Source organism: Sinobacterium caligoides (assembly GCF_003752585.1).
In the GTDB taxonomy this organism is placed as follows: domain Bacteria; phylum Pseudomonadota; class Gammaproteobacteria; order Pseudomonadales; family Sinobacteriaceae; genus Sinobacterium; species Sinobacterium caligoides.
The window spans coordinates 115,344-230,686 of the sequence record NZ_RKHR01000004.1; the positions used below are offsets into that span (position 1 = coordinate 115,344).

Genomic DNA, 115,343 nt, shown 5'->3' on the forward strand with positions numbered 1-115,343 from the left:
GGCCTATTGATGCTGATGAAAGTTATCAAGTCTAAATTTGGCCTAACCGGTGTCCTACTGCTCTCTGCCGGTCTCTACTTCCTCGGCGGACAAGATATCGGCCAGATTTTCTCGCTAGTCACTGGCCAGAATCAACAAACACAGCAAGTTGAAACACCGCTAACCGAGAGTGAGAGCGAGCGACATTGGCGCAGTCTCGTCAGCGTCGTCCTCGCACAAACAGAAGATGTCTGGAAGCAGCAGCTTGCCCCTCTCAACATCCAATACCGGGAACCCACACTCGTGCTCTACCGAGGCAGCACCCACACTGCCTGCGGCCGCGGGCTAGCTGCCGTCGGCCCGTTCTACTGCCCTGCCGACGAAAAGGTCTATCTCGACCTTGGCTTCTTAGATGAACTGAAGAAACTCGGCGGTGGCGGCGATTTTGCTGCAGCCTACGTGATCGCCCACGAAATAGGCCACCATGTACAGAAAGTCAGCGGTATCGAAAAGAAGATGCGTCAGCAACAGCAGCAAAACCCCAACCAAAAAAATGCACTATCTGTGAAGCTCGAGCTGCAGGCCGACTGCTATGCCGGTATCTGGGCACACGCCGTTAACCTGCAGCATCCCGGCATGATCAGCGCCACCGATATCGAGCGCGGAATACGTACCGCGGAAGCCATCGGTGATGACAACTTACAGCAGCGAGCCGGCAAAATAGTCAGGCCCGACTCATTCACCCACGGCAGCGCCAAGCAACGCGCGCACTGGCTGCAGGTCGGCCTCGAAAAAGGCTCCGTCGCAGCCTGCAACACCTTTTAACCATCGCCAAATGCCAAAAGAGCTGCTGCAGTCGTGTTTACTTGGATAAACTGACATTGCAGCTTGCTCGACTGCGGTGGCAGTAATACTATCTAACGACTCAAATAATAATACACACTCACTACTGTACAAAGGCGACAGTAGCTAGGCTCATATGAACGATAAGATGACCCTCTGGGTCCCCCGTAACCTGCATGAACTTATCATCGTCCTCATCGGCCTCTGCTTTGCCGTTGGCGCCTCATATGCCATCAATATCTGGCAACAGCAACAGCTCGAGCACCGCTTTATCAATCAGGCTGTGAGCTATCAAAACGCAATAGAGAAAGAGCTTTCTAATAATACCCAAGCACTGCAGTCCGTTTCAGACTATATCACTCACTCAGAGTCTGTTACCCGCAGCGAGTTCTCCGGCTTTGTTGCCACAGCACTTGAGCGCCACCCTAGTGTAAAAGCTTTCTCATGGAGCCCAGTGATTCAACATAGCGAGCGCGAAGACTATGTTCTTAACGCACAAATCGATGGCATCAGAGACTTTCAAATCACCCAAAAAGACGCTCAAGGCAATCTTTTGCCAGCCTCTCAACGCGATAAATACGTCATCGTTTTTTATATCAGCCCACTGCGTGACAACCGTAATCGGCTCGGCTTCGACATGAACTCACAGCCTTCGCTAGAAAAGGCCATTAATCAAGCTTTCGACAGCACCGAGGATATCGTCACTGGCCGCGTCGAACTAGCCAGCAATAATGAACAGCAGTTTGGGGTGTTAGTCTTAAGTCCTATTTATCGCAACAATGCCAATTACACCTCATCACTACACCACGGTATCACCGCCGAAGTACTCAAATTAGGCGACGCATTAGAACGATCCCTAGCCCCTTTTGACATGAGTAACAATCACGTCATCTTAGAAGACCTTGATGCCGTGACGGACAAGCAGTATCTCGCTGGCAGCCGAGCCAGCGATGCCATATTCACCTTACAACACGAGTTCATCTTTGCTCAGCGCCACTGGCGCATCACTGTCACCCAGGGCAAGCTCCCACTACAAATAGACACCTATTTATTTCCCGGACTGATTTTCCTAATAACATTAATCATTCTATCGATTTTTTTATTTTTCCGTCATCAACGCTCGCTATATATAAAGATGATTGAGCAGAGGGTCACCTTGCGCACTGCCGAACTTGCTGAAGCGAAAGAGATTGCTGAGGCGGCTAATAACGCTAAGAGTCAATTTTTAGCCAGCATGAGCCACGAAATTAGAACACCGATGAACGGTGTTTTAGGTATGGCCGAGTTATTGCGCGACACGCCACTCAACCAGCAACAAAGTAACTACCTAGACAGTATTCGTGGTTCAGGAAAGATGCTACTCACCGTCATCAATGACGTTCTGGATCTGTCAAAAATTGAGGCAGGAAAGCTCCGCTTCGAGCACCAACCCTTCGACCTACATGACCTTGTCGATGAGACTATGGCGCCTTTTCTACTCAACAACCGTGGAAAATTAGAGCTAACAAGCAAAATATGCCTTAGTACGCCGAGTCAGCTAATGGGCGATACCGTACGCATTCAACAAGTATTGACCAATCTACTCAGCAATGCGATCAAGTTTACTAGCGAAGGCTATATCCGCCTCAACATCCACCACCAGTGCGTTAAAAAAGGCGTTGTTTCGTTAATTATTGAGGTCATTGACACAGGCATTGGTATTGAAGTCGATCAACAACAGCAACTCTTCAAACCCTTTAACCAGGTCGATTACGGTAAGCCCAACCCCTATGGTGGTACAGGCCTCGGCCTTGCCATCTGTAAGCGACTCATTAATCTCATGGGTGGCGATATATCTCTCAGCAGTGAACGAGGTTCTGGCTCAACAGTGAGGGTAAACATACCCCTCGAAATCAATCACAGCCCCTCCATTAATACACAGCGCCGGGTCGAGAGCTTTGAGTACAACTTGAACGCCCTTGTTGTTGAAGACAATGAAATCAACCGTATCGTTGCCGAGGGCTTTTTAAAACGCCTAAAGGTTAACTGCAGCCTCGCACACAACGGTCAAGAGGCTGTTGATTTAGTTTGTTCCGACGGCGCCGCCTTCGACGTCATCTTCATGGATTGCGACATGCCTATACTCGACGGCTGCGAAGCCACACGATTAATACGCCGCTGGGAGCAAGCACAAGAAAAACAACCGACACAAATTATTGCCCTGTCAGCCCATGTTCTCAAGGAACAGCTCGACGCCTGTTATCAGGCGGGGATGAGCGGCCACTTAGCCAAACCACTGACAATTTCCATGCTCAGCGATACGCTCTACGAAACCCACATAAAGCAACGCCGATACACCCCCTCCAGCACAGAGGACACCTAATTGTGCGAGCAGGCCGACGATTGATTCGGCGGCTAACGCTCAACGTAAGCATAGCGCCAGCAAACAGCTCAACCATAACAGCACAGCATTAACGAATAATCATCCAGTCACTTTTACCTGTCATTTACTCTCAGTTGAATACACCTCTGGCTGCAAGCGATCCTCTAAGGTGCGCTCGTCATCGTCCTCTGCTAACAGCTTTATTTGCTTTTGCAAAAGGCTCTCGTAATTGACGCTATCGCTATGCCGCTGCCATAACACATCCATTGGTTGTTCTTTCTCCCGCTCAACTACGCGCTTAATTCCCTTGCGCCCAAGCACGACACACCAGGAGCGCACACTGCTGGCTTCATCATTTTTCATCCTCACCACAACAATCACATGATGCACACGCTGAGACTTTATTCGCACTGGTAACGTCTTGCCCATCGACCAAATATTATCGGCACTGGGTACGATGTTATGTAAAAACTGCTCTAGGTTGAAAATATTGATATCTAACCATTGCCGCGGTAAGTCAAGGATGTTTCTTGCGTAGAAAAAACGTTCGTTCACCTTAATCGTGCGACTGTAATTTAAGATGTCATGTTCTAACCCATAGTCAGCCATATCACCATTACGACTACGCTTTGCCGCTGCCAGTATTTCGCCATCGCACTTTTCTTTAGCGATAAAGCTCGCCGACTGCTTTACGCTGCCGACATCAATTCCCTTACCACCTCGCAACAACTTAGTGCGGTAATCACCAAAGCGTCGCATCAACCCGGTATTGGCATAGCTGCGAGTTAACTCTTTAATACGGTCTTTGAAAATATAAGAAACCACTAGCGCAACAAAAAATGGCTCACTAAAATTGCCATATTTCTGCTGTGTATAAAAGGCAATACCCGTAGCAAAAGTCATCGCCAAACCGGCGGCAAAGCCATAGATCAGTTGTTGCCGAAGCTCTCCCACTATATTGGTGATATTGCTAAGGTTTAACGGTTCCTCGGCAAAGCGGCGCAAGCCTTTAAAACGATAAATGAAATACTCATTGACCCCCTCGACATCCGCGACAGACTGATAACCATGATTAACTCGATCGTCATGTAAGCGCTTCACCAACAACAACAAACAATTTCGATTGCTCAACTGCTGGGCAAACGGTGTTTGCAGTAGCTGATAAGCCTCTTTCTCAGCCACCAAGTTACAATACTCTCGCAGCGCCGCTAGCCCCTCTAAATCCCCCCCCTGTTCACCAGCCGCAATGCGCTGTATCCAGTTATCAAACATCCGTAAAAAACAATCAACAACCTCGCTAAAAGTACCGCAATGCGTCTGTTTTAGCTCAGGCTCAATACCGCTTAGCTTTTTGACTGTACTCTGGGTAAAACGATGAAAGGCGCAGGCAAGTAGTTTGGTCTCTACCAGCTGTCGATCAACATCCTTCATCTTACTGATTGTTGTCAACGTATTATAAAGTAGCTGAGGTTGATTCAATGGTACCTGTGGCGCACGCCGACGCACAACGCTATCCATGTGGCGGTAGAATAAGTTCTTCGGGTAGGTCACCGCGTTTATTGCCAACTGTTTGGGAATAAAGAAAAAATAGTCCACTTGAACACTATCACTACACCCCTCTTCGGCTTGATAGGCCAAGCTACTCTGCAGCCGACGCGGACCGTTAGTCGCCAGCTGCAAACGAAACGGCGATACCTGTGATGGCTTTCTCTTTCGGAAATGTCTAAAACCATTCATCAACAATTTATCCTAAGCTTTACAACTTTTGTTAGGGCATACTATTAAGCAGTTTTTGTCAGTTAATTCGCTATTTCGTCTTATAGATCCGCTATAGGGCAACAGAAAAACTTGCTCGGCAGACTCTTAATAGACCTGACATAGCACCGAACTAATTTTTATTCATCGAATCTAGCAGGCTACAACGTCGAAGGTGTTTACCTGCCGTCACTCTATTCAGCTGGCGCAAAGAAACAATAACAATGCCCCCTGCACTGCGCTCAGAATGATCAGTTCAACACTCCTGAACCCTGAGAAAATAACGCCCCAACAACGCAAAGGTGGTGATTGAAATAATTACTATAGACAATTCACCAATCAACCCCTGACTTGGCAAGAATAAGTAGCAACTTGCCAATAACGCTGCGGCAATAAGAAACGACGGAGTATAACCAATAACCGACTTGCAAGAGGTACAGGTATGGCGCCAGCGATAGACAATTTTAATGCTGATCTTACTACCACAACGTGGACACTGATAGTTCACTTACCCTCTCCAAGATATTCATTTCATTATAGACTCTAAGAGTAATATAAAATGCACCATGCCGTCCATCTGCGTTATTTCTCTGTGCTATCCAACAAACGTATACAGTAATATTAGCCTATATCATTACAGCTATACTCACTCAGTACACTTCGTACACGGTTACAGCACGCTGAGTCCAAGTATATCGGTGAGGAGCCTGTTGATAGGTATCAAGCTTGCGAACTAAATGGCTACCCAACACTCAAACAGTCGAGTAAGTTTTAACCCCTTTCATGACTTAACAGCTAAATTCCGAGGCTCTCCTTTGTCCCAGCCCCTTATACAGCGCCTAACACTACCCGCGCGGCATTTATTATGCATTTGCAGCTTATTTATCACCATCGCTAGTCACGCTAGCAGTATCGAAGAAAGCCTCGATAAGGCCACCGCTTCACTTCCTGCTGGCTCCCGTGTTTCACTGATCATCCGTGACAATCATGGGCGCGTGTTATTACAGCGTAATAACACCCAACTTATCGCGCCCGCAAGCACACAAAAACTATTCACAGCCCTCGCTGCCTACTACCAATTAGGCAATGCATTCCGGTTCAAAACAACACTAACGCAGAGTAAGAACGGCGACACTGCTATCGTTTTCAGCGGTGACCCTCTGCTTCAAAGGGCTGACTTGCATAGGCTACTCATGCAGGCGCAAGCCAATGGTTTAAAAACAATAAAGGGGGACCTGATTTTAGACGGAAGCATATTCAACGGCCAGAAGTGGAGCCAGGGCCAATCCTGGAGCGACACCAATGTCTGCTTCGCCGCCCCGGCCACAGCAATAAGCTTAAACCACAACTGTGTCAAAGGAAGCATTAGGACCCATGGCGCAGGCCGACAGACCAGTGTCTATATCCCATCCTATGAGCCTATCAGCGTCAGCAGTAATGCCTATACCGTCAGCACCAGCGAAGCCAAAAGGCTTAGCTGTAGCCTCGACCTCGATCACTTCGACAACAACCACTATCAAATCAGCGGCTGCAGTGCCCCACGTAAGAACTTGCTACCGATATCAATCGCCGTCACTGAACCCAGCGCCTATGTCAGCGCTATCATTAGAGAAGAAGCCAAGAAAATTGGCCTGAAAATTAGTGGTGATATTGTCATCGGTAGCGCATCAAACAATGCCAAAACGATCGCCGAACACAGGTCTGAACCACTCCCTTTCTACCTCAAGCGCATGCTAAAAAAATCAGACAACCAAATAGCCGACGCCCTTTTTAAGACTGTCGGCTACCAGTACAGCAACAGCCCAGGCAATAATACCACCGCAACGAAGCAAGCAACGGTACCGGGTAACTTTACCAATGGCGCCAAAGCGGTCCGCGCTATCTTGCTCGAAAATGCTGGTATCGATATCGGCAACGCCTTTATTCGTGACGGCTCAGGCTTGTCTCGTCACAACCTCACTAACGCTGACGCCCTCTTCCAAGTTGTTAGTACGATTGCCTCACTCCACGAAAAAGACCCCACGCTTTATGATGCCCTGCCTATATCGGGTGTTGATGGCACACTACGCTATCGACGAGGTCTCATTAACAAACCTCTCAAGGGAAAGATTCACGCTAAGACAGGACACCTACAAGGGGTTTATAACCTCGCAGGATTCATTACAACCAAGAATAAGCAGCAGCTTCGTTTTGTGCTGCTTATCGACGGCTTCAACCTCTCATCCGAGCAGCGTAAGGCCTACAGCAGAAATACAGCAAAGCACCCTATCAAGGTTTTCTATGAGCGATTTTTTAATGCGCTTTACAACAGCTCACCACGAAAATAACGGTACGCTGCTTTCTTACAGAATCATCATGTTGTCATTTGGCGCGCACCACAAACAGGTAACATGTTGTTTTTTCTAGGTGTCAGGTCAGTATAGAAAAATAATATACGGGGCAAATCAACTAATAGGTATTTACCCCTACAAGACTGCTTGTATTACTTAGCTCGACAGGCATAATGCCCGCCATAGCAAGCGACATGACTACGGGAGTGTCGCCACATGTCTTAATATTTGATACAGAACCACTGAAAAAATGCCTCAACGTCACAAAATAAAACAACTTTCTACTACTTTCACCGACGTTCTCTGCACCAATGGCTGCAAAGAAACCATTGAGTACATTAGCGCTGTAACCCGCTATAAATTACAAAAAAAGCTCTCTTTCATGGATATTGATGGTAGCAACTCGGAGATTGTTGTCTTTGCCAGCAGTAAAGAGCGTATTATTCTAAACGATTCAAAGTTCTGTAAAGAAGTTGTGTTTAGAAACTGTGACCGTAGCACGAGCGACTATATAAACCTATTCATCTAGGCAGATAAAATGATGCCGATTACAGCGTTTGTAGCGGCATCCCATTAAAAAATGCCCCCGTAAGTCAATTAACCTATCCGCCCAGGAAAACACACCACGCCAACCTAACAAACTTATTGTGCCGATCAAAAACCTAACAACTCTCGTTATACTGTTGCCGCGTAAAAAAACGATCCATCAATTAGTTTATAAAAATAACAAAGGGTTTGTGCTGCAAAAAAACACTTTAAAATCAACAGCAAAAGCGACACGCTAAGTTAACTTCCATTAACCTTTATATGCCGCTTGCAACAACACTCAGGAGCTATATACTCATCTTTAACATTAATTAAAATACATATAAGAATACAAACATGACAAACAAGATAAAGAAAGAAACCACTGTTGATACAGTACTGCTTAGAGCCGCATTTATCATCTCTCTATTCGGCTCTTCCATCCTTCTCTACGTCGATGTCTTTTCAGCATCCTAACGCTATTGCCAGATCTATTGAAGCTGCAATATCTTTACTTCATAGCATCATTCTCAGCGTAATCCCCTTTTTCATCTCCTATCACCTTAACAGCCTTACAATGCTGGCAATAAGGTAACAAGGTATGACGAACAACGCTTTCAATGCAGCCCTATTTCGCTATAGGCAGGACATCAAAAATCACGACAGAGCAATATCATGCCGATAGATATCCATTATCCGACGGTATGAACATACCGGCTGAGACTCGTCCTTGCATTGCCTTTCTATAATACGACAGAGCAAGTCACGATCGTGTACCTTCAACGACTGCTTAAAGGCCTGCACATCCAGTCTCGCCCTCCGATGGATCTCTTCCGCACCGCAGCGCCGATAAACGCAGCCCGACTGAGCCTCTGGCGTAACGAAACTCAAACGGAAGCCTTTAGCACTACAACGCCGATAAACACAATTCGCCTCAGCTTTTGCCGCAATAAAGTTCAGTAGCTCGACGACCTGCTCATTAGTACCTTGATAGTGTGTCGGATCGATAAAATGCACAGACGTGTCGAATTCAGGGATGCTCAGCTCAGCACGCACCCACTTCATCGTCCAGAGCATTGTCAGCAGCAATAATCCCGCCAAAAAAAACCAAGCATAGCGCACAGCCACCCCCTTTATTCTTCAGAGTACAAAAATCGTCGCGATAATATTGAAACACTCCCAACAGAAACGAAGAAGGTGAAAAATAACACAACTACACCGCTTAAAAACAATTAACATTTCAACAGGACAGAGATATCAACAGAAGTCGATAAAGCCAAACACTATTACAGAACGATCGAGACACAATAATTACATATATATATTACAGTTATTATATATACAGCTCTAAGACAAAGGGTAAAGCACAATCTTTACGGCGATTTTATTACGAGATATATCAATTAAATTTTTACTAAAAAAAACGTTAGCGAATCGAAGCAGGGGAAAAGTAAGCGTTCAATTGCTCAATAACCTGTTCTTGGCCATGCTGATTAACAATCACTTTGCAATTATCGGCCGGGTATTCAAAATCTAACCTAAGAGCACTGGCACTCGCCCCACTAATACCGCTCTCACGTCGATCCAGTCGATGTAAAATAGAAGCATCCGTTGCCTCCACCAATATCATTTCCATGCCAGGTATTTCTTTCAGAAGATATTCACGATGGCGGCGCTTATAGACTCCCTGCGTAACCACTAGCCGTTCATGCTGAAGTCGCAACTGGTGGATTCTCTCGACGATCACGGCAAAATACTCGTCCCTCATATTGTCGTCAAAAGGTCGATGCTCGCGTAGTGCCCTAATCATCTCTTCGGTCAGGTCGTCATCTGCATGATAAACATACCAGCCGGCGTGATCGCCAATAAGATTGCCGACATAAGACTTCCCCGCTCCCGATAAGCCAAATAGGAACAATATCGGCGGAGCTAATTGCAAATCAAGTTTCTGACTCATAAACGCCTAACAGCTCTCTAGCACTATAATAAGGAAGTAATGATGGTCACGCCATTACTGTAAAGGCCATCCTAACGACACATTAACGGTCTCTTGGAACACCAAATGCGCGCTAGACTCTCATCAAATACCGCCACGGTCAATTGGAAACTACGCCATCACCTCGCCTCAATTTTTATCGACAGTCGCCCCCTTGTCTCTGAATACAGCAATGGCACAAATTACAACTAAAAATCAATGAGTTAACATCGCCGCCAGGCTGTAGCAATATACAGCGACGCCAATCACAACAAAAAAGGCATAAACCATCCAACGCAACATAAACTAGCCAACGCAAGCAGCCTACTGCCCGCAGTAAGCTAAATACTCACCAGCCGCACCGGAAAACAACTTGTATAGCTAAGAAGCTTCGCTATATCAACCGGATGATAGGACACCTTTCTTTTTCAGGCTCATAGGAAAACAATAAATAGACCCCGTCAAACACGCTGGAGCCCCTAGCAAAGACCCTCGCTCCCTCGACACTAAAGCGGTCCGAGTCAATCAGGAGCTCATCCGTATGGATGAGTAGGCTGAGACCATCGTAGCTATCTTGCACCGCCTTTAACTTCCTCTCCTTCTCCACGAGAATCTCATGTAACTTAACAACAGCTTCTCGATAGCGGAAACGAAACAGCTCCTCGATATACCTTGATGGGTTATGCAACTGCGCGTCGATAGCTCGCTCATTCACTAGCTCAGTAATTTCTACCCCTTTAAGCCTGCCGTTAGATAGGCTCACAACAATATCGGGGGGATCCTGCTCACACAGCCCCCAAGCCTCAATTTTTTCACCAAAAACATCACAAAAGTACGGGTAAACTTCCGCAAAGAGACCGCGCTCCTTAGCCGCCTTGTTGTGGAAGTTCCAAAAGGAGGCGTGCTTTCTGCGCAGCGAATCGTTTTTATTTAGGTTGTCGATCAATGTTGCAACAGCATCTTCTTTATCATTCATTATAAAACCCCCAGACGAGACATTATAAAAAATAGAGAAAACAGATAGCCGAGGCGATACTATCATTATCACGCCTACTTACTGCTAAATATAGCGCAGGCAAGCGATTAATCAATTGGTTAGAAAAGAGAGAGACGAATACAAGGCTGAGGCAATGGTCAATAAGCTTAATCACCTTACCATTACTACTAGAAGCTGACTTTTATGTTAAGGCTGTAGAGGCCTTACTAGCATAACTCAGTGGATAAGCATCGCCGACTCATACCTCGAAAGACAGATGCCTGCTCAATTTTTTGCCGTATCAACGCATTGAAACGGCACCGAACGATATAGACAACGTTACCACGCTTAAAAGCTGGAGCCAGGCTCCTGTAGAAATGCGACTTCCTCTGCCGTCGAAGCTCGCCCTAAAACATCATTTCTATGGGGGTAGCGACCAAAACGGTCGATAATAGCTTTATGCCTCAGCTCAAACTGTAAATTGCTCTTCATACCCAGCTCTGTATACAAGGCAACCGCTAGGTGATGAATTGCTGCTGATTCGCTATGCATAAACGGTAAGTATAAGAACCCACGCATCGCAGCAGAGAGCTCTTTGTCCAACCCTAAGCTGATTGCCTCTTGTGCCAACCCTAGCGCTAGCGCGTCATTTGAAAATGATTGTGGTGAGTCTCTATAAATATTTCTCGAGAACTGATCCAACACGATTATTTCAGCCAGGCGCCCCTCTGCGCTCTTTCGCCATCCGTAAAGCTCCCCCTGGGAGGCCTGTTGATGTATTGCTGAAAAACGCTGAGCAATAAGCTGATCGAAGGCTTCGTCCTTCTGCCAGTATTGAGACTCCTCTACTTCTTCAAACCAGAACGTTATAATCTCGTCGTACACGCTTCCTCCTTTGATACTCATTGCTGATAACAGCGTTCAGTCTACACGCCCCAACTATCACTCCAACAGCTGCACACTCCTTACATAAACGCTTATAATCGAGGCAGACAGACTAAAAAATGTGCTGAATAAGCTCTTCGGTTAACGTTAATTATAGTCGCGAAGGCCCGCATCTTATTAGACAGTTTTAGCCACGCACAGCCGTGACGGTTACTTCTATTAAATCATCACCATCAAGATCGACACCTAAGCACGCCCTTTGCGGCCAGCACTCTGGGTCAGTGCCTAGCCATTTGCACCAAATAGCATCCATTTTTGCTTTATCTGCCATTTTGGCGATGTAAACTTGCGCAGAAACAATTCTGTTTTTATTCGATCCCAGCTCTAGCAAGTTTTTTTGAATAATTTCCAGCGTAATCTCTGTTTGTTTTTCGATACCAACAGATTTATCACTGGAGGTTGCAACGGTCCAGACTAGATCCTTATAGGCAGAGGATTTGTTTCGCCCCTCATATTGACCTTGTTTTCTCTCAATCATCAAGCTTCTCATAAATAGTTTAAACGACTAACGAATGTATATTTTAGCGCGCTGATGATTTGTAAGCCACTGATTATTTTTGGGGAGTTCACTAATCATGGCTGTAAACATTCTTAAAACCACGCATAGCCTCAACAACATGAGCGACTACACCAGTACCTAAAAATGAATAACCGTTGTACCGGCTCTTTACTAATGAATCGCTTCGCCTTGCCATTTAATTGACAGCGGCTTACCAGATGCACTACCAATAGCCCCCCTTAACCTTGCCATATTCGCGTTTAGCGGGTTGAATAACCGTTGTGCATTCGATTGGGCGTAGCCGACTCTCCTAGACGACAAATCCTCTGACATGATTGTCAGGTACGTCTTTAGGAACTCATAATCATTCTCACCATTGTTAGGTAAGTAACCATTCTCTTTCAGCTCACCTTTTGTGCCGAGCAGCCACTCTTGCAAAGAATAGCTCGATACCCAGGACTGCATAATGACGAACTTATTTCGGCATTGAACAATAGAAAATGAGTGGCCAAGACCATCGGCATCTACTCGATAGACTTTATCCCTTCCGTGACTCGCAGTAGTATCCATAGCAGATAGCAAGCTTCCTAAAGAGCCAGCCTCACACTTTGCTATCGCTCTCCCTGACAGCGCTTTAGAAACCACTTTTGCACTGATGTGACACTCATGGCACGCTAAGCCACCGCTAGCTTGTACACGTGCTATACACTCAGAAACTGTTGCCATTAAACATCTCCTTTAATATATAAGACGAACTTCATCCTATGAATACAAACCAACGCGCACCTAAAGTTTGATATGTACTATGGCACCACACCCAAACATAGGAAAATTATCATTATTTAACCTATTCAATTAAAAACAACCTTTCCAATACAAAACAGAGTGATAAAAACAAAATCAGCGAAAACATTAATTTTTATAGAGCATTATTTTAATAAAAATAATTTATCAGTGTCGAGTCACCACTTGACACCAAACAGACAGCTTAATCACCAGCCGAGCTAACTCGACCTCACCTGGCTAGCCAAGTAAGTCAGAGACCCAAACGACACCGTTCGCCAGATATATCAGCCAGACAACACAGAGAAAAAAAATGCTAAATGCAACAATAACTTTATCTATAAATTCTTTAATAAACGGCTACTCCAATGCGAAGAAGTAATGTTAAGGTATAATCCCATATAACTAATTATAAAATCACTAAGAGTAGCCATCCTCCCTATATTCTCTACCTGGCAATAACTTATCCTCCATAAAATAGCAAAGAGTACCAAGAACCATTCCTGGAAGAGACACAATACCTGCTGCACACACAGAAAAAATGCCCCAAGAACGAGTAAACGAATCACCCCAAGCATAAGGAAACATCACAGTAATAATCACGTGATAAACAAGCAAAACTAAGCAGGCGAGCAAATTAGCAAGATACAAATCAGACAGACAAGACAACAGCACTTCTTTCGGATAATAACGCTTACAAATAAGATAGATGGAAAGCATCAACAGCGTGGGGAGTGAGACGATGGCCGTCATCAGCACAGCACCTGGCAGGGAGAACATGTCAAACAACACCATGCATAAAAACGTCGCACCCACCACCAAGACAGCACTACAAATATAACCTTTAGATACACGTCCCACTTAAGCAAACCTCTTTTCTTATACTACAAACCATCTCGTCACGAGGAACAGCGCTATAAACATAGCGCTGGTAATAAAATTATGGGTAATAAATATTCACGATTGCAATGGCATTAGCTGGGCGTGCTGAGACAGGAGAACCTGCAGGCATTATTCCCGGCCGAAAAACGATTATTACTAATGGTAAATAACGTTTAACGTTATAGATGGACTACCTATCGACCCTACTGTTGCCTCTTGACCATTATACTCTACCATCTTCGTAAAAAATGTAGCGACATATTCATCTGGGCCCTCTGGCACCGTATTAAGTTCATCTCCCAACTGATAGCTTTGTCCCCCCGCGCCCCAACTTGGCTTGTACTGGATATGAATACCCACGCCATTACGACCTGTAGCAATAGTATCCCAGTCATCTCCTATAACTCCCGAAAATGCCACCGCCGGCGCCGACGCAACCTGCTTACAATGATTTAAACGCACATTGATAACACCTCCACCCGCTGCATTCCTGTCAACTTTTTTAAGCTCCGCGATGCTCACTTCACCAAAGTAAATCGTCGTATTGTCATGGTCATTAACTGTTACCTTACAGCTTCCAGCCACGATCTCTCCAGAAACATTTAGCAGCCTAACGGTAGGGGGAGGCTCATCAGCCCACGACCAACCAGCCACCAAGAAGGCAAAACTGCCCAGCAGCATCGCTAAGCAGTGTTTTCTTCCTACTCTCATTTCATCCACCCTATTAAAAAATAGATTACAGTGTATCAGGGAGCGTTATACCCCACCTGCCTTTAACAAAACTCTTCAAGAAGAATTTTTTACCAACATTTTTAGCAACACTCTTTACAAAAAGTCTTTTTAAGAGAATCTTCTTTAGGAATAACGCCTTTACAAACAGAGCCGCGGTGATAGCCATATCATTCCCACCGAAAATACAGCCTATTATGAAGCCCTCAAATCACCCCAGCACACCCTTAAAAAAACAATAAAAACTATAAACACCTACTCATAGACCGCCCATATTTGCGCAACAGCATTAACCTTTCCGACTTCTGTCACTGTTTTAATCGAGGTTATTCTCGCCTCTAAATTCACTTTAAAATTAGTAACATCTGTCGTATTTTTAAATGCTGTATCGCTATTTATACCTATCTTATTCCCATCTTCAAGAAACTCAATACCGACCTCTTCCGATGGAGCCCCAGTCACCCTTAGCAGCCCGCTACTGTTCAGTTCTTGACCCGCAAGATGTATTGCCACAAGATTTGCTTCAGTGCTTGAACAGGATACTGGTATATCGAACTTCACACTATCTGAAGAGTAATTCGCGTCCGGAAAGTCTTCCAAATTCGCCACAGGAATAACAATACTTATATCACGATCGATTGCGCAAGTTGGTGTTTCAGTACCGCCGCGAAAACTGAGCGTCGCAGTGGTAAGTAGCCCTGCATTTGCGCTTACAACATTCAAGCTAAAAAACAAGGGTAGCAACCAAAGTCGTAAGAATGAGGAGGAAAAAAATAATACTTTCATAATACAACTCTATTCAAAGGTAAAAACATATTGCAGGTTAGCGTCAATATCACCCGGAATAATCGTGTCGCGAAACTGATAATAATACGCATTCAAGTCCAGGATAAACTCATTTGTCGCACTCTCTGTCAGCAATTTTGGCTCGTCATGCTCAATTAATTCTGCTCCCAGCCCTTTCCCCTGTAGCTCGACTCGAACTCCGATACCTCGATCACCTTTACCGTCATAGTTAGTAGGCCTAAAAGTATAAGGGTCACCATAAACATCATCCCAATCACCTATCTGTCGAAGTGCACCAGTCACCTTAGGCTTTCCGGAGCAATCCATCTTGATGGTGAAATGTTTAGTAGGCGTTTTTGTACCGATACCGGAAAAGGTGTCCAGAGGATATTTCCCCAACTCAATACTTTGGTCATGTGTACCATCGATGATAGTGCAGGTCCCCATCACCTTGAGCCCAGTCACTCCAATATCCGATGCAGCGGACTCCCCCTCTAGATGTATGCTTCCCGCGTTAGCGACCTGATATACCCCGGGCTTAATCTTTTTCTTCGTTTTATAAAACTCGTAAACTGCTTGCGCGTGAATCGAAAACTTCTTACCCGCAGGGAGATCAACCGTATTTAATACCGTAGTATGCGTATCATCCTTTGCGCCTCGTCGCTCACCCAAGTAGCGCATTCCGCCCGCATGGCCGGCCCCAGACATGGCCTCTGCCTGAACCTTAACTGCAAAACCAATACCTGAGTCACCAATATTAGTGATAGTCCGACCATCAATCATCACAGTATCGCCAGCTGATTCCACATAAATGTCTTGTGGCCTACCGTCTGAGACACAGCTCATTAAAACAGTACTGCCGCTGGATCCCGCAGTGGTACTAAGGAGCGTTCCTACTGGCGCTCCGGGGGCGGGAGTGATAATACCCACGGCCTGCTGAAGAGGCTGACCAACTTGACAGCTTGCGGCCAGCGAATGGCCGCTCCACAATGCCATAAACAGCGCACTGAAAAGTGAGGATACCAAGCTGCACTGAAACTTATTACCTACTAAATACATTCGACGAACACCTCCTGAATACTAACAGCCTGACCGTTTTCTCCTTCATCCAATTGTGGCAACGTATAATTCGACCGACACTGTTTTTCATCACCATCTCCCCAGCGTACGAGTAAACTGCCCTGTTTTGCTAAACCACTCAAATATACCTGACCATCACTCGACACCATGCCTACTTCTTCTTCATTTCCATCAACAATGACTGTCGCACCAAAAGGCACCGGCTTGCCTGCTTTAGTGAGTGTGAGTAGTGCTCGACTACCGACCTTTGTCTTAAATTCTGCTAACACGACTGCGCCCTGAGTCGGAACAACATCACTAACATTTTGTATAATATCCACGCTTTCACCCAAGCTCTCTGTGTTTAAAGCGACACGTGTTCGTCTATACGGCGATACATAAGGAAGCACTGTATACCCACGCCAATCGGTAGCAACACCATTAGAGTTTTTCAGCCCTACACCAGCGGCTCCCGGAGCACGCACCAACACCGCACTCGTCATGTCAGACATTGAATGTCCAAACGTCACACCGTATGGGTGGGCAACAATAGACCCTTGCGCGCCATAATTTACCTGCTGGCTGGTTCCTGCCGTATAGCTATAGCCTGCATCAAGCTCAGCATATGTTCCGTCATAATTGATGCTCGCTGAGCCACTATTCCTAGTATCACGGTTGCCATAACGTTGCTGTACGCTATAGCCAAGATTGTCACCCTCTAGCGCCGTACCATAAATTCCTGCTGAGTAATTCGTTTCACCAGAATCGTTACTGCTCACGCTTGCTGTCCCGTAACTTCTGTGTTGCAAAGAACCGAGCGGCACATTGACACTGACGACGACCGCGCGAGTTTTGTCATTGTAATAGCTATCTTCGGTTTCGTTATAGCTCACATTTAAGCTCGCCGCACTCCAGCTCTTGCTATACCCCACATTAATATTGCGCTCGTAACCATCTTTAGACCAATAATCCTGCTGATATACCGAGGTATAAAGCGAGCCAGCCGAACCACCTAGCGGTTGATTGAGAGAGAACTGAGCCCTACGACGCCGCTTTCCTCTACCGCCATTAATTTCATCATCCTCCATATAGCCCTGACGCTCAACGGCCTCTTCAAAGCTATAAAACCCCTCGGTCGAGTAACGGTAACCCGCCAAAGCAATTGCCGTTCCTGTCGCCTGAAACGTTTTGGCATATTGAAAACGGTATGATTGACCTTTCAACGTGTATTCTTCAAGCGCAGTATTAGCATGTGTTACATCGAGTGAGATAGAGCCAAAATCACCAAGCCCTAGGCCAAACCCGAGCGCCGCCGCATTATAATTTTCAGCATTTTGCAGGCCACCATAAACAGTCACACCATGCCCAAGGCCGTAAATTAATGTCGACTGACTAAAAACTGGCTCGTCTAAGTCGCTCCAGCTACGGTACTTACCTACAGCAACACCATACTTTAACCTGCCTTCACGTTGCATCACGGGCAAGCTTGCGAACGGCTGAGAAAAACTGTGCTCACTACCATCCGCTTCTGTAATCGTTACCTCCAAATCACCGCCAGAGCTTGGGTATAAGTCATCAATCACAAATTCCCCCGCTGGCACATAGCTTTGATAAATCACTGCGCCACTCTGACGCACGGTCACCTGTGCATTACTGTTTGCTATACCACGTATTGTAGGCGCATAGCCACGTAAGCTGTCTGGCAGCATATTGTCAGCGGACTCCAGTTTCACTCCTCGAAAAGTCAAACTATCGAAGACATCCGAAGGAGTTGAGGCGTCACCCAGGGTGGCTCGCCCTTTAATTGACCTGACATCATGTACTGCATACGTACTCAACGAGCTCCACTCACTCGCGGACTCTTCGTCAGCATAATTCCCTGACGACTGACTCCAGACGCTGTAGTTACGCAACCGCCAACCACCGACGTTAATGCCACTACGAAGGTTGGCATAATAACTATCCTTACGCCCTCCTCCGCTCTCATTCCAACTGTTAGAGCCACTTAAGCTATAGTTTGTCATTAGCACTGGGAGACCATCGTCCCAATACTTTTGTTTCACCAAGCCTCTTGCCTCGCGCTGCATCATTGCCTGAGGGACAGAAACATGTAATTGCTGGTGAGTAAAATCAAAGCGGCTGCTCGCCTGCGGGATATAGGCGCCAAGATCGTCTATCACCTGATTTTCGGGTAACCCTTGCAGCGATGCTACCGCTGCCACATCGACGCCCATCGCTTTCAGTTCTGCGATTGTTAACTCTGGCTGCAACTGACCGTTTTCAGCTTTAATAAAGTTAACATCTCTGGTGTCTTGTACATTCTCATTGAGATATATATCAACCCGATAGACTCCAGGCGACTGACCTCCAGCATCGGAAAAAACAGAAAGATCTATCGACTCCTCATTCGAAAGCCCTAACATTGCAGGACTAAAATACTCTTTTGCATAAAGTCGTGGCGCAGTGAACGACAGAAGCATCATCGCTGCGTAGATCTTCTTGTGATTTCCAAAAACCATTATTACTTACTCCCATCGCCTAGCACAGCCGAGAATAATGGACTAGCCCCACCATAATCATTTATTAACGCCCAGCTCACCTTACCGTTTGCTGCAGCGGGCAACGTGTAGCTCGCAGTCCCTTTCGGCGGTACCATTACACCCGTTGTCACAACATCCGTTACACCAACACTTAATCGAGAAAACGTTAAGTAAAACGGCAATGGATTAGTAACGAACAACTGCTTTCCTCGGCGCTCAAAACTCACATTCTGCCAAGCTGCTCCCTTTATATCTGGAAGACCAGCTGGGCGAAAAAACAATTTAATTCGTGTATTAATGGCAAATTGCAGTGTATTTTTAGCGTCCGGATCTGACGGTGGTATCGCCTTGATGTTCATCCAAAACACAGATTCGCGATCTTCAGGCAGATCGCCTCCTGTACGAATCACTCGCAACTGATTTGCACTTTTTGCCTCCATCCTAAATAATGGTGGCGTTATCATAAACGGCGGTTTTGCAGCATCAGCTTTCTTTCCATCCGCTCCTTTGGCGTCAGCCCAAGATTGAATAAGATACGCGGTGTCATCACCGTTACGCACTGTAATCGAGCTCTCATGCTTCGCACCATCAAACACCAAGCGCGTAGCACCCACTGTAGGCGATGCACTAGCCACACTACTCACAGCCAGCCACAGTCCTATAATTACAGAAATATTTTTCCATACACTATTAATTTTACTTGCCACTGCTGACTCCAGTTACTTTTCAAAGTTAAGTCGATTGTATCTTCAAAAAACCGGCATAGTGATATACCGGTTGCAACTCATAACTCAGATTAGTCTTTGTAGTTGACCGTTAGAGTTGCCACTGTGTTTTCAAACGTTCCAACTTGGGGGGCCCCTCCCTCTTCCGCATGCAACTCAACCTTAAAGTCTTTTTTCCAACCATCGGTATAAGATTCTAACTCATCAGATGGCTCATTCACTGTATAGTCCTTCTCAGTATCCCCTTGCTTAAACTTAATGAATACATCTGTAAGCCCGCTTTCAAGATCACCATTAGTGGTACTAGTTCCATTAAACGTTAGTGTTGGTGCCTGACTTACGCCCTCGCAATCCGTCAATGTTACTGGAAGCGTTATTTTCTGCGGGCTGTAGTGTTCATCCATAATCTCTTTATTAGAGACCGCATCAAATTTAACTATATGCGATGTTTCGTTATTAATATTAACAGTACAACTATCTTGCGTTATTTCTCCTTGAAAGGTGACATGAGACTGCGCCTGCGCGCCCCCCGCCACCAATACGAAAGCTGCTGACCCCAACGTCATCAAGCAACGACTTTTTACACTTTTCATTAAACTCACTCCATCACATTATTGCCGAACGCTTGCTCAGCCTTTATTGCGCGATAAATCACGCTTACTTTATATCTGCACAACTTACTGCTGCACAAACCCAAAATCTCACACACTATTAATTACGCAATTTATTTCTTTCGAAACAACTAAATCACGAAATTTTCTGCATGCACATTTCCTGCACATTTCCTGCACATTTACGCATCCATACACACTCAAGTTACAAACCGCCAGATTCCCTAGCAATCATTTAATGCCAACCCCTTCCCTGTACCCCCTATTTTAAAGGCTGCATAGGTATATCACGCAGCAAACCAACATTATCGCGATCATTTCATTTCACGATATCAGCATATTTTTTTTTATAATTGTATTTACTAAATTTTCCATCAAACCAAAAAATAAAAAAGGCAAGAAGAGAAAAATCGTAATGACGATACAAACTATACGGTATAAAACGGCAGAAAATTTGAACAGAGATCAACTAATAATTTCGTTGAGCTATTAACCAGACGTTGAGCTTGAGACGAGAAACATAGAAAATAATTAATAAATATATTCACAATCAGACAATTAAAGCGGAAGTGAAAAAAGCAAAAAATATGTGGACAGTGTTCACATTTAGGCAAAGTGAACATTACATTATTGCAATAAAAACGTAATATTATAACATTTCAATGTATTCGCCTATCACATTAGCGCATTGGAAAACACGTGAATAACATCTAATTCATTGCGATTTAACTCGAAGAATGTCTCAACGAGTTGCCAATAAGCCTTGGCCCTTGATGCAATGACAAAGCTACCCCATCAACGACATTCAACCTTAACGGAAGAGAAAGGGGTATATAGAGGGCAACACCAGGGAAAATACCTATAACCAGCAAGCAAACTGGCATAAACGGCTAACTAGACTGATAGGTACACAATCTCAAACGTAGGCCGCCTAGATCAGAGCTTACTATTAGCCTTTGCAAGCTCGCAGCTCCGCTCCATCAAGGTACAACCTATCTCACGCTCATTGAATAGCATGAAATTGGGGGTATAAGTCGATAGCTGGAACAAATGCTTTTCAAGCACACGTCGAGACGCTGGGTTATTGTCTAATACTTTCGCGCTTAATCTAAGCTGGTCAAATCTTAGCTCAGCCTCGCTGATCAACTTCGCCAAGCATAAGCTTGCGACACCTTTACCTGTGTGCTGTTTCGCCACACGGTAACCGACCTCAGCACTTTTAGACTCTCTACATATTGCTCTTAGATTAGCTCTGGCGATAATTTGCCCTTCACTCACAAGAACCAAAGGCAGCATCTGTGTACTGACAAATGAAACGATACTTTGCTGAATATGACTACTCACACCTTCTATCGTATAGAAGCTTGCCTCTCTCGGTGCGATAAACGATTCAAACCAGGCTTTGTTTTCAACCTCAAATTGATACAGCTGCCGAGTGTGCTCCTCAGAAAGTACCTCAAACATCATTGTTGGCTACCTAACTTTATTCATTATTTGTCGCTGTAGCTTAACTGACGAGTCACGTGATGAATAGTTACAACTAACAAAGAGCAAGAAAAAGCATAAGTAAGTACTAACACATTTACGCAGGTTAGATCGCAGCAATGAGGCAGCTACTGAAAATCCACTTAGAATACGGCCTCACCCTAGACACCGCCTTTACGGATAGCGTAAATGGCGTGATCGAGTATTTTATCACCAACCTTTTCTCGGTTAGTGATCACTCCCTCTAGGCGCATGTTCAATCGCTCGCAGACCGCCCTACTGGATACGTTGCTCTCTGCGACAGCTATTTGCACCTTTTCCATGGCCAACTCTGTCAATGCGTAGTCGATGAGATAGCGACAAACACGCGTAATGATTCCATGCCCCTGATATTGCTCACCCAGCCAATAACCAATTTCAGCGACTTTTAATAGCTGATTAATACTATTAAAACCTGAGCTACCTACAATCTCACCGCGATACTCTATCGCACAATTCATGCCCGCCCCGTCAGCATAACGATGGAGTGAGGCCCTCACAAACGCACTAAAATCACTTTGTGTTTTACAGAATCTTGGCCACTCGAGCCACTCCGATAGATAGTCTCTATTCTCTTCTACCAGCACAACATACCTATCAGTAAACGACTCGCTCACTAGGTACAAGTTAATTTCTTCATCTACCGACAGCTTAAACAACGCAGTTACCTTTTACTTTTATTATAAACAGCGACTAATAACACTCGCGATGGCCGTGTTGAAACTCAGCCATCAGCGAACAATACTAATAATCCAGACAACAATAATATTAGCCATCAGCTCTCAAGATTTGATCCATTACCCAGCTTGTATGCGTCGCCGTGGCGCCGCTTGACGGGTGTTCACAGCCTGAGAAAAGTTGCTTTGCTATATTATTAACATGGTACAACTGAATGTTTTGTGGGTTTTCAATATGAATCTCTTGTTGCCGAGTAGGCTGGGAGAGAGTAATTGGCTGCTCATCAAAGACAGAAAACGATAGCTCCCCATCACTACCGTAAATCGTGACGGCATCCTTTCTTGAAAAACCTCCAAAATTCCAACTGCCCGCACCAGTAGCACCGCTCTTATGCGCCCAACAGGCGGAGACAGCGTCAAGCGAGGAATATAATCCTTGCTGATTAGAGCCAACACCTCGAACCACCTCAAATTCACCGAGCAAATAAGCAAAAAGGTCCAAGCCATGACTCGCCAAGTCATCGAAATACCCTCCTAAAGCTATATCTTTATCCGTACGCCAATTATATTTTCGCGACAAATCAATGTCATTCGCCGGCTTATTTAAGTGCCAACTAATATGCCTAACGATGCCAATACTGCCACTTTCGAGCAACTCCTTCACCTTGTTAAAACGAGGCAAAGATCTGCGGTAATATGCAACAAAAAGTGGGACTTTTGCTCGTTCAAAAGCCTCTAAGATCTCTTTACTATCTTCATAGGTTGGGGCAATTGGTTTTTCTATACAACACACTTTGCCTGCCTCGGCTACGCGTAATGCATATTGTTTATGGGTATCAGGAGGGGTTGCTATATAGATCGCATCAATTGATTCATCATTAATAAGGGCATCAGCACAGCAATAGTACGCTTCAACATTATGTCGTTGAGCGTAATCCTTAGCTAACGACTTGCTTCTTCTCATTACAGCAGCCAACTGAAACCCATTCGTTTTTTGATAAGCGGGGCCGCTCTTTACCTCTGTAACTGCACCACAGCCGATGATCCCCCAGCGAATACTTTTCTTCATCACCCCCTCCAAATGGCCCTTAAAAGTAACACGATCCTATCATTTTAACGCCTACCTATCCAAAGAATAGAGCTGATCTATCGTGCAACGCTCTCGCGCCTCCTGTGCTTCCACGCCAGACAGCTTCCCATCCACTGGCAAGCCAGAGCCTCCTTGTGAACTCAACCTGACTTAGTTCACCCTATACTTCGTCACTAACCCCATGTGATCAGACAACCAGACTGCCGGGTGGGAAGAAAACACATAAGACTCTATTGGCTCTAAGGTTAACGAGTTTCCATCCTTGTGAAATATATAATCAATACGATCGGATTTTTTGTGCGCATAGGCGCCAAACGTCTCCCCTGGGTAGCTATTCACATCACTATGTACAGATCGATAACTATCGACAAAACCGCTGTCGTGAATATAGCTGGTGATAGGTAATCTCACGTCGGCATAATCCTGATAGCTTTCTCTGCTGTTGTTCTGTAGGTCCAAATATGAGACTGAATTCAAATCGCCACCCAATATCGTTAGGTTAGCCGCATCCGGATTATTCTCCTGTGCTTTAACTAGCTCTTCCTCTACAAAGAATAATCTACTTCTCTCATGCTCAAGCACAACCTCAATAGGCTTGTGTAACGCAATATCAGCGTCACTGGCATCGTTGGCACTGGGATGTGACAACAGTACATCGATATCCTCTCCTAGTTCATCACTGTGAACTCGAATACCCACTTTCTTATCATTGGGGCCATGACCCGCTGCAAAAAGTTCTTTTTTAATGTCATAGCGCGTTAGTATTGCTGGATAATAACGACAATTGAGTGGGCCATCAGGGTCATTTTCTACATAGGCACGACGGTAATTCCAATGCAACTCTTCAGCAACCGCGGGAGCATTCAGTGAACCCTCCGTTAAAAAGACAATATCTGCCCCTTTATCGCGAATCAGCTCTGCAATGTAGTGTGAGCCATGAATAGGCGCTGTATTAGTCCCGCTCTTATTGGCCGACCAGACATTAAACTCCATCGCTGTGATAGTTGAGACATCATGCTCAGCAGGTGCCGTATGAAAACTGAAAGTATCGCTAACCAATTGATTGGCAGTAACGCGCCAAAAATAATCTACATCGGCCTCTAGACTTGGTAGCACTAGCCTTGTCTCGTCGGTCGTCTCCAAGTAGACCTTGTTAACAAAGCCCTTATCCGTTGCAACTTCTACCTGATACTCCGTCCCGGATGGCTGCATCGCCTCATGTGTTGCCCACTCCAACGTCAACGCAGAGTACGGGACATTATTCATCCCACGTGACGGCGTTGGACGATAAACAGGAGCTACCACTGCGCGGCCTTTAAGATCAAGGCCGACAATTGAGTTAATTTGCTGCTGATCTAGCATACCAATAAACTGACGAACATCATCCAGCTCCATGACTAACGAGTTGTCGTTGCCACCAACTGTTACTGAGCTAGCCGTTGAATAATCATTAGGAACCTTATATACCTCTTCACCGTTAATATAGACATGCTCAAAGTCATCATCCGAAGCAATAATAAGACTCATCCAGCCTGATGACATACTCTGACCGAGAGGGATATCCACAGGCTCGCCCTCCTGACGCTGCGGATCCCTGGAGTCATAAAACAGCTCACCTTTCTTGTTAACCTTAAGCGTGCCTATAGCGGTTTGAAAGACTATGAGCTTACTGTTTTCGTTAGCATCAGGATAAAAAAGCTCTTTCGGCCTCACCTTAATGCTGTAGCTGCTCTTATAAGTAGCATCTGCCGCACCAAAGGTAAAAGAACCTTCACGCTCAGTAATCTCCAACGTGCCGCTATCAGTAAACTGTGAGGTATTGTCCCCGCCGCTGTCCCGACTCGCAGGCGTCGGCATCGAATAAATATGCTGATTGGTCAAGCCATCGGCAGGGTCAGAGAATGCATAATGAGCAAGCTCAGTCACATCAGAGGTCGCATCAACCCTTCTATCATCTGATGACGAATGATCATTACAGGCCACCAAAAAAAGAGTAACAAAGCTTAAAGATAAACGACAAACAACCTTATTCACCATCAAAACCTCAAATAAAACACAAATAAAACACAAATAAAGAAAGCTAAACGATCAGTTACAAAACCAACAACAAGCACACAGCTTACTGACGACCACAACACAGATCTTTACAACGTGATTCGGAAAGACAAAATCAAGATAGAAAATACTATCAGCACCAAATTAAGCTTTAATGACAAAGAATTGGGGTGTCAAATACAGAACGATCGTACAGACAATAGTGTCGCCGCAGTATCGACTCACAACGATAAAAACATCATCGGGCTGCCAACCTTACCAAGATGATACAGGAGAAAATGATACGCTATTTGACCACAGAGAATTTATTATTAAACAATCGAACAGGCTCTATAGTATAAAGAGGGTATGTCACTCATATAACCGCTAATAATTACAAGCTATAGCACCCGTGACTTATTAAAAATCACCTTCGTGCATAGCAAGAAACCAACAAAAGGCATCACTACAAACACATAGATTAAAATAAAAGGTACAAAATACAATGCAGCAACGCCGATGCCATCCAGAAAGGTCGCCACAAACAATGGAACAGCAGCATATCCGATCACATGAAACAGGGTTAAGGCTGCGAAACTCTTTAAAATAGTACTAGGTGCCGCCAACACCTTAGGCCAAGTCAGCGTCATCCAAAACGCCACTATCGATAACAACATAAAAATTGCAGCTAGGAAGTAGTGAGTATTCGTTTTACCGTCCCAAAAGATCATTATTATTGGGGCCATTATCAGCCAGCGTTTAACTTCAAAGCTCAACCAATATTTAAACACCACACTACCCCCCTCTTCCTTTCATTTTATATCGATCTATTTTCTACAGAATTTATCAACAAAGACCTTCGTGCTTAGAAAATAACCAACAAGGGAGACGATAAACAGGTAAAGAATTACGAGAGGGAAGAAAATCAGTAGCCACCCCATACCCTCATATCCCAGTATACATAGAGGCAGCACATAACCTACAACGGCCTGAAATAGGATAAATACTACAAAGCTCTTTACAATATCTCTAGGCACCGTCAGTAATTTACTCCGAACTAATACAAACCAATAAGCACAAAATGATACGGCTATCGCAACTAAGCATATGCCAATATAGGCACCCTCTAAATCAGCAGGCTCGAAATATGGAATCAAGATCCAACTTATAAAGGCTGGCCCACCCCACATCAGATAACAAATAGATGCTAAAACTGCCCATTTAATTGCCTCAAATGCCAACCAACTTTTAATCATCACCCCACCCTATTCTTTCAGTTCAACAACCTGCAGGCAGCATTTAACCCTTTGGCGTACTCACATCATGCACTTAAGTTAAAGGCTATCTTATTTTTAGTAGCTAAAGAGGGATTTGTGCATTTTATTTGACGCACACCAAAAACTGTCATAGCCCCGGCAAATGAAAAAATCAGGCTAGCCCTTATGAGCACAACCCATCCTCATAAGAGAAGTGATAAGTCAGGAAGAGCTACCAATGCCAACATCGCGTAATACGATCATCAGCCTAGCCGACATCAGATGATTTATGCCCGCGTTAAACGAATCCATTGTACGATAGGCCAACCGGAAGGATGGCTGCACTGGGCACCTCTGGGGGGTTCGGCTCAGGTTTCAGGCACAGACCGATGAAGGTGCCCTATCACCTGCATGGCCTACGTGGTTTTGTTTCCAATCTGTACTACTTAAGGAGAACCCTCTACTAATTTTCTCTGGTGAGCCCCCCAGCATCAGCCTTTTTATGCTTTATTAGCTTCCCAGCATCAGCTCATATATCAATTTCTTTTTATCTTCTTGTAATTCCAATCCCTCAAAATAATGTTTATCTTGCTGCATGTAGTGAATCTGAAGATTATTATGTAGCTGATAAAGTAGTTCAAGCTCTGAAAAGGATTCGTAGTCAGATTTTAATTGAATTTCATTTCTAACAGTGGTCCAGTTATTGTCGATTAATTCTACGTAGCTATATTTGATAATAACTTCATTAAACCCCAGACCTGCACCAATATAATCAGGAAGCTCTACTTCAATGTCCTTATTGTATATTTCAAGACTATCATAAAAGGCATTTATATCTGCCGATTTTTCTTGAGCGAAAGACCAAGATACTTCTTCGAGTAACCAATAATATTTTCCATCCTCTGAAGCCATTATGTTACCGCCTACAAACAACAACATTAATATCAATTTTTTCATATAACACCGTGAGTTAACGCCGACTACAGTCGCAAGCAAAGCTGACGTTTTTTTTGCAGAAAGCACAAAAAACGACCTGTTTGACAGTCCGTGGCTGACCCTTGTTAAGTACTGAACTCATTTGGATAGCTACTTGTTAAATAGTCCATTGGTGGGTTATCAATACCAATTACATGCTCGGGCTTGAACCAAAGCTTACAGCCTGTCTCTAGATAGCCACTGCCAGGCTCGATACAACCTGGCTCATTGTCAAGGATTCCTAAAAAATGACCTTTTGTTTTTTTAAGGACAATAACCCACATCCGCTCCCCAGAGACTTGAACCGAGCCATCCTCATCTTGAGTTTGAATATCGAAAGCAAGTTTGGCAGCTTGCCCTCGCTTTAAGTTGATACGAATTTCTTTAGATGGAATATCGAAAGTCTCGGGATTCTTCTGTTGCTCAACCTCACCGTTTCGGTTTTCCCAAAAGTGTTCTTCTATGTTTGTTAATACGGGATCATCCCACACTTTCTCGAATCCTCCGGACACTGAACGCCCAACTCAGTGGCTTAGCTTAGTGTAGCGAAGTCCAGCCAGCTTTGCTGGCGATGCTGCTTGGTCTTGTTATAGCTGGCACTTGATAGACCAATGCTGACTGTGAAGTAAGTCCATGCTAACTGTCGCTAAGCCGTGTTGTTATTTATTGGAGAGATACAATACCGTACCTGCGGCTGTATGGGAAGTTACAAGTGGCTGATAGCTTTAAGAATTGACGTCGATTAGGGGGAGTGATTGGTGTGAGTAGAGGGCTGATATAAGTAAGATTAGAGCTTATCCAGACACCCACCTTAATCACCTCTCAACGCAACGATATTGAATCTATACAACAATATAATGATGGGTGTCTTAGTAATCTCTTGAATTCCTGGGTTCAAGAAGGTGTAACGGTGGGCGTCCTTGCAGTTCGATTTTACTATGAGGATCTTTATAACTTTGAAGACCTGAGCCATTCATTTTTTAGTGATATTCAATTGTCATGCTGTCGGCTGACAAACTTAACTCTTCAAGGGCCACATCATTACTTGTGGAGTCAAAATCAGGCGCGGATAAACCGGTCGGAAAAGCATTCAAGATATTCCATGTAATGAGGAGTTCGGTGCCGGTTTCGTTGATTAAGCTAATCGAAATGTCTTTTTTCTCGAGTCGATTAGTAGAAGCCTGATTTAACCAAGCCCACAGCTGACTTTCCTTAGAGACAACGCCTCTTGACAAGGTAAAATCGAGGTCAGATTTTTCGCCGGACATACTAACTCTACCACCCATGCCGTCTTTATAATCGATTTCCTCACGACTCGTTTTTAAACCAGATACCTTACTAAACGCCATGACCTCTTCGCCTACAGTGATCCGATAACGATAGGTAAGAATAGGGTAATTATTTGCTATCTCACTTGCTTTAATTGTCATAATTATATCTCCTTATATTTCTGTTTAACGCCACCAACAGCGGCTGTGCGTAGCGAAGTCCAATCAGTTTTGCTAGCGACACTACTTGGCCTTGTTATAGCTGGGCTTGTACACTATTGCTAATAATCTAACTGCCGATAAACTGTATTATTAATTATTTGAGGGATACAGTAACGTACTAATGGCAGAATCGAAAGTTACAAGCGGCTGATAGCTCTAAGTATTTTCGACCATTATCAGTAGTGCTGGGGCTCGTGCGGTAGACAGAACTTATCCAGACACCCACCTTGATTACCTCTGAACGCAGCAATATTGAATATATACGACAAGATAACGATGGGTGTCTGTGTAATTTTAACGTCTGTGTAATTTTTATAGCTTTCAGGGTATGTAAGACGCTTACTGTCGCTGCTTACTACGCACGCCAATCAAGCCTAGCAATGCCGAACCAAACAGAATCGCAGAGGCAGGCACAGGTACGGCGCTCACCGAAAAAGTCGAGTCAACCGTCGTAATACCAACTGAAAATTGTGTTTCTATAACGCCATTACCTAATGCATCCAAACTATTAGACAACACTATAACGGATTGCCACTGGTTCTCTGGCACCCAAGAACATTGCGATGGCGGTCCCTCGCAACTTAAGGTCATAATCTCTCCCATCAAGCCGTTATAATGGGCTTGATTAACCGTATCCATGTTCGCATTAGGGGTATGTAACGTATAGTTTACATTTAAATCCTGAGTCACGGTATTGTAAGTACCACTACCTCCCCCTACAGAATTCCAAGTAGACGTTACATCAACCTGCACTGGGATTAATGCAGCATGGGATACTGACGATAGCAACATAGTCGCTGCGAATAGAGTGCCAAACAAAGTAGACTTAAGCATAATTAAAATCTTTATATTATTAATAGTCAGCGGATTATCAATGGAGATAAGACAAAAATACACTTTCAAAAAGTAAAACTTTTCGACAAATAATCATTACTACAAAACCAGCCACCCAAAGTGATGAGCTTTACAAGTTTGGGGGCAGCTAATAAGTGCATAACATATAAAAAACTGAGCAATGATCAACTGGCGCCAGATTTACACTCTAAAGAAAACAGCCCTGAGTCAAAGATCGATTGGATCGGACATCAGGTTGACTCAGGCTACCGTCAGCCCGAAGCTTAAACACTAAAGTTTGAGAGAACTAAAGACTGATCCAATGTTCCCCCCCTTGCCCTCTTGTTAGGAGTAACTTGCCAGGAATTATCCTCACGTACAACGTAACCTGAAAGCCTATTGATATAAGCCTCTGGTGCTACCTTTCGACTTAAGCCAGGAAATATACTCTCCTTGTAATTCTCATGGTGAAAAAGAGATTCCCACCGGGTAATAACTAACAAGTGGTTACTTTGGTTAAGATGACGGGCAACAAATCCACCAAGCATCCCTTCAGCTTTCCCCATAGCTGGATTCCATATACTCTTTTGATCGTGCATAAATCTATCTACATCTTGTACGTCTTCACATTGAGCGAGACGAAGAACACAGCCTTGCGAAGGTTCATCGTTACTTCCTAAGGCAGGTATACTCAATACTTTTTCAAAATATTGGACTTGGCAATGACTGAAGGCTTCTGATTGCTTACTTTTTTCGGAAATGTTGTCATGGATTGAATCCATAAAACGCCCAACGACTTCCTCAGACTCCCACTCTCCAAGAACTATTGCTTCTCCATCGCTCGTCCAGCCACCTAGCTGACCTTCAAAACCATCACAATTATTCAGCTCACTCCAAGCGAGCTGCCCTCGATGAAACAGCTCCTTTCTACCGGCTTTTATTGTGCATTTGATAAGTTTTGTAATTGCCAATGCAGAAGCTCCTAACATTTGTCTAAGACGCCAACATATAATCTTATTGTTTACAACTCCCGATGCTATCTCAACATCATGTTATTTCAACTCTTATTTACCATTCCTTACAAGGACCATCCTGCGACGAATTGAACAAATACATCAAAATAACGATGGGTGTCTTAGTTATTCCGAAAGAGCTAATCCAAAAATACTTCCATGAAGGCATGAGCAAAGGAATTAGAAATAATACAATTGCAATAGTTATTAACCAGCCCATCTATTCTTCCTTAATCACAGATAACGCCCAGCACAACTCCGAAGTAATACTGGCAATTTCTCTGCGGTTTTATGCGCAAAATGAGATGGTTTTACGAAGCCTTCTAGCTGCTGGTAATGCGAGTTTCATTACGAGTAACCATACTTTTCTTTCCGCTATATTGATCATAAAACTTCTGATGCGCAGCCTCTGAAAATGTATCATTTCTTTCGCCATACTGCCTTATCCAGCCAACTAGCATTTCTAAGTTATCATCTTGAGCTTCCTTACTTTCATATTTGTGAGGCTCCCAAGGCCGGTTTTTGGCATTTGAAATACATGCATCAACTGGCAAATTCATAAATATGATTTCACTAGAGCTTTCTTTAACAAGCTCCAGTAAGTCTGTGTAGCAGCCTTCAATCACCCAGCATTCATGAGAATTGATGAAATTTTCTATTTCTCTCCATGACTCATCTAAAGTCTTTCTTTCAGGAGGAACAGTAGGTGTCCAAGCAAGCGTATCAAGATCTAAGTGGGCTAGCCCTCTGTTTTCACATAGATTCTTTGCTAGGGTAGACTTGCCTGAGCCTGAGTTACCAAATATTAGAATATTGCTCAATTCTCGAGTCCTCGGGGCACAAAGCATTTGTATATGATGCCAGCATATAGAATTTTATTGTTTATACTCTCTGCATACTATCTTAACCCTTTGTTATTTCAAATTTTATTTACTGTTAGTTGCAAAGAGCATCCTGCGATGAAGCGTGCTTGCCCTATTATTTGTCGATTCTGGAAATAAGTGCTTATCAAGCCACCATATACCTTGACCTCTGAACACGCAAGAGCTGAGCATATACGACTGAATAACAATCGGTGTCTTAGTTATTTATGACGATTACCGGGTTACACAACTGATCAGACAGCCACTTTCATTACCGCCTGAATACAGGAGAATTGAATATATACGTCAAAATAACGATGGGCTTGTTAGTTATTTTCTGACCTCGTTGGGTGAAAGGGAAGGCAATAATCTATCAAAGCGTTAGGCAGCCCGATAGTGACACTTCGCAGTTAGAGACCTTGTGCATGTAGTGGTGCCTTTTATGCGGAACTCGGGAGATCCAGTACATTGCTCTAATCGAGCAGCTCAACGTGAAGTCGACTGACGAAACCGTTGAATAGGATGTGCTGGAAGCCTGACCGACTCGTAGTAGTGAAGAAAGCAGCGATTAAAACTGGAAAAAAAACAGTAGCGGAGCAGGTGAGGCGAAGGAGTCTGACAGAGAGAAAGGTATAACAAGGTTCTGCAAACGACAGCCAAAAATGTCACTTGTTTTGCACAAAACTGCACAAAAGTCGCTAGTAGATTTCGGCAGTTGAGGTGGGCGTTAATCAGTTCTAAAAAGGAACGTTATGATTAAATTTTATATCTGTTTTTGGTTTCTCTATCTATCCTGGGCGTACTAGTTACTATAGGTCGTGCTAAGTTTGATATTTTAATTGTTCGTTCGAGCAATCCAGATGAGGGATTTCATAAGCGGGTTCGGGTGAGTGCAAACACTGCTGAATATGCTCATTTATTAATGGCATTAATCTAATCCATTAAGTCTCAACCATGCATCTAGATAGGTATGTTGTTTTGTTGCTTTAGTAATGTTTTCAGGTGTTTATTAACTGCTGGCATTGTATTCACTAAACCCAACAATATTCCGCCACGACTATATCCATATTCGGGGCCTACTAAAAATAGAAAAAGAGGGCAAGTCACTTTCTTCACAATACTTTATGTATTAATAAGAGGTTGGTCGACAGGGTGAGCGAGCATGGCCAGATATCGGAGGATTGAGTGCTATCACGCCTTTTGTTCTTCGTTGGGCCGTGGCCGTAAGTGCCCGTGAGCATATCTGGACGCCATCCCTTAAAGCATATAGCAGCCCGACCCAATAACGCTCATCGTGGACGATGAGTTTTATCACCTATTAGACAATAAAGACGACAACAAGTTAGAGCGTTTAAATTTTGGGAAGGTGCAATTTTTGAGATCGTTATTAATCATGAAATTTTTTTAATTTTATGGAGGCTTCGCAGGGTTAATAGAGTATTGATTTTAGAAAAACAGGGTGATACCGTTATATTTCCAATCCATTAATAGAAAGGATCTATTATGAAAAAAGTAGAAGTTGAAATGAAGAAGTTCTGTGCATTGATGCCAGTGATGAAAAAATCTAACGTTGAAACTAAAAAGTTTTGCGCATTAATGCCAGTGATGCAAAAGAAGTAGAATAAAAAAAGCAGAGGGTTTCACTCTCTGCTTTTTTATTGAATAATATGGATATCATATGAAAATAATAAATGACTTTTTTATATATTTTGAAGAAGAATCCCTGACCTTGTGGAACTATAAAACACATGAGCAGTTTGAGATAGCCCCCTATCACGTCGGCTTGATAAATGACTTCATTAAGGGCAAAGAAGTCCCAGAAGAGTTTATAACTGAAATGAGCAGCGCAGGCTTGATAGGAGGTCCGTCAGAATTGACGGATAACTGGAATTGGGATGTATTGTCTAAGATATTTCATGTTGGCACTAAAAATATTCCTATATCAAGCAACAACAACCAGGCTCCAGAAGAGTGGATAAAAGAGTATCTGGAATATTGCGAGGAAATCGGTGATGCGCCTGAAAGGCCCCTGGAGGAGAGGTTGGGCATCCCCCTTCCTAAAGTGACTGCGTCCTCACTTAAGTCAATATCATTGTTTGATGTCTTTCACAGACGGAAAACTAGTAGGGTGTTTAATGGTCAAGCAATATCAATAGAGAAGCTAAGCAACATTTTATTCTATAGCTTTGGATATATTCATGAATCATGGGATAAAGAGTTTGACGAAGCAGGGCTTGCTCCCACCGCAAAAAGGAAATCGAGCCCCTCTGGTGGAGGACTCCACCCTATTGATGCATATGTAACAGTATTTAATGTGAACGGGATTGCTGTAGATATATATAAGTACGACCCCGATAAACATTCACTTATTCCTGTTCGCAGCGAGAAAACAAATTTAACCGAAGAGTTAACTGATATCTTATGGGGGCAATATTACTCAGAAGGCATTTCTTTCGGTGTGTTTCTGACTGCCCAGCTAGACCGTGCTGCCTGGAAGTACAAGCATTCTCGTGCTTATAGAAATGTATTGCTTGACGCCGGTCATTTGTCGCAATCATTTCAGCTGACTGCGACTGCAGAGGGGCTGAATACATGGATAACTGGAGCATTTAATGATTCAAGAATAGAAGAGGTTCTTGATATTGATGGCATTAACGATGCTGTAATATTTTATGTGGCAGCCGGTATGGGAAGTAGCTCTACCTTTGATGATAAGATGAGGGTTGTAGTCAGTGAGTATTCTTAGTTTTTTTCTCTTCTCGTTTATGGCCAGCATAACACCTGGGCCAGCAAATATTGCACTTTTAACAGCTTCTGGGAGCAAAAATTTTAGCGGAGCTGCAACTTTTCTTGCCGGTATCTGCTCTGGTTTTGCTTTAGTTCTTCTTGTCTCGATATTACCTTTTTCTGGTGTATCTCTTTTGCCAGAAGGCATCAAATCTGGCTTTATATCTGTGATACAGATTTTAGGCGCTGTATATTTAATATATATATCTTTCGTTATGCTGAGACAGCATGTAGATGAACGCGACACTAGCCTTGGTTTTTTCCACGGACTATTAATACATCCGCTAAGCCCTAAGGCTTGGTTCTTTGTTGTTTCGGCTTACTCGACATTTATCGACTTCGATAATACAGGGGTGCTTGGTGTAGCATTATATGTATTTATCTTTTTGTGTTCGGCGATTGTGGCGCATTGGGTATGGCTACTGTCGGGATATGTTATGAAAGGTGCCCTTAACGAGGGACAATTAGTTTTAATAAATAAAGTACTATGCAGTGGCCTGCTAGCTTTGTCGTTGTACATGCTTGTATATGCACTAGGGAACCTTCTCTAGAGTCAACTACATCACTGCTAAAGGAGTGGGGCTTAAAAGCCAAGTTAACCAGAACACATGGAGAGGACTTTAAAATAAGTAAAGGATATTTTGGATATAGATATCATCGGATGCCACCTCAGTCTGATGCTCTATCGTTGCACTATAACCAGCCCTTAAATGTTAAAGAAAGTCAACCACACCCAAAGCCTTAATATCTGGTCGAGAGGACGTAGCGTCTTACAAAAACCTTAAGCTTACGAGTATAAGAGGAGGACACTTTGCTCGTGTTTGTACTTAATAATAATCGCGAACCACTAATTCCTTGTAAGCCACAAAGATCAAGAAAAATACTCAAAAACGGTGATGCTAAAGTGCTAAAAAGAGCACCTTTTACCATTAAGTTTGTTCATGGAAACTCGGGCTACAAGCAGGAGCTCCTAATAGGTATATATACAGGTAGTAAGACTATTAAGTGTGGCCTTATTGGTCTTGGGCAGGTGATTTATCAAAGCCAAGTAGCATTGTGCCAATATATTTCTAAGAAAATGGTGCAGCGTGCTATGTACCTATACACCTATCGTGGTCGTATGTCCCGTTATCGTCCTGCTCGTTGGGAAAACAAAGCATCAATGCGACGCAACGGACGATTAGCTTCGAGAATACTAATCGCCCTTTGTGAAGATTTCCACCATGATTTACATGTAGAACAGTTCGAACTAAAAATGAGGGAATCGTGCGCAAAACACGCAAAGGAAATAGGTATTCTTATGTCCAGATTGAAATACGAGTGGAGTTTTACAGAGACATTTTGGTACGAAAATAAACATATGAGAGAGAAAGTACTACAACTACCCAATGAAGATTACTTTGATAATTTTGCAATTTGCTTAGGTAATGATGAGTACGGCCATAAAAAACCAGTAGCCTACTTTAATAGACATGTATCAAAAGGTGTTCGTTCAGAGAAGCAAATCCCTTTTGACAAAGCTTTTTGGTTAAAAAAACACGACATAATCTCCACTCCACAATGTATTGGGTTTGTTAAAGGTAGGCGTAGTGCAGGCTATTTTGTACTTGAGACGATCACTGGTAACAAGATTCATGCTTCCGCCAATATTATGAAAAACACAATGCGGATTTCAACTCTAACTACGACATTAACTCAGCCTATGAAGGCGGTAATTGCTCCCGTAGCTAAAACAACGTGTATCCTTACCGCATGATGATGAAATTTGCGCAGAGAATAGGTGGGGACTCTTTAAAATGGTCGATGTATTTAACTAAAAAGTCTATTCCGCTCTCGCTTGCTGACTCCGATTTCACTGTTAGTGATTCTATTTCAAAGGCTATAATCGATAGGGTTTCCGAAGGTGCTCTAGGCTACGGGGTTGATAGCCTCCAGCTAAAAAATACTGTTGCTGATTACTGCCTTAGAAAACATGGCTGGAAAGTTGATCCCAGCTGGGTTGTTCTGACTTCGGGGATCAGTTTATCTCTAAATATTGTAAGGATGATGACCTCTCAGATGGGTAGACCTGGTGGGCTAACTTCAACACCGACATATCACCGGCTTTTCAGGTATGCCGGCGCATTGGACTATGAAGAAAAGCGATCATTGCTGGCCATTGAAAACGGAGTATGGAAGATGCAATACTCAGACATATTAGGGCAAATTGATAAAAAAACCGGGGCATACTTTCTATGTAATCCACATAACCCTGTTGGGCGGAGTTATTCAAAATCTGAGCTAGAGATACTTGCTGATATCTGTTTATCTCAGAAGCTATTAATCTGCTCTGATGAAGCTCATAGCGATATAATACTATCAAATAATATCAGACATACCCCTATTGCTACTTTGTCAAAAGAGGTTGAGCAGAGTACTATTACTCTTATCTCGCCAGGGAAAGGGTACAATATAAGCGGGCTTAATGTATCGTTTGCTATTATTGCAAACAGGAATCTTCGAGAAAAATTTAATAAGCTTTCTGATGGACTATCATCGACGCCTAACATTTTATCAATTAAAGCAGCTGATGCAGCATACTCTTCATCGGATGCTTGGCTGTCAGCTCAGCTGAAACTGTTAAATAGTAATCATGCGAAAGTATTCTCCATTATTAATAGTATACCGCAGCTATCAATGGGTGAAGTGGAGGCTACATATTTGGCTTGGATAAATGTCGAAAATCTACCGGTAGAATCACCACAGAGTTTTTTCGATAATTATGGTGTTTATATGTCTAATGGGGAAGAGTTCTCTCAGAAAGGTTTCTTACGGTTGAACTTTGCGTGTAACCCGGAGGTATTAGACGAGGCACTTAGTCGAATTCAGCTTGCCTGTAGGAGCCTCCGATAACTATCAAATCAAAAATAACTAAGACACCCAGTGCGCCGAGATAAACCGGTAGAAGATTGGAGGTGCACTCCTCTACTCGGTAAGGCGTCGCAAGCCGCCGAGCCCCCGAGTCATGTGCCGAGATAGTAAGGTTTAGGTTAACCGCTGACAGGGAAAGTTATAGGCTCTGTCGCATCCAAGTCATCATGGTATGTTCCGCCAATTTATAGATGATGTCATATGTCATCAATTTCCTTCAGTGGCCGGAATTTTTCAAAGAGATGATCCTACAAAGTATTCGCTGGTATCTGACCTATGGACTGAGCTATCGAAACATAGAAGAGATGATGAAAGAGCTAGACGAAGAACACTACCTTGCAGAGACTCATCGTTATCCACTAAGGCAGATATACTCAATACTTTTTCAAAATATTGAACTTGGCAATGACTGAAGGCTTCTGATTGCTTACTTTTTTTGAAAATGTTGTCATGGATTGAATCCATAAAACGTCCAATAACTTCCTCAGACTCCCACTGTCCAAGAACTATAGCTTCTCCATCGCTCGTCCAGCCACCTAGCTGCCCGTCAAAACCATCACAATTATTCAGTTCACTCCAAGCGAGCTGCCCTCGATGAAACAGCCCCTTTCGACCGGGTTTTATTATGCATTTGATAAGTTTCGTAACTGCCAATGCAGAAGCTCCTAACATTTCTCTATGAGACCAACATATTGCCTTATTGTTTACAGCCGCTGATGTTATCTCAACATCCTGTTATTTCAATTCTTATTTACCACTCCTTACAAAGACCACCCTGCGAAGAATTGAATATATACATCAAGATAACAATGGGTGTATTAGTATTATTCCGTTCACACCAACCGCAAAGCAAAAAAAGAGGACCAACATCGCTGTAGGTCCCCTCTCTTTGAATTTGGTCGGAATAGCAGGATTTGAACCTGCGACCACTACACCCCCAGAGTACACCAAAAAGATCGTAAGACCATGATATAGCTACATATAGCTTTCTTTGGCGACGAAAAAGGGGGAAAACAGCCTCTTTAAATACAATAAGTTACAAGTTGTTTGCACCACTATATTTCTTTACAGCAAGCTCAAAACTTAACATCGAGAAGATGCTTGTATGCCTCATAAGACTTTCTATCAGAACTCTTTGAATCGCTCAAAACTCCTACGACACGCTCCCTCACATTATTAAAGCCAGCCTCATCCCGTCTAGCTTTAGCCTCTTTCATCTCACTAGACACGTTATTCAAGGCACCCTTATATATTGATTCATATTCCAGCATATCACTTACCTTTATTTTTATATGTGCGAGGTCACAGACCATAAATACATGTTTTTACTTCTTAATACTTGCCTTAAGCCAAGACACAAGCGCCTCGATCATCTCATGAGCACTTATAGGCACCTCAGCTTTAGCCTCAGATTTACCCCCTTTTTCTCTACTCTCATTGACAAATAGTCTATCGGCTACTTTCATCTTAATCTCACTTTGCTGCTCTTCTCCAAGAGAGGCTAGATAAGGCGTAATTGCTCTCAAGTCTAATGACTTTTGTCGATGCGCGTGCTCTTTCTCTCGATGCCTTGATGACTCTCTCGCCAAATATGCAGCGGGTACAGATAACATGAAAGCCAACGCCAACCTATATAGCGCCGTATTTAACTCAAAACCATTAGAAAGCGAATCATAAAAAGACAATGAAGCCCCAATAATCACCAGAACCATGCAAAATAGCGCCCCGTATCGCAGCCAGTTCGCTACCTTCTCTTCGTCATCAGCCCGTCCTTCGTAATGCTGAGCCATTGAGCCTGCCGATATAGCTCCCATTACACCATCTATGTGCGAGGCCTTCTCTTGTAAGTCGACCTCATGATCTCGATAAAGCTTTTCAAACCCCTCACTGGCAATAATTAGTTTGTCAGCAGACCTTTCAAGATGCACATCCAAACGGTTAGCAGCTCTTTCAGTGGCCAGATTTAGCTCTTCAGCAAACCTTCCTAACTCAACCCCCATACGATCTTTAATAGAACTTACTTTTTCATCCAATTCATCTATAGACTGAGCCGAAGCATCAACACGATGCTTATAAATAGAGAGAGCGTGCTGATTTATAAAGTTAGTGCAATTAGCCTTTAAATCTTCCAGAGTCTCAAGCATTGCCTCCGAATATTGATCTGAAGCTTTCAGCAGATCAAGCTCAACTATTAACTCATTGTCAACCCGACCGATGACCTCACTGCACAAACCAGCGACTTGTTCACCCAGCTCCTCCATATGTTCAGCTTGATCAAGACGACTAAACAACGACGATACACTAGTCAGAGCATCATTTATAAACCCCTCATTGAACTTCGAAAGTATAGGGCTAGGCCAGCTCTTAAGCACCTCAGTTAGACCACTTCGAATCCAGTTAAGAGTTTCAGTGACATTGGCCGCATAGAGCATGACTTCTCTAATTTCTTTACGTTTTGATTCACCCCCCCCCCCGAAACGCGAGGATAGCTTTTGCCATCTCTATATTCAGTCAACAGATGATTTCTAATATTTTCAAACTCTTGGGTAGCAGAACTCTTAGCAGGACTAGGAATGTTGGTAGTAGCATCCTTAAGCCGAACACGCTTAGCTATATACGAGCTTTCGCCCTCACTCTTCTCACTCATAAGTTGCTCACAAATTAATTATTATTCTGACGTCAAATGCCTTTGATAGAGCTTAAGATCCTTTGATAACAAACCTTCGACACCACAGGCTGCGCACCCATCCTCTCAATCATCACCCTAGGTCCGTCACAACTCAAACCTAGCTTATTATCCTCATCCTCTGGCGCCACGGCAAATAGCGGGTGCCCTGCAGCAACACAGTATTGAGCATGCGTCATAGTTCCGCTTCTAGCGTTGCACTCAACCACGATAGAGCACGCAGATAATCCAACCTGTATTCGATTACGCGGCACAAACATGCTGCGATCTGGCTGGATATCTAGCTCTTTCTCCGACACCCACGCGCCACCACTGGCCAAAATTCTATCTGCGAGCCCAGCATTCTGCCTGGGCGCTGCCTCTTTCAGTCCACCTGCCAGCACACAAACAGTCTGACCGCCTACAGAAAGCGCCCCCTCATGGGCTGCAGCGTCAATACCTAGCGCCAGACCGCTAACGATCGTATACCCTTGTTCGGCAAAAAAGGCCGCCATGCGATAAGCAATAGCCTGACCAGCCTTTGACGCCTCTAGCATACCAACGATAGCTATGCCGGTATTATTTACAGCCTCAACATTTCCCTTAACAAAAAGGGGATCCGGTGGATACTCAATAGTCGACAGCTTTTCGGGATACCTGGCATCATCTCTTGTCAGTATGTGCACCCCTGCTCGCTGATATTTCTGAATATCAATCACTGCGCTCCTCCGGCAGATAAAACACTCTTATCCAATATGGTCACGGGCAAAGATAGAGCACTATAGATTGACTACAACGTACACGGCAACGCATCAGCCTTGATCAGTCTTTGTAGCTTTAGACTCCTCGCCCTCATGACCAAGCTGGTCAACAAGCCCCCTCATAATCTTCTCATTCTTTCGCTGAGCCTCAATCACCTTATCGAGCTGACCAAGAGCATCACCAACAATACGATCCATTTTACCCCGCGGCTCAGACAACGATACCGCTGCGTCGGAAGCTAGTTTTAACAAAACACTAATTATAATAAGGAGTAAGCACGCTACATTGCCTACAACCACAAACACAGTCATACGGGTTACCGGAGCAGTCGAAGAAACTTCCACATATAATGAATGCAAACTTAGGAGCACTACAGCTATTATAATCACCCAAAAATAACCCGAATTAAACCTTCTTTTTAGCTCAATGTAATCCTCTTTTGTCGAATGCTTAATGTAAAGCCCGGTCCAACCGGCCCCTACGATACTAATGAAGGTCGGCACCAAGATACTCATAAAACTTTCCAAAACATCACCTCATTTTTATATTAATACTTGCCCCATCAACTGGTTTTCAACATAGCATACCCCTGCAATCAACTCACCCACCATAAACTCGTATCTACCTAATTAATATTGACTAATAGATCAAACAACACCTAGCCAACTTCCCAGATAAAGATATAACCCGCCTTTAATTGCAGCCATACTTCATCCTCGCTATAGTGGGGCCTAACGCTGTAAAAGCGAGGACTCAACAATAACTCTCAAAGGATATGAGATATGGCCGGCCACCCAAGCCTGCATCTGACAGACGAAAGAAAAAAAAAGGTGCTGTATCTCGACAAGGAATACGAGATCTGCCTCAGCTTTCATAAGCTCGATAATATTGACGGTGACGTTGTAGGCCTCAAGTTTACTGATGCAAAGGCCAGTATGGACGCCTCCAAGAAGGTCAACCTAAATGGGCCTAAGCTCGGTAAGTTCATCGCGCAGCACGCTGTTCAAATGCTAGGAAACCTCGATAACATTTCGTTTTTAGGCTTTTACCTGCTAACAGATGAGATCGTCGAAGAACGGGGCTTTAGGGCTGCATTAGCAAAAGAGCGGATCTATAATACTCAAGCCATATTTATACATGATATGGTAAGAGAAGAGCTTCCCTATCACATGAAAATCAAGGCAGAGGGCGGCGTTGGCTGGGGAATGAGCAAAGAGAACCTAAACTCTATCCCGCAATACAGGCTGCTGATATCAGAGCTCGGCAAAGAAATTACGGAGGCCATCCATGCTGATCCGGTTTGGTGAAGAACTCAAAGAGCTACCCGATGAAATTGCGATCGCCATTCTGTCGGATCCATCAACTGATGACGACCTATCGCTAATGTCGACCCGCGAGATAAATACTATCGTACATGGCTGCCTTGGCATCACGACAGATAACGAAGAAGTGTTCGAAGATAACATTCAGGTATGGAAGGACTTCTTCTTTAGAAGCATGGGGCCAGATGACCGCCAAGAACAGGCTAAGGTATTGCTGGAAAAGTACCGCCGAGAGATCAGCGAGACAGAGATTGGCGTGATCCCAATCGAAGATATGTTTTAGGGAGACTGTTTTTACTACAGTCTCAATAACCAAAACTACATAGCTAAAAATACGCCCTTTATCTTATAAGGGGAGCGAGCAATCACCTTCCCCCCTTTCATTGGCAAAACTATTTAGCTATGGGTGTCTTTGTAATAATGGTACTATGATTCGTATCCAAAATTAGCTTAGGCATCATATGGTAATAACTTTTAATTACTTAGGGCAGTCTTACTAATCTCTTCTATCGCACGCTCATTAGGCACTTTAACTAATACAGCATCACCCATTACAGCCCCTCCGAGCCCCCCCCCGTAACTACTAAGGTCCACTCCAGCACCTACAATTATAAGCTTTAGATATGTTGTAGAGCCAGGCTTTAGATCTAGACCTATCGCGGGATAGTTGAGAGTCCAGCCTCCAGCTTGCCTTGTTTCAACGATATGCTCACCAGGAGAAAGAAGTGTTAAATTGTAACCACCATTTCTCAAGTTATGCTCTACTTCGTTATCAATAACCACCTTAGGATAAACTAGTTTCTGGAAGAATCTTGCTTCTCGGTATATGTATAAAGCAGCCTCACCATCATCAGGGGTTACGGTCTGGGTAAATTTCGGGCCAGATGCACCAGTACAGCCTGAAATAGCAACGACAACAATCAAAGATAAAATCTTATAAATACTCATACCTAAACCTTTCTTAGCGTCTTCAGCAGCCCAACTAAGCCTTCAACAAGGCAAGGGGTACCTAAGAGTCAACACATACTTTATTCGTTATTCTGCAAGGTTATCGTATATAACGTATAAATAAAACAACTAACAATTGAGTCTAGCGCTATTAATAAATTAGATAGCGTCTCTTCATCGCATGAGGCAACCCGATCACTGTGGTAGCGATCCGTACCGCGCTGAGAGCATGGGCGCCGACTAGCCTGGGTTGCAGAGCTTATCCAGACACCCACCTTAATTACCTCTAAACACAACGATAGTGAATATATACAAAATATAACAATGGGTGTCTTAGTAATTTACCCGAATACTTCTGCACCGAGTGCAATACAATCTACCTTCGCGACCTGCCGCCAGCCAAAAACGAGCCGGAACTGATCGGCTACGAGTCCGCAGACGGGGCCTGGAAATACATTGATGGCAATGACTGGACTAATGATGATGGTGAGATATATAAACGTAAAAAATAGGCTCTGAGAAAGTCACAGCTAACTTTGGGTTTGTGAGCCTATATAGAGTCTTAAGATCGTTATTACTTAATAATTTTCGCTGAGCTTGAGACATAAATTATTTCCTATCTTCTCCATCCCTTAATCGACCAACCTCCTAACTGTTTGGGTTATGCTGATTGCAACTAACCCTACAAATACTGACCGTTATGGAGCCGCGAAGCGAGGCCCAGACATGTCTGCTGGCGGTCGTGCCCGGCTTTGTTATTCGTTTTTTTCGCTAAATGCTTCGCTACCGACCCAGATATGAGCAATATAAAGCTCATCTACAAACTCTCGGCCAGTTTGTTCAGAGAATAAGCTACAGTACGGGTCACGAAATGAAATGTGGAATCCAATTTCATCTTCACCCTCCCTAATAAAGCAAGGGTGTATCGGGTCAACCAAATTTGCACAGGCATGACTAATCGGGCCTCTAAACTCTTCCTCAGTGCGCGTCATAACTTCAATTAATTCATTTTTCTCTGGCGTAATGCTTCCAAAAAAATCTGCCATATTTTTGCATTTCTCATCTTCCCACTGGGCACTTACGAATTCTCGTATTGCTGGGTTTATCATATAAAGGTCTGTATCTAGAGAAATATTGGTGGTGCGAAAAATATAATTATTGGTTCTTAAAGAATATATATGCTCTATATCCGATTCAAAACGTTGCTCCTTATCTAAAAGACTTCTAAGGGCATCCTTTTTCCAATAAGGAAAATATTCAAATACTTTTTTAAACCCATCAAGAAATTCTTCATTTTCTTTCTCCAACGATTCTTGTCTAGCTTTCTCTAACTCGTAATTCTCCTGATTTTTTCTCTTCTCTTTGATCGCAGCGTCAATTTTGTTCCATACCCAAAAAAACAGAATATAAACGACTTGACCAACAAGACTCCCCATGCCAACACTAATTAGCGATATTATAATGGTATATTGCTCTTTTGGCACACCAAAAGGAGCTAAGATGCTATCGATATACTTCCACGAAAGCAGCAGAAAAACACCTATCGAGATGTATCTGACTGAAGACTTTGGCGAGGTCAAGGCGGACAATATCTTTATCAGTGAGCCTGCAGTTTCACTCATATATTCACTCTCCGGTACTTAATGCAGTTTAGTGCACTAATGTTTCCTGATACTTTTATATGACACCTGCATATCATATACAGCTTCATTATTTATATTTCGCGATACTAACTCAACCCATTGTTGTTTAACAATCTTATTTTACGTTTTTGAAAAACAACTCTGTGGCTATTTTTTCCTACTCTATTATTAGTCGATTCTAAATATAACAAGCCAAGCACCTAGCATATATACCAATAATTATAAACACTACCATCAATTAATCACATGAAATACAATGACATCCAATACAATTTTATACTCATACAGCTATGCAAGGCCGTGATGGGTAGTCATTATATTAAGTGCCTACTCGACAGGATATACGGTTACGGTTTATCTGATAGAGTTAAATACTGCAAATTAGATAGAAGGTGAAAGTTATAAGTGCGTTCATTGCCTCATAATTTTTAACACTACGAAACACAAGCTAACTACATATCCGCAGCCACGTCACTGTACTCTAAACGATGCCCCTCAATATAAATTTCTGTAGTTTTTATATCACTATGCGCCATCAACGCCTGAAGCTCATCAGGCGTGCGACCAAATTGATTCTTATATATGTCTGCTGACAACGCTCGGATTTCATGAAACGTCGGCACTTCGTCGCTCTCTAGATGTGCAAAAACACCGCTCTGCGCTGTCGCCTTTTTAAAAGCCCGCGGCAGCTGTTCAGGTAACACCTGGTGCGGACAATCACGCTTCGCCGTCGCGTGATTTTTCTTATGTACTCGGCTAACAATAAATGGCGATGATGACGGCGCTTTAAACGCCCTTTCAATTGCACCCGATAACAGACTACCGGCACTAATTTTTAGCGCCTTAGGGTGAGGTATCGCTGCAGTTATTTGAGGCACAACGTAAAAATGCCCATCTCGATAATCTGTGAACCGTAACGCAACAACATAACCTCGACGAAGTGCTATCGATAAGATCACGATGACTGTCTTAGTTATTCCGCTCTCACCAACCGTAAAGCAAAAAAAAGAGGACCAACATCGCTGTTGCTCCTCTCTCTTTGAATTTGGTCGGAATAGCAGGATTTGAACCTGCGACCACTACACCCCCAGTGTAGTGCGCTACCAGACTGCGCTATATCCCGATAAAGTTTTGGCTGTGCCTCAACTTGATGCGCATAATAGCGTAGTGATTCAGCCTTGTGAAGCCCTTTTTATAAATATGTTGATATATACATCACGCTATTTAAAGGCTTAAAACAGGGGGTATTTGCAGATCAGAGATGGGGTAGAAGAGGAAGGGCTGCTAACGGCTGTGCAGCGTTGATACGGGCCTTCTGGGGCCTGAAAATCCTTTTAAAACACCTCACGATGAACATGAGGATGAGCCAGACCGAGCAACTACTTTACAGTAGCTGCTCGATCAGCGACGGAGAAAGCCTATTCTGGAGCTGGCCCGTCGTAACTCTCAACGCGCACCTTGAGCTTTTGCCCAGGCTTAAAGGTCACAACCCTTCTCGCGGTGATCGGAATCTCTTCACCCGTCTTAGGGTTACGCCCTGGACGCTCGCTCTTGTCGCGCAGATCGAAGTTACCAAAACCTGATAGCTTGACCTGCTCGTCGTCTTCCAGTGCGAGACGCACCTCTTCGAAGAACAGCTCCACGACCTCTTTCGATTCGCGCTTGCTCAGCTCGAGTTCATCGAATAGCTTTTCAGCCATATCTGCTTTAGTTAGTGCACCTGCCATACCGATTACCTTAACGAAGCGCCGAACTTTTCAGTCAGCGTGTTAACTACTTGTTCAATAACAACATTAATATCGTCATCATTAAGAGTGCGCGAAGCATGCTGGAAGGTCAAGCCTATTGCCAAACTTTTCTGATGAGGCTCAATACCTTTGCCCTGATAGACGTCAAATAACGTCAGATCGACGAGGTTCTCCCCCGCAGCCTGTCGCATTTCAGCTAAAATAGCATTACTCGCTACCCCTTGATCAATAATAATAGCTAAGTCACGACGAACTTCAGGGAATTTTGATAATTCTTTGAAACTTGGGAGCTTCGCCGCCAATATCGCCTCGAGCTCAATCTCGAAAAGATACAGCGCTTGGTCGATGCCGAGATCTTTGGCCAAGGTCGGGTGCAGCGCACCGATAAGACCAATCTGCTTGCCGCCCAACATGATTGCCGCCGTCTGTCCCGGATGCAGTGCGTGGTGCTCTGCACGGACAAACTCGAAGTCATCCAAGCGATCACCCAAAGACAACACTGCCTCTAGATCGCCCTTCAAGTCGAAGAAATCGGCCTTGCTCGCGTCGGCATGCCACGCTTCTGGCTCGCGATTACCGGTCAACAGACCGCCTAGGCTGCGATCCTGACGCAAGCCGCCATCAGCCTGCGGTACGAAGCACTGACCAACCTCAAACAGGCGTACGCGCGGCTGTTGGCGGTTGAGGTTATGTACCGCCGTGCTCAGCAGGCCGGGCCACAGCGTGGTACGCATGACACTCATATCCGCCGAGATAGGATTAGTCAGCTTCACCGGCTGCGCCGCAGGGTCGATTTTCGCCAACAGGCCTGGCTCGACAAAGCTGTAGGTGATCGCCTCTTGATAACCGTGATCAACCAATAAGTTGCGAATACCGCTCACAGAGAGCTTCTGCTCTGGCTTAGGCTGCAACGGCAACGCGACGGCAGGCGTGTGTACTGGCAGACGGTTGTAGCCGTAGATGCGTGCCACCTCTTCTAAAAGGTCGGCCTCGATCTCCATGTCAAAACGGTAGCTTGGCGCGACCAGTTTCCAACCCTCTGCAATGGTTTCAATCTCAAAGCCAAGGCGATTGAAAATCTCAACGATCTGCTCATCGGGCATTTCGAGCCCCAACAACTGGGCAATACGCGCCTTGCGCAGCACAATAGTGGCGACCGCAGGCAGAGTATCTTCGCTGCAAATTTCGCTGACAGGGCCCGGCTGACCACCGACGATATCGAGCAGCAACGCCGTTGCACGCTCAATTGCACGCGCCTGACCGGTCGCGTCGACGCCGCGCTCGAAGCGAAGCGAGGATTCCGTGTGCAGGCCGTAAGAGCGTGCACGACCGGCAATTTTTACGTTATCGAAGAACGCCGACTCGAGGAAGATGTCCGTCGTCTCACTCGTCACCGCGGTTGCCTTGCCGCCCATAATACCGGCAATTGCCTGTGGGCCTGCCGCATCGGCAATCACCAACGAGCCGGTCTTCAGATCAACTTCGCTGTCATCCAACAGCGTGATCTTCTCGCCTGCTTCGCTGAGACGCACATCGATATCGCCAGTCAGCTTGTTCAGGTCGAAGGCGTGCATTGGCTGTCCGAGCTCCATCAGCACGTAGTTAGTCACGTCGACAACAGGATCGATCGAGCGAATACCGGCGCGACGCAGCTTCTCCTGCATCCACAGCGGGCTGCTCTGACTCAGATCGACACCTTTGATCACACGACCCACATAGCGTGGGCAGTCTTCAATCGCCGAGAGCTCAACCTCTACGGTATCCATAATGGTCTCAACCACATCGTCGATCACAGGCGCTGTCACAGCAACTTGATTAATCACACCGACTTCGCGGGCAACACCCATGATAGAGAAACAGTCGCCACGGTTCGGGGTCAGATCGACTTCAATAATGTTGTCATCGAGATCGAGATATTCACGCAGATCGGCACCGGTGGGGGCATTTGCTGGCAGCTCATAGATGCCCGGCGAACGGGTCTCGGCAAGGCCCAGCTCATCGTCCGAGCAAAGCATGCCAAAGGACTCAACACCACGCAGCTTCGCTTTCTTGATCTTAAAGTCGCCCGGCAACACGGCCTTCACCTTGGCGAAGGGAATCTTAATGCCGACACGAGCGTTAGGGGCGCCACAGACTACTTGAAACGACGCCTCGCCATCGCTGACCTGACAGACGCGTAATTTGTCGGCATCCGGGTGCTGCTCACAGGCGGTGATTTCACCGACGACGACACCGCTAAAATCGGCTGCCGCTGGCTCGAAACCGTCAATTTCAAGGCCGGCCATTGTCAGCTGATCACACAACTCCTGTGTTTCGATCGCTGGGTTAACCCACTCGCGTAACCACTGTTCACTGAATTTCATCTTTCTTCCCGCTTAAATCATTAGTATTCGAGGCCGTGTCTATAGCCTGCAAAGAATCTCTAGAGAGCGACGCACTCGCTCAGCCCCTATAGGAACTGACCGAGGAAACGCAGATCGTTCTCGAAGAACAGACGTAGATCGTTGACGCCGTAACGCAGCATCGCAAGGCGCTCTACCCCCATACCAAAGGCATAGCCACTGTATTTCTCAGTATCGATACCCGACTTTTCAAACACGCGAGGGTGGACCATGCCACAACCCATGACTTCCAACCAACCGGTGTTTGAGCAGACGCGACAGCCTTTGCCGCTACACATCACACACTCGATATCGACCTCAGCCGATGGCTCGGTGAAAGGAAAGTAAGAGGGGCGGAAACGCACGCCGAGGTCATCGCGCTCGAAGAAGACTTGCAGGAACTGCTCGACGATGCCTTTGAGCTCGGCAAGACTGGTGTTCTCGGTAACGACGAGACCTTCCACCTGGTGAAACATCGGCGTGTGCGTCAGGTCAGAGTCACAACGATAGACGCGGCCAGGACAGACGATTCGAATCGGCGGCTCACTGCTTTCCATCACGCGCGCCTGCACCGGCGAAGTGTGAGTACGCAGTACCGTGCTCTCACCGATGTAGAAGGTATCGTGCATGGCGCGTGCCGGGTGGTGGGCCGGAATATTCAGCGCCTCGAAGTTGTGGTAATCGTCTTCGATCTCAGGTCCTTCAACCACATCAAAGCCGACAGTGCTGAAAAAGCCTTCGATACGTTCGATGGTCTTCGTCACAGGATGCAAGCCACCCACCGTCTGACCACGACCTGGCAGACTGACGTCGAGGGTCTCCGCAGCCAACTTGGCGTTAATCGCAGCAGCCTCTAGCGCCTGCTTCTTATCGTTGAGCAGCCCCTGCACCTTCTGGCTCGCTTCATTGATCTTGGCACCGGCAGCTGGACGCTCTTCGTTCGACAACTTGCCCAGCGTCTTGCGCAGCAGGTTAATTTCACCTTTCTTACCAAAATATTGTACGCGGACCAGCTCTAGGGTTTGGCTGTCTTCAGCACTGTCTATCGCCTGTATTGCGGCCTCGCAAATGGCATTAAGGTTTTCCATTGAACACTCCAACTGTCGGGGAGAACACCGTTTAATACATGGCACTCATACAGAGCACCACTCTTCAATTATTCATTCTATTGTCGCCAGAAAATAGCCCAGGGCTGCTGGCGGATCTATATAACGCAAAACGGGGAAAGAGCCGAAACCCTTTCCCCATTCGGGCCCACGACGAATCATGGACCGCACTATCAGGTTAATACCCCAGATACCTGGGGTAGATCACCTTATAGTGCAGCTTTCGCCGCAGCTACGATCGCAGTGAAAGCGGCTTTGTCGAAAACAGCGATATCGGCAAGAACACGACGGTCCAGAGCGATGTCGGCTTTCTTAAGACCGGCAATAAAGCGGCTGTAGTTCAGGCCGTTAGCACGTGCGGCAGCGTTGATACGCGTGATCCACAAGGCACGGAACTGACGCTTACGTTGACGACGGTCACGGTAAGCATACTGACCAGCTTTGATGACAGCTTGCTTGGCAACGCGGAATACACGTGAACGTGCTCCGTAGTAACCTTTAGCTTGCTTAAGAATTTTCTTGTGACGACGATGGGCGGTAACACCACGTTTTACGCGAGGCATAATGCACTCCTTAACTTAAAATAAAAACCAATAAAATAGAGGGACTCTAGGAGTGCCTTATACTTTGCGAAGCATTCTGTTAACAAGAACCATATCGGACTTGTGAACAGCGCTACAACCACGTAGCTGACGCTTACGCTTGGTAGTCATTTTGGTCAAGATGTGGCTCTTATGAGCGCTCTTGCGCTTGAAGCCAGTCGAGGTCTTTTTGAAGCGCTTTGCAGCACCACTATGTACTTTTAACTTAGGCATTTCTTACTCCATATCTGAGCGGTTAATTAAAGCGTAGAAACCCTTCGGTCCAAGGCAGCCTTAAGCCCAGGCCCGTCGGTTATCGTCTCTACTTCTTTTTGCGGGGTGCAATAACCATAGTAAGCTGGCGGCCTTCCATCTTGGGAAACTGCTCAACACTACCATAATCAGCAAGATCGACTTCGATGCGCTTGAGTAAATCCATACCCAATTGCTGGTGAGCCATCTCACGACCACGAAAACGCAAGGTTATCTTGGTCTTGTCCCCATGTTCCAAGAACTTAGTCAGTGAGCGCAACTTAATGTTGTAGTCACCAATGTCAGTACCAGGACGGAACTTCATCTCTTTGATCGTCGTACGCACTTGCTTTCGCTTAGCTTCCTTCGCGCGTTTCTTCTTCTCAAAGTATTCTTTGCCGTAGTCTTGCAGCTTGCAGACTACTGGCTCATTGTCACTCATCTGCACGAGGTCAAGGCTGGCAGCTTCGGCCGCGGCTAACGCATCGCGGAAGTCCATCACACCCATCTTCTCGCCTTCTGCGCCGATGAGCATAACTTCTTTGGCCTTGATGGCTCCGTTTATCTTAGGACGCTTATCGCCCTTAGCGTTGTCTCTTTTAATCGTTTTTCTCCATAGAAACACGGCCACGTCGAGCTACGTCTGCCTGAATGTGAGTAATGAACTCGTCGATAGACATAACACCGAGGTCTTCACCACCTCGCGCTCGCACAGCCACGGTCTGAGATTCAATTTCCTTATCACCAACGACTAGCTGATAAGGGACCTTCTGAATTGTGTGCTGGCGGATTTTAAAGCCGATCTTCTCATTTCTCAAGTCCGCTTGTGCCCTAAAGCCCAATTTATTTAGTTTATCGGCCAAATTAGCGCAATATTCCGCCTGTGAGTCGGTAATATTCAGAATCGACACCTGTTCGGGTGCCAGCCAAGCTGGGAAGACACCTTCGTAATGTTCGATCAAAATGCCGATGAAACGCTCAAACGAACCCAAAATGGCTCGGTGCAACATCACCGGTGCTTTACGCTGATCGTCGAGATCGACATATTTGGCATCGAGACGCCCTGGCATTGAGAAATCGACCTGAATAGTACCCAACTGCCAGACACGGCCGATACAGTCTTTCAGTGAGAACTCGATCTTAGGGCCGTAGAAGGCACCCTCACCCGGCAGCTCCTGCCAAGGTAAGCCTTTATTATCAAGAGCATCAGCCAATGCCTTCTCTGCGGCATCCCAATCTTCATCAGAACCCACACGCTTTTCTGGACGTGTCGACAGACGATAGATAACCTCATCGAAGCCAAAGTCTTTATAAACATCGTGCAGGAAGTCGATGAACGACGACACTTCGGGCTGAATCTGCTCCTCGGTACAGAAGATGTGTGCATCATCCTGTACAAAACCACGCACACGCATGATGCCGTGTAACGAGCCTGAGGGCTCATTACGGTGACACGAGCCAAACTCAGCGAGACGCAGCGGCAGGTCACGGTATGAACGCAGGCCTTGGTTAAAGACCTGTACATGGCAGGGGCAGTTCATCGGCTTAACAGCGAACTGACGCTCTTCGGTATTCAGCATAAACATATCGTCGCTGAACTTGTCAGCGTGACCAGAGCGCTCCCAAAGACTAAGATCGACCAGCTGCGGGGTCTTGATCTCTTGGTAGTCGTGCTCACGCTGCTTGTTGCGCATATAGCTTTCAATAGTGTTGTAGATGGTCCAGCCCTTCGGGTGCCAGAACACCATGCCTGGTGCCTCTTCCTGCATGTGGAAGAGATCAAGCTTCTTACCGATCTTGCGGTGATCACGCTTCTCGGCTTCTTCGATACGGCGAATGTACTGCTTAAGCTGCTTCTTATTACCCCAGGCGGTACCGTAGATACGCTGTAGCATCTCGTTGTTAGAGTCACCACGCCAATAAGCGCCCGCCACCTTGGTCAACTTAAAGACCTGTAGTTTACCGGTGCTCGGCACATGGGGACCGCGACACAGATCCATCCAATCACCCTGCTTGTAGACAGAGATATCCTCTGACTCTGGCAGCTCCTTGATGATCTCTACCTTGTACTTCTCACCCATTTCGCTAAAGGTCTTCACCGCTTCTTCGCGGCTCATCACTACACGTTCAATGGCGAGGTTCTCCCTCGACAACTCGACCATGCGCGCCTCGATCTTCTCGAGATCTTCAGGCGTGAAAGCACGTTCAAAGGCGAAATCGTAGAAAAAGCCGTCCTCGATGACGGGACCAATAGTAACCTGAGCGCCCGGGAAAATATCCTGGGTCGCCATCGCCAACAAGTGCGCCGTGGAGTGGCGAATAGTATCGAGCCCCTCCTCATCACGCTCGGTGATAATGGCCAAGGTGGCGTCATTTTCAATCATGTAAGAGGCGTCAACCAAGACATCGTCGACCTTACCAGCGAGCGTTGCTTTTGCGAGGCCGGCACCAATATCGGCGGCGACGTCATGCACACTGACAGCTTGATCAAATGAGCGAGTAGATCCATCGGGGAGAGTAATAACAGGCATTTTCTTTCCTCAACCAGTGGTGACCCATACCAGAGGCCACATAGTTCAATATATATAGTTTAAGTCGATGTAATAGGTGTCGTTTCAAGCCAATCAGCCCTGCACTCAATGCCCGTTCTGGGCAAAAAAAGCAGTTTAAGCAAAGCCTTAAACAACACCCTCAGTGCCACCCAGACAGAACGGGGACACAAAATAGCGCTCAATTATAGGCCAGCCCAGCAAAACTGCAATACGTAAAGGCCGTGGAAAGCTCAGCCCTGTCTTTTATCTACATTTAAAACAACACGTTTTCGCATTTCGCAGTTGTTCACTACACTAAAACGACTCCATGCAAAAAAAGAATACGACTATGGACTTCTGGCGCTTTCATGCCATCGACAATGGCCGCTTAGCAATCACGGGAGAGCTTGCTCTTTTCGTCGCTGTGCTGTCACTCACGATCTCCGTCCTCGCTGCCTACGCGACCATCATCGCCCTGGAACGTGCTTGGGCTTGCGATAATCGCAAGCTTAACAACCAATGGGCACTGTTAGCTGCCCTAGCACTCGCCATCGGCGTCTGGACGATGCATTTCATCGGTATGCTAGCCCTCAGACTCCCCACCCCCATCCATTACGACACCGCAATCACCATCGTCTCAATGCTGCCGGTAATCTTTGGTAGCTTCGCCGCACTCAAACTACTGGCGAATAACAGCCCCAGTTGGCAGCGCATACAAGTAGCGGCACTGTTTTTTACCTGTGGCGTTGTCGCCATGCATTACTGTGGCATGGAGGCGATGACTGTTGACGCTGAAATGACTTATTCACCCACCCTCTTGCTGCTCTCTTTCGTCATCACCCAGGGCTTAGCCACACTGGCGATCTCTATGGGCGGCATTGCCCAGTGCCTGAGGCAACAGCGTATGGCAAAGATCCTCGCCGCCTGCGTTGCTGGTCTCGCGATCGCCGGCATGCACTATAGCAGCATGAGCGTTGTCAGCTTTTACCCAACCATCGACACGGCGACCACTGCGGCAGCGCTCCCTCCTCACCTCGTAATGACGGACAACAGCACCCTCGCGTTAGTCATCACCACGATTTCCGCGCTACTCATCGGCTTATTAATTGTCAGTGCGATATTCGACCGCCGATTACAAAGCGTTGTCATCGATCTGCAGAACAAATCGAGACGCGAGCAGATGATCGTCGACAACCTATTCGATGGCATTGTCGTGATCAATTGCAACAACCGTATCGACACCTTCAACAAGGCCTTCCTAAAACTCTGTCAACACACGGGAAGAGAGGTGGATAAGATGCAAATCAGCACGCTGCTGCCGGCACTTGACTATCACTCGCTGCTCATAGACAGCCAACAATCAGACAGTCGCTTCATCAATAAGACCAGCCGCATCAAGCTCATCAAAAAAGATGGCAGCCAAATTTTCTGCGAAGCTACCATCGCCCCCATCACCGTCAACACGCACATCCTATTCAACGCTTCTTTTCGCGACATCAGTAAGCGCGAAGCGCTAGAGCTGCAGTTGGCGCATGCACAAAAGCTGGAGTCCATCGGTCAACTGGCCGCCGGCATCGCTCATGAGATCAACACCCCGACACAATATATCGCCAGCAATATCGCCTTCCTCAAGGATGCCTTTCAAGGCTGTATCGACAGTCTGCAGCACGGACAAACGTTCAGTAGTAGCCTCAGCGGGGACGATCGTCATTACTTCCAACAGTCGCTGAACCAGCTCAAGTTTGATTTCATCAGCACAGAAATTCCGCAGGCCATCGAACAGTCACTGGAGGGTCTTGAGCGCGTTTCCAGCATCGTCAAAGCCATGAAGTCTTTCTCTTATCCCAGTCACGGCGACAAACACCTTGTCGATCTTGGCGAGGCCATCGCCACCACCGTCACCGTCGCACGTAACGAATGGCGATACGTTGCCGATGTGCATCTCGACATCGCTAGCGACTTACCGCCTATCGATGGTCTACGTGACGAAATCAACCAGGTACTACTCAATATGATCGTTAACGCCGCCCATGCCATCGAAGACCGCTATCAAAACAATGAACAAAAAGGCCGTATCGACATCGTCGCTCACTTCGACTCGGAGTATTGCTATATCGACATCAAAGACGACGGCATGGGTATCAGCAACGAACATAAGAAACGCATCTTCGACCCCTTCTTCACCACCAAAGAAGTCGGCAGAGGTACCGGCCAAGGGCTCAGCATTGCCTACTCGGTGATTAACGAGAAGCACAACGGAGCCATAGTCGTCGATTCCCATCTCGGCAAAGGCACTACGTTCACGATCAAACTGCCGTATCTACAAGAGGCGTCACAGCAACAGGAAATGGCTTCATCTCAACAACACCTTTCTCAACAACACCTTTCCCAACAACACCTTTCTCAACAACACGGCAACCAGCCCGCGTCTACGACGAAGGCAGGGCCGTCATGAGAGCGCTATTTGTCGATGATGACGCCTTGCTCTTACAGGGTATGAAACGCGCTTTTTTTGCCAGCGACTGGCTTATCAGTACAGCCTCTAACGGTGACGAGGCGATGCAGCAGCTCGCTCAGCAACACTACGATGTCGTCGTCAGCGATATTCGCATGCCCCAAATGAGCGGCGGCGAGCTATTCGCTAAGATAAAGCAGCAACATCCGCGCACCATCCGCATCGTCTTATCCGGACAGCCCGGCATTCACGCCCCCGTCGCCACCAGTATGGTGGCGCACCACTGGCTCGACAAACCCTGTAGCATTCTTGAGCTAAAAGACACCCTCGATAGAAGCTACCAGAACCTGCAGCAAATCAACTCAGAGCCTTTACAGCGGCTAATCGCCCGCGCCGGGGCGCTACCTACTCCCCCGCCCATCATCTTGGCATTGAAAAACCGCCTCAAACAACTCTCCAGCATCGATGAAATCAGTCAGCTCATTCTTAGAGACCCAGGGCTAAGCGCCAAAATACTGCACATTGCTAACGCCTCTTATATTGCAGGCAACAACCCCACCAACAACCTACACGAGGCCGTCACTCGGCTCGGCCTAGATGCCGTTCATCAGGTCGTTCTGCTGGCCGAGCCACACATGTTCAACTGCCCGCAACAAAACAAACAACTGGTCAAATTACAACAACACGCCCGCAGCTGCGCCAAGCTTGCACAACAGATCGCACCGTCGATAAAAAAAACCGAAGCGATGTTAGCTGCTCTGTTGCACCGCCTCGGCGACACCTTGCTCATTAGCTGCCAGTGTAGCGAACGCCTGCCCATCGATATCAGCCAACAAATCAGTAGCCAGCTCCTGCAATTATGGGGCTTCCCACGAGGCATCATCGAGGCCGTATTGCACTGTCGTAACGCCGAGACCGCACTGAACGATATCGACGATGTGAGCCAGCTGCGCAGCGCCGACGCCATCTTCATTGCCAACACTTTACTCAGTGGTGGCCAGCTCGACCAACGTTTCAGCGCACAACCCCGCATCTCCCCCCTGCTATCGCTCTGGCAACAAAGCAGCCAGAGCCTCAATCACACTGCCCACCACAGCCTCGAACCGCAAGGAGCCGCTTATGAACCCTAACACGAAGATACTCTGTGTCGATGACGACCCCAACATCTTAGATAGCATGACGCGTAGCCTCTACCAACACTGCCGCCTAACTACCGCTCTCAGCGGCAAGAGCGCACTGGAAGAGATGGACAAACAGGAATTTGCCGTGATCATTTCCGACATGCGCATGCCACAGATGGATGGTGCCAGCTTTCTCGCCCTGGCGAAGCAGAAAGCCCCCAATAGCACACGTTTATTATTGACCGGGCACGCCGACATCGACGCCGCTGGCAAGGCGATTAACGAGGGAAATATTTTCCGCTTTCTATTCAAGCCCTGCGTCAACGAGGAGCTAATCAGTCACCTGCAAGACGCCAACCGGCTGCATCAACTGAACAAGATCGAGAAAGAGCTGCTCGAAAACACCCTCAAAGGGGCTATCAATATGCTCAACAGCATCATGAGCATCACCGCCCCCGAAGCCTTCAGCCGCACCGATAACATTAAAAGGCTCGTCGTGCACATGGCACGCTGCTGCGGCCAGAGCGATCACTGGCAATACGAAATGGCCGCCATGCTCTCCCACGTCGGCTGCATCACACTACCACCTGCACTACTCAAGCGCGCCTTCCGCGGCGACCTCCTCAACGACGAAGAGAAACGCTTGCTGCGCTCGGCACCGCGCGCCGGCGAAAAGATGGTAGCCAATATTCCGCGCCTCGAAAACGTCGCCAAGATGATCGGTCTACAGCTGGTACGACCAGAAAAGATCCCTAAACATGTCGCCGCCGAAGTGCGCAGCGGTGCCACCATGCTGCGCGTTGCGCACAACCTCGACAATATGATGCAGCGCGAAGGTATCAAAGCCGCAACGGCTGCCAGCAACCTTTCCGCGGCTTTTAGCACACCCTTCGAACAACAGTTACTACGTTACACCGCCAGCTTTGAGCTCGAACAAAACCCAGAGAACATTCGTCAACTTTCTTTCCAACAACTGCGTGTCGGCATGACCATCGACGAGGATGTTCTCGCCGATAACGGCAGCATCGTGCTGTGCCGAGGGCAGAGACTCAGCGCTGCACTCATTGACCGCCTACTAAACTTCTCTCGTCACACGCCCCTAAAACAGCCGGTGCGCGCCATTGTCAGCGCCTCCGTTAATTAACTCTTTTCTCGGTGAGCCTGATCCAGGTAGCGATACACCATATTAGGCTCACTGACCACGTACAAGTAACCCTTATCATCACTGGCAACACCTTCCGGCTGCAGCATCACATCATCGGTCAAATCTAGGTTTGGATCTAACTGCTTATAACTCAACAGGTGGCCGGTTTTATCAATTTCAGCAAGCAACTTCGAATCATCACTCAGCACCATCAACGTCTTGCTAACGGGGTTGTAATGCATACCAGAAAAATCATCCATATCCATGTGATCCACCATTTCTAGATCCCGAAGATCGTCGACGACAATATTCTCATCGGTCAAGAAGCCATCTATTTTTAAAATCTTCATTGGGTTGTTCTCACGGGCAACATAGATCGTGCCGGTGTCGCGTACCACAGCTAAACCTTCCCAACCCTTGTTATTGCAACCACCGGTATTCAAGGTAAAGCTTTTTACCTGCTCCTTATTTACCACCTCAGTATCGTCATGAACTTCGATCAAGTTGATCGCCTGCTGTCGCTCCTCTGCCACCACAAACCGGCCGTGCCCGGCATAGGCAATGGCTTCCGTATCGCAAAAACCCTCTAACTCAATACTGCGAACAACCTTAAACTCCTCATCCAGCTCCAATATCTTTGTGGGGGCGTTGATAACCACCCAAAGGTGGCCACTGTCGCTATCGTAGGTCACCCCCGAGAGGTTATCCTCAATGCCTGCTATCGCATGACCGTCAACCATGCTGCCATACCGTTCCAAACTTATCTCGCTGTCATCTGCCATCAATTCTTGGGTGATAGAAAGCAGCCTGTCATCAACATTGTAGGCATAGAGCACCGTTGCCATCATCATCAACAACACTGTTAAAGACAGCGCTAATCTGGGTTTTATACACATAAAGAGTACCGTATGGGCTTGATCGGTGGCGAGCAAAAAACGATCAAATAGGTTGATTTTCCAACAAACTACTGAACTTTACCCGGCAAAACAATGATCCCACTCAGCCAAAACATCACTCAACGCACTGCGCATGGAAAACTTTCCAAAACCGTTAAATAGCTCACAAAGTGAGCAGTTTTTTCTTGTCGATCGGTCATCGCGCAAGCTCACCTCAATCCAGGTGGCATGCTTGAATGCTTCTACGATGCCCATTACTATCGGTAGACAATAAAAACAGCGACTAAGGAAAGCTGCAGCATGACCATTACTGACAAGAAGAAGGTGCAGCACAGCCTAAAGCCCAGTGCCCACCCGTACTTAAACGGCGCCTGGACGCCTAACTTCACCGAATATACCGCCACCGAGATGACGGTCATTGGTGAAATCCCCCACGACATCGACGGTGTCTACCTACGCAACACTGAAAATCCCGTACACGAGGCCATCGGCCATTACCACCCCTTCGATGGTGATGGCATGCTGCACGCCATGAGCTTCAAAGATGGTAAGGCCGAGTACCGTAATCGCTTCATTCGTACCAAAGGCTTTAATGCAGAGCAGGAGGCTGGGCGAGCGCTATGGACAGGTATCGCCAACGATCCCACCCTTTCAGAACGACCCGGCTGGGGTGCACAGGGGCACGTCAAAGACTCCTCCTCTACCGACGTCGTGGTCCATGCGGGCAAGGTACTCTCGACGTTCTGGCAATGTGGCGAGGGCTATCAATTGGACCCTCATACCCTAGCCCCCCTCGGCACCGTCGGCTGGGCGCCTGCAGAGGGTATCTCCGCCCACCCAAAAGTCGACGAGCGCAGCGGCGAAATGCTGTTCTTCAACTACTCCAAACAACCGCCCTACCAACACTACGGTGTCGTCGACCGCAACAACCAACTCGTTCATTACACACCGGTGCCGCTACCCGGCCCGCGGCTGCCCCATGACATGGCGTTCTCGGAAAACTATTCTATTCTCGTCGACCTGCCACTGTACTGGGATCCCGAGTTACTAGAACAAGGCCGCCATCACGCCCGTTACTATGCCGACCAGCCGAGCCGTTTTGGCATCCTCCCACGCTACGGAACGGCCGATGACGTGCAGTGGTTTGAGGCGTCGGCCACCTATGTGCTGCACTGGATGAACGCCTACGAAGAGGGTGATGAAATCGTTCTCGATGGCTATTTTCAGGATAACCCCGACCCGGAGCCGCTACCCGGCTTACCGAAAACGGTAGGGAAAATGATGGCAAACCTGGATATTCACTCCTTTCAATCCAAGCTACACCGCTGGCGCTTCAACCTAAAGACCGGCGAGGTACAGGAGCAGCGACTGGACGAGCGCGCTCTCGAGTTTGGCACCTTCAACCAACAATACGCCGGCCGCAAATCACGCTACCTCTACAGTGTCTGGGGCGAACCCAACTGGTTCCTATTCTCGGGCATCGTCAAACACGACCTCGAGACGGGTGAATCCTTCAGCCTACCCTTTGGCGAACAACGCTTCGGCAGCGAGGCGCCTTTCGCGCCAAGGGTCAATGCCAAAGACGAAGATGATGGCTACCTAGTCAGCTTCATCACCGACATGAAGGAAGACCGCTCCGAGTGTGTACTCATCGACGCCAAAGACATCGAGGCAGGACCGGTCTGTCGCATCATTCTGCCACACCGCATCTGCAGCGGTACTCATGCAACTTGGGCCGACGGCGCTAGCCTACGCAAAGAAAAAAATAGCTAGCCACACAGAGGGCGTTTTAAACGCCCTTTGCAAACAGCAACAACAACAACAACAACAACAACAACAACAACAACAACAACAACAACATCCCAACCAACAACAAAAACCAATCACTCCACAAGATAGAAGCATCAACACTGCTCTGTTCGTAACTGACCAACAAGTTTTAAAGGACGGCTATTTAAATAAGAAAAAATCAGAAAATAAAAGCTTCAACACAACGGTTAAGGTTTATAAAAAAAAGTAACAATAAGTAAAAAGTAGTAGATCCACCTCAACCTTTTATTCGCCCACAGGCATATACTTCTCATCGTTAAATCCTCACACGAATTCTCTGCTTCATATTGGAGTACATTATGACGAGAGTATCTAAAAATATGGCGCATATACGGCGCATTCGACATCTAACGATGCCGTCTCATCGCGACTATTTCGACAACGCCTACCTCTTCCCGCACCAGCAATTATCTTCTTGATAAGCAGGGCCACTCTTCGCCCCTGCTTCATCAACCTCAAAAAACTCAGCAATACGCTATTACGGCATAGTTTTCAGCTATTACGCTAAACTTCTGCGCTCGAATTAAAGCACTCAATCTTTAATGTGCTTTGTCGTGCATTTTTTAGCCTTGGCCTAACAAAACTGTGCTTACGGCACCCTATTGCTGAAATTAAATAGAAATATTTTTTCTAATGCGTCTTCGCATTGGCCGAAGAGTCTCAAATTTAAAAAGGTTAAATCATGAAATCATTAAAAATTGCTGCCAGCCAATCTGTCACCGACTGCTTTACAACGAAAAGAAAAGTTGTCGATATTTTACACACCGACTTCTGCGACATCGGTGTCGTCGTCGCCTCTGTTACCGACGTTGAAAATGGCATTATTGATAGGATTAATAGCCTTGGCTTACACCTGCCTATTTTTATCGCCGTTTGCTGCAGCGAATCGTTTCCCGATGATAGCTGCACTGAAATTACTGGGGTCTTTGAGCTCTGCGCTGACAACGTCGACTTCTATGGCAAACAAGTAGAAACAGCACTGCTTAAGTATGAAGACTCCCTACTTCCTCCCTTCTTCGATACACTCAAAAAATACGTAGACATGGGTAACTCAACCTTTGCCTGCCCCGGCCATCAGGGCGGCCAATTCTTCCGTAAACACCCTGTTGGACGCCAATTCTTTGACTTCTTCGGCGAGACACTATTCCGCGCCGATATGTGTAACGCTGATGTTCACTTAGGCGACCTGCTGATCCATGAGGGCGCACCGAATACTGCGCAACAACATGCGGCTAAAGTCTTTAACGCCGATAAAACTTATTTCGTATTGAACGGCACCTCCTCTTCAAACAAGGTGGCTACTAACGCTATTTTATCCAAGGGTGACTTAGTCCTGTTCGACCGAAACAACCATAAGTCAAACCACCATGGTGCCTTAATTCAAGCCGGTGCAAACCCTGTTTACTTAGAGACGGCCCGTAATCCCTTTGGCTTTATTGGCGGCATTGATGCCCACTGTTTTAACGAAGAGTACTTACGCGAACAAATTCGAGCAACGGCACCGGAGCGTGCCGATGAACAGCGACCATTCCGACTGGCTATTATCCAGCTCGGGACCTATGACGGCACGATCTATAATGCCCGACAAGTCATCGATAAGATCGGCCACCTTTGCGACTACATCTTGTTTGACTCTGCGTGGGTAGGCTATGAGCAGTTTATTCCAATGATGAAAGATTGTTCGCCACTGCTGCTTGAGCTCACCGCAGAAGACCCCGGCATCCTCGTTACTCAATCAGTGCACAAACAACAAGCAGGCTTCTCTCAAACCTCGCAGATCCATAAAAAAGATAGCCACATCAAAGGCCAAGCCCGTTACTGCAATCACAAACGCTTTAATAACGCCTTCATGATGCATGCCTCAACCAGTCCCTTTTACCCCTTGTTTGCCGCGTTAGATGTCAACGCCAAAATGCACGAGGGCGAAAGTGGCCGTTACTTATGGCGCGAAGCCGTCAAGGCCGGCATCGAAGCACGCAAGTTGTTGCTCAAGAAATGTAGCCTGATAAAACCCTTCGTGCCACAACTTGTAGATGGTCAACCCTGGGAAAGCTTTGAGACAGAGAAGATGGCGAGCGACCTTCGCTTCTTTGAATTCGAACCTGGAAAAAGGTGGCACTCTTTCGATGGTTACGAAGAGGGGCAATACTTTGTCGACCCTTGTAAATTCCTGCTCACCACGCCCGGCATTAATGCTGAAACCGGCGAGTATGAAGAGTTCGGTATTCCCGCGACAATTCTCGCCAATTTCCTTCGTGAAAATAATATTATCCCGGAGAAGTGCGACCTTAACTCGATCTTATTCCTAATGACACCTGCGGAAGAGATCGCCAAAATGCAGCACCTCGTCGTGCAGATCGCCCACTTCGAGAAACTCGTTGAAGAGGACGCGCCACTATCCGTCGTCCTACCCAATGTCTACGCCGCAAATAAGGAGCGCTACCAGAACTACACCATCCGCCAACTGTGCCAAGAGATGCACGATCTCTATGTCAGCCGTAATGTCAAAGACTTACAAAGAGAGATGTTCCGAGAAAAATGCTTCCCTACCATTGCCTTGAACGCACAAGAGGCCAATACCGAGTTTGTTCGCGGCAACGGCGAGCTGGTACCACTCTCGGAGATTGAGGGACGTATTGCCTTAGAAGGCGCACTGCCCTACCCACCAGGCGTACTTTGCATGGTCCCTGGCGAGGTGTGGAATAGCACAGTGAAAAACTATTTCCTCGCACTTGAAGAAGGTATTAACCAGCTGCCTGGTTTCTCACCTGAACTGCAAGGGGTCTACCTCGAAGAGAATGCAGAGGGACGCATTTGTGCCTCTGGCTATGTCTTAAAAAACTAAACGACATTTAACGATCACGCTTTGTACAGAGAGAAGTGCTCTCTGTACAAAGTAAACCTGCGGGTAATTTATTATGAGTGATACAAAAAATAAAATGGGAGTTGTACAACTCACCATTCTCACCATCGTCAACATGATGGGCTCGGGCATCATCATGCTGCCAAGTGCACTGGCGAAGGTCGGCACCATCTCCATTCTCTCCTGGTTCGTCACCGCACTGGGCTCTACTGCCCTCGCCTATGCCTTCGCTAAATGCGGCATGTTCAGCAAGAAACCCGGCGGCATGGGTGGCTATGCCGAATATGCTTTCGGCCGCTCAGGTAACTTCATGGCGAACTACACCTACTCCGTGTCGCTATTAATTGCCAACGTTGCCATCGCCATCTCTGCCGTCGGCTATGCCGCTGTCTTTCTAGACATGGACCTCACCCCCATCAGTATTTGCTTAGCCACTATCGGCCTACTCTGGCTCACCACGCTGGCCAACTTCGGCGGTGCCCGCATCACCGGACAGGTAAGCTCCGTGACCGTTTGGGGTATCATCATCCCTGTCATCGGTATCTGCCTGATCGGCTGGTTCTGGTTCGACCCTGCGCTTTATAGCGCTGCCTGGAACCCACATAATATGCCCTTTTTCCAAGCCTTAGGCGGCTCTATTGCAATGACGTTGTGGGCCTTCCTCGGTATGGAGTCAGCCTGTGCCAACTCAGACGCGGTAGAGAACCCAGAGAAGAATGTACCTATCGCGGTATTGGGCGGCACCATTGGCGCAGCCATCATCTATATCGTGTCAACCAATGTGGTTGCCGGTATCGTCTCCAACGATGCTCTAGTTCACTCAAACGCTCCCTTCGGCCTCGTCTTCGCCCAGATGTTCAATCCGACTATAGGTAAAGTGGTTATTGCCTGCGCCGTCATCTCGTGTGTCGGCTCACTGCTGGGTTGGCAGTTCACTATCGCGCAAGTCTTTAAGTCAGGCGCTGATGATGGTTTCTTCCCTAGCGCCTTTTCAAAAGTGAATAGCTCCGACGCCCCTGTGCTCGGCATGATTATCATCGTGACGATTCAGTCAGCACTATCACTGATGACCATTAGCCCCTCACTGGCGAGCCAGTTTGACGCCCTCGTCAACTTGGCCGTCGTCACTAATATTATTCCCTATATTCTATCGATGGCAGCCCTGGGCATCATGCAAAGGCAACTCAAGATTCCTGCTCACAAAGCCCGCGCCTCGAATATCATCGCCGTTGTCGGTGCCCTGTACAGTTTCTACGCTCTGTACAGCTCAGGTGACAGTGCCGTTATGCTAGGCTCTCTCTGTACCTTCTTTGGCTGGACTATTTACGGTTTCATTGCCAACAAGAACGCAAAAGGTGAGCTCGAAAACGCCAACGCATAAGTAACTAGCGGGCCTTGTGTTTACAAAAGCCAAGGCCCCACTGTCTTCTATGATTACTCAACCATGTCGATCTTCAACGAACTCACACCCATTGACGATCAATGATATAAAATCAATAACACTTAGCCGCCTAAAGACAGCCTAGCCTGCCAGCACTCACTCAGGCATCGCCGATGAGTGATGCTCGACAATCATCCAGCGCTGACCATTCCAACGATAGACATAGGTAAAGCGTGCTGTCACAGAGCTAGTATCTTTAAAAGTAAAGGTATAGACCCCTGAATTTATAGCGACATCACCGAATCTACGAACGTTGGCTTCCTCAATTTTTCCCTGCGGGCCTCTGGCTAAGAAAGTCACAAAGTAATCTTCTATTTCTGCATGATTGTGACGAACCTGGTTAGAGATCGTCGGCAAAAGAATTGCATCGGCCTCATACAGCGGCATAATATTTTTTGTGTCACCTGTTAGCAACGCATTATTCCACTCATCAAACAGCGATTTTGCTTCGCTATACTCCATGATTAACTCCTTTCTATCTCGTTTGTTCTCTATCTATTTTATTTACAACTTCCAACTAATATAACAATCACTTTTGCCGTTTGCTCGAGCGTGTTACCCAATTATTTTATTCATAATAATCCCTATCTTGTCAATCTAACAAGGCTTCGTTCCTTCGTTATCTGTTGAACATAAGACGCTGTGCAGGCAGTGCAGATTTAACAATATTATTCCCATCATACACCTGCTGCCCATTGACCCAGGTACTGCAAATGCTTGAGGAAAACTGATGATTAATGAAGGGGCTCCAACCGCAATGGTAGAGGAGTGAATCCTGCGTCACCCTTGTCGGCTGCTTTATATCCACCAACACTAAATCGGCGTAATAGCCTTCGCTGATAAAGCCACGCTCTTCAATCCCATAACGTATGGCAGGGTTGTGCGCTGTTTTCTCAACCACATGCTCAATGCTAAGCCGTTGGTGTTGTACATGATCGAGTAGACTTAATAACGCATGTTGAACTAACGGTAAACCCGCCGGGGCGCGATGATAGGCTTGCTGCTTTTCTTGCCAGGTATGTGGCGCATGATCAGTCGCAATAATATCTATCTGCTGATTATGCAATGCCTGTATTAACGCATCGCGATCACTGCGCGATTTAATCGACGGGTTACATTTAATGGAATTTCCTAGACGAGCGTAGTCATGATCACTGAACCAAAGGTGGTGAACACACGCTTCCGCTGTAATATTCTTCGACGCAATCGGGCCCGGCTCAAATAGGCTCAACTCTTTTTCCGTGGTGATATGCAATACATGAAGCTGGCTTTGATATTGCTTAGCCAAACTCACGGCGTAGGAGGAGGAGGCATAGCAGGCCTCGGTATCACGAATAATGGGGTGATCGAATATCGTTGGCTCCTTATCCGCACTGCTAAACTTAGCCATATTACTCGCAATCACCTGCCCGCTTTCACAATGGGTGACAATCAGAACCGGGCTTTCACGAAAAATCCCCTCTAATGCACTTGGCTTTTCTACGAGTAAGTCACCGGTAGAGGCACCCATAAAAACTTTTACACCACAGTGCTTTGAGACGTCCAACAACTTAATTTGCTCGAGATTATCCTCTGTCGCACCAAGATAAAACGAATAATTCGCCATCGAGTCGCGCTCACCTATGGCATATTTAAGCTCTAACGCCTCTATCGTTGTGGTTGCAGGACTAACATTAGGCATTTCCATATAACTGGTTATACCGCCTGCAACCGCCGCACGAGATTCACTGGCAATGGTTCCCTTGTGGGTTAAGCCCGGCTCGCGGAAATGCACTTGATCATCGATCATACCCGGTAGCAGGTATTGCCCATCAGCCTCTACAATGCGATCTTGCGCAGTCGCGCTTAACTCTGAGGCAATCTGACTGATACGCTGCCCTTGTATCCGCAAATCTGCCTCTAGCACGCAGCCTTGATTGACAATGCGAGCATTTTTGATCAATGTTGCGCTCATATTTTCGACGCCTCCCCTTCAATAAAAACTTGCTGACTTTCAAGGCCGACATTGAGATAAAAGCAGTTCTTCCTGCCGGTATGACAAGCTGCCCCCAATTGATCAACCTGGCACAGCACCGTATCGCCATCACAATCAAAAGCCATCGAAACTAGGGCTTGTGTATGCCCACTGGTTTCGCCCTTAACCCAAAGCTGCTGGCGACTTCGCGACCAATAAGTCATACGTTTGGTGGTTATCGTCATCTCCAAAGAGGCTTTGTTCATCCACGCCAGCATCAGTATCTCTTTACTCTTAGCGTCTTGAGTAATGACTGGAATTAAGCCTGATTCATTAAATGACAATTTTTCAATCACGTGACTCAAGGCCAGGTTTTCGCCATCAGCACTATCTTCTAACGCATGAAAAAATGCTTGATACATTCTCACTCCTTTGTCTTATTAACAGGGTCACGGTGATTTATAGCCGATGCCGTCCTAGCCAGACTCATTGAGACACTCTTCACAAATACAGCTCAACTCAAGCTGCGAACTGATCTGCGGAAAGCCTGCGCTCTGCGCACTTGCCTGAAAGTCATCGATGACCGAGCGATTCACACTAATCTCCCGCACCTTACTGCAATGTCGACAGATTAAGAACTGAGAAACAACGTGGGGGTGGCTACAGCTAATATGCTCACAAGCAATGTACTTATTAGCTAGGTCTAGCTTGTGGGCCAAGTTTTCATCAACCAAAAAGTCCAGTATCCGGTAGATCGACATTACGGGTAACGTCTCACCACACTCTTCCTTACAAACACCAATCAGCTCATAAGCCGACAGGGCTTTAGTTGATGTTAACAAGCCTGATAGAACCTGTTTGCGCTTACGCGTTAAACGAGCCCCATGTTTGGCGCAGTGCTGCTCGGCATGGTCGATAATGTGCTTAATATTTTTCATGTTCATTAACCAGCAACATCCGGTACGCACAATAAACACTGATAAATATGGTCATCAGCAAGAGGGTGATTTAACAAAACTATGTCGCTATAACAGTGTTGGCCTTTTGGTATAGCTGCACTCAGAAAGCACGAGAGCCTAGTAACTGGCTGTATTTCTGTCTGTACCATGCTCATCTTATTGTCATCCAATGATTACCTACAAACATGGTACATCGTTATGTTATAACATAGCAATACAGCTCATTTATACCGAAGGATATTTCACCATAGCACCTGCACTACCCCACCAATTATGCGAAGGCGATAAATCATAGTGACCAACAGTATTTACTGCTAAAATCAGCACCAAGCTATTCCAGCACTTCCCGTAAGAACCACCCGGTACCCACATGAAAATACTCGTCCGTAACCTTGATCGCTCTACCACCGAAGCCGAACTACTCGCTCTATTCGAGGCCAGTGGCAGCGTTCAATCCTGTACTATCGTCAACGATAAAGAAACGGGACTCTCCAAAGGCTTCGGCTTTGTTGAGATGCCCAAGCCCGGCGACAGCAAGGCGGCCATCAAGAGCCTCAACGGCAAACAGGTTGGCGGCAACAAGATTCGCGTTAAGAAAGCCGACCAGTAACAGCGAAACCGTCAGTGCCGGAGGCCCCTCCGGCAACGTCTGTCTCGGCCATCAATCTGAGCACCCTCGCTCAAACTTTCTCCAAGCCCGCCTATTACTCCACCTGCAACAAGCGCTGATACTCCGCCTCCATGATGATATCGCGTGTACTGCGCACTCGATCGATAAACACCACACCGTTCAAGTGATCGTATTCGTGCTGAAATAAGCGAGCGAGAAAGCCCTCAAATAAACGTTCAACAAAAACGCCCTCGGCGTCGTAGTAACTGACCTCAATGCTGGTCGCACGCGGCACCCAACCACGCACACCCGGCAACGACAAGCACCCTTCCCAAGCACTCTCCTCGCTCTCACTCATGCTGAGAATACGCGGATTGAACACCGGCGTCGGTGCCATCTTTGGGGCATCGGGGTAGCGCGCATTGGGCTCGCTGGCCATGATGAATAGGCGCTTAGACTCGCCGACCTGTGGCGCTGCAATGCCCACGCCTCCGGCCTGCTCACAGGTGGCTATCATCGCTGCAACAAGATGCTTCATTGCTGAAGACGGAATATCGCTTACGGGTGCCGCCACCTCTCGTATGACGGTCGCGCCCAACTGGCTCACCGGCAAGGTCTCTTCCATATATACTCCCTTTACCCTCTGTTATTGTTCTCTATTGCGATTGTCTATGACTGCTCTCTGTTACTGCTTTCTAGATAGCCTATTGCCCGCTGTTATGAAGACCAACGAGAGATGATTCGTGATATCGCCCCACTAACCTAACAAACTACAGCATAGACGTTTCAAACAGGCAAAAAAAAAGCAAACCCCGTAGGATTTGCCTTTCTGCGTTAAGCGCCCCGTAGGCCGCTTAAACAGTTATCTAAAATTAGATAACTTCGATGTTCTCAGCTTGTGGACCCTTCTGGCCCTGAGTCACGTCGAACTTAACCTTCTGGCCTTCAACAAGAGTTTTGAAGCCTGTTCCGTTGATTGAACGGAAGTGAGCGAAAACGTCTGGGCCGTTCTCTTGCTCGATGAAGCCAAAACCTTTAGTTTCGTTGAACCACTTAACGGTACCGGTAGTAGACATAGTAATATCCTAAAATTTCAAGAGTAAATGAAGTCTTATCATTAAGACCTAATTCGCCAGAGAGCGTGCGATTACTTATGAAGAGCAGGACGAAGAGCTAAAACTAGCATCGAACGGTGTGCATAAATATCAAACTAACTTTCAAGCTGAAACGAATTATATACGGCCAAATTCAGACGTCAATGGGTATTCATCATAAAGCATTAAATAATGATGACAATTTAATGCCATTCAGTACGTTATCGGGGATTATAGACACCTATTTAGCCCCTCTATTTCCCCCCTTTCCCACTGATGAACACAACAGACATCCCCCACCCGCTCTGACGACAACAAAACTATCGCCGCCAAGCTACTGATTCGGTTAAAAACATCATGCCATCACCTGTTGCCGGCGCCGCGATTTAGATAAACTCACCACCATTAAACATCTCCACACTGTCGTCCAATAGCAGTGTCGCGCCACCGCCCTGCCAGACGGCATAATCTTGGCCGTCGACAGTCGTACTACCGGCACTGACCATGACACCATCACCATCGGTGATCGCTATTGCGTGGGTATTGGCTCCATCGCTACTGGTCACGATCAAAGTATTACTGTCATCGGTGACATCGAGGATATCGGCAATGTCCATCTGCACCTTCTGCTCGGCAAAGCCTCCATTGGCCGAACGCAGCTCCAGCATCTCGATGTTATTCAGGTCCGGCATCGCCGTGTTAGAGAAGTCTAAGACATTGGCGGCGATATAACTGCCATCATGACTGAGTAGGTCTTCACCCGCCTGGTTATCGAACTGCACTCGGTCACTGCCCGCCAGCAGGTCATAGTCACTTGTGCTCTGCCCGCTCAATGTCAGGGTATCATCGCCTGCCGTCATCTCGATCACCGGCTTATCACTGACGTCGACATAGGCGCCGATCGGCGTCGACACGTCATCACCATCGTTGACTTGATACTCGATCACCCGACGACCGTTGTCCGGGTCGGTATCGTTACTATTACGGTAACTCACCGAACGCAGTGCCGCCTGATAGTGTGCCAAGGTCGCCACGCCCGTTAATGTCAGGGTACCGCTCGCAGCCTCATAGCTCGCACTGATAAAGGCGGTATCTTCGAAGTGCAAGATGTCTTCTGCACTGACTAAGCCAGAGCTAATCGTTACGGTTGCTCCGGTTAGATAACCATCGTCCGTGTCGGCAATCACCAACGTACTATGTACCGGTGTCGCAGCCGCATCTTCTTGGTAGCTCAGCTGTGCTGCCGCCGTCCAATTACCGGCATCGCCGACCACACTGCCATTCTGCCACTCTTGTACCGTCGCATTATTGCCATTGCCCGACTGATCGAGCACCGTCGAACCCGTGCCCTCATCAAAGTTCCAGTGCAGTTGCTGGTTGTTACTCACTGCCGCCGCACCATGATCGACAATCTGCTGTACCTGCAGATCGGTCAAGCCATCGCTCCACAGGGCGACATCGTCAATAGCACCCTCCATCCCATAGCGTGGTTCCCCGGCACCGGCGCCAGCTGCCGCCTCCTCCGTACTGGCATCACGCAGGCCGCCTAAGGTACCCAGGTTGGCCTGACCATTATCGGGCATAAACACCGTTGAAGCAGAGCTGCCCTCTTTGAAGCTCACATCGACCACACTGCCATCGATATACATCCGGTTAGCCGCCCCATCGACAACCACGGCGATATGATGCCATTGATCGTCAAACAGATAATCATGCCCCTTGCGGAACGACATCCATAGGTTGTTGCCATTGCCGTCGGCTGCGGTGAAGGTGAGGCTCTCATCGGCATAGTGATCGCTGAAGGCGCCGGCAATCAACTGACTGCGTCCACCCGTGGCCGAGCTACTGGCGACGGAGAAAATACCGTGATAGTTATCGTTGGGCACATCCGGCATGCGAATCCACATCGCCAAGGTGCCGGTATCCTGACCCGTAAACGCACCGACAGAAGCGTTAAAGTCGACGTAGTCCATGTAGCTACCACGGTCATCGAAGTTGATGTAGCTGCGCGAGGCGATAGTCGGGCTATCATTAGCCGCCGCGACATCGATACGCACGCTATCTTGCACGCTATAGCCACCATCGTGACTGCTGATCGACAGCGCCACCTCGCCACCATCGCCACTGTTGAAGTCATGGGCGGCACTGAAGGTCAAGCCATCGAGAGCGTTGTTTAGATCCACTAAACTCCCGTTTTCGATGGTGACCGTGTGGCTACCGTTGCCGGTGACCGCTGTCAGCCCAGCCGTCGTGGCCAACGTTAAAATACCGCTGGCCTCTGGTATCGCTAGGGTCAACGTCATCAAGCTGCTGTTGTTTGCATCGCTCAGCGTGATAGCGTTACCGTTGGCGCTACTGAACTCGAGGACATTATCCTCGACCAGTTGCTGCGTATCCGGCAAGCTGTGTGCCGGCGCATCCGCATGATTAACCTGCAGCGTCACCGTCGCCGTATCACTGAGCCCATCGGCGTCGGTCACGGTATAGGTAAAGCTATCAACACCGACATTAGCCGCCGTCGCATCAAAACTCATGGCACCATTAGCATCGACGATCAGGCTGCCGCCGGCAAAGCTCAACGCCTGCCCAACCCCGGCGTTATCGCCCATGACCGCGGTCACGGTTAACGCATCAGCACCATCAGGCTCTACATCGATACCGCTACTGGTGAATACGTTGGCCGACAGCGTCGCGCTCGCCGAGACTGAGAACGTATCATCGACAGCCTGCGGCGATTCGTTGACATCGGTGACGTTGACCGTCCACACCGCCGTGTCGACCTGACCGGCAGCATCTGTTACTTGTACATTGATAACGAAACTCTGGCGCAGCTCATAATCGATCGCAGCCGCATTCGCCACAAGCAACTCATTGCCCGTAATAACAAAGGCACCGTCAATATTGCCCGACAGCATGACGATGTTCGATTCTGGCGGCACCGGTACTGTCTGTGCACCCAGGCTCGTCGCCGCCAGCGCATCTTCACTCACGGTGTAATTCTGCTCTACCACCAGTGCAGGCTGTGCATCACCATCTGTATCGAGAACCACGAAAGGCGGTGTGACGGCGGTACCATCGTTGACTACCTGCACCTCAACCAGTGCCGGAGTGACGCCACCCTGACCATCATCCACGTTATAACTAATGACGAAATCACCGCTAAACCCTGCGGTCGGCGTCACCGTATAGGTGCCGTCACCGTGATCGGTAATGACGCCGTTGGCCATGGTGATCGTGACGTCGTCACCGCCGCCATCGCCGCCGCCATCGCCGCCACCATCACCGCCGCCATCACCGCCGCCGTCACCGCCACCATCGCCGCCGCCGTCACCGCCGCCATCACCGCCGCCGTCACCGCCGCCGTCACCGCCGCCGTCACCGCCGCCGTCACCGCCGCCGTCACCGCCGCCATCACCGCCGCCATCACCACCGCCACCGCCGATTTGCGGATTCAAGATGCCGTTTAATACATCGGCAATATTGATCGCATTGGGGTCTGCCAACATCTCTGCATTGGTCGGCAGGGTGAAACCGTTTTCACCGCTGATGGTGTGATCCGAGCTGACCATGCCGTTAACGATATTAAACACGTGCCAGTGTGAACCTGCGCCAGGGCCCTCTGGGGAGAAGCGCCAGATCAAGGTGTCACCGACATAGAGGTCGACCCTCGCCTCATCGATGCTGGCAAAGTTCCAGTTATTGGCGCTGTAATTATGGATCGAGTAATGGAAGTTGGCCTCGGCATAATTCGGTACGGTAATCGTCTCCGGACCATTACCATTGGTATCATCGACATCCTGTACCACTGTGCCATCGCCAAGTGGGTGACTCATGTCCTGATAATAGATGTGATCTAACTCTGCACTGGTCTCGGTGTTGTAGATCCACAGGTGGTTATCGAGATCGGCAGGCGTATTACCCCAGGTTAAAACAACCCGCATATCCGTGGGTAGCAATACTCCGGTAAGTGCCGTGGTACCCACATTCACCGTCTCGCCCTCGGTGACGCTGTAACTAGCCGAGATCATACCGTCTTGCTCGATGGTGACTGAGCCCTCGCCGCTGACTACCCCGGTGACCGAGTAGTTACCCGTGCCGACCGCAGAGGTGGTTGAGCTTTCGTGACCAGAATTATCACTCAAGGTCACCGTGGCATCGCCCACCGGCTGACCGTTGGTGGCGTCGAGCACCTGACCGGTAACGGTCGTCTCACTGCCCTGGTCACCGATCACCGCAGTAAGGGCATCATCCTCAACATCCGTGGCAAACTGTAGCAACCCGGCTTGGGTCAACGTATAGCTGCCATCGGTAGCGATAATCAACGGCACGGCAGAGGAGACTGCCGGCGCATCATTGACCGCGTTAACCTCCACCGCCATCGTCATCGCCACATCGTCAATACCGTCGGTGACGCTGTAGTTGAGTGCCAATGCCCCCGCGAAATGATTGTCCGGGGTCAGCTGATAGTTACCGCTTTCCAGCAGCACGACACTGCCATAATCGGCGGTCACATCACCGCTGATACTCAGCTGCGCGCCCTCGGCATCGGTGATGCCGGCCAACAGTTCTGCCACGGTAAGTTCTAACGGCGTATCTTCATCGACTGAGGCTGTCGCAGGCGTTGCCGCGGTAGGCAAGTCATTGACCTCGTTCACGGTCAAAGCGATGGTCGCTGCCGTCGTATTGAGGCCGTCGTCGACCGAGAAGTTCAAGGTCACGGCACCACTAAAATCAGGGTTAGGCACAAACTCATAGCTGCCATCTTGATTATCACTGAACACCCCGTCGCTACCAGCATAAGAGATCTCAGTAAGACTCAGCTCATCACCATCGGCATCACTGGCGCCCGACAGCAATAACGACTCTGTAATGGTAAAAGCGGAATCCTCATTCATCGTAAAGCTGTGGTCGGCAACGACAGCACTATCGTTCACCGATAGTACGGTCAACGAGATCGTCGCACTGTCTTCGGTGTTATTGCCGCCTTTTGCCGTGTACTCAAAACTAGCCGGGCCGTGGTATTCAGCCGTTGGCGTATAGAGCACATCGCCCGCACCATTAATACTGACAGTGCCGTGCGTGTCCGCCGTCGCCGTCACCGCGCTGATCGAGGCAACACCACCGTCAATGTCGATATCGTTGATTAATAGGTCCGCTGCCAGGATGGTCAGCTGGCCGTCCTCATCAACCCTGAACGGTGTCTCCGTAATCGTCTCGTCGACCACCACCAGCTCATCACCCAGGCTGACAATATCGTCAGCGGTATCGTAGTTCAGGTTGAGTGTCGTCGAGTTGACCGTCTCGCTACTATCGGGCTGTATCGTTGTTAAGAACACTTCTGCCGAGGCCGTCCGTGACAGCGTCATGTTTTGCACAACATAGTTACCGCTACTGCCCGCGGTGGTCAGTTCAAAATGGTGCACCGGTATATCGGTGGTGAACTGATAACTATCCTGATAATCACCCGACTGACGATAGCCTCCCTGTGAGCCGATCAGGCCGCCACCGTTATCATAAGCACGGATTAGCACCTCTGTTGCACTACTGCTGCTCTCATCAAAGAGTCCGCCTAAGCCATCGACGGCGAAGGTGATCTGGTTAATCGCCTCGCCCTCGATCGTCACGGTTAGTATTTCACCCTCACTGAGGCCCGTGTTGGTCTGGTTACCAATACCGTGCCCCCCGGAGCCGTCCAGATTCCAGGCGGTCAATACCCCCGACGAGACCTGAGTCGTAATCACCAGGTTGCCATCGGTATAGACGGCGGTATCGCCATTGACCACCCCCCAATCGCTAACCTGAACGGTACCATTAAAGGCACTGGTGTCAGGATTACTGTCGAAGCTACCGACCTTGATATCACGACTATCTTCCCGTACCGCATCGCCATCTGGCACAAACTGCAGCACGGTATCGACCGCGTAAGGCTGCCCCACCACGAGGTCAAGCCACGAACCATCACCCGCCTGATATTGCAGGGTGCCGTACTCAGGCAACGTATCGAGACGGATGGCCGGATCGGTCGTCGCATTACCGGTGTCGTCGTTGGCGACAATGTTATCCACCACCGAATTGACCGTCAGCAGCGCCGTGCTCGCCACCGTCGCAATGCCGTCGGTGACATCAAAATCGACGCTGAGATCACCGTTAAAGTTCTCCGGCGGCGTGATGGTATAACTGCCATCGCCATTGGCCGTCAGCGCAGCCGGTGCCGCCACCGCAAGGTTCAACACCGACAACGTGTCGTCATCGACGTCCACCGCATTGGCCAATAATTGTGCCGGGGTCAACGTGATAACGCCGCCCTCATCGATGCTGTAAGCCAAGGCCGCAACAAACTCTGGCGCGTCGTTGGTATTACTGGTGATGAGGTTAAACTGGTGGGCGACACTGGCGCCACTATCATCGGTGGCCGTCAGCTGTATCTGAATCGTGCCAACATCGTCGTTGGTCGGCGTACCGGTGAAAGTCTGCGTCTCGGCATCAAAGCTCAGCCAAGCCGGGAGTGCCCCACCGCCAAACAGTGTCGCCGTAATGGCCAAGCTATCCCCCGCATCGGCGTCGCTGAAGACGTCGACTGGCAGCACAAAGTTGAGCGCACTGTCTTCGGCAACGGTCTGCTCAGCGACCGCATTGCTGAGTACCGGTACGTCATTGGTATTGCCAATGACGATATTAAAGTCACTGTTCACCGTCTCACCAAGCGTATCGGTGGCAGTAAGACGCACAGCCAGAGTGCCCACATCGGCATTCAACGGGATGCCGGAGAAGTTAATGCCATCGAAACCGAGCCAAGCCGGCAGCGCACTGCCATCGGTGCGAGTCGCGGTCAGCGTCAGGCTGTCGCCATTATCTGTATCGGGATCACTAAAGATGCTGGTCGGCACACCGTAGCTGAAGGCCGCATCCTCCGTCGCCAGCAGATCACTCATCGCCACCGCCACCACCGGTGCCTGGTTGACGTTGCTGATGTTAATGATAAAGCTGGTGTTGACGCTCGCTCCGGCGCTGTCGGTAGCAATCACACGGACATTGACCGCGCCACTGTCATCCCCGCCCGGTGTCCCGCTAAAGGTGGCACTGGCGGCATCAAAACTCAACCAGCCCGGCAGCGAATCGCCGTTACTCAGTTCGGCGCTGAGGGTGAGGCTATCGCCAACATCCGCATCGGCAAAGGTGTCGGCAGCGAGGGTATAACTAAAGGCAGCCCCCTCATTCACCGCGCCATTGACGGCGACGTTAGCGACCACTGGACCGTCGTTAGTGTTAATGACCGTCAAGTTGAAATCGGCATGGGCCGTCTCACCGAGACTATCGGTGGCGGTCACCCGCAGATTCGACACGCCAACATCGGCATTGGTGGGCGTGCCGGTAAAGTTGCTGCCATCAAAGCTGAGCCAGGCGGGCAGCGCACTGCCGTCGGCATGCGTCGCCGTCAACGTCAGACTGTCGCCGTTATCACTATCGGCATCGCTGAAAATATTACTCGGTACGGTATAGCTAAAGGCTGCATCCTCTGTTGTTGGCAGGTTGCTCATCGCCACCGCCACCACCGGTGCCTGGTTGACGTTGCTGACGCTGATAATAAAGCTGGTGTTGGCGCTAGCCCCGGCACTGTCGGTAGCGATCACACGGACATTGACCGCGCCGCTGTCATCCATACCCGGCGTACCACTAAAGAAACCACCGCCCGCGTTGAAGCTCAGCCAAGACGGCAGTGGGTCACCATTACTCAGCTCGGCACTGAGAGTGAGGTTATCGCCAACATCCGCATCGACGAAGGTGTCTGCCGCTAGGGTGTAGCTGAAAGCCTCTCCCTCACTCACGAGCCCATCGAGGGCAGCATTAGCCACTACGGGGCCGTCGTTAGTATTAATAACCGTCAAGTTGAAGTCGGCATGCGCCGCCTCGCCGAGACTATCGGTGGCGGTCACCCGCAGATTCGATACACCAACATCGGCATTGGTGGGCGTGCCGGTAAAATTGCTGCCATCAAAGCTGAGCCAGGCGGGCAGCGCGCTGCCATCGTCATGCGTCGCCGTCAACGTCAGGCTATCACCGTTATCACTATCGGCATCGCTGAAGATGTTACTCGGTACGGTATAGCTAAAGGCCGCATCCTCCGTCGTCGGCAGATCGCTCATCGCTATCGCCACCACCGGTGCCTGGTTAACGTTGCTGACGCTGATAATAAAGCTGGTGTTGGCGCTTGCTCCGGCACTGTCGGTAGCGGTAACGCGGACATTGACCGCGCCGCTGTCATCCATGCCCGGTGCTCCGCTAAAGGCGCCGCTGCCCGCATTGAAGCTCAGCCAGGCCGGTAGTGGGTCACCGTTACTGAGCTCGGCGCTGAGGGTGAGGCTATCGCCGGCATCTGCATCAGTAAAGGTATCGGCTGCGAGGGTATAGGTGAAGACACCGCCTTCATCGACCAAGCCATCGACCGCGACGTTAGCGACCACTGGACCGTCGTTAGTATTAATGACCGTCAAGTTGAAGTCGGCGTGTGCCGTCTCACCGAGGCTATCGGTGGCGGTCACCCGCAGATTCGATACGCCGACATCGGCATTGGTGGGCGTACCGGTAAAGTTACTGCCATCAAAGTTGAGCCAGGCGGGCAACGCGCTGCCGTCGGCATGCGTCGCCGTCAACGTCAGACTGTCGCCGTTATCGCTATCGGCATCGCTGAAGATGTTACTCGGTACGGTATAACTGAATACCGCATCCTCCGTCGTCGGCAGGTTGCTCATCGCCACCGCCACCACCGGAGCCTGGTTAACGTTGCTGACGCTGATGATGAAGCTGGTGTTGACGCTCGCCCCGGCGTTGTCGGTGGCCGTGACGCGAACATTAACCGCGCCGCTATCATCCATGCCCGGCGTACCGCTAAAGGCGCTACTGTCGGCATTAAAACTCAGCCAAGCAGGCAGCGGGTCACCGTTACTCAGCTCGGCACTGAGGGTGAGGCTATCGCCGGCATCGACATCGGAAAAAGTATCGGCGGCAAGAATATAGCTGAAGGCACTTCCCTCGCTCACCAAGCCATCGACGGCGACATTGGCCACCACGGGGACGTCGTTGGTGTTAACGACCGTCAGAGTAAAGTCTGCGTGCACCATCTCGCCAAAACTATCCGAAGCAATCACTCGGAGGTTCAGCACGCCGACATCATCGTTTGCCGGTATACCCGAGAAACTATTGCCGTCAAAGCTCAGCCAGGCGGGCAACGGACTGCCGTCAGACTGTATCGCTGTCAGCGTCAAACTGTCCTGATTATCGAAATCGGCATCGGTAAAGGTGTTTGCTGGAATGGTATAGCTAAACGCCGCCTCCTCGGAGACCAAGGTATTACTGATGGCGACCGCCACTGTCGGCGCTTGGTTGGTATTATTCACCGTCAGCGTAAACTCACTGTCGACACTCGCTCCGCTGTCATCCGTCGCGGTGACTCGAATCTCGTAGCTGCCGCTATCATCGCTGCCTGGTGTACCGGTAAACTCGCCCGTGCCCGCATTAAAGCTCAGCCAGCTAGGTAGCGCTTCGCCATCCGATGATGCCGCACTGATCACCAGCGTATCACCGGTATCGGCGTCGCTGAAGGTATCCGCCGGCAAGGTATAGCTAAAAGTCCCCCCCTCTGCCACGCTGCCATCGACGGTCGCATTCGCCAGCACCGGCGCGTCGTTGACAGAATTGACGGTTAAATCAATCGTCGCTGGGACGGTGACGGTACCATCGCTGACACTGTAGCTAATTTCTAGTTCGCCATGGAAACCGCTGGCCGGGGTGATGGTATAGGTGCCATCACCATTATCCACAATGACACCGTTAGCCATGGTGACCTCGGTGATGCCGTTGCCACCGCCTTCTCCGCCACCCTCACCGTTGCCGCCACCTTCGCCATTACCGCCACCCTCTCCGTTGCCACCGCCTTCGCCATTACCGCCACCCTCTCCGTTGCCACCGCCTTCGCCGCCACCATTAATCAGCTCGGCGATATTAATGGCCGCTGGATTGACGGCGATCTCGGCCCCCGTGGGTAAGGTAAAAGCGTTAGAGCCGCCGGCGCTGTTGTCGGCCAACAAATAGCCATCGACGACATTAAAGACATTCCAGTAGGCGCCATTGATACCCTCCGGTATCTGAGGACTAAAGCGCTGCACATGCATTTCGCCGACATAGAGGTCGACCTCCACCTGATCGGTTTCGGGGAACAACCAGGTATTATCCGAGTAATTATGCACGGCGTAATGGAAGTTGGCCTCGGCGTAGTTGGGGATGGAGATCGTCTCTGGGCCGTTGCCGTTCGTGTCGTCGACATCCAACTGCACGACATCATCGCCGAGGTTGTAATTCATATCTTGATAGTAAATACGATCGAGCTGCGCCCCACTCTCGAGATCAAAGATCCACAGGTGGTTATCCAAGTCGGCAGGCGAGTTGCCCCAGGTGAGCACGACCCGCATATCGGTCACATCCATCGCCTCTGAGAGTGCCGTCGTACCACCGTCGACGGTCTCGCCCTCGGTCACGGTATAGGTTGAGGAGATCATGCCATCGACGGCGATACTCACCACCCCCTCGCCAGAAACCAAGCCCGACACGGTATAGGCACCGTTAGCCGCTGAGGTGGAGGTACTCTCATTCCCCGCCTCATCATTCAGCGTGATCACGGCACCGGCGACCGGCTGCCCCGCCGAGGCATCTAACACCTGTCCACTGACGACAGTCAGGCTGCCCTGCGGACCGATCACCGCCGTCAGGGTATCCCCCACATCGACGTCGGAGGCAAATGCCAACAGCTCTGCCTGGGTCAGCGTCAGCGAAGTGTCTTCATCCATGCTCAACACCAGATCGGCTGTGACCACAGGGTCATCATTGGTGTTGGTGGCATCGAGGTTAAAGTGGCTGCTGACACTGGCACCACTGGCATCGGTCGCCATCACCTGCACGGCAATCGTGCCTACATCGTCGTTCAGCGGGGTACCCGAGAAAGTCTGAGTCGCGCTATCAAAGCTCAACCAAGTCGGCAGTGCCGTTCCACCAACAAGCGTTGCTGTTAGGGTTAAATTATCACCGGCATCGACATCATCGAAGGTATCCGCTGGCACCACAAAGGAAAAGGCGCTGTCCTCGGCCACCGTCTGTGCCGTCAGGCTATTGAGCACTACCGGTGCATCGTTGACGTTATCGATGACGATGGTGAAGTCAGCCGAGACCGTCTCGGCAAAGCTATCCGTCGCGGTCACCCGAACATTCAGCGTGCCGATATCATCGTTGAGCGGCTTACCCATAAAGCTCTGACCATCAAAGCTGAGCCAGGCCGGCAACGCACTGCCATCAACCTGCGTCGCGGTTAACGTCAAGGTATCGGCGTTGTCGAAGTCCGCATCGTCAAAGGTATTAGCCGGCACGCTGTAGGTGAAATTAATATCTTCCGTGGCCAGGCTGTTACTGAGCGGCTGCGATACCGTCGGCGACTGATTGACGTTATCGACATCGAGGGTAAAGCTGCTGCTAGTACTGGCACCGCTCTCGTCGGTGGCCGTTACCCGGATCGCATAGCTACCACTGGCATCATTGTCTGGCGTGCCGCTGAAGGTGGCCGTCGCAGCATCAAAGCTCAACCAGCTCGGCAGCGCCGCGCCAGTCACCAGGGCTGCACTCAGCGTCAGACTATCGCCGACATCGACATCGCTGAAGGTGTCCGCCGCCAAGGTGTAACTAAAGGGCTCCGTCTCATTGACCTCACCATCGACGGTGACCTGGCTCACCACCGGTCCGTCATTGGTATTCAACACGGTGAGTGTGAAATCGTTATGTATCGTCGCGCCCTGCATATCGGTGGCCGTTACCCGCACCACTAAACTACCGACATCCTCATTGCGCGCCACACCGCTAAAGCTATTTGTTAGGGCATTAAAGCTGAGCCAAGTTGGCAGCGCCGAACCGTCCACTCTGGTCGCAGTCAACACAGCATTGCCATCGCTGATATCGACATCGGTAAAGCTGCCCGTCGGGATGGTGTAGTTAAACGCAGCATCCTCATCGGTCACCGAATTCACTAACACACCGCCAACTACGGGGCCGTCGTTGCTGCCGATGATCGTCAGGTTAAAGGTCTGCTCGACCGCACCGCCTCGACCATCGACTAGGTCGAAGCTCAAGGTGATCTCTGCCTGTTCGGCGACGGCGAGTGATTGGTAGTAAGACAGTGCAATATCGACGGAGTGACCATCGTCGGCTAACGAGATAGCCGCGACGTTACCCGCGAGGATAAAGAAATTATCCAGCACCAGCGCATCACCATCCTCATCGTCACTGCCGACGGCGAGATCGTAGTGCAAGATCGCTGCGCTATCCTCGCCCACAGGCGCCGGGATCAACGGCAATTCGATCGTCGGCACATCGTTGATGTCCTGTAGGCTCACTAACAGGTTCGCCGTCACATCGACGGTGCCATCGCTTGCCTGAACCACCACGAGATGCTCTTCACTGTCCTCGAAGTTAAGGTCGCTGTTCGCGGCCACCGTCACCGCACCACTCGCTGGATCGATCACAAAGCGCCCGCCGGCATCGTTACTCAGGCTCAGGGTGACGGTATCACCATCGACATCCACCACACTCACTTGGGCCACGAGTGTACCTTCGACGCTGTTCTCATCGACCTCTTCCGGCACGAGAGTGAGCACAGGGTCGTCGTTGACATTGGCAACACTGAGCAGCACCTGCACGGGCACGTTAGGCATCAGCGGATCGCCATCGCTGACGGCATAGTGAACGACAATATCGCCGAAGAAATCGGCCACTGGAGTAATCTGCCAGTTGCCGTCAGGGAGTCGCGTCGCACTGCCCTGGACGCTATCGAGTGTCATCTCGACGGCTTCAAGGGTGTCAAAATCGACATCACTGGCGGTGCTGAGTAACAGCTCCTGGCTGAGCGTGATCGGCGTATCTTCGACGGCATCCGTGCTGATATTGTCACTCACCACCGGCGAATCGTTAACGGCCACCACCTCAACCGTAAAGCCAATCGAGGTCGACGTAGTCAGCGCCGTCAATGCCTCAACACTGGTAGCCGTCACCGCCATCGCAAAGCTACCATTATAATTGAGCGGCGTATCAATGCTGAGCTTGTCCAGTGTCAGCGCCTTGATGTCGATCTGCTCCCCCTGGCTACTGAAGGTATAGCTCTCATCGCCATCGGTGATCACCGTCCCCACAGGCGCGCCGGACATCATCAGCGACTGCAGGCTCTCCGAGCCGTCGAGGTCATTCAAGCTGACACTGAGATCCAGTTCGACGCCTTCATCCTCGGCGCCACTGATGGTCATATCGCCAGCGGCGATGGCGTTCTCAAGGGCCAGGCTCGGCGTATCGGTCACCGGCGTAAACTCTACCGTGTGCGAGGTCAGCACCTGCTCCTCACCATCGCTGACGTAGTACTCGAGTGTCGCGGTGCCCCCCCAGCTCGGCTGTGGCTGCAGATACCAACTACCGTTGCCGTTATCGATCAACACCACATCACCGCCGATGACCGACAGCGCGACCACCTGCAGCACATCGCCCACATCGACGTCCGACGAGGTTGCGAGCAGCTCCTCCTCAGTCAACAGTACCGTATTCTCCTCTTCGCTGATCACCATCGCCACCGGCCCAAAGACCACCGGCGTATCGTTGGTATTCACGATCTCCAACTCAAACCTTGCCGCCGCCGTTTCACCGAGACGATCCGTCGCTAACACCTGCAGGTACAGCACGCCGACATCATCATTCTCCGGTACCCCAAAGAAACTCTCCGTCGTCGCATCAAAGCTTAACCAGGCCGGTAGCGGCCGACCATCGGTGCGGCTGGCGCTCATCACCAGGACATCGTGGGCGTCAATATCATCAAAGACGGCGGCACTCAATGTGAACGAGTAAGGCGCATCCTCAAGTGTCGCCTGCGCCGCAACGGGGGTTTCTAACTCTGGAACATGATTGCCTTCCACGTCGACGAATAACGTCGCCGTATCGGTGCCGCCATCGCCGTCATCAACCTGCACCTCAACGGCATAAGACTCCGGCACGGCGATCGCCAAGCCAGTCCGGCTGGCCTGGAACAAGGTGCCAATCTCGTCGTCACGGAGCGCGCTATTATGCAGCGTAAAGTCATCCAACAAGCCTTCAAAACTCCCACCGCCATCGGCCCCCTGACCGATCAGATTACCGGTACGTGCCACCATCTCCGGCACCGCCATCGCATCGACGAGGGTAGTCTCACCACTGCCCAGTGCCGTACGCACGACATCACCGCTGATGCTATCCGTCAACGGTTGCGCATTTTTGTAAAGCACCACCGTGCCATCGATATCGATGCTCGCGGCAAACTGCGCCCACTGCCCCTGCGTGATAGCATCCTCCGCAACGAGTTGATAGCGATAACCCGCCGACGTCACCTCGAAGGCGAGATCAGCGCCGTCGCCACTGCGGCCGAAGCTAATATTGTTACTCTCCGGGCCATTACCGAAATCCATCAAGCGCTGATCGCCCAACGCCGCCAGGTTGGAGAAGTTGGCCCAGGTGGTCACCGTCATCGGACCCCCGCTGGTCAGCAGCTCTCCCTGATTAACACCCAGTGATGCGGTTGCGCCGTCAAAGCTCAGCACGCTGCCACGGACGGCATCTTGTGTCACCGCGGCAGCACTTAGGCTGACGTCATGACGGTGGCCGCTCATGTCAAAATTCGCCTCCGCACCGCGCTGATCGCTGAAGGTCAGTGCGAGTGCCAGGCTGGCGTGGTTATAATCCGCCAAGCCCTGGCGCCCAAAGTCGGCACTCTCATCGACGCTCAGCACACCGCTCTGCTCGCCGATGGTAAAGTAGCCGCCAGCACCATCGGTGAGTGAGTATACCAATGAGCCACTGTCGCTATCAGCGGCATTAAAGGTACCCAGCACAGTCGCTGCCGGTTGGTAGATACCAATATCGACACTGCTCGGGCCACTCAATACCGGCGCGTCGTTGACGTTTAGAATCTGCAGGGCAAAGGCACCGCTCGCTGTCGCACCACCCTGGTCTTCAGCCGTGACGACAATATCGAGGGTGCCGGTATCGGCATCTTCCGGTACGCCACGGAAGGTCTGTGTCGCACTGTTAAAGTTCAGCCAAGCAGGCAGTGGCTCGCCCGTCGACAACATCGCGGTCAACGTCAGCTGATCACCGACATCAATATCGCTGAAAGTATCATCCGGCAAACGGTATTCAAACAGCTGGTCTTCACTGGCACTGCCGTCGGTAATGGCCTGCTGTAACAGTGGTGCATCGTTCGCCGGATCGACCTGCACATCGACATACAACTGATTACTACTGACGCTATCGCCATCGCTCACCGTGGCCTCGATAAAGACTCTAAAGCTCGGCGCGGTATCCGCGACCGGTGTCAGGGTAATCGCCGTGCTATCCCATGCGCTAATATCAATGCGCTGTTGATTACCGATGGAGCTGACGCTATTAACGCCATCGGCAACCACCACCCCTAACGGTACCCCCGTTAAAATTAAACTAGCCACTTCCGAGCTATCGATAAGCGCAGCGTTAATATCGAGCCCCACCGCACCGTCTTCATCGATAGTAATCGCCGCGCTACTCTGTACCGAAACATTGATCGTGCCGATACTCTCCGACTGGCCATCGCTAACAGTGTAGGTATAGCTATCCTCACCGATGAAACCGTCATCAGCAAGATAGCTAAAGCTACCGTCAGCATTGTCCGTTACCGTACCGTGTTGTGCCTGAGTAAAGCCGGTAATCGTCAACGTGTCATCATCGCCATCAAAGGCCTGCGCCAGCACATTAGCGGTAGTAAGGCTCTGCTGATCGGTGCGCATCGCATAGTCTTGTGTCGCCAGCATCGGCGACCAATTATCGGTCTGCACGGATACAACAAAGTCGGTCTGCGAGTTCTGTGCGGCGACACCAATGCCACCAGCAGACAAACTACTACCAAAGTCATAACTATCGCGTACCGCACCGCCGACGATGATCGAGGCAAGGCTGCCGTCGATGTCGACAGTGAAATCTAATGCTGTTTCACTGCTAATGTCACTATCGACACTGCCTGCACTACGATCAATGCGCACCCCATCGACATATTCCTGCAAGCGCCAGGATTGTCCATCGACACTCATCGCGGCCATTTTATAGTTAGCGCTATCGACGTAGTCGAAAATCACCGCACCGTGCTCGGAGGCACCGATATCGTGCGTCGTCACCTGAGCATCAATCTGATAGTGATCACCAAGAGCGCCCTGGTAGTCCATCAACATAATGCCCCGGTTGCCGGCGCCATGGCCCGAGCTATCGACACTGAATTGATCGCCGTGCACCGACCACTGCTCAGCCACGGCGGTGTAACCCTGTGCCGTGCCGCTGCTCTCAAAACCGTCGAAGCTGAAGTGCTCTATGTGTGTGAAGTTAATCAACGCGCTATCACCGCCACCGAGATCGATCACGGCAACACCGGTCGCAAAGTCCACACTGGCATCAGCGCTACGGTAGTGACTGAGGTCGATACGATTGAGGCCGCCACCACCATCGATGGAATAGCTACCACCGGCCTGTAATTCACTGAGACTGAAGCGGTCATCAAAAGCCGAGCCAACGACACTATCAACCTGGTAGAGTGCCTGCCCCGCCCCCATATCCTGTAGCCCCGAGTTCAGCTCAAACACCACGCCTGAGGCAGCATTAGAGAAATCCTGCGCCGCCTGTACCACCGGTATCGGCGACGCCATATCGTAAACTTGCACGCTGAGTTGTGCCGTCTCTGCCTGCGCCGTGATGCTCGCCACGGCAGTTGTGTTAATCGCACTCGCCCCATCACTAACCTGATACGTTAGAGCGATATCGCCGTTAAAGTCCGCCTCAGGAGTCAACGACCAACCTCCGCTCTCGAGTTGCTGTAATACACCCTGTGCCGCCGACAAATTCACTACGGTCAAGGTATCGAGGACGTCTACATCACTGACATGCGCGAGCAACTCTGCACTGCTGATCATCAACACACCGTCTTCGAAACCGACTAACACAGGCGGCTGACCATCTACCACAGGATCATCGTTAGTGTTGGCGACCTGAATAGAAAATCCTAGGGAGGCCGCTGCGAAAGCACTATCGATCGCCTGCACTAAGACATCGATATCACCGACATCGTCGTTGCCTGGCGTGCCGCTAAAGCGACCTGTCACCGCATCAAAACTCAACCAGTCGGGGAGCGGCCGGCCATCGCTAAGGCTGGCTCGCAGGGTCAAGCTATCACCACTATCCGGATCACTGAACAGCTCCGCCGGCAGTTGATAATCAAAATCATCATCCTCGTAGGCTTGTTGGCTCGCCACCACTCCCTCTACGATGGGGGCGCTGTTGGCATTAGCGACAGTCAGCGTAAACGTCGACTGCGCCGTACTCCCGCCCTCGTCGGTGACCACCATCCGTACTTCATAGTCACCCACCGCGTCATTATCCGGCATGCCGCTGAGCAGGCCACTGAAGGCATCCACACTCAACCAGCTTGGCAGCGCAGAGCCATCGGCGAGGCTGGCGCTGTAACGCAGTTCATCGCCGTCATCGAGGCTGACAAAACTGCCCTCCGGCGGCACAAAACTAAACGCCTGCCCCTCGATAGCCTGTTGATCAACCAGAGACTGCTGTAACAGTGGTGCGCTATCGGCATCTTCCACCACCAGTGAGAAATCGAGATAGCTCGTCCGGCCCTGATTATTTTCTGCCTGCACCCGAATCGCTAGCGTGCCACTGTCAGGCTCCTGGGGGGTGCCACTAAAGCGCCCTGTGATTGGATCGAAACTCAACCACGCCGGTAGTGCCGAACCATTATTCAACGTCGCCGAAAGTGCCACCCCGCCCTTGTGACTAAAGAGGTTATTTGCCAGCACAAACTCGAAGGGCAGTAACTCTTCTGCGCTCTGCGCTGCAATGGCATCGTTAACACTGGGCGCGCCTGAAGGGTTGGCGATATTAATCAAAAATTCGCTCGTTGCCATACTGCCAGAACCATCGCTGGCCGTCACCGCAACGGCAATGTTACCGATATCGGCCTCTCTCGGCGTGCCGCTAAAGGTCCCGCTCTCGGCATCAAACTGCAGCCACTTCGGTAGTGCGCCACCCCCAACCAGCGTCGCTTGATACTGCAGGGCATCACCATCGGGGTCGTAGAAGGTGTTCTCTGCCACCACAAAACTAAAGGCATTATCCTCGACACCGCGCTGATCCAATAGACGATTATCGACGATTACCGCATCATTCACATCGGCAACATGCAGGCTAAAGTCACTGCTCACACTCTGGCCACTGGCATCTGTCGCCGTCACCCGTATTGCCACATCACCGACGGCCTGATTATCGGGGGTACCACTGAGTACACCGGTCAGCGGGTTAAACTGCAGCCAACTCGGCAGCATGCCGCCCTCGAGAGTACCGATAGAGAGCGACATCGAATCACCGCCGTCGACGTCGGTAAAGTATTGCTCAGCGAGATTTAAGCTGTATGGCTGATCCTGTAGCGCCGACTGCGGACCAATCACCTGGCTCACCACCGGCGCTTGATTGACGTTTTCAATGGCGATAATAAAGTCGCTAAACCCTGTCGCCCCACCGCTATCCGTTGCGGTAAGACGAATCGCGAGCTCGCCCACACTGGCGTTGTCGGGCGTGCCACTAAAAGTGTTATTTTGTGCATCAAAATACAGCCAAGGCGGTAACAGACTACCGTCGAGCTGGGTCGCCGAGAGGGTAAAACTGTCGCCGCTGTCGGCATCGACAAAGGCATCCGCCGCCAAGCTATAACTAAAGCTGGCTCCCTCCAACCACTGCTGGGTAGGAATCATCGTCCCTACCGCTGGCGCAACATTGCTGTCAGTCACCGTCAGCACAAAGCCAGTACTCACCGAGGCGCCGCCGGCATCACTGGCGACAACTAACAAGCCAAGGCTCCCTAAATCATCGCCGCTAGGCACACCGCTGAAGCTGCCGCTACTGGCATCAAAGTGCAGCCAACCCGGCAGGGCACCACCGTCACTGGTGGTCACGCTATAACTCAGCGTATCTGCCACCCCCTGTAGATCGACATCAGTATCGGCAAAGGCATCGGCGGGCAGTTGATAACTAAACGCCGCCCCCTCCGCCGCGATGGCATCAGCAATCCCCTCTAACACCTCCGGTGCATCGTTGCTGTTACTCACACGCAGGGTAAAACTACTGCTGACGGAGGCACCTGCGCTATCGTGTGCGGTTAACACAATCGGCCATTCACCGACATCGTCATTGCTCGGCGTGCCACTCAACTCTCCAGTGGCAGCATCTAAGCTGAGCCAAGCCGGTAGCGGCCGACCATCAGCATCTCGCGCGCTATAGGTGAGGACATCGAGAGCGTCCTGATCGACAAAGGTCTCAGCGGGCGGCGTAAAGCTGAAACTGACATCCTCCGTCGCCTGTAGATCCGTCATCGGTTGATTCACCGTCGGCGCGTCGTTACTACCGGTAATCTGCAGGCTAAAACTCGACGACACCGTCTCACCCGCCCCGTCCTGAGCAACAACGACAATCGCCAAGCTACCGACATCGGCATTGCCCGGCGTACCACTAAAACGGCCACTGCCGACATCAAACTGCAGCCAACTCGGCAGTGGCTCACCGCTGGCGAGGCTTGCACGTAAGCTGAGACTATCGCCGCTATCGGCATCGTCGAAGGTCGCCGACGGCAGCGTCCAATCAAACGGTTCATCTTCACGCACCGCCGCATCGGCAATGGCCAGAGTGACTGTCGGCGCGTCGTTAACATCGCCGATATGCAGTGAGAAGGGGCTTTGCACCGTCAGACCGTCGCTATCGGTAGCCGTGGCAAGCAACGCTAAGCTGCCAACATCTTCGTTGCCCGGCCGCCCCTTGAGCGTCAGCGTGCGCGCGTCAAACGACAGCCACGGTGGCAGTGTTGAACCATCGGCAAGACTGACCGAATAAGACAGGCTGTCGCCGATATCCTGCTCCTGAAAAGCGCTACTCGACAAGACGAAGCTGAAGCCACTGCCCTGCTGTAGCGGCTGATCTGTAATCGCCTCGCCCAATATCGGCGCACTATTCACATCGGCTATCTGTAATAAGAAGTCCGTTGCCGTCGTGAAACCATCGCTGTCTTCTGCCGTGAGCCTGATCGCCACGTCGCCAACATCGGCATTGTCCGGCGTCCCATTAAACGTACGGTTTGCCGTATCAAACTGTAACCAGTCCGGTAGCGCGCTGCCGTCACTCTGCGTGGCAGTGATATTCAGCACCTCACCATCGACCACATCCTTAAAGGTCGACGAGGGCACCCTGAACTCGTACGCCTCACCCTCCGAGACCTGTTGATGGTCGATGGCCTCAAACACCTCCGGCGCCTCACTGCTAGTCGCTACCGTCAGGGTAAAGCCCTGCTGTACGCTCTCACCCTCGCTATCGGTGGCCAATAAGACAATCGCAAGCGCACCATTGGCGCCCTCCGGCGCCGTACCGCGCAGACAACCATGATCCTCATCGTAATAGAGCCAATCCGGCAGCGGCGAGCCATCGGCAAGGCTGGCAGTGATCTTGATGTCGCCACCTGCATCACTAAATAACGTTGTCGTCTGCAGCGAGAACACCGCCCCTTCAGCCACGCTCTGCGCGCTCACCTGCTCTGCAATCGCCGGGGCTTGGTTCAGCACCGCCACCTTGATCGCAAAGTCGACGCTGACACTATCACCGGTGGTATCGGTGGCGACCACCCGTACCGCCACCGCGCCACCATCGGCGCTGCTCGGCGTACCGCTAAAGGTAGCGCTAACAGGGTCGAAGTTCAGCCAGACGGGTAACGCCGCCCCCTCGGGGGTGGTTGCACTGAGTGTCAAGCTATCGCCCTGGTCGAGGTCGGCAAAGCTATTCGCCGACAACGCATAATGGAAGGCAAACGACTCGGTCGCCACCTGTGCATCGGGGATTACTGCAACGGTCGGTCCCTCGTTGCTCGCCTCGACGACAATCCCCAGTGGCGTGCTGGCCGCCTGTCCCATACCATCGGTGGCGGTCACCAGCACCGGCCAGAGCCCTTCATCGCCATTCAGCGGCGTACCACTGAGCACGGCAGTATCAGCATCGAACAGCAACCAGGCAGGCATCGCACTGCCGTCGAGCATCGCCACACTGAAAGTTAAACTGTCACCATCGGCATCACTAAACGCCTGCTGGTTAATGTGGTACTCAAAGCCCACTCCCTCACTGCCCTGTACCGCCACCAAGGTTTCGACGACCGTCGGGCTATCATTGCCGCCGATGAAGCTGACCTGCGCCTCGGCTTCGACATCAAGGGTCTCGGTGCCGCCGTCACTGAGCAGGTAATCGATGACTAGGTTACCGTCAAAGTTGGTCGGTGCCACAATCGACCAGTCCCCGTTTGGCAGCTGCGTCGCGGTAAACCCTGCCGGTACCGTCAGACTGTGCGCCGTGATCGTCGAGCCGGCATCCGGATCGCTGGCATTGGCGGTCAACTCGGCCTGGGTCAGTACCAGTGTTACATCTTCCTCGGCGCTAAACTGCACCGGCTCACCCGCCTCGATGCGGTCGGCGCTGCCCAGCACCTGCACCTCGAGGGCCTGGTTCACCAAGTGGGTATCGCCGTTTGGCGCTACCGACCAAGCGTTAATCTGCAAATCAAAATCACCGGCAAAATTAGCCGGCGGCGTCAGCGTCAAGTTCGCCAGCTGCAGCGCTGTTATATCGGCACTGCCGTCGTCGCCGACCAGCAGTGTGACACTGCCATCGTCGATCAGCGTGCCCTTGGGCAGATTCGCCAGGCCAAAGGTCAACTGCTCTACACTGTCATTGGCCGTTGCGTTAAGCGACAGGCTGAAACTGCCATCTTCCGCCACCTGTAGCGCCGTTACCGCATCGCTGACAGCATTCTCTCCCTGGGCGTTAATCGTGAGCATCACCGGGTCAGCAACGGCGGTAACATCGACGGTGGCGGTGGCCGGAATCAAGGACACACCATCGCTAATCTCGAAACTCAACTGCGCATCACCGGTAAAGTTCAGTGCCGGCGTCAGCACCCAGCCTGCCGCGGCGGAAGCAATCGCGCCCTGTGCCGTCGGCACGCTGATATTGACAATACTCAGCGAGTCACCTTCAGCATCCGTGGTATTACCCAGCAGCTGCGCCTCGGTGAGAAGCAACGGTTGATCCTCTGTGGTGCTGCCCTGGATCACACCCACAACCTCAGGCGCCTCGTTCACATCGAGAATATTCACGCTGATCTGAGAGGTCATATCCGTAGTCGTGGCATAACCATCGGTTAGACTAAAACCAATCGTCAGCTCGCCGTGAAAGCCCGGCTTCGGCGTCACCTGCCAATCACCGTTAGGCAGCAGCTCTAAAGTCGCCTGACTGGGATCGACCTGCAGGTGAGTCGCCAGCAACAAGCCGCCATTGGCCGCGCTAGAGCCGGCCGTCAGCTGTGCCTGAGTAAGAATAAAGGGGCCGCCCTCTCCACCTTCTGCAGACAGCTCAGCCGCCGCCGTCGGAGCACGGCTCGCCGGCTGCATATCCACTTCAAATTGACGCTGCGCCACACTGCTATCACCACTCAAGTCGGTGCTAGTAGCCTCGACCGTGACGGTGAAGTCATCAACCCAAGCCGCGGGTGGGGTGACACGAATTTCGCTACCATGTAAGCCGTCTAAGCTCACCGCCGCGCCGGTGACGACTACACTATCGACACCGTCATCGATCACCGTACCCAACGGTAACCCGAGCAATTGAATACTGCTGATCGCCTCGCTGCTATCGACACTCTGAGCACTGATATCAAGCGTGAAGAAGCCATCTTCCGCCACCTTTAACGCGCCTTCACGCGCGTTGTTCTCCTGCCCAGCCTGATCCATTAGCGTCAACGTCAGCACTGCAGCATCGGCGGTGTCGACCACTGCTAACTCCGCCTCCGCCTCAACCGACTGCTCACCATCGGTAATCTGGTAAGCGATCGTCACCGGACCACCGTAATGCTGCGCCGGGGTAATGACCCAGCCCCCCTCAACAGCTACCACACTGCCAATCTCAGGGGCCACCGTCACATTTTCTACCCGCATCGCCGGGCCACTACCGGCATCACTAGCGCGCGCCAATAGCTGCTGTTCCGTCACCAGCAACGCCGTATCCTCCAACACGGAAGGCAAGGTCACTACACCGTCGACGACAGGGCTATCATTGCCGTCGATGAGGTCGATAACCAAGGTATGCTGCACCGTCAAACCACTGCTGACAGCTTCGATGACCAGGGTGAACTGCGGCTGACTCTCGAAGTCGATGACGCTCCGGTCGACGACACGCAGCTCGCCGGTAACCGCATCAATAGCAAAGGCCCCGAGCTCATTACCGGCGGCGATTCCATAACTAACTGCGTCGCCATCTTCATCGACGGCCAACAACGTCGTCACCCGATTCGCCTGCGCCACGACGGTAGGGCTCAACGACTCGCCATCGGCGCTCTCGTCGATCGCTAAACGCGTCACCGGGCTGATAAACATCGCCGCCTCATCGACGTTACGTAGACCGAGGTTAAAGGCCTGCACCACCGAGGAGCCTGTGTGCAAGTCGGCAACCTGAACCGTCAGTGCATAAGCTGGCATCGCCTCAAAATCAATCAGTCTGCTATCGGCAACAATGATCTCGCCACTCTCGGCATCCACCCTAAAGGCCTTACTACCTGCGCCGCTGAGACTGTAGTGCAGCGGATTAACTGAGGCCGAGTAGACCGCCACGCGACCCACTACATCGCCATTGCTGATGCTCTCGAGGGCCAGCGGTGAATCGATCGCGATAATTTTTGGCGGCAACATAGGTGTCGCCAATTCTGCCCGATCTTCCGTGGCGACATACTCCGCACGCTGTACGGGTGACTGCGCCCCCTCCGCTGCTGACAACGTAATCGGCTCGTCAGTGGTGACACCACGCTGATACTCTGCGATCGTCAACGGCGAGCTATCATCGACCACGTTCTGCGTGTATTCACTGTTAATCAATGAGCCAAAGCGATCGTTCAGCTCCGCCCGTGTCGGTGCTCGCTCACTCCTCACGGCAGCTGCATCGGCCACCACCTCAGCCTCCGCTGCGGCTTCGGGGCTAGCCACCTGCTCGGCCTCCTGTCCCTGTGGCGATTCAGGTGATTGTTTGGCGAGGTCGATTAAGCGCGGATCATTCAATAACTGCTGGGCGGTCAGCAAACCATCGGCGAGCATAATCTTGGTCACCAGCAAACCACCGGCCGAGAAAAAGCCAGCCAGCACCACCTGCTGATTATTGGCGTCAATCACGACCAGTGCATCATCAACCCGCTCTAGGCGAACCTCATCAAAAGTCCCCCCTAGCCGTGTCAGCCACTCACCGGGCTGCACCTGATAGCGCTCACCCTCGTTGAGTTCGACAATCTTGGTCTTTCCGTCTTGCGATGAAACGGCAATACGTAACATAAGCAGTTCTCACAGTGATAGTACCCCTACCACTGCCCTGCATAGATCAATCCACAAGCCTACAACGCAACAAAGCGCCAGAAGACTTTAGCAATTAAAAAAATAAGTGATTTTCGAAAAACGACAAAAAACAAACGGCTTGCCGCGGGTATATTTTAATCGTCTGATCATAGAAGATAATATTGGCTCAGCTCGCAGCTGCGATGACACGCCTGCGCTGCTGAAAGCAGCATTAACAAGTGACGGTTGAAGGGCTCAGCTGAGCGAATCTAAAACCTTAAACCTTGCCAAAAAGAGCCAGATAATAGGATTTGCATAATGCGATGCAAAATAGTTAGGCATTTTGCATGTATATCACAACGGTACAGATCAACTGTGCATAACAACTGTACATAACAACTGTACATAACAACTGTACATAGCAACTCTATGTAACCCCAAAAGCCCTCATCCTGCCACCATTATCACCCCAGATCAGCGCTGGTTTGTGCCGTTAAGGTAAGCGATAAACCTCGCAGATAGGGCGTCAAGCTTGAGGCCAATAAGTCGAGCTGAGAGGCCGGTGCTGCCGTCTTATTGAGTGCCGCCAGGTGCGGATAATGCTGCGCTACCGCTGCATCCTTTTGCAGGGTAAGCATGGAAAACGCCTCACCTCCCTCGCGATGAAAAAAACTATACTGCGTCGCCGCCCCGATCAGGCAGTGGATTAAGCCATAAAAACCCGCCACTGCCGATGCATCATCGAAGCCTGCCGTTTTTAACATGCCGACACTGCGGTCCATCACCGTCAGGGCCCCAGCCTTGAAGTGAACACGCCCAAACAACGGGATCCAACTTGGCTGTTCACATAACGCCCGGTACATCGCCTCCGCTAACTGATGTAGCCAGTGTTGCCAGTCATCGTACTGCTCGGGCATGACATCTGCCTGAATAATAAACTGGTCAAGCATCTCCGCCTGCAGGTCAGCCTTGTTAGCAAAGTGGCGGTAGATTGCCATCGGCGTCACTGCCAACTGCTTCGCCAGGCGGTGAATACTGATATCGTCGACGGTCGCTTCCGCCGCCATCGATAGCGCCGCGTCGACAATTTTTTGACGACTCAAGTTGGGTTTCTGTCTCTTCATAGCCGCCTATTCGTTCCTATCAAACCTCGCGAGAACAGGATTATAACGCTTTTCTGTTTACGCCATAGACTTTTTCTGTATACACTATAAACACAAGGTATACGGTATATACATAATAATATCCTCAACGGTGACCTACTATGCACGAAACGCTCTATCACACTCGACGACTCACCCTCTCCTATCTCTACGAGGGGCTCATGCGCGGCATCGCCGCAAGCATCGCCTGGCGTGAGCGTCGTCAGCCGCCTCGTACACCTCCCGCACCCATCGCCCAGCCACAGACCCCGGAAGACTTTCAGCCGTTAAGCCCCGGCAACTTTGCCAACCCCTACGCCTACTATGAGCTGCTGCGCAACGACCATCCGGTCTACCGCATGCCTGGGCACGACTATTACTGCATCTCCCGCTACGATGATATTTGCAGTCTGGCCAAAAATACCACCGCCTACTCCTCTAAGATCATGGAGATCCTCGTTTCTGGCAAACCCAAAGATCCCAATACTGTCGGTGATAGCCCCGTCGAAAAGATGGGTAACTGGGGCATCATTCCCGTCGACGTGCTCGCCCTACAGGATCCGCCGCTGCACGCCGCCGAACGGAAGATTGGTCACTCCGGTTTCAACGCAAGATTCGTCAAGTCACTGGAGCCCGAGGTACGTAAGCTATGCCATGAGATGATGGATGAGCTGCTACCGCAGGGGGAGATCGAGTTTGTACAAGACTTTGCCTGGCGACTACCGATGCGCCTCATCATCCGCCTGCTCGGCTTCCCCGAGGGCGATTACGAACAGATCAAGACCTGGTGCATGGAGGGGATTCGCTCGCTCTCCGGGACAGCCGGAAAGGCTGAGCTTGTACGCAACGGTGCCGGGAGCGCCGCCTTTATGCGCTATCTGTGGCGTCACTATCTCATTGCTAAACAGCGACCACAGGATAACTTTACCGGCCACCTCATCCGTGAATCCGCCGATCCCGATAGCGTCATGACCGACCAGCGTGCCATCGCCATCCTTCTGCAGCTACTGATCGCTGGCAGCGACTCCTCGGCCAGCTCCATGGGCAGCGCTATTCGCATCTTGGCTCAACGGCCTGAGCTGGAGCATCGCCTGCGTGAAGACTACAGCCAAATTAATAACTTCATTGAAGAGGTGTTTCGCACAGAGGCCGCTTTTCAAGGGCATTTCCGCGTCAGCACCTGCGAGACAACGCTACATGACACCACGATCCCCGCAGGCGCTCGGGTCTTTCTAATGTGGGCCTCGGGCAACCGCGATGAGCGTTATTACGACAACCCAGAACAATTCGACATGGATCGCCCAAAGCTAAAGAAGCACCTCACCTTCGGCCACGGCGTGCATGCCTGTATTGGTCGCGAGCTAGCGCGCATGGAGATTCGCATCGTCATCGAACAGCTCTTACAACGTACAAAGCAATTTAGCATCACCGGTGACGCCCCCTTCGAGGCGAGTATTTTTGCCCGCACGCTGTTGCGGCTACCGATGCGGTTTGAACTAGCCGAGCAGCCCCCCGTGGAAACACAGCCAGCTCCCTCTACGAGTGATACTGCTGTTACCAATGGCTGCCCCTTCCATTGACACTAAATCGCTAACGTCATAGGCAGCTCTCTATACGAGCTGCCAGCTCAAAGTCTAAGCGTGACAGCCCTGCGACATCGTGGGTGACTAAGTCGATAACGACGGTCTTGTAGACATTGCACCACTCCGGGTGATGGTTCATCTTTTCAGCCCACAACGCACACTGAGTCATGAAACCAAAAGCGGCCACAAAATTATCTAAGACAAAACACTTGTGTAACTTACCCGCACTAATGACCCAGGGTTCCACTAGCTGTGAGTTCAGCTGAAATAAGGACCGCTCGATATCCTCCGCACTAAGTTTGCATACGTCTTCTGACATGACTTCCCCTGTTGCCTCTTTTATTAGTGAGATCGCCAGAGACAAAAAAGCCAAGCACTGTGGCTTGGCTTTCTATCCCGTCATCGCTTGGGTTACTGGATCACCACCGAGTCAAAACCGATGGATTTTGCGGCCATAATCGCCTTATCTGAATTAACGAAGTGGCAGGTTGCACCCTTCACGGTAGTCACATGTAGGGTATGCCCCCACAAATCGTGGCAATCCAAGTGCCACTGATCATCATCACTCGAATAAAAAGCAACCACATCGCTGAGGCGCCCAGTGCTGTACATATCACGTAAATGCGGCAGATCCATAATCTTCTCCTACTCCATCTTATAATGTCGTGTTGAGAGCGGGTACTGCCCGGGATCAGCCGCCCATCGGCTCCCCAAACACACCCTTTACAAATGCATTCCAGAAGCAGTATAGCCCTATTTCAAACGATAGGTAAACTTCGTTTATTAAGACTACCAACAACACCTTTTTAAAAAATCTAACTGCACCTTTTTAAAATAGCCAACAACACCTTCCCCGCCAAAAATTGCCGAATATTGCGCCTTGCTGAAAAACAAATACAGCGCCAGAGAACTTCCTAAAACCATACAAAACTGTTATATTTCGCAAGCTTAGAAATATAACAATTACGTTAAAAGCCCGTGATTCTCCCTTCATCAATGGAATCGAAATGAAGACAATATTTAGCAAGACGCCGAAGCTACTCTGCGCCATCGCCCTCTCTGTTACCGCCCTATCGAGCAGCCAATCCTTATTCGCCGACGATGGCCACCACCAAAACACAGCGTTCACCGAGCAGAAGGTCAGCAGCCATATCACCATGCTCCAGGGGAAAGGCGGCAACATCGCACTGCTCAGCGGCGACGATGGCCTACTGCTTGTCGATGATGATTATAAAGAGATGTCTAGTGCGCTGAAAAAACAACTCGCCAAGCACGGTGGTATCGATGCCATTAAGTACATTATCAACACCCACTGGCATGGTGATCACAGCGGCGGCAATCTGCTGCTCGGCAAACATGCCACCATTGTCGCCCACGACAACGTACGCAAGCGCCTGCTCACCAAGCATGAAATAAAGCTATTCAAGATGAGTTCGCCGGCCTACCCTAAAGACGCTTTGCCATCGATTACCTACCAGCGCGATATGCGGCTATATATCAATGATGAACAAGTCACTCTTGTCCACTTTGCCAACGGTCACACCGACGGTGACTCCGTCGTTTTCTTTAAACAAGCCAATGTTGTCCATATGGGCGATCATTACTTCTCCGGCTTCTTTCCCTTTGTCGATATTGATAGTGGCGGTAACGTCGTCAGCATGACCGAGAACATCGCCAGTGTGCTTAATCGTATCGACGATGACACCAAAGTGATCCCTGGCCACGGTCCACTGTCAAGCAAACAGGACCTGCGCAACTACCACGAAATGTTGCAGAATACCCGTATCGAGGTAGAGGCCATGAAAAATAACGGCATGAGCCTCGCTGACATACAACAACAAGGCCTCAACCAACGCTGGAGAATATGGGGTAAGGGTTTTATCGATGAGCCAACCTGGATCAGTTTTGTTTACAATAGCTTATAAGCTAGCGCAGGACAGCAAAGATAGATTTGAAAGCCTAGACAGCCTTATATCAGTAAAAACCACACCCAATAACGATAAGTAACCGCTCCGCACCACCTTTTTCATGCTTACGACAGACCGCTTGACTCACGTCAAGCGGCTAAAAGCTGCAACCTCAACTACACAAGTCTTTGTTATAAAACGGTCATTCTTTTATTTACTCAATAATACTTGAGCAACTCAGCGCATCGAATATGACCATTTATCCAGCTTAGGTTTTCCCTTAGTGCATCACTGGGGATTCTCTCTACAATGGCGAAGCTCGATAGTTATGTCTGTAACAACTGAACTGAACTAATCGCGTCATGCGCTTGTCTCTATATTTGGCAGGCGAAAAGACGGCGGCAATGCCTACGTCACACTGTCGTTTTTAATTTTGAGTGGATTAAACTTGTCTATGCGTTACAACAACACCCCAAAAGGCTTTCTTGCGAAGCTTAGTAAAACCCACAAAATTCTTCTCAGCGCCGCAATCGTCATCATCGTCATTACTCTACTCTTTCAGCAGAGCGATGAGCAGGCCACGGAAACTGTCAGCGACACACAGCAGAGTGAACCGGCAGTAAACCCCGCTAACTCTGACGTCACTGATCAGCAGGTCGAGGGCACCGAGAGTGGTGCCTCCGCACAACAGAAAACTGACAACAACGAAGTTACAGAGCCAAAGGGCCCTGTCACTAGCGAATACGTTGTCGTTGAAGGTGACACCTTAGGCGGCATCTTTGAAAAAATGGCCATTAGCCAAAAGACGCTCTACGAGTTACTCGACGCCGATCTTGATGTGCTCGCTCTCGACGACCTAGAACTCGGAGAAAGCCTCTATTTCACCGTTGATAACGATGAGCTAGAACGTCTCGAGCTGCGCCCAAGCCTAGCCAAACGCGTTATCTTTGAGCGTAGGGATCACGCGGGCTTCGAATACAAAGAAATCGCCGTCGATGGGAAATGGCAGCAGCAACGCTTCATCGGTAAAGTGTTGTATAGCTTCGGTGGTTCCGCGCAGCAGGCAGGGCTCACCATGAACGAGAGCTATTTTGTCGCTAACCTGTTGAAGGAAAAGATTGATTTCGTCCGTCAGATTCGCCCTAACGATCGCTTTGAGATTCTTGTCGACCGCCAATATATAGACGGCCAAGCAACCGGTGCTAGCCGTGTTCGCGCCGTGCGCGTGTACAACCACAAGCACGTCATCGCCGCCTACCTTTATAAGGGAAGCTACTACGACGAAGATGGCAACAGCCTGAAAAAAGCGTTCCAGCGTCTGCCGTTGCTCAAACGTTACCGTATCTCATCGTCGTTCAACCCATACCGTCGACACCCGATTACTGGGCTAAGACGACCACACAATGGTACCGACTTCGCCGTGCCACCTGGCACCACCGTCCTCAGCACCGGCGATGGCGTCGTCAAACGCGTGGTACGACACAAGTATGCTGGACTCTATATCGAGGTTGACCATGGCAACAGCTATAGCACACGCTATCTTCACCTCAGCAAAGCACTCGTCAAGAGAGGGCAGCGAGTCAAGCGTGGCGAGAAGATAGCCCTCTCCGGCAATACAGGCCGCACCACAGGGCCGCACCTACACTTCGAACTGAGAAGGAACGGCGCTGCTATTAATGCAATGACGGCACACATCCCTATCGCCAAGACAATTGAAAAGAAGGAACTCAAGCAGTTCAAGCAGCAGATTGCAGAGTATCAAAAGGCACTGGATAAGGCTGAAGTCGCCGTTGTCATGCCACTGGCGCAGCTCGATGACTCCCTCATCGAAAAGCAGCTACTACCAATCATACGCCGCATCTAAAAAAGCGGTCTAGCAAGAGCGCCGGTCAACAGATGACGACCGGCGCCTTGATTTCTAGCGCAGTGCTAGTGAAAGACAAAGAATTCGACGCTAAAATCCAGCTGTTTGGCGCCGACAATGGACTCCAGCGGCGCTGGGTCTAAATCACGTTTGAACTCATTGTAGGCAGCAACGCTAACCACTAAGTCGCCACTCTCATCTTCAAATAACACCGTGTCATCGTTGATCGCTTTCAGCAAACGCTTACGCTGATTATTGGCGATCGATATATCTTGTACGCTCATAGCCCTACTCATCCGTTAAATCATTACTCGAATCAGTCTATTATACTGCACTCATGAAGTTTCATGATAGCGTATCGAACAAGCCGCCGCCGTTATCACCTCAGCCTTGATATACTACCGCTATTTGGTCAGCCCATGAGCATCAGCAAATACCCCTCCAAACTGACATTGCCCAACTCTCGAACCAACTTCGCGACGGTATACGACTATCTCGTCGACAAGTTTCCTCGGATCAGCGCCAGCGTCTGGCAGCAGCGCATGCTCAGTGGCAAGGTGCATCAACTCGACGGCAGCCCGCTCAACCTGCAATCGGCTTATCAACCTGGGTTATGCCTCTGCTATTACCGTGAGGTCGAACAAGAGGCGATCATCCCCTTTAGCGAAACCATTGTGTTTGAAGATGACGAGCTGCTACTGGCCTATAAGCCACACTTTCTACCCGTCACGCCTGGCGGCCGCTATGTTAACGAGTGCCTGCAAAACAGACTGCGTGACCGCACCGGCCTCCACGAATTACAGGCGGTACATCGACTCGACCGTGTCACCGCAGGCTTGGTACTATTTGCTAAACACGCAAGCAACCGACACAGCTATCATCAACTGTTTGCCGACCGGCTCGTCGATAAGCGTTACCAGGCCATCAGCCGTATCCCGCCAAACAGCCACTTAGTTAACCAGCAGTGGGAGGTACGCAACCGCATCGAGCACTCTGAGCCCCGTTTTCTCATGTCTATCGTGACCGGTGAAGCAAACAGTCACTCTCGTATTCGCTGCCTAGCACAAAGCGCTGACAGGGCGCTATTCGAGCTACAGCCCATCACCGGCAGGACACACCAGCTGCGCCTACACATGCAGAGCATCGGCCTACCGATCCTCAACGACAACCTCTACCCCACCCTGCTCGATGAACGTAAAGAGGATTATCGTTCGCCACTGCAACTGCTCTCCAAGCGCCTGCGCTTCACCGACCCTCTCAGCGGTGATGTACGTGACTTTAGCTGCGAACACAGCCTACAACTATGATGACGCAACAAGAGAAAAACACCACACCACCATCTCGCCAATCATCGACATTAGGAGTGTAGCCATGGCCGCCAAACGCGCCCGGCTCGATCGCTTCATCAGCCAACACAGTCACTTTGATAAACGCCAGGTAAGAGCGCTTCTCGCCCGCGGTGAAGTGCTGGTCGACGGCGTCATCGCCCGCGATATACAGCAGCAAGTCGACGCCTTCAGTCATATTTGTGTCGCAGGCGAGGTTCTACAAGATCGGCAGCCGCACTACCTGATGCTGCATAAACCCGTCGGCGTGGTCAGCGCCACTATCGACGAACAACACCGCACTGTCTTCGACCTGCTCGATGAAAAGGTGCGCAGTATCGAGGGCCTACACATCGTCGGTCGACTCGACCTCAACAGCTCTGGGCTCATCTTGCTGAGCAACGACGGGCGCTGGTCGCAGCAACTGACAGCCCCCGGGAGCAAGGTGGAGAAACACTACCGTGTCGGCCTAGCAAACCCCCTTGAGCAGGGCTATATCGACGCCTTCGCCGCCGGCATGTATTTCGAGTTTGAGCAGATCACCACGCAACCGGCGCGGCTTGATATTATCGATGCACACACCGCCGAGGTCTGGTTAACAGAGGGGCGCTACCACCAAATTAAACGTATGTTCGGCCGTTTCCGCAACCCGGTACTCAGTCTGCACCGCTGCGCTATTGGTGACATTACACTGGACCAACAGCTACAACCCGGTCAGTACCGGGCCCTCACCACGAGCGAGCTACAGAGCCACAACAACTAAGCTGGTAGGCTGCCTCAACAACGACGACGAGGAAGCCGCAGGCTGATAATGACCGTCGCCAATAGCAACAGAGCGGATATCCACAGGCAAGCCGCTAGCCCATAGCGCTGAAACAAGTAGCCCGACAACAAGGTGCCTATCAAACGCCCCATCGCATTAGCCATATAGTAAAAGCCCACATCCAGAGAGACACCATCACGACTCGCACTACGTACGATAAGGTAGGAGTGTAGTGATGAGTTCACCGCAAAAACGGCACCAAAGAGAAACAAACCAAGGGTAATGATAAGGCCGGGATGCCAGGCAGACTGCACCGCCAGCGCAATCAGCGCCGTTAGTACGGTCAAAACAGCCGCCCAATATACCGCACCCCACTCACCGCTGCTGCGTGTACCAATGACTTTCGGCGCAATCGTCTGCACGCCACCATAGAGGATAATCCACAGTGCCAAGAAAGCGCCCACTTCGGTGTGGCTCCAACCCAACGTCGCCGCCAGGTAAATCGGCAGTGCCACGACAAACCAGACATCACGTGCGGCAAACAGGCAGAGCCGCGCCGCCGACAATATATTGATCGTTTCACTCTTTGAAAACAGCTCTGAAAATTTTGGTTTCGTCTTCGCCCGTCCTAGGTCTGCCTGTAAAAAAAATAAGCTAAGCAGGAACACTAACGACAATACTGCAGCCATCAGTGCTAACGCCATTTGAAAACCGAATAGCATTAACAACAAACCGCCCAGGAAAAAACCAATCCCCTTTAGCGTGTTTTTCGAGCCGGTCAGGATCGCTACCCATTTAAATAATAGGCCTTGTTGAGAGTCCGGCAACAGCAGCTTGATACTACTTTTAGCGCTCATTTTATTCAGATCTTTAGCAATCCCCGACAGCGCCTGTGCCATCATCACATACACTACCGACAGGTACTCTGATGGCACCGTTAACATTGTCAACGCGACAACCTGCAGGGCAAGGCCAATATTCATAATGCGATTGAGGCCGACACGCGCGCCCAACCAGCCGCCAATAAGGTTGGTCACGACACCAAAGAGTTCATAAAACAAAAACAGCATCGCCACTTCGAACGGTGCATAGCCGAGCTGATGAAAATACAGCACCACCAACATCCGCAACGCACCATCAGTGAGAGTAAAGTTCCAATAGTTAAAGGTCACCCATAAATACTGGCGCAGCTCTCTACTCATCGACTTTGCCACCCCGTTCGTCATCAGCGTTGATCCGCTAGGCCAACGCGCTTGACCAGCTCCGCGGCACGGGTCGCATAGCCCATCTCGTTATCGTACCAGGCATAGATTTTCAGCATTCGCTTGCCGACCATCATCGTGGATGGCGCATCGACGATCGTCGAGCGTTGATCCCCCTTGTAGTCAATCGATACCAAGGGTCGCTCCTCGTAGCCTAAAATTCCCTTCAGCTCACCTTCGCTAGCCGCCTTTAACAACTGATTGACCTCTTGCACAGAACTATCACGCTCCAACACAAAGACAATATCGGTTAAGGAGGCGTTGGCGAGGGGTACCCGTACCGCATGACCGTCAATCTTGCCGGCTAGGCTGGGAAAGATTTCCACGATCGCCGTGGCCGAGCCAGTGCTTGTCGGTATTAACGACATACCGCAGGCGCGAGCACGGCGTAAATCCTTGTGCGGTGCATCCAATATAGTCTGCGTGTTAGTCAAATCATGGATCGTCGTCATCAACACGCTTTCAATACCCAGCTCTCGCTCGATTACTTTAATAATTGGTGCCAGACAGTTGGTCGTACACGATGCCGCGGTGACAATGGGGTGGCATAATGGGGCAAAAATATCATCGTTTACGCCCACGACGATATTCGCGACGCCCTCCTCCTTCACCGGGGCAGACACCACAACGCGCTTCACCCCCTGTGCCAAATACGGCGCCAGCAACGCCTGCGTACGATGTACTCCCGTGGCCTCCAAGACGACATCACAAGCAGACCAATCGACGGCATCGATCTCAGCAACACGGCTGCAAGCGATCACATGACCGTCAACCACAATACTATCTGCTGTCGATGTTACGTTATGTGGCCAAATCCCTTGAACCGAGTCGAACTCGAGCAGGTGCGCCAGTGTCGCCGCATCGCCTGCCACATCGTTGATCTGCACAAAATCTAACTCTGGCCAATCGAAGGCGGCACGCAACGCCAAACGACCAATACGGCCGAAGCCATTAATCCCTACTTTAATCGTCATTTAATTTCTCTTTTGCAAAAAGTTATTTATTTTTAAAATCAGCCGAGCACTGTGCCACACACTTATCTCAGCGCCTTCAGTGCTAACAAAGGCTGCTTAATTAAGCCAATATTACCCATCCTCAGCGTTGCTAGAATATCGCCTACCCAGCTCGGAAGCTGATCGTTAAGTCGGTAATAGATCCATTGGCCTCGACGTTCCGTCAACAACAACCCCGACCTTTTTAGTGCCGCTAAATCCCGTGATATCTGCGGCTGAGAAACCACTAATACCGTCACAAGTTCACCGACACTCAGCGATTTTTCATCAATCAACAACATAAGAATTTTCAGCCTCAGTTCACCACTCAACAGCTTCATTAACGCACCAACCTCAATTTCTGGCAGCGTATCTTTCTCGGCGAGTGGCGAAGTGTTCAGGCGAACAAACTGGTAAATTCGTCGCCGCAGCTGCAGAAAGACTTCCTCATGTCCGTTACTAAAGCTGTTCGGTGCTGGAAGATGCCAATGCAGAAACCCCTGGCACTGTGGCAGAACAGGGCAATCACGCTTCGCTCGATCACACAGCGTGATTAGTACATCGACGGCACTATTCTGGTAATCACTTAACGATTGACTCTGCAAACCTTCGCTATTGATGCCGTATTTTTTACAGACAGCATACACCTGCTCATCAATAGCCTTCGGTGCACTACCGGCGCTATAGGCCCTAAAGTGCTTAGCGTCGATATGACGCAACAACACCTCGGCCAGCTGTGAGCGCGACGCGTTACCGACACAGACAAACAACACGTTGATCATCAAGGTACCCTATTAATTCAAGGCTATAGAGTATATAACAATTAAGTTATATGCAATAAGCTCACTTTAAATCAAAGCGATACGAGCGTTACATTAAAGGGAAGCCCGCTATGCTATCGAGCACACGCGAGAAAGACCAAGTGATAAACCCACTGGCTAATGATTATTTTCCTCCGCCTCCCCTAAAAACAGCCACAGTAAAATTAACGACAGACGCTTCTCTATTCCCGCCTATTTATCCCATGGGGTAAACACACGAACACCAGCAGGAAGGCTTTTAAACGATCATCTAAGAGTAACAGCCGGTATTAAGACAAAAACTCCTCCCCCTACACCGGGTGAAAAGCTGTGCTAGCTTTAATAGTGAGTAACTGGTTTTTCTGCACAAGCTGTAGCTGCCCAGCAACACTCTTTTGCGCATTCAAAACGGGCCTCACTTCTGTCTGGAGTATAATATGTCTCGACACAGCCCTCTGCTGACAACAACTACCTTCCCGTATCGGTTAAAACCACTCTGCTGTCTTACCGCCCCATCGTTGCTGCTAGCCTTGGCGATTCCTTTAGCCAGCGCCGATACCATGACCCAGGCGGTATTATTTGCCCTAGAGGACCATCCGACGATCCAGGCCAGCATTGATGAGCGCAAAGGCATTAAGGCCCGCGTTCGAGATGCCCGCGGAGGTTACTACCCACGTCTCGATTTTGATGGCAACTATGGTAGAGAGCGCTCCAGCAATCCCAGTACTCGCGCCTTGGAAGCGAATGCAGGCCATCATAACGTCTACCTCGATAGGCAAGAATCACGACTCTCGTTAACCCAGCTGCTGTTCGATGGCGGCCGCGTCTCCAACCGCGTCGATACTCGTCAGGCTCAGCTCGAGCTTGCCGACGTTCGCCTAGAGGCAACGAAGGAAGGCATTATCCTGCAGGCTATCGAAGCCTACTTCGATGTATTACGTCGTGATGAAATTGTCAAAACCAGCCAGTCACACCTTCGTTACCAACAGGATCTCGTCGACAAGATCAAACGTAAATCGGCACAGGGCGTCGCTCGTAAGATTGATGCCCGCCAAGTAGAGGGGCGTCTAGCCCTTGCTCGCAGCGAGTATGATCGTACTGTCGGTGATTTAACCGATGCCCAGTCGAGCTATGAGCGAGTCATTGGCCGCCCCCCTTCCGGACTCGAGGAAGCAACGGCCATCGATCAGAGCTTAGTCCCTCGAGACAATGCCACCGCACTCAGGATGGCTATGGTCGACAGTCCCATCATCAACAGCATTCAAGCCGAGATCGATGTGGCTAAGAATGAATACGAAGAGACTAGAGCCAACTACTGGCCCACCTTCGAGCTTGAACTCAGTGGTACAGAGAATTACGATCTCGATGGAGTCCCCGGGCGTAACCACGACGCTCAAGCTCGCCTCAACGTTCGCTACAACCTCTACAATGGTGGTTCAGACCGCGCGAAGGTACTCGCCGCCCTGGAGAATATGAACCGACAGAAAGACCTACTACTCGATAGCAAACGAAAACTCACTGAGGATATCCGGCTCGCTCGCACCGCCTACGAGGTTGCTTTAAAGCGCGAAGCCTCACTGCGTGAATACGCGATTTCTGCCAAAGAAGTCCGCGAGGGGTACGAGGCGCAATACGGTATTGGCCAGCGCAGCCTGCTTAACTTGCTCGATGTTGAAGCCGAGCAATACCGTGCCCACATCGCTCATATCAATGCTCAATACGCCAGCTACTATGCACCTTATCGCATCCTCAACAGTACCGGCACGCTGTATGAGTACTTCATCCGTAACGAAGAAACACAAGTGGCCGTCAGCGAGCCCGCTGTGGATAACAATAATACCCAGACAACAGAAAGCATCGATCTAAGTGACAACACATTAAGTGAGGAAGGGTTTAATAGCGACAAAGAAGAAAGTAGCAACTGATCACCGAGAGCCAGCACAGCTCTATATCAAGATCAATCACTCAGGTAACGCTCGATGCTAGCAGCGGCGTATAGCCGCCGCTACCGACAACGACCGGGTAAATTACTGCCCTGGAGTCATCAACTGATAAATATAACCAGGCAACTGGCTATCAAGCTTTTCCGATAAGCGCTGCTGCAGCATTGCCTCGCTCTGGGCAGAGACTTTAAACGGCCAGCTCTTATTGGCGATAACCGTCCCCGCCTCAATCACGCTAAGCTGGATGTTGCCACGCAGCCAATACCAACCTTGCTTACGCTCGGCCCTGCCCGCAGGCAGCGCAAGACTCAACTCATACTGACTATTAGCACCCTGTGCCAAACCCACCTTGGCAATAGCTGCCTGCAACGCCGTCTGCGCAGACTGATCTCTTCCCGTACCGGCAACAGTAATCTGCGATAGGCCCTGACGGATCATCGTCTCGAGATCATCTGCACTGTATTTTGCGCTGATCCCCGTTCCGGTCAACACGCGTAGGTTGTTGTTGTCATTGGCGCGAGCCACTTGTCGCTGACGTGCCTGCTCGAGCGCTGACAGTGCTGCAAAGACATTAGGAGCATCGTTACGTGCGTAATCCACTGCTCGCTGCGCATTCTGGTCCGCAGCACGAATCTGCTGACTAAACATCGACACGGCAGGTGCCTTTTCCAACACGGCTAAACTATGTTGTAAGCCACCCTCTTCTGACTGCCAACGCTCTGCAATCTTCGCCCCGCGCAGTTGCTGTTGAGCATCAGTGCTGACGAAACGGGAGACCTCCTGCTTGTTTTCGACAACACGGTGCATACCGCCCTGACCGTCAGACTGCTGCCCCACTATCGCTGAACTAAAATCCAAGCTCCTATCCGCTACCGACACCTCAAACACTTTAGCCAAGTTAGCCAGTGCCCGGTTATCGGACACACTGCGAGTAGTGCCTTCGCCCTGAGCGATGAGGTAGACCGCGTCTGGGTAGTTAGCATCGGCGCCATCCAGCCACTTAGGTGCTCCCCCTGTACTACTGCTACAGCCTGCAAGTACTGCCGAGGTCGCGAGCAATGCCCAGGAAAGCGTCTTCTTCATTGCGCTGAGATTCTTCATCCGAAAAAATGACTGGGAGGCGAGTGGTAAAGCTGTGATATTTAGCATTACGGTTCCTTATAACTATAAATTTGCTGGGCCACGGAGGGACAGAAGAGTAGCGAGGTTTTTCCCGCCTCGAGATCTACCGTCGCGTATTTTTTTAACATTTGCACCTCGGGCGTTGGCGGCCGCGGTACTTGTTGCTGAGACTGCTGGCCTTGAGCCCGCTGTTGCATGCCCTGCTGACCTTGCGCCCGCTGTTGCATGCCCTGCTGACCTTGCGCCCGCTGCTGCATGCCATACTGGGATTGAGTTTGTTGCTGCCTTTGCGCCCTGCTAACCTTAGCGGGCGCCCCTGAGACCGCGTCCCATCGTGGCACCCCCCCTGGCTTTGACAACACAAGCTGTCGCCCTCGTAACTCAATATCATAGCGCCCAGGTGGCACCTCTAATCGGGCGACCTGGATCGTCGCTGGTAACATGTTCCAACTACGTACATCCGCTTGCTCACTAACGGTAGTGGCAATATTGAGGATAGCAGCTGCGATGCCCGAGTCATCTTGCCTCTGTGCGTGCTGAATAGCCATGTGCTTCGCCACCATGCGCGCCATCGCTCTAGCGTAGATTGCTTTACTCTCGGTGCTCAAATCTGCTCGCACCAGCTTCTCCACATCGTCCAGCGGCTGCGTCTGTGTGCGCCGACCTGCAATATCAATCACCAGGGACGGTGTACGAGGGTAATGATCACGATAGTACGGCAGTGCTAAGGCGATGTTTTCTCTCAGATCCGGCACAAAAACAGACAAAGAACGCTGCTCTTTGTGCGAAACCACCTCCCCCCAATACAGCACAGTCAATGAAGCTTTGCCCCGGTCTCGAGCGGCCAAACGATAACCGAAGGCCTTCTGATAACGTCGATGCTCATCACGTAGCCCTAGCTGGCTAGTCATATAAAGCAGGCTATCACTCAATGCTTTTGGTACTGGCAAATGATTACGCTGATGTACCTTATAGGCGCGGCGATAACTGATCATCGCGTTATCAGGCTCGCGATTAAGTTCATACACTAAACCGGACAAATACTGAGTACTCGCCACCCAACCGGATATACTATCGTGCTGTGGCAGTGACTTCTCAATCACATTAGCCTGTAGCACCTCAACCCTAGCCGCCCCAATATCACCTAGCATGAGGTAATCAACAATCAACAACTGCTGCAGCAGCATCCTCTCACTGGGCGTACTATCATAACTGCGCACCGCCTCATTAACGGTCACCGCACCTATGTTTTCACTGACACTGATTGCCTGCAGCTCGGCGATCACCCTCTTCGCTTTCTGTAACGATTCGACACTTTCAGCAAAGTCACCCACGTAACTCTGCAACAGCCCTAGATTGAGTTGATATTGTGCGTAGTCCCGATTCGCCGGGGAGTCTTTTTCCAACTCATGCAAAACGTTATAAACATCGCCTTGCTGTAAATCCTCTGCCAAATCATTACTTCGATGCTGTGCGACACACCCCGATAGCAGTAACAATAGTAGCAGCGATAAAAAAGCCCCTGAGCGGGGCTTAAATACAATCATAAAGTAACCATTAATAACTGGTTAAAAGACAGTTTAATAACGTAGTTTACTGTTTGAAACGAACTTCTTCAGCTTCTTCTGGCCAATCCAAACTTTGCGGTTATCTGCCATGCTAATTAAGGTTAAATCAACTTGATAAAAGCGCACTTGATCACTGTTGTTAGAGTCAATAATGGTATTGATCTGTCCCTTCAGCATAAAGTCGGCACCACGCTCACGACCGGCAGCATTACGAGTATCTTCAGTTGAATTCAAATCTTGATCAATACGCTCACCGCGGATTTCATCACGCTCTCCACTCGAGGCAACAAATTCTACGCGACCAGAGTTGATCAACTCACGCTCCATCTCGTTAACGAAGGTCTTGGTATTGATATGTTCGTGGCTGAGGTTTTTAATCTGACCAACAATAACCGCTGGCTGACGACCACTCTTTGCCGTGTAGTTTGAAATCCACGGACGCGATAGCACGTCGGCGATCATCTCTTCCGCCACCATTTGTGAGTCACTATCGTTCCAAGCGCCACTTAAGTCGACCACTTCACCCGCATCCATTCGCTTCACCGAAGTCGAGCCACAGCCAGTGAGTAGGCCCGATACCAGCATTACACCGGCGAATAGCTTTAAATAGTTTGTCATTACTTATTTTCCTTCACGAAACGATCGAACTGTAAGTTGGCATCTTTAATAAACTGCGCTTTCACACCTTCACTCAAGTTGGCGGCACGCTTAATAGCATCCTCCAACTGATCTAGGTCCATCTCAGCGGCAGAGTAGATATCACCGGTATCGCGATTACGCCAGCGACCAATAATTTTCACGCCTTTCAGAGCTAACTGTGTCTGTGTATTGATTTCACGGTTAACGAGGCTATTAGCAACACCGCCACTCGCAGAAGTGTAGTCACCGCTCTGTGCATCAACAGAGGTCGATAGGATACGCGCTACTTCAGCACGAGCACGATTATCAGCGACAGATTTTTGCAGGGATTCATCGCCTACTTGAGCTGACATACCCACGCCGTGAATCAATCGGCCATCATCGCTGCTGATTGCCTGAGTACCTTCATTGACCCAGTCTGGCGCGCCTTTTATGTAAAGATCGCTATCAATCTTGGTTTCACTCGAACAAGCGACAAGAAACATCGCCACTGCAGCGCTAGCCACCAAACGTAAAAACATTTTATTCATCATCCAAAGTCCGTAGAGGTTACGCCATCAAATATAGCCCGTTCACTCAACCGATTAAAGTAGTCGGTGTTTATCCTTTTGTTTGAACAGGGGTAAAGTATAAGCTTAGTTGACGATCATCAAGTATTTTAACGTTTTCGATACGATATATGCATCACGAGCCATCGAGCATAGATAAACCAAAATCGTGATAGCGCTGTCACAACAAACCCTTAGCTTCTCTATCAGCAAGCTATTTCAACCGCACTGCGTCCTTGTTAGAATTGCAGGCCTTTAGCCTGTGACAAACGCTCTGCATGAGAGCAACAAGGGTCTCAACATGAATGAACTAGTAGAAAATGAGATGGCTTACTTAAGTGAGGCCTACAACGATATCATCGCCTTCGCCGTCGAGTATGGCTTTCAAGTCATTGGCGCCATACTGATTCTGATCATCGGTGTGCTCATCGCCAACTGGATCAGCCGAGTGCTCACCCGCTTTCTCGACAGTAAGGATATTGACACCACTTTTAGCCGCTTCATCGCCAACGTGGTGAGAGTCATCGTGTTGTTTTGCTTCGCCATCATCGCCCTCGGCAAGTTTGGCGTCAGTATTACCCCCTTCGTTGCCGCTATTGGTGCTATCGGTCTCGGCGCCGGATTGGCCGTTCAAGGCTTACTATCAAACTATGCAGCAGGCCTCTCAATCATCCTCACTCGCCCCTTCAAGATTGGTGACACTATCGTTGTCTACGGTTGTACCGGGCAAATCGTCGATATCAAGCTAGCCTCGACGTTGTTAGAAACCGAAGACAAAGAGCTGATTACCATCCCCAACCGTCATGCCGTTGGCGAGGTATTACAAAACACCTTTGAGCATAAGATGGTGGAAACGACACTACACATCAGCGCCAAGGACGACCCTCGCCAGGCAATCCAACTGATCAAAACCTGCCTAGAGGAGGTTGAAGATATTGCCAGTGAACCTATGGCCCAGGTTGGTATCGAAGCGTTCAACGAGGGTACACTCTGTATCGGTGTGCGCTGCTGGGTACCCACTAAACGCTACTATCAAGAAAAGTTTCGAATCAACCTGGCGATCTATAGCGCGCTGAAAGAGCAAGGTATTACCCTAGCCGCGCCACAACAGACGGTGACATTGGCAAACGATAAGCACTAAGACATCCCGTATCCCGCTATATTGATGCCGAGGCGTGCGCCTCGGCCAAACACTACTCAGCGACGCGTTAAACCTCGCCCTACTCGTAGCGTCGCCAACAGACCCAGCAGAGATAAAAACAACCCGCCCGCCGCAGGCAACGGAACCGCAGCGACATCAACACTTTCCACTAGCGTTATATCTCCCGGCTCAATTGTGCCGAAGTCTATTGGCTCAATCATAACCATCTCGGACTCTACCGCTTCTATAATCACGTCGTTATCTTGCTGTACAACGTCACTGGTTATATTGCCACTAATAACAGTCCATTCCTCGGCGAATTCAGCAGACACCCCCTCTTCCGCTGGCGTCAATTGCCAGGAGTCTTGACAAGATATATCGCAGAAAACCACCCCTGCTGTCTCGCTGCTTTGTCCGGTCTCATAGGCTACGACTTCGCTCAATGTCTCTATAACCTGCACATCACCGATTATGCTTTCTACTCCCTGATAAGTTTTACCATCGATCATAATGGTATTCTCATCAACGATAATCACTTCGGCATTTTCTGCATTCACTGTCTGACCGTCAAGATCGATCATGACTGCCTGCGACGCTACCGGCAACAATAATAATGCCGACGCAAAAATTCCCTTTAACATTTCCCAATCCCTATGTGTGTCAAAAACAGCATAGTAACAAAGTTAGAAAACGAGCGAGTGAAAAAAGTTTCGACACCCTATCCCATAGGCATTAAGCGTTGCTTTTAGCAGGCACAAAAAAACCGGCACACGGCCGGCTTTAACAATCTAAAAATATTCTTCGAGAGAATTAAGCTTTCCGCTTAACTTCTCCAACAGGCAAGACGCTACGACCATACTCACCGTTGATCACTGTCGCCATGGCGAAGTAGATGGCGCTGCTACCGCAGAAAATGCCAACATAACCTGCCAAACGGCCGATTGACGCGCTGCCGGTGAAATCATGTACTGCCAACAAAGCAAACAACAAAGTCAGCGAACCAAAGACCACCTGCTTCGCACGTGGGTAACGGAACGTTGCCAGGAACATGCAGAAGGTAAATAAGCCCCACAAGCTCAAGAACCAACCCATGAATGCCGCCGGCACTGTCGCACTCAGACCCAGCTGAGGCATCATGATGATACCGGCCAAGGTCAACCAGAACATGCCGTAAGAGGTAAAGGCCGTAGTACCGAAAGTCTCACCACGCTTGAAGCTCATCAAACCTGCCATGACCTGCGCCACACCACCATAAAAAATCCCCATCGAGAGAATGATTGCACTCATCGAGAAGAAACCGGCATTGTGTAGATTCAATAGGATGGTGGTCATACCAAAGCCCATGAGGCCAAGAGGAGCTGGATTCGCTAGCTTAGTGGACATACGGTCCCTCACATAAATTTAATGACAAAATTAACGGCATTCAAAAACTGTTTAATCGCCCAGGCAATTCTGCCGAGACCATAGTCGATCGACTAAACAAGAGCAATGAAAAACACGGTGAGAAATTAACGGGAAGATTAAAATGAAAACAAAGATGATGTAAACAAGGCTAAAGTGAATTCTTAATATTATCGCTAGCCGTTGTAAGGCAACATTATTTTAGATAACACCACTATCGTGGAGAGGCTTAGGCACTGAAAAATAGCCCAACTAAAACAAACTGAAATGATGACGAATAATATTTTAAAGAGATTTTCCCCTATCATGCATACCAAGAATTAAAAATATATCAGGTGTAGATAACGAAGCTCACAGCACCTGATATAGGTAAAAAGACCTACCCCTTCGCAGCTAGATTAGCGCTAACTAACAAGAGGCGACGAGCTGCTCGGTCAACTGCCACAACGCATCTGCGGCGGTACTATCGAGAGCGTGGGGGTAGTAGCCGTGCGATTGCACACCGACATCGACCTGAGCTGCAACTTGGCAGTTCTCCAAATACAGCCCACCACACCCGGTCAACATTGGCGAAGTCGCAGCCCACACCGTCGTCGCTGCTCCCTGCTCGACACTCTTAAACATTGAGGCCGCACCACGCCCTCCCTGAGGGGTGCCTACGTTATCGCTAGAGTCATTCTCGGCAGAGACGTCATTAGCACTGGAAGCACTGCTATTTTCGCCCATCAAAAAAGCGATATCATCTTC

89 protein-coding genes, 1 tRNA gene and 2 pseudogenes (2 of these 92 cut by a window edge) are annotated in these 115,343 nt (G+C 49.3%); 27 read left to right on the plus strand and 65 right to left on the minus strand.

Going from position 1 to position 115,343, the window contains the following annotated elements; all coding sequences use genetic code 11:
* Both ypfJ and EDC56_RS07280 read left to right on the plus strand, forming a co-directional pair.
* A protein-coding gene (ypfJ, locus tag EDC56_RS07275) for a KPN_02809 family neutral zinc metallopeptidase (RefSeq protein ID WP_123711892.1) crosses the window boundary here: on the plus strand, positions 1-804 show its 3' portion. The gene continues 84 nt to the left of window position 1, outside the view; the window shows 804 of its 888 coding nt (coding positions 85-888); its start codon lies beyond the left edge, outside the window; its stop codon occupies positions 802-804.
* 154 nt (positions 805-958) lie between these two features.
* Positions 959-3,184, plus strand: a complete 2,226-nt coding sequence (locus tag EDC56_RS07280) for a CHASE domain-containing protein (RefSeq protein ID WP_123711893.1) — start codon at positions 959-961, stop codon at positions 3,182-3,184.
* Positions 3,185-3,304: 120 nt separating this feature from the next.
* On the opposite strand, the gene EDC56_RS07285 is transcribed toward EDC56_RS07280, so the two are convergent.
* A complete protein-coding gene (locus tag EDC56_RS07285) occupies positions 3,305-4,921 on the minus strand; it encodes a hypothetical protein (RefSeq protein ID WP_123711894.1) in 1,617 nt (538 codons plus the stop codon).
* Between the two features lie 274 nt (positions 4,922-5,195).
* Positions 5,196-5,447: a zinc ribbon domain-containing protein gene (locus EDC56_RS19780; protein ID WP_211333601.1), complete on the minus strand. Its 252-nt coding sequence runs from the start codon at positions 5,445-5,447 to the stop codon at positions 5,196-5,198.
* Positions 5,448-5,754: 307 nt separating this feature from the next.
* Between EDC56_RS19780 and dacB the strand changes: the two genes are divergently transcribed.
* On the plus strand, positions 5,755-7,266 hold the full coding sequence (gene dacB / locus EDC56_RS07290; protein ID WP_162844118.1) for a D-alanyl-D-alanine carboxypeptidase/D-alanyl-D-alanine endopeptidase: 1,512 nt from the start codon (positions 5,755-5,757) through the stop codon (positions 7,264-7,266).
* A gap of 253 nt (positions 7,267-7,519) precedes the next feature.
* Positions 7,520-7,798 carry a hypothetical protein gene (locus EDC56_RS07295; protein WP_123711896.1) on the plus strand — a complete coding sequence of 93 codons (279 nt, stop codon included), beginning with the start codon at positions 7,520-7,522 and terminating at the stop codon, positions 7,796-7,798.
* A gap of 653 nt (positions 7,799-8,451) precedes the next feature.
* On the opposite strand, the gene EDC56_RS07300 is transcribed toward EDC56_RS07295, so the two are convergent.
* The 25 genes from EDC56_RS07300 to EDC56_RS07415 all read right to left on the minus strand — a co-directional run bounded on the left by EDC56_RS07300 (position 8,452) and on the right by EDC56_RS07415 (position 32,018).
* The gene (locus EDC56_RS07300) at positions 8,452-8,922 is read right to left on the minus strand and encodes a hypothetical protein (protein ID WP_123711897.1); all 471 of its coding nucleotides are present in this window, start codon (positions 8,920-8,922) and stop codon (positions 8,452-8,454) included.
* 298 nt (positions 8,923-9,220) lie between these two features.
* Positions 9,221-9,751 carry a shikimate kinase gene (locus tag EDC56_RS07305; protein ID WP_123711898.1) on the minus strand — a complete coding sequence of 177 codons (531 nt, stop codon included), beginning with the start codon at positions 9,749-9,751 and terminating at the stop codon, positions 9,221-9,223.
* A gap of 412 nt (positions 9,752-10,163) precedes the next feature.
* On the minus strand, positions 10,164-10,745 hold the full coding sequence (locus EDC56_RS07310) for a hypothetical protein (protein ID WP_148059345.1): 582 nt from the start codon (positions 10,743-10,745) through the stop codon (positions 10,164-10,166).
* 348 nt (positions 10,746-11,093) lie between these two features.
* Positions 11,094-11,630: a DUF924 family protein gene (locus EDC56_RS07315; RefSeq protein WP_245980662.1), complete on the minus strand. Its 537-nt coding sequence runs from the start codon at positions 11,628-11,630 to the stop codon at positions 11,094-11,096.
* A gap of 187 nt (positions 11,631-11,817) precedes the next feature.
* A complete protein-coding gene (locus EDC56_RS07320; RefSeq protein ID WP_123711901.1) occupies positions 11,818-12,168 on the minus strand; it encodes a Rid family hydrolase in 351 nt (116 codons plus the stop codon).
* A 192-nt stretch (positions 12,169-12,360) separates the two neighbouring features.
* The gene (locus tag EDC56_RS07325) at positions 12,361-12,915 is read right to left on the minus strand and encodes a hypothetical protein (RefSeq protein ID WP_123711902.1); all 555 of its coding nucleotides are present in this window, start codon (positions 12,913-12,915) and stop codon (positions 12,361-12,363) included.
* A gap of 477 nt (positions 12,916-13,392) precedes the next feature.
* A complete protein-coding gene (locus EDC56_RS19435) occupies positions 13,393-13,833 on the minus strand; it encodes a hypothetical protein (RefSeq protein WP_148059346.1) in 441 nt (146 codons plus the stop codon).
* 177 nt (positions 13,834-14,010) lie between these two features.
* Complete coding sequence (locus tag EDC56_RS07330; protein WP_123711903.1) at positions 14,011-14,565, minus strand: fimbrial protein; 555 nt, start codon at positions 14,563-14,565, stop codon at positions 14,011-14,013.
* 273 nt (positions 14,566-14,838) lie between these two features.
* Positions 14,839-15,369, minus strand: a complete 531-nt coding sequence (locus EDC56_RS07335) for a fimbrial protein (protein WP_123711904.1) — start codon at positions 15,367-15,369, stop codon at positions 14,839-14,841.
* Between the two features lie 9 nt (positions 15,370-15,378).
* A complete protein-coding gene (locus EDC56_RS07340) occupies positions 15,379-16,428 on the minus strand; it encodes a fimbrial protein (RefSeq protein ID WP_123711905.1) in 1,050 nt (349 codons plus the stop codon).
* A complete protein-coding gene (locus tag EDC56_RS07345; protein WP_211333602.1) occupies positions 16,419-18,947 on the minus strand; it encodes a fimbria/pilus outer membrane usher protein in 2,529 nt (842 codons plus the stop codon). Before EDC56_RS07345 ends, EDC56_RS07340 begins: the two co-directional genes overlap by 10 nt.
* A 2-nt stretch (positions 18,948-18,949) precedes the next feature.
* Positions 18,950-19,675 (minus strand): fimbrial biogenesis chaperone, encoded by a 726-nt coding sequence (locus EDC56_RS07350; RefSeq protein ID WP_211333603.1) that lies wholly within the window; start codon positions 19,673-19,675, stop codon positions 18,950-18,952.
* 89 nt (positions 19,676-19,764) lie between these two features.
* The gene (locus EDC56_RS07355; RefSeq protein ID WP_123711906.1) at positions 19,765-20,286 is read right to left on the minus strand and encodes a fimbrial protein; all 522 of its coding nucleotides are present in this window, start codon (positions 20,284-20,286) and stop codon (positions 19,765-19,767) included.
* A gap of 954 nt (positions 20,287-21,240) precedes the next feature.
* Positions 21,241-21,771 carry a GNAT family N-acetyltransferase gene (locus EDC56_RS07360; protein ID WP_123711907.1) on the minus strand — a complete coding sequence of 177 codons (531 nt, stop codon included), beginning with the start codon at positions 21,769-21,771 and terminating at the stop codon, positions 21,241-21,243.
* 179 nt (positions 21,772-21,950) lie between these two features.
* Positions 21,951-22,487: a GNAT family N-acetyltransferase gene (locus EDC56_RS07365; RefSeq protein ID WP_123711908.1), complete on the minus strand. Its 537-nt coding sequence runs from the start codon at positions 22,485-22,487 to the stop codon at positions 21,951-21,953.
* A 109-nt stretch (positions 22,488-22,596) separates the two neighbouring features.
* Positions 22,597-23,574, minus strand: a complete 978-nt coding sequence (locus EDC56_RS07370; protein ID WP_123711909.1) for a Gfo/Idh/MocA family protein — start codon at positions 23,572-23,574, stop codon at positions 22,597-22,599.
* Positions 23,575-23,745: 171 nt separating this feature from the next.
* On the minus strand, positions 23,746-25,632 hold the full coding sequence (locus EDC56_RS07375; RefSeq protein ID WP_123711910.1) for an endonuclease/exonuclease/phosphatase family protein: 1,887 nt from the start codon (positions 25,630-25,632) through the stop codon (positions 23,746-23,748).
* A 398-nt stretch (positions 25,633-26,030) separates the two neighbouring features.
* Positions 26,031-26,423 carry a hypothetical protein gene (locus EDC56_RS07380; protein ID WP_123711911.1) on the minus strand — a complete coding sequence of 131 codons (393 nt, stop codon included), beginning with the start codon at positions 26,421-26,423 and terminating at the stop codon, positions 26,031-26,033.
* A gap of 33 nt (positions 26,424-26,456) precedes the next feature.
* Positions 26,457-26,885 carry a hypothetical protein gene (locus EDC56_RS07385; protein WP_123711912.1) on the minus strand — a complete coding sequence of 143 codons (429 nt, stop codon included), beginning with the start codon at positions 26,883-26,885 and terminating at the stop codon, positions 26,457-26,459.
* 510 nt (positions 26,886-27,395) lie between these two features.
* The gene (locus EDC56_RS07390) at positions 27,396-27,842 is read right to left on the minus strand and encodes a hypothetical protein (protein WP_123711913.1); all 447 of its coding nucleotides are present in this window, start codon (positions 27,840-27,842) and stop codon (positions 27,396-27,398) included.
* Positions 27,843-27,946: 104 nt separating this feature from the next.
* On the minus strand, positions 27,947-28,351 hold the full coding sequence (locus tag EDC56_RS07395; RefSeq protein ID WP_123711914.1) for a hypothetical protein: 405 nt from the start codon (positions 28,349-28,351) through the stop codon (positions 27,947-27,949).
* A 489-nt stretch (positions 28,352-28,840) separates the two neighbouring features.
* On the minus strand, positions 28,841-29,290 hold the full coding sequence (locus EDC56_RS07400) for a phage tail protein (RefSeq protein WP_123711915.1): 450 nt from the start codon (positions 29,288-29,290) through the stop codon (positions 28,841-28,843).
* 399 nt (positions 29,291-29,689) lie between these two features.
* Complete coding sequence (locus EDC56_RS07405) at positions 29,690-29,941, minus strand: hypothetical protein (RefSeq protein ID WP_148059347.1); 252 nt, start codon at positions 29,939-29,941, stop codon at positions 29,690-29,692.
* Positions 29,942-30,468: 527 nt separating this feature from the next.
* On the minus strand, positions 30,469-31,155 hold the full coding sequence (locus EDC56_RS07410; protein WP_162844119.1) for a DUF4937 domain-containing protein: 687 nt from the start codon (positions 31,153-31,155) through the stop codon (positions 30,469-30,471).
* A 365-nt stretch (positions 31,156-31,520) separates the two neighbouring features.
* On the minus strand, positions 31,521-32,018 hold the full coding sequence (locus EDC56_RS07415; RefSeq protein ID WP_123712837.1) for a P-loop NTPase family protein: 498 nt from the start codon (positions 32,016-32,018) through the stop codon (positions 31,521-31,523).
* Between the two features lie 1,720 nt (positions 32,019-33,738).
* Here EDC56_RS07415 and EDC56_RS07420 point away from each other — a divergent pair.
* The 5 genes and pseudogenes from EDC56_RS07420 to EDC56_RS20080 form a co-directional block, all read left to right on the plus strand.
* Positions 33,739-34,806: a SagB family peptide dehydrogenase gene (locus EDC56_RS07420; RefSeq protein WP_123711918.1), complete on the plus strand. Its 1,068-nt coding sequence runs from the start codon at positions 33,739-33,741 to the stop codon at positions 34,804-34,806.
* Positions 34,793-35,398: a LysE family translocator gene (locus EDC56_RS07425; RefSeq protein WP_123711919.1), complete on the plus strand. Its 606-nt coding sequence runs from the start codon at positions 34,793-34,795 to the stop codon at positions 35,396-35,398. Before EDC56_RS07420 ends, EDC56_RS07425 begins: the two co-directional genes overlap by 14 nt.
* 266 nt (positions 35,399-35,664) lie before the next feature.
* A complete protein-coding gene (locus tag EDC56_RS07430; protein ID WP_211333604.1) occupies positions 35,665-36,603 on the plus strand; it encodes an RRXRR domain-containing protein in 939 nt (312 codons plus the stop codon).
* Positions 36,600-37,739 carry a MalY/PatB family protein gene (locus EDC56_RS07435; protein ID WP_123711921.1) on the plus strand — a complete coding sequence of 380 codons (1,140 nt, stop codon included), beginning with the start codon at positions 36,600-36,602 and terminating at the stop codon, positions 37,737-37,739. Before EDC56_RS07430 ends, EDC56_RS07435 begins: the two co-directional genes overlap by 4 nt.
* A 219-nt stretch (positions 37,740-37,958) precedes the next feature.
* Positions 37,959-38,074: pseudogene (locus EDC56_RS20080) on the plus strand (IS6 family transposase); the annotation flags it as partial.
* Positions 38,075-38,156: 82 nt separating this feature from the next.
* Here EDC56_RS20080 and EDC56_RS20085 read toward each other — a convergent pair.
* The 4 genes and pseudogenes from EDC56_RS20085 to EDC56_RS07460 form a co-directional block, all read right to left on the minus strand.
* Positions 38,157-38,429 (minus strand): annotated as a pseudogene (locus tag EDC56_RS20085) (DUF4937 domain-containing protein); the annotation flags it as partial.
* A 653-nt stretch (positions 38,430-39,082) separates the two neighbouring features.
* Positions 39,083-40,048 carry a hypothetical protein gene (locus tag EDC56_RS07450; protein ID WP_148059349.1) on the minus strand — a complete coding sequence of 322 codons (966 nt, stop codon included), beginning with the start codon at positions 40,046-40,048 and terminating at the stop codon, positions 39,083-39,085.
* A gap of 388 nt (positions 40,049-40,436) precedes the next feature.
* Entirely contained in the window at positions 40,437-41,141 is a 705-nt protein-coding gene (locus EDC56_RS07455; RefSeq protein WP_162844122.1) for a DNA-processing protein DprA, read from the minus strand.
* A 93-nt stretch (positions 41,142-41,234) separates the two neighbouring features.
* Positions 41,235-41,699: a hypothetical protein gene (locus EDC56_RS07460; protein WP_123711926.1), complete on the minus strand. Its 465-nt coding sequence runs from the start codon at positions 41,697-41,699 to the stop codon at positions 41,235-41,237.
* 267 nt (positions 41,700-41,966) lie between these two features.
* Here EDC56_RS07460 and EDC56_RS07465 point away from each other — a divergent pair, with 267 nt between their 5' ends.
* Both EDC56_RS07465 and EDC56_RS07470 read left to right on the plus strand, forming a co-directional pair.
* Complete coding sequence (locus EDC56_RS07465; RefSeq protein WP_123711927.1) at positions 41,967-42,491, plus strand: hypothetical protein; 525 nt, start codon at positions 41,967-41,969, stop codon at positions 42,489-42,491.
* Positions 42,472-42,789, plus strand: coding sequence for a hypothetical protein (locus EDC56_RS07470; RefSeq protein ID WP_123711928.1), 318 nt, complete (start codon positions 42,472-42,474; stop codon positions 42,787-42,789). Before EDC56_RS07465 ends, EDC56_RS07470 begins: the two co-directional genes overlap by 20 nt.
* 191 nt (positions 42,790-42,980) lie before the next feature.
* Here the strand turns inward: EDC56_RS07470 and EDC56_RS07475 are convergent, their stop codons facing one another.
* The 11 genes from EDC56_RS07475 to thrS all read right to left on the minus strand — a co-directional run bounded on the left by EDC56_RS07475 (position 42,981) and on the right by thrS (position 53,696).
* On the minus strand, positions 42,981-43,454 hold the full coding sequence (locus EDC56_RS07475; RefSeq protein ID WP_123711929.1) for a DUF2846 domain-containing protein: 474 nt from the start codon (positions 43,452-43,454) through the stop codon (positions 42,981-42,983).
* 755 nt (positions 43,455-44,209) lie between these two features.
* Positions 44,210-45,076, minus strand: coding sequence for a hypothetical protein (locus tag EDC56_RS07480; protein WP_123711930.1), 867 nt, complete (start codon positions 45,074-45,076; stop codon positions 44,210-44,212).
* Positions 45,077-45,549: 473 nt separating this feature from the next.
* The gene (locus EDC56_RS07485) at positions 45,550-46,056 is read right to left on the minus strand and encodes a tyrosine-type recombinase/integrase (RefSeq protein ID WP_162844123.1); all 507 of its coding nucleotides are present in this window, start codon (positions 46,054-46,056) and stop codon (positions 45,550-45,552) included.
* An 87-nt stretch (positions 46,057-46,143) separates the two neighbouring features.
* A tRNA-Pro gene (locus EDC56_RS07490) sits at positions 46,144-46,220 on the minus strand.
* A gap of 295 nt (positions 46,221-46,515) precedes the next feature.
* The gene (gene ihfA / locus EDC56_RS07495; RefSeq protein ID WP_123711932.1) at positions 46,516-46,824 is read right to left on the minus strand and encodes an integration host factor subunit alpha; all 309 of its coding nucleotides are present in this window, start codon (positions 46,822-46,824) and stop codon (positions 46,516-46,518) included.
* 5 nt (positions 46,825-46,829) lie between these two features.
* Positions 46,830-49,208, minus strand: coding sequence for a phenylalanine--tRNA ligase subunit beta (gene pheT / locus EDC56_RS07500; RefSeq protein WP_123711933.1), 2,379 nt, complete (start codon positions 49,206-49,208; stop codon positions 46,830-46,832).
* An 86-nt stretch (positions 49,209-49,294) separates the two neighbouring features.
* A complete protein-coding gene (gene pheS, locus EDC56_RS07505; RefSeq protein ID WP_123711934.1) occupies positions 49,295-50,314 on the minus strand; it encodes a phenylalanine--tRNA ligase subunit alpha in 1,020 nt (339 codons plus the stop codon).
* A 227-nt stretch (positions 50,315-50,541) separates the two neighbouring features.
* Positions 50,542-50,895 carry a 50S ribosomal protein L20 gene (rplT, locus tag EDC56_RS07510; protein WP_123711935.1) on the minus strand — a complete coding sequence of 118 codons (354 nt, stop codon included), beginning with the start codon at positions 50,893-50,895 and terminating at the stop codon, positions 50,542-50,544.
* A gap of 57 nt (positions 50,896-50,952) precedes the next feature.
* Positions 50,953-51,147 carry a 50S ribosomal protein L35 gene (gene rpmI / locus EDC56_RS07515; protein ID WP_123711936.1) on the minus strand — a complete coding sequence of 65 codons (195 nt, stop codon included), beginning with the start codon at positions 51,145-51,147 and terminating at the stop codon, positions 50,953-50,955.
* Between the two features lie 88 nt (positions 51,148-51,235).
* Complete coding sequence (gene infC / locus EDC56_RS07520) at positions 51,236-51,796, minus strand: translation initiation factor IF-3 (RefSeq protein WP_281273343.1); 561 nt, start codon at positions 51,794-51,796, stop codon at positions 51,236-51,238.
* Positions 51,765-53,696, minus strand: coding sequence for a threonine--tRNA ligase (gene thrS, locus EDC56_RS07525; RefSeq protein WP_123711938.1), 1,932 nt, complete (start codon positions 53,694-53,696; stop codon positions 51,765-51,767). Before thrS ends, infC begins: the two co-directional genes overlap by 32 nt.
* Before the next feature lie 349 nt (positions 53,697-54,045).
* Between thrS and EDC56_RS07530 the strand changes: the two genes are divergently transcribed.
* From EDC56_RS07530 to EDC56_RS07540, 3 genes are read left to right on the plus strand one after another with little or no spacing between them, the layout of a single operon-like run.
* Positions 54,046-56,151: an MHYT domain-containing protein gene (locus tag EDC56_RS07530; RefSeq protein WP_211333605.1), complete on the plus strand. Its 2,106-nt coding sequence runs from the start codon at positions 54,046-54,048 to the stop codon at positions 56,149-56,151.
* Positions 56,148-57,281, plus strand: coding sequence for an HDOD domain-containing protein (locus EDC56_RS07535; protein WP_123711940.1), 1,134 nt, complete (start codon positions 56,148-56,150; stop codon positions 57,279-57,281). Before EDC56_RS07530 ends, EDC56_RS07535 begins: the two co-directional genes overlap by 4 nt.
* A complete protein-coding gene (locus EDC56_RS07540; protein ID WP_123711941.1) occupies positions 57,271-58,416 on the plus strand; it encodes a response regulator in 1,146 nt (381 codons plus the stop codon). Before EDC56_RS07535 ends, EDC56_RS07540 begins: the two co-directional genes overlap by 11 nt.
* Here EDC56_RS07540 and EDC56_RS07545 read toward each other — a convergent pair.
* Positions 58,413-59,312 (minus strand): SdiA-regulated domain-containing protein, encoded by a 900-nt coding sequence (locus tag EDC56_RS07545; protein WP_123711942.1) that lies wholly within the window; start codon positions 59,310-59,312, stop codon positions 58,413-58,415. The two genes, EDC56_RS07540 and EDC56_RS07545, sit on opposite strands and share 4 nt — an antisense overlap.
* A gap of 78 nt (positions 59,313-59,390) precedes the next feature.
* On the minus strand, positions 59,391-59,567 hold the full coding sequence (locus EDC56_RS19785; RefSeq protein WP_211333606.1) for a hypothetical protein: 177 nt from the start codon (positions 59,565-59,567) through the stop codon (positions 59,391-59,393).
* A gap of 45 nt (positions 59,568-59,612) precedes the next feature.
* Between EDC56_RS19785 and EDC56_RS07550 the strand changes: the two genes are divergently transcribed.
* The 5 genes from EDC56_RS07550 (at position 59,613) to potE (ending at position 65,386) form a co-directional block, all read left to right on the plus strand.
* Positions 59,613-61,085 carry a carotenoid oxygenase family protein gene (locus EDC56_RS07550; RefSeq protein WP_123711943.1) on the plus strand — a complete coding sequence of 491 codons (1,473 nt, stop codon included), beginning with the start codon at positions 59,613-59,615 and terminating at the stop codon, positions 61,083-61,085.
* Positions 61,036-61,332 (plus strand): hypothetical protein, encoded by a 297-nt coding sequence (locus EDC56_RS19790; protein ID WP_211333607.1) that lies wholly within the window; start codon positions 61,036-61,038, stop codon positions 61,330-61,332. The genes EDC56_RS07550 and EDC56_RS19790 overlap by 50 nt, the downstream gene beginning before the upstream one ends.
* Before the next feature lie 130 nt (positions 61,333-61,462).
* A complete protein-coding gene (speFL, locus tag EDC56_RS20090) occupies positions 61,463-61,561 on the plus strand; it encodes a leader peptide SpeFL (RefSeq protein WP_425452461.1) in 99 nt (32 codons plus the stop codon).
* Positions 61,562-61,824: 263 nt separating this feature from the next.
* Positions 61,825-63,987: an ornithine decarboxylase SpeF gene (gene speF / locus EDC56_RS07565; RefSeq protein WP_123711945.1), complete on the plus strand. Its 2,163-nt coding sequence runs from the start codon at positions 61,825-61,827 to the stop codon at positions 63,985-63,987.
* Between the two features lie 73 nt (positions 63,988-64,060).
* A complete protein-coding gene (gene potE, locus EDC56_RS07570) occupies positions 64,061-65,386 on the plus strand; it encodes a putrescine-ornithine antiporter (protein WP_123711946.1) in 1,326 nt (441 codons plus the stop codon).
* Positions 65,387-65,542: 156 nt separating this feature from the next.
* Here the strand turns inward: potE and EDC56_RS07575 are convergent, their stop codons facing one another.
* The 4 genes from EDC56_RS07575 to EDC56_RS07590 all read right to left on the minus strand — a co-directional run bounded on the left by EDC56_RS07575 (position 65,543) and on the right by EDC56_RS07590 (position 68,338).
* Positions 65,543-65,908: an SgcJ/EcaC family oxidoreductase gene (locus EDC56_RS07575; RefSeq protein WP_123711947.1), complete on the minus strand. Its 366-nt coding sequence runs from the start codon at positions 65,906-65,908 to the stop codon at positions 65,543-65,545.
* A 157-nt stretch (positions 65,909-66,065) separates the two neighbouring features.
* On the minus strand, positions 66,066-67,400 hold the full coding sequence (locus EDC56_RS07580; RefSeq protein ID WP_123711948.1) for a dihydroorotase: 1,335 nt from the start codon (positions 67,398-67,400) through the stop codon (positions 66,066-66,068).
* Positions 67,397-67,822, minus strand: a complete 426-nt coding sequence (gene hisI, locus EDC56_RS07585) for a phosphoribosyl-AMP cyclohydrolase (RefSeq protein ID WP_123711949.1) — start codon at positions 67,820-67,822, stop codon at positions 67,397-67,399. The genes EDC56_RS07580 and hisI overlap by 4 nt, the downstream gene beginning before the upstream one ends.
* A gap of 54 nt (positions 67,823-67,876) precedes the next feature.
* Positions 67,877-68,338 carry a Fur family transcriptional regulator gene (locus tag EDC56_RS07590; RefSeq protein WP_123711950.1) on the minus strand — a complete coding sequence of 154 codons (462 nt, stop codon included), beginning with the start codon at positions 68,336-68,338 and terminating at the stop codon, positions 67,877-67,879.
* 391 nt (positions 68,339-68,729) lie between these two features.
* On the opposite strand from EDC56_RS07590, the gene EDC56_RS07595 reads away from it, so the two are divergent.
* On the plus strand, positions 68,730-68,969 hold the full coding sequence (locus tag EDC56_RS07595) for an RNA recognition motif domain-containing protein (protein WP_123711951.1): 240 nt from the start codon (positions 68,730-68,732) through the stop codon (positions 68,967-68,969).
* A gap of 94 nt (positions 68,970-69,063) precedes the next feature.
* Here the strand turns inward: EDC56_RS07595 and def are convergent, their stop codons facing one another.
* The 4 genes from def to EDC56_RS07615 form a co-directional block, all read right to left on the minus strand.
* Positions 69,064-69,594, minus strand: coding sequence for a peptide deformylase (gene def, locus EDC56_RS07600; protein WP_123711952.1), 531 nt, complete (start codon positions 69,592-69,594; stop codon positions 69,064-69,066).
* Between the two features lie 247 nt (positions 69,595-69,841).
* Positions 69,842-70,045, minus strand: a complete 204-nt coding sequence (locus EDC56_RS07605) for a cold-shock protein (RefSeq protein WP_123711953.1) — start codon at positions 70,043-70,045, stop codon at positions 69,842-69,844.
* Positions 70,046-70,449: 404 nt separating this feature from the next.
* Positions 70,450-94,596 (minus strand): putative Ig domain-containing protein, encoded by a 24,147-nt coding sequence (locus EDC56_RS07610; RefSeq protein ID WP_123711954.1) that lies wholly within the window; start codon positions 94,594-94,596, stop codon positions 70,450-70,452.
* 464 nt (positions 94,597-95,060) lie between these two features.
* Positions 95,061-95,720, minus strand: a complete 660-nt coding sequence (locus tag EDC56_RS07615; protein WP_123711955.1) for a TetR/AcrR family transcriptional regulator — start codon at positions 95,718-95,720, stop codon at positions 95,061-95,063.
* Between the two features lie 140 nt (positions 95,721-95,860).
* Here EDC56_RS07615 and EDC56_RS07620 point away from each other — a divergent pair, with 140 nt between their 5' ends.
* Complete coding sequence (locus EDC56_RS07620) at positions 95,861-97,318, plus strand: cytochrome P450 (RefSeq protein WP_123711956.1); 1,458 nt, start codon at positions 95,861-95,863, stop codon at positions 97,316-97,318.
* Between the two features lie 16 nt (positions 97,319-97,334).
* On the opposite strand, the gene EDC56_RS07625 is transcribed toward EDC56_RS07620, so the two are convergent.
* Both EDC56_RS07625 and EDC56_RS07630 read right to left on the minus strand, forming a co-directional pair.
* A complete protein-coding gene (locus tag EDC56_RS07625; protein ID WP_123711957.1) occupies positions 97,335-97,640 on the minus strand; it encodes a 4a-hydroxytetrahydrobiopterin dehydratase in 306 nt (101 codons plus the stop codon).
* A gap of 92 nt (positions 97,641-97,732) precedes the next feature.
* The gene (locus EDC56_RS07630; RefSeq protein WP_123711958.1) at positions 97,733-97,957 is read right to left on the minus strand and encodes a hypothetical protein; all 225 of its coding nucleotides are present in this window, start codon (positions 97,955-97,957) and stop codon (positions 97,733-97,735) included.
* A gap of 371 nt (positions 97,958-98,328) precedes the next feature.
* Between EDC56_RS07630 and EDC56_RS07635 the strand changes: the two genes are divergently transcribed.
* Together EDC56_RS07635 and EDC56_RS07640 are read left to right on the plus strand one after the other, a co-directional pair.
* The gene (locus EDC56_RS07635) at positions 98,329-99,246 is read left to right on the plus strand and encodes an MBL fold metallo-hydrolase (protein WP_123711959.1); all 918 of its coding nucleotides are present in this window, start codon (positions 98,329-98,331) and stop codon (positions 99,244-99,246) included.
* Positions 99,247-99,682: 436 nt separating this feature from the next.
* Positions 99,683-101,092, plus strand: a complete 1,410-nt coding sequence (locus EDC56_RS07640; RefSeq protein WP_123711960.1) for a peptidoglycan DD-metalloendopeptidase family protein — start codon at positions 99,683-99,685, stop codon at positions 101,090-101,092.
* 65 nt (positions 101,093-101,157) lie between these two features.
* Here EDC56_RS07640 and EDC56_RS07645 read toward each other — a convergent pair whose 3' ends face one another.
* On the minus strand, positions 101,158-101,376 hold the full coding sequence (locus tag EDC56_RS07645; RefSeq protein ID WP_148059350.1) for a hypothetical protein: 219 nt from the start codon (positions 101,374-101,376) through the stop codon (positions 101,158-101,160).
* 63 nt (positions 101,377-101,439) lie between these two features.
* Between EDC56_RS07645 and EDC56_RS07650 the strand changes: the two genes are divergently transcribed.
* Both EDC56_RS07650 and EDC56_RS07655 read left to right on the plus strand, forming a co-directional pair.
* Entirely contained in the window at positions 101,440-102,399 is a 960-nt protein-coding gene (locus tag EDC56_RS07650; protein ID WP_245980663.1) for a pseudouridine synthase, read from the plus strand.
* Positions 102,400-102,463: 64 nt separating this feature from the next.
* Positions 102,464-103,180 carry a pseudouridine synthase gene (locus tag EDC56_RS07655; RefSeq protein WP_123711962.1) on the plus strand — a complete coding sequence of 239 codons (717 nt, stop codon included), beginning with the start codon at positions 102,464-102,466 and terminating at the stop codon, positions 103,178-103,180.
* Positions 103,181-103,194: 14 nt separating this feature from the next.
* On the opposite strand, the gene arsJ is transcribed toward EDC56_RS07655, so the two are convergent.
* The 3 genes from arsJ to EDC56_RS07670 form a co-directional block, all read right to left on the minus strand.
* A complete protein-coding gene (gene arsJ, locus EDC56_RS07660; protein ID WP_245980664.1) occupies positions 103,195-104,406 on the minus strand; it encodes an organoarsenical effux MFS transporter ArsJ in 1,212 nt (403 codons plus the stop codon).
* A complete protein-coding gene (locus EDC56_RS07665) occupies positions 104,406-105,416 on the minus strand; it encodes an ArsJ-associated glyceraldehyde-3-phosphate dehydrogenase (RefSeq protein ID WP_123711963.1) in 1,011 nt (336 codons plus the stop codon). The genes arsJ and EDC56_RS07665 overlap by 1 nt, the downstream gene beginning before the upstream one ends.
* A 62-nt stretch (positions 105,417-105,478) precedes the next feature.
* Positions 105,479-106,216: a metalloregulator ArsR/SmtB family transcription factor gene (locus EDC56_RS07670; RefSeq protein WP_123711964.1), complete on the minus strand. Its 738-nt coding sequence runs from the start codon at positions 106,214-106,216 to the stop codon at positions 105,479-105,481.
* A 455-nt stretch (positions 106,217-106,671) separates the two neighbouring features.
* On the opposite strand from EDC56_RS07670, the gene EDC56_RS07675 reads away from it, so the two are divergent.
* On the plus strand, positions 106,672-108,159 hold the full coding sequence (locus EDC56_RS07675) for a TolC family outer membrane protein (RefSeq protein ID WP_123711965.1): 1,488 nt from the start codon (positions 106,672-106,674) through the stop codon (positions 108,157-108,159).
* Between the two features lie 102 nt (positions 108,160-108,261).
* Here the strand turns inward: EDC56_RS07675 and EDC56_RS07680 are convergent, their stop codons facing one another.
* From EDC56_RS07680 to EDC56_RS07695, 4 genes are read right to left on the minus strand one after another with little or no spacing between them, the layout of a single operon-like run.
* Positions 108,262-109,326: an LPP20 family lipoprotein gene (locus EDC56_RS07680; RefSeq protein WP_211333609.1), complete on the minus strand. Its 1,065-nt coding sequence runs from the start codon at positions 109,324-109,326 to the stop codon at positions 108,262-108,264.
* On the minus strand, positions 109,326-110,846 hold the full coding sequence (locus EDC56_RS07685) for a COG3014 family protein (protein WP_123711966.1): 1,521 nt from the start codon (positions 110,844-110,846) through the stop codon (positions 109,326-109,328). Before EDC56_RS07685 ends, EDC56_RS07680 begins: the two co-directional genes overlap by 1 nt.
* 33 nt (positions 110,847-110,879) lie before the next feature.
* Positions 110,880-111,485: a penicillin-binding protein activator LpoB gene (locus EDC56_RS07690; RefSeq protein ID WP_123711967.1), complete on the minus strand. Its 606-nt coding sequence runs from the start codon at positions 111,483-111,485 to the stop codon at positions 110,880-110,882.
* Positions 111,485-112,039, minus strand: a complete 555-nt coding sequence (locus tag EDC56_RS07695) for a hypothetical protein (protein ID WP_211333610.1) — start codon at positions 112,037-112,039, stop codon at positions 111,485-111,487. The genes EDC56_RS07690 and EDC56_RS07695 overlap by 1 nt, the downstream gene beginning before the upstream one ends.
* A gap of 316 nt (positions 112,040-112,355) precedes the next feature.
* On the opposite strand from EDC56_RS07695, the gene EDC56_RS07700 reads away from it, so the two are divergent.
* A complete protein-coding gene (locus tag EDC56_RS07700) occupies positions 112,356-113,195 on the plus strand; it encodes a mechanosensitive ion channel family protein (RefSeq protein ID WP_211333611.1) in 840 nt (279 codons plus the stop codon).
* A gap of 56 nt (positions 113,196-113,251) precedes the next feature.
* Here EDC56_RS07700 and EDC56_RS07705 read toward each other — a convergent pair whose 3' ends face one another.
* The 3 genes from EDC56_RS07705 to EDC56_RS07715 form a co-directional block, all read right to left on the minus strand.
* Entirely contained in the window at positions 113,252-113,836 is a 585-nt protein-coding gene (locus EDC56_RS07705) for a hypothetical protein (protein ID WP_123711968.1), read from the minus strand.
* A gap of 169 nt (positions 113,837-114,005) precedes the next feature.
* Entirely contained in the window at positions 114,006-114,578 is a 573-nt protein-coding gene (locus tag EDC56_RS07710; protein WP_123711969.1) for an acetate uptake transporter, read from the minus strand.
* Between the two features lie 426 nt (positions 114,579-115,004).
* Positions 115,005-115,343: the end of an SDR family NAD(P)-dependent oxidoreductase gene (locus EDC56_RS07715; protein ID WP_123711970.1), read on the minus strand. 687 nt of this gene lie beyond the right edge of the window; 339 of the gene's 1,026 nt are visible here — the last part of the coding sequence; its start codon lies beyond the right edge, outside the window; its stop codon occupies positions 115,005-115,007.

Excerpts from the sequence above, each read along its gene's own strand:
- EDC56_RS07280 (WP_123711893.1), top strand. The coding sequence starts at position 959 with ATGAACGATAAGATGACCCTCTGGGTCCCCCGTAACCTGCATGAACTT.
- EDC56_RS07285 (WP_123711894.1), bottom strand. The coding sequence starts at position 4,921 with ATGAATGGTTTTAGACATTTCCGAAAGAGAAAGCCATCACAGGTATCG.
- EDC56_RS07295 (WP_123711896.1), top strand. The coding sequence starts at position 7,520 with ATGCCTCAACGTCACAAAATAAAACAACTTTCTACTACTTTCACCGAC.
- EDC56_RS07305 (WP_123711898.1), bottom strand. The coding sequence starts at position 9,751 with ATGAGTCAGAAACTTGATTTGCAATTAGCTCCGCCGATATTGTTCCTA.
- EDC56_RS07310 (WP_148059345.1), bottom strand. The coding sequence starts at position 10,745 with ATGAATGATAAAGAAGATGCTGTTGCAACATTGATCGACAACCTAAAT.
- EDC56_RS07320 (WP_123711901.1), bottom strand. The coding sequence starts at position 12,168 with ATGATTGAGAGAAAACAAGGTCAATATGAGGGGCGAAACAAATCCTCT.
- EDC56_RS07325 (WP_123711902.1), bottom strand. The coding sequence starts at position 12,915 with ATGGCAACAGTTTCTGAGTGTATAGCACGTGTACAAGCTAGCGGTGGC.
- EDC56_RS07330 (WP_123711903.1), bottom strand. The coding sequence starts at position 14,565 with ATGAGAGTAGGAAGAAAACACTGCTTAGCGATGCTGCTGGGCAGTTTT.
- EDC56_RS07335 (WP_123711904.1), bottom strand. The coding sequence starts at position 15,369 with ATGAAAGTATTATTTTTTTCCTCCTCATTCTTACGACTTTGGTTGCTA.
- EDC56_RS07340 (WP_123711905.1), bottom strand. The coding sequence starts at position 16,428 with ATGTATTTAGTAGGTAATAAGTTTCAGTGCAGCTTGGTATCCTCACTT.
- EDC56_RS07345 (WP_211333602.1), bottom strand. The coding sequence starts at position 18,947 with ATGGTTTTTGGAAATCACAAGAAGATCTACGCAGCGATGATGCTTCTG.
- EDC56_RS07355 (WP_123711906.1), bottom strand. The coding sequence starts at position 20,286 with ATGAAAAGTGTAAAAAGTCGTTGCTTGATGACGTTGGGGTCAGCAGCT.
- EDC56_RS07360 (WP_123711907.1), bottom strand. The coding sequence starts at position 21,771 with ATGATGTTTGAGGTACTTTCTGAGGAGCACACTCGGCAGCTGTATCAA.
- EDC56_RS07370 (WP_123711909.1), bottom strand. The coding sequence starts at position 23,574 with ATGAAGAAAAGTATTCGCTGGGGGATCATCGGCTGTGGTGCAGTTACA.
- EDC56_RS07375 (WP_123711910.1), bottom strand. The coding sequence starts at position 25,632 with ATGGTGAATAAGGTTGTTTGTCGTTTATCTTTAAGCTTTGTTACTCTT.
- EDC56_RS07385 (WP_123711912.1), bottom strand. The coding sequence starts at position 26,885 with ATGATTAAAAGTTGGTTGGCATTTGAGGCAATTAAATGGGCAGTTTTA.
- EDC56_RS07390 (WP_123711913.1), bottom strand. The coding sequence starts at position 27,842 with ATGAAAAAATTGATATTAATGTTGTTGTTTGTAGGCGGTAACATAATG.
- EDC56_RS07400 (WP_123711915.1), bottom strand. The coding sequence starts at position 29,290 with ATGACAATTAAAGCAAGTGAGATAGCAAATAATTACCCTATTCTTACC.
- EDC56_RS07405 (WP_148059347.1), bottom strand. The coding sequence starts at position 29,941 with ATGACCTTAAGTTGCGAGGGACCGCCATCGCAATGTTCTTGGGTGCCA.
- EDC56_RS07420 (WP_123711918.1), top strand. The coding sequence starts at position 33,739 with ATGAAAATAATAAATGACTTTTTTATATATTTTGAAGAAGAATCCCTG.
- EDC56_RS07435 (WP_123711921.1), top strand. The coding sequence starts at position 36,600 with ATGATGATGAAATTTGCGCAGAGAATAGGTGGGGACTCTTTAAAATGG.
- EDC56_RS07460 (WP_123711926.1), bottom strand. The coding sequence starts at position 41,699 with ATGAGTATCTTGGTGCCGACCTTCATTAGTATCGTAGGGGCCGGTTGG.
- EDC56_RS07465 (WP_123711927.1), top strand. The coding sequence starts at position 41,967 with ATGGCCGGCCACCCAAGCCTGCATCTGACAGACGAAAGAAAAAAAAAG.
- EDC56_RS07470 (WP_123711928.1), top strand. The coding sequence starts at position 42,472 with ATGCTGATCCGGTTTGGTGAAGAACTCAAAGAGCTACCCGATGAAATT.
- EDC56_RS07475 (WP_123711929.1), bottom strand. The coding sequence starts at position 43,454 with ATGAGTATTTATAAGATTTTATCTTTGATTGTTGTCGTTGCTATTTCA.
- EDC56_RS07480 (WP_123711930.1), bottom strand. The coding sequence starts at position 45,076 with ATGAGTGAAACTGCAGGCTCACTGATAAAGATATTGTCCGCCTTGACC.
- ihfA (WP_123711932.1), bottom strand. The coding sequence starts at position 46,824 with ATGGCAGGTGCACTAACTAAAGCAGATATGGCTGAAAAGCTATTCGAT.
- pheT (WP_123711933.1), bottom strand. The coding sequence starts at position 49,208 with ATGAAATTCAGTGAACAGTGGTTACGCGAGTGGGTTAACCCAGCGATC.
- pheS (WP_123711934.1), bottom strand. The coding sequence starts at position 50,314 with ATGGAAAACCTTAATGCCATTTGCGAGGCCGCAATACAGGCGATAGAC.
- rplT (WP_123711935.1), bottom strand. The coding sequence starts at position 50,895 with ATGCCTCGCGTAAAACGTGGTGTTACCGCCCATCGTCGTCACAAGAAA.
- rpmI (WP_123711936.1), bottom strand. The coding sequence starts at position 51,147 with ATGCCTAAGTTAAAAGTACATAGTGGTGCTGCAAAGCGCTTCAAAAAG.
- thrS (WP_123711938.1), bottom strand. The coding sequence starts at position 53,696 with ATGCCTGTTATTACTCTCCCCGATGGATCTACTCGCTCATTTGATCAA.
- EDC56_RS07530 (WP_211333605.1), top strand. The coding sequence starts at position 54,046 with ATGGACTTCTGGCGCTTTCATGCCATCGACAATGGCCGCTTAGCAATC.
- EDC56_RS07535 (WP_123711940.1), top strand. The coding sequence starts at position 56,148 with ATGAGAGCGCTATTTGTCGATGATGACGCCTTGCTCTTACAGGGTATG.
- EDC56_RS07540 (WP_123711941.1), top strand. The coding sequence starts at position 57,271 with ATGAACCCTAACACGAAGATACTCTGTGTCGATGACGACCCCAACATC.
- EDC56_RS07545 (WP_123711942.1), bottom strand. The coding sequence starts at position 59,312 with ATGTGTATAAAACCCAGATTAGCGCTGTCTTTAACAGTGTTGTTGATG.
- EDC56_RS19785 (WP_211333606.1), bottom strand. The coding sequence starts at position 59,567 with ATGGGCATCGTAGAAGCATTCAAGCATGCCACCTGGATTGAGGTGAGC.
- EDC56_RS07550 (WP_123711943.1), top strand. The coding sequence starts at position 59,613 with ATGACCATTACTGACAAGAAGAAGGTGCAGCACAGCCTAAAGCCCAGT.
- EDC56_RS19790 (WP_211333607.1), top strand. The coding sequence starts at position 61,036 with ATGCAACTTGGGCCGACGGCGCTAGCCTACGCAAAGAAAAAAATAGCT.
- speFL (WP_425452461.1), top strand. The coding sequence starts at position 61,463 with ATGGCGCATATACGGCGCATTCGACATCTAACGATGCCGTCTCATCGC.
- speF (WP_123711945.1), top strand. The coding sequence starts at position 61,825 with ATGAAATCATTAAAAATTGCTGCCAGCCAATCTGTCACCGACTGCTTT.
- potE (WP_123711946.1), top strand. The coding sequence starts at position 64,061 with ATGAGTGATACAAAAAATAAAATGGGAGTTGTACAACTCACCATTCTC.
- EDC56_RS07575 (WP_123711947.1), bottom strand. The coding sequence starts at position 65,908 with ATGGAGTATAGCGAAGCAAAATCGCTGTTTGATGAGTGGAATAATGCG.
- EDC56_RS07580 (WP_123711948.1), bottom strand. The coding sequence starts at position 67,400 with ATGAGCGCAACATTGATCAAAAATGCTCGCATTGTCAATCAAGGCTGC.
- hisI (WP_123711949.1), bottom strand. The coding sequence starts at position 67,822 with ATGTATCAAGCATTTTTTCATGCGTTAGAAGATAGTGCTGATGGCGAA.
- EDC56_RS07590 (WP_123711950.1), bottom strand. The coding sequence starts at position 68,338 with ATGAAAAATATTAAGCACATTATCGACCATGCCGAGCAGCACTGCGCC.
- EDC56_RS07595 (WP_123711951.1), top strand. The coding sequence starts at position 68,730 with ATGAAAATACTCGTCCGTAACCTTGATCGCTCTACCACCGAAGCCGAA.
- def (WP_123711952.1), bottom strand. The coding sequence starts at position 69,594 with ATGGAAGAGACCTTGCCGGTGAGCCAGTTGGGCGCGACCGTCATACGA.
- EDC56_RS07605 (WP_123711953.1), bottom strand. The coding sequence starts at position 70,045 with ATGTCTACTACCGGTACCGTTAAGTGGTTCAACGAAACTAAAGGTTTT.
- EDC56_RS07610 (WP_123711954.1), bottom strand. The coding sequence starts at position 94,596 with ATGTTACGTATTGCCGTTTCATCGCAAGACGGAAAGACCAAGATTGTC.
- EDC56_RS07615 (WP_123711955.1), bottom strand. The coding sequence starts at position 95,720 with ATGAAGAGACAGAAACCCAACTTGAGTCGTCAAAAAATTGTCGACGCG.
- EDC56_RS07620 (WP_123711956.1), top strand. The coding sequence starts at position 95,861 with ATGCACGAAACGCTCTATCACACTCGACGACTCACCCTCTCCTATCTC.
- EDC56_RS07625 (WP_123711957.1), bottom strand. The coding sequence starts at position 97,640 with ATGTCAGAAGACGTATGCAAACTTAGTGCGGAGGATATCGAGCGGTCC.
- EDC56_RS07630 (WP_123711958.1), bottom strand. The coding sequence starts at position 97,957 with ATGGATCTGCCGCATTTACGTGATATGTACAGCACTGGGCGCCTCAGC.
- EDC56_RS07635 (WP_123711959.1), top strand. The coding sequence starts at position 98,329 with ATGAAGACAATATTTAGCAAGACGCCGAAGCTACTCTGCGCCATCGCC.
- EDC56_RS07640 (WP_123711960.1), top strand. The coding sequence starts at position 99,683 with ATGCGTTACAACAACACCCCAAAAGGCTTTCTTGCGAAGCTTAGTAAA.
- EDC56_RS07645 (WP_148059350.1), bottom strand. The coding sequence starts at position 101,376 with ATGAGCGTACAAGATATATCGATCGCCAATAATCAGCGTAAGCGTTTG.
- EDC56_RS07650 (WP_245980663.1), top strand. The coding sequence starts at position 101,440 with ATGATAGCGTATCGAACAAGCCGCCGCCGTTATCACCTCAGCCTTGAT.
- EDC56_RS07655 (WP_123711962.1), top strand. The coding sequence starts at position 102,464 with ATGGCCGCCAAACGCGCCCGGCTCGATCGCTTCATCAGCCAACACAGT.
- arsJ (WP_245980664.1), bottom strand. The coding sequence starts at position 104,406 with ATGACGAACGGGGTGGCAAAGTCGATGAGTAGAGAGCTGCGCCAGTAT.
- EDC56_RS07665 (WP_123711963.1), bottom strand. The coding sequence starts at position 105,416 with ATGACGATTAAAGTAGGGATTAATGGCTTCGGCCGTATTGGTCGTTTG.
- EDC56_RS07670 (WP_123711964.1), bottom strand. The coding sequence starts at position 106,216 with ATGATCAACGTGTTGTTTGTCTGTGTCGGTAACGCGTCGCGCTCACAG.
- EDC56_RS07675 (WP_123711965.1), top strand. The coding sequence starts at position 106,672 with ATGTCTCGACACAGCCCTCTGCTGACAACAACTACCTTCCCGTATCGG.
- EDC56_RS07680 (WP_211333609.1), bottom strand. The coding sequence starts at position 109,326 with ATGCTAAATATCACAGCTTTACCACTCGCCTCCCAGTCATTTTTTCGG.
- EDC56_RS07685 (WP_123711966.1), bottom strand. The coding sequence starts at position 110,846 with ATGATTGTATTTAAGCCCCGCTCAGGGGCTTTTTTATCGCTGCTACTA.
- EDC56_RS07690 (WP_123711967.1), bottom strand. The coding sequence starts at position 111,485 with ATGACAAACTATTTAAAGCTATTCGCCGGTGTAATGCTGGTATCGGGC.
- EDC56_RS07695 (WP_211333610.1), bottom strand. The coding sequence starts at position 112,039 with ATGATGAATAAAATGTTTTTACGTTTGGTGGCTAGCGCTGCAGTGGCG.
- EDC56_RS07700 (WP_211333611.1), top strand. The coding sequence starts at position 112,356 with ATGAATGAACTAGTAGAAAATGAGATGGCTTACTTAAGTGAGGCCTAC.
- EDC56_RS07705 (WP_123711968.1), bottom strand. The coding sequence starts at position 113,836 with ATGTTAAAGGGAATTTTTGCGTCGGCATTATTATTGTTGCCGGTAGCG.
- EDC56_RS07710 (WP_123711969.1), bottom strand. The coding sequence starts at position 114,578 with ATGTCCACTAAGCTAGCGAATCCAGCTCCTCTTGGCCTCATGGGCTTT.